The organism is Ruegeria profundi (assembly GCF_049800715.1).
GTDB classification, from domain to species: domain Bacteria; phylum Pseudomonadota; class Alphaproteobacteria; order Rhodobacterales; family Rhodobacteraceae; genus Ruegeria; species Ruegeria profundi_A.
Genome location: NZ_JBNAFO010000010.1, coordinates 114,567 through 216,854 on the forward strand (window position 1 = coordinate 114,567; position 102,288 = coordinate 216,854).

106 protein-coding genes, 1 tRNA gene and 1 pseudogene (1 of these 108 cut by a window edge) are annotated in these 102,288 nt (G+C 57.7%); 73 read left to right on the plus strand and 35 right to left on the minus strand.

From position 1 onward, the window contains the following. The 4 genes in view from ACP15L_RS16330 to ACP15L_RS16345 are tightly spaced (at most 17 nt apart) and all read left to right on the plus strand, a layout consistent with a single transcriptional unit that may run on beyond the window. A protein-coding gene (locus ACP15L_RS16330; RefSeq protein ID WP_425084995.1) for an ABC transporter ATP-binding protein crosses the window boundary here: on the plus strand, positions 1-1,348 show its 3' portion. 473 nt of this gene lie to the left of the window's left edge; only the last 1,348 of its 1,821 coding nucleotides appear in the window; its start codon lies off the left edge, out of view; the stop codon is at positions 1,346-1,348. Between the two features lie 5 nt (positions 1,349-1,353). Beyond that, positions 1,354-2,520, plus strand: coding sequence for an acetylornithine deacetylase (argE, locus tag ACP15L_RS16335; RefSeq protein ID WP_425084996.1), 1,167 nt, complete (start codon positions 1,354-1,356; stop codon positions 2,518-2,520). Positions 2,521-2,537: 17 nt separating this feature from the next. Beyond that, complete coding sequence (locus ACP15L_RS16340; RefSeq protein WP_425084997.1) at positions 2,538-3,704, plus strand: M20 aminoacylase family protein; 1,167 nt, start codon at positions 2,538-2,540, stop codon at positions 3,702-3,704. A 17-nt stretch (positions 3,705-3,721) separates the two neighbouring features. Beyond that, on the plus strand, positions 3,722-4,885 hold the full coding sequence (locus ACP15L_RS16345) for a M20 aminoacylase family protein (protein WP_425084998.1): 1,164 nt from the start codon (positions 3,722-3,724) through the stop codon (positions 4,883-4,885). 42 nt (positions 4,886-4,927) lie between these two features. Here the strand turns inward: ACP15L_RS16345 and ACP15L_RS16350 are convergent, their stop codons facing one another. Then, positions 4,928-6,250 carry a 3-deoxy-D-manno-octulosonic acid transferase gene (locus tag ACP15L_RS16350; protein WP_425084999.1) on the minus strand — a complete coding sequence of 441 codons (1,323 nt, stop codon included), beginning with the start codon at positions 6,248-6,250 and terminating at the stop codon, positions 4,928-4,930. A gap of 1 nt (position 6,251) precedes the next feature. Further along, complete coding sequence (moaA, locus tag ACP15L_RS16355) at positions 6,252-7,259, minus strand: GTP 3',8-cyclase MoaA (protein ID WP_425085000.1); 1,008 nt, start codon at positions 7,257-7,259, stop codon at positions 6,252-6,254. A 90-nt stretch (positions 7,260-7,349) separates the two neighbouring features. Here moaA and ACP15L_RS16360 point away from each other — a divergent pair, with 90 nt between their 5' ends. After that, the gene (locus ACP15L_RS16360) at positions 7,350-7,784 is read left to right on the plus strand and encodes a hypothetical protein (protein WP_425085001.1); all 435 of its coding nucleotides are present in this window, start codon (positions 7,350-7,352) and stop codon (positions 7,782-7,784) included. On the opposite strand, the gene ACP15L_RS16365 is transcribed toward ACP15L_RS16360, so the two are convergent. The 4 genes from ACP15L_RS16365 to glmU are packed head-to-tail and all read right to left on the minus strand — an operon-like array spanning position 7,781 to position 12,188. Then, positions 7,781-8,458, minus strand: coding sequence for a DNA alkylation repair protein (locus tag ACP15L_RS16365; protein WP_425085002.1), 678 nt, complete (start codon positions 8,456-8,458; stop codon positions 7,781-7,783). The two genes, ACP15L_RS16360 and ACP15L_RS16365, sit on opposite strands and share 4 nt — an antisense overlap. 3 nt (positions 8,459-8,461) lie before the next feature. Next, entirely contained in the window at positions 8,462-9,004 is a 543-nt protein-coding gene (locus ACP15L_RS16370) for a pyridoxamine 5'-phosphate oxidase family protein (protein WP_425085003.1), read from the minus strand. A gap of 3 nt (positions 9,005-9,007) precedes the next feature. Then, entirely contained in the window at positions 9,008-10,831 is a 1,824-nt protein-coding gene (gene glmS / locus ACP15L_RS16375; protein WP_170691918.1) for a glutamine--fructose-6-phosphate transaminase (isomerizing), read from the minus strand. 4 nt (positions 10,832-10,835) lie between these two features. After that, positions 10,836-12,188, minus strand: a complete 1,353-nt coding sequence (glmU, locus tag ACP15L_RS16380) for a bifunctional UDP-N-acetylglucosamine diphosphorylase/glucosamine-1-phosphate N-acetyltransferase GlmU (protein ID WP_170691920.1) — start codon at positions 12,186-12,188, stop codon at positions 10,836-10,838. 134 nt (positions 12,189-12,322) lie between these two features. On the opposite strand from glmU, the gene ACP15L_RS16385 reads away from it, so the two are divergent. From ACP15L_RS16385 to ACP15L_RS16395, 3 genes are all read left to right on the plus strand, one after another. After that, positions 12,323-12,994: an HAD-IA family hydrolase gene (locus ACP15L_RS16385; RefSeq protein ID WP_425085004.1), complete on the plus strand. Its 672-nt coding sequence runs from the start codon at positions 12,323-12,325 to the stop codon at positions 12,992-12,994. 39 nt (positions 12,995-13,033) lie between these two features. Next, entirely contained in the window at positions 13,034-14,224 is a 1,191-nt protein-coding gene (locus ACP15L_RS16390) for a DegT/DnrJ/EryC1/StrS family aminotransferase (RefSeq protein ID WP_425085005.1), read from the plus strand. Positions 14,225-14,394: 170 nt separating this feature from the next. Next, complete coding sequence (locus ACP15L_RS16395) at positions 14,395-15,561, plus strand: isovaleryl-CoA dehydrogenase (protein WP_425085006.1); 1,167 nt, start codon at positions 14,395-14,397, stop codon at positions 15,559-15,561. Between the two features lie 48 nt (positions 15,562-15,609). On the opposite strand, the gene ACP15L_RS16400 is transcribed toward ACP15L_RS16395, so the two are convergent. Further along, a complete protein-coding gene (locus tag ACP15L_RS16400; RefSeq protein ID WP_425085007.1) occupies positions 15,610-16,206 on the minus strand; it encodes an OmpW/AlkL family protein in 597 nt (198 codons plus the stop codon). A gap of 137 nt (positions 16,207-16,343) precedes the next feature. Here ACP15L_RS16400 and ACP15L_RS16405 point away from each other — a divergent pair, with 137 nt between their 5' ends. The 3 genes from ACP15L_RS16405 to ACP15L_RS16415 are packed head-to-tail and all read left to right on the plus strand — an operon-like array spanning position 16,344 to position 19,944. Continuing rightward, positions 16,344-17,870: an AMP-binding protein gene (locus tag ACP15L_RS16405; protein ID WP_425085008.1), complete on the plus strand. Its 1,527-nt coding sequence runs from the start codon at positions 16,344-16,346 to the stop codon at positions 17,868-17,870. Further along, a complete protein-coding gene (locus ACP15L_RS16410) occupies positions 17,867-18,343 on the plus strand; it encodes a hypothetical protein (RefSeq protein ID WP_425085009.1) in 477 nt (158 codons plus the stop codon). Before ACP15L_RS16405 ends, ACP15L_RS16410 begins: the two co-directional genes overlap by 4 nt. Then, the gene (locus tag ACP15L_RS16415; RefSeq protein ID WP_425085010.1) at positions 18,340-19,944 is read left to right on the plus strand and encodes a carboxyl transferase domain-containing protein; all 1,605 of its coding nucleotides are present in this window, start codon (positions 18,340-18,342) and stop codon (positions 19,942-19,944) included. The genes ACP15L_RS16410 and ACP15L_RS16415 overlap by 4 nt, the downstream gene beginning before the upstream one ends. Here ACP15L_RS16415 and ACP15L_RS16420 read toward each other — a convergent pair. Then, on the minus strand, positions 19,934-20,245 hold the full coding sequence (locus ACP15L_RS16420) for a hypothetical protein (protein WP_425085011.1): 312 nt from the start codon (positions 20,243-20,245) through the stop codon (positions 19,934-19,936). The genes ACP15L_RS16415 and ACP15L_RS16420 overlap by 11 nt on opposite strands. 154 nt (positions 20,246-20,399) lie before the next feature. Between ACP15L_RS16420 and ACP15L_RS16425 the strand changes: the two genes are divergently transcribed. The 27 genes from ACP15L_RS16425 (at position 20,400) to ACP15L_RS16555 (ending at position 44,723) form a co-directional block, all read left to right on the plus strand. Further along, positions 20,400-22,328, plus strand: coding sequence for an acetyl/propionyl/methylcrotonyl-CoA carboxylase subunit alpha (locus ACP15L_RS16425; protein WP_425085012.1), 1,929 nt, complete (start codon positions 20,400-20,402; stop codon positions 22,326-22,328). A gap of 79 nt (positions 22,329-22,407) precedes the next feature. Further along, on the plus strand, positions 22,408-23,259 hold the full coding sequence (locus ACP15L_RS16430) for a hydroxymethylglutaryl-CoA lyase (protein ID WP_425085013.1): 852 nt from the start codon (positions 22,408-22,410) through the stop codon (positions 23,257-23,259). 1 nt (position 23,260) lies between these two features. Further along, positions 23,261-24,049, plus strand: a complete 789-nt coding sequence (locus ACP15L_RS16435; RefSeq protein ID WP_425085014.1) for a crotonase/enoyl-CoA hydratase family protein — start codon at positions 23,261-23,263, stop codon at positions 24,047-24,049. Positions 24,050-24,235: 186 nt separating this feature from the next. Continuing rightward, positions 24,236-24,601: an NADH-quinone oxidoreductase subunit A gene (locus ACP15L_RS16440; RefSeq protein WP_425085015.1), complete on the plus strand. Its 366-nt coding sequence runs from the start codon at positions 24,236-24,238 to the stop codon at positions 24,599-24,601. Further along, a complete protein-coding gene (locus ACP15L_RS16445) occupies positions 24,592-25,125 on the plus strand; it encodes a NuoB/complex I 20 kDa subunit family protein (protein ID WP_037307875.1) in 534 nt (177 codons plus the stop codon). The genes ACP15L_RS16440 and ACP15L_RS16445 overlap by 10 nt, the downstream gene beginning before the upstream one ends. Before the next feature lie 12 nt (positions 25,126-25,137). Next, positions 25,138-25,740, plus strand: coding sequence for an NADH-quinone oxidoreductase subunit C (locus ACP15L_RS16450; protein ID WP_170660701.1), 603 nt, complete (start codon positions 25,138-25,140; stop codon positions 25,738-25,740). 3 nt (positions 25,741-25,743) lie between these two features. Then, entirely contained in the window at positions 25,744-25,917 is a 174-nt protein-coding gene (locus tag ACP15L_RS16455) for a hypothetical protein (RefSeq protein WP_170461080.1), read from the plus strand. A gap of 1 nt (position 25,918) precedes the next feature. Further along, a complete protein-coding gene (locus ACP15L_RS16460; protein WP_419738290.1) occupies positions 25,919-26,041 on the plus strand; it encodes a hypothetical protein in 123 nt (40 codons plus the stop codon). Then, positions 26,041-27,264, plus strand: coding sequence for an NADH-quinone oxidoreductase subunit D (locus ACP15L_RS16465; protein ID WP_170375130.1), 1,224 nt, complete (start codon positions 26,041-26,043; stop codon positions 27,262-27,264). Before ACP15L_RS16460 ends, ACP15L_RS16465 begins: the two co-directional genes overlap by 1 nt. Further along, positions 27,264-28,370 (plus strand): NADH-quinone oxidoreductase subunit NuoE, encoded by a 1,107-nt coding sequence (gene nuoE / locus ACP15L_RS16470; protein WP_425085016.1) that lies wholly within the window; start codon positions 27,264-27,266, stop codon positions 28,368-28,370. Before ACP15L_RS16465 ends, nuoE begins: the two co-directional genes overlap by 1 nt. Before the next feature lie 27 nt (positions 28,371-28,397). After that, positions 28,398-28,619 (plus strand): DUF5337 domain-containing protein, encoded by a 222-nt coding sequence (locus tag ACP15L_RS16475; protein ID WP_170467891.1) that lies wholly within the window; start codon positions 28,398-28,400, stop codon positions 28,617-28,619. Between the two features lie 12 nt (positions 28,620-28,631). Beyond that, entirely contained in the window at positions 28,632-29,930 is a 1,299-nt protein-coding gene (nuoF, locus tag ACP15L_RS16480) for an NADH-quinone oxidoreductase subunit NuoF (protein WP_425085017.1), read from the plus strand. Further along, on the plus strand, positions 29,927-30,433 hold the full coding sequence (locus ACP15L_RS16485) for a DUF3291 domain-containing protein (RefSeq protein WP_425085018.1): 507 nt from the start codon (positions 29,927-29,929) through the stop codon (positions 30,431-30,433). The genes nuoF and ACP15L_RS16485 overlap by 4 nt, the downstream gene beginning before the upstream one ends. An 80-nt stretch (positions 30,434-30,513) precedes the next feature. Next, a complete protein-coding gene (locus ACP15L_RS16490) occupies positions 30,514-30,858 on the plus strand; it encodes a hypothetical protein (protein WP_425085019.1) in 345 nt (114 codons plus the stop codon). 98 nt (positions 30,859-30,956) lie between these two features. After that, entirely contained in the window at positions 30,957-31,361 is a 405-nt protein-coding gene (locus ACP15L_RS16495; protein WP_425085020.1) for a DUF5333 domain-containing protein, read from the plus strand. A 2-nt stretch (positions 31,362-31,363) separates the two neighbouring features. Beyond that, positions 31,364-33,379 carry an NADH-quinone oxidoreductase subunit NuoG gene (nuoG, locus tag ACP15L_RS16500; protein ID WP_425085021.1) on the plus strand — a complete coding sequence of 672 codons (2,016 nt, stop codon included), beginning with the start codon at positions 31,364-31,366 and terminating at the stop codon, positions 33,377-33,379. Between the two features lie 45 nt (positions 33,380-33,424). Next, complete coding sequence (gene nuoH / locus ACP15L_RS16505; protein ID WP_425085022.1) at positions 33,425-34,462, plus strand: NADH-quinone oxidoreductase subunit NuoH; 1,038 nt, start codon at positions 33,425-33,427, stop codon at positions 34,460-34,462. A 1-nt stretch (position 34,463) separates the two neighbouring features. After that, entirely contained in the window at positions 34,464-34,958 is a 495-nt protein-coding gene (nuoI, locus tag ACP15L_RS16510) for an NADH-quinone oxidoreductase subunit NuoI (RefSeq protein WP_039524264.1), read from the plus strand. Continuing rightward, entirely contained in the window at positions 34,955-35,365 is a 411-nt protein-coding gene (locus ACP15L_RS16515) for a carboxymuconolactone decarboxylase family protein (RefSeq protein ID WP_170400322.1), read from the plus strand. The genes nuoI and ACP15L_RS16515 overlap by 4 nt, the downstream gene beginning before the upstream one ends. Continuing rightward, positions 35,362-35,964, plus strand: coding sequence for an NADH-quinone oxidoreductase subunit J (locus ACP15L_RS16520; RefSeq protein WP_425085023.1), 603 nt, complete (start codon positions 35,362-35,364; stop codon positions 35,962-35,964). Before ACP15L_RS16515 ends, ACP15L_RS16520 begins: the two co-directional genes overlap by 4 nt. Positions 35,965-35,968: 4 nt before the next feature. Then, positions 35,969-36,274, plus strand: a complete 306-nt coding sequence (nuoK, locus tag ACP15L_RS16525) for an NADH-quinone oxidoreductase subunit NuoK (RefSeq protein WP_005984024.1) — start codon at positions 35,969-35,971, stop codon at positions 36,272-36,274. Between the two features lie 7 nt (positions 36,275-36,281). Beyond that, entirely contained in the window at positions 36,282-38,462 is a 2,181-nt protein-coding gene (gene nuoL / locus ACP15L_RS16530; RefSeq protein ID WP_425085024.1) for an NADH-quinone oxidoreductase subunit L, read from the plus strand. Next, complete coding sequence (locus ACP15L_RS16535) at positions 38,462-40,006, plus strand: NADH-quinone oxidoreductase subunit M (RefSeq protein WP_425085025.1); 1,545 nt, start codon at positions 38,462-38,464, stop codon at positions 40,004-40,006. Before nuoL ends, ACP15L_RS16535 begins: the two co-directional genes overlap by 1 nt. A gap of 15 nt (positions 40,007-40,021) precedes the next feature. Further along, on the plus strand, positions 40,022-41,464 hold the full coding sequence (gene nuoN / locus ACP15L_RS16540; RefSeq protein WP_170375155.1) for an NADH-quinone oxidoreductase subunit NuoN: 1,443 nt from the start codon (positions 40,022-40,024) through the stop codon (positions 41,462-41,464). A gap of 54 nt (positions 41,465-41,518) precedes the next feature. Further along, positions 41,519-42,268 (plus strand): biotin--[acetyl-CoA-carboxylase] ligase, encoded by a 750-nt coding sequence (locus ACP15L_RS16545; RefSeq protein WP_170375157.1) that lies wholly within the window; start codon positions 41,519-41,521, stop codon positions 42,266-42,268. Positions 42,269-42,279: 11 nt separating this feature from the next. Next, positions 42,280-43,059, plus strand: a complete 780-nt coding sequence (locus ACP15L_RS16550; protein WP_425085026.1) for a type III pantothenate kinase — start codon at positions 42,280-42,282, stop codon at positions 43,057-43,059. Then, positions 43,056-44,723, plus strand: coding sequence for a ribonuclease J (locus ACP15L_RS16555; protein ID WP_425085027.1), 1,668 nt, complete (start codon positions 43,056-43,058; stop codon positions 44,721-44,723). The genes ACP15L_RS16550 and ACP15L_RS16555 overlap by 4 nt, the downstream gene beginning before the upstream one ends. A gap of 8 nt (positions 44,724-44,731) precedes the next feature. On the opposite strand, the gene ACP15L_RS16560 is transcribed toward ACP15L_RS16555, so the two are convergent. Both ACP15L_RS16560 and ACP15L_RS16565 read right to left on the minus strand, forming a co-directional pair. Next, complete coding sequence (locus ACP15L_RS16560; protein WP_425085028.1) at positions 44,732-45,433, minus strand: NUDIX hydrolase; 702 nt, start codon at positions 45,431-45,433, stop codon at positions 44,732-44,734. Beyond that, positions 45,430-45,825 (minus strand): DUF983 domain-containing protein, encoded by a 396-nt coding sequence (locus ACP15L_RS16565; RefSeq protein ID WP_170642986.1) that lies wholly within the window; start codon positions 45,823-45,825, stop codon positions 45,430-45,432. Before ACP15L_RS16565 ends, ACP15L_RS16560 begins: the two co-directional genes overlap by 4 nt. A 213-nt stretch (positions 45,826-46,038) precedes the next feature. On the opposite strand from ACP15L_RS16565, the gene ACP15L_RS16570 reads away from it, so the two are divergent. From ACP15L_RS16570 to ACP15L_RS16585, 4 genes are all read left to right on the plus strand, one after another. Then, the gene (locus ACP15L_RS16570) at positions 46,039-46,506 is read left to right on the plus strand and encodes an EF-hand domain-containing protein (protein WP_170467857.1); all 468 of its coding nucleotides are present in this window, start codon (positions 46,039-46,041) and stop codon (positions 46,504-46,506) included. A 213-nt stretch (positions 46,507-46,719) separates the two neighbouring features. Further along, a complete protein-coding gene (locus ACP15L_RS16575; RefSeq protein WP_425085029.1) occupies positions 46,720-47,253 on the plus strand; it encodes an RNA polymerase sigma factor in 534 nt (177 codons plus the stop codon). Continuing rightward, positions 47,243-47,596, plus strand: a complete 354-nt coding sequence (locus tag ACP15L_RS16580) for a hypothetical protein (protein ID WP_425085030.1) — start codon at positions 47,243-47,245, stop codon at positions 47,594-47,596. The genes ACP15L_RS16575 and ACP15L_RS16580 overlap by 11 nt, the downstream gene beginning before the upstream one ends. Then, a complete protein-coding gene (locus tag ACP15L_RS16585; protein WP_425085031.1) occupies positions 47,593-48,066 on the plus strand; it encodes a periplasmic heavy metal sensor in 474 nt (157 codons plus the stop codon). The genes ACP15L_RS16580 and ACP15L_RS16585 overlap by 4 nt, the downstream gene beginning before the upstream one ends. A 5-nt stretch (positions 48,067-48,071) precedes the next feature. Here ACP15L_RS16585 and ACP15L_RS16590 read toward each other — a convergent pair whose 3' ends face one another. Next, entirely contained in the window at positions 48,072-49,469 is a 1,398-nt protein-coding gene (locus tag ACP15L_RS16590) for a diguanylate cyclase (RefSeq protein ID WP_425085032.1), read from the minus strand. 89 nt (positions 49,470-49,558) lie between these two features. Between ACP15L_RS16590 and ACP15L_RS16595 the strand changes: the two genes are divergently transcribed. From ACP15L_RS16595 to ACP15L_RS16615, 5 genes are all read left to right on the plus strand, one after another. Beyond that, positions 49,559-49,843: a DUF3572 domain-containing protein gene (locus tag ACP15L_RS16595; protein WP_425085033.1), complete on the plus strand. Its 285-nt coding sequence runs from the start codon at positions 49,559-49,561 to the stop codon at positions 49,841-49,843. A gap of 17 nt (positions 49,844-49,860) precedes the next feature. Beyond that, on the plus strand, positions 49,861-50,553 hold the full coding sequence (locus ACP15L_RS16600; RefSeq protein WP_425085034.1) for an HAD family hydrolase: 693 nt from the start codon (positions 49,861-49,863) through the stop codon (positions 50,551-50,553). Between the two features lie 122 nt (positions 50,554-50,675). Then, entirely contained in the window at positions 50,676-52,235 is a 1,560-nt protein-coding gene (locus ACP15L_RS16605) for a trimethylamine methyltransferase family protein (RefSeq protein WP_425085035.1), read from the plus strand. A 106-nt stretch (positions 52,236-52,341) separates the two neighbouring features. Next, positions 52,342-52,929 carry a heme NO-binding domain-containing protein gene (locus ACP15L_RS16610; protein WP_425085036.1) on the plus strand — a complete coding sequence of 196 codons (588 nt, stop codon included), beginning with the start codon at positions 52,342-52,344 and terminating at the stop codon, positions 52,927-52,929. Next, positions 52,926-53,918 (plus strand): diguanylate cyclase domain-containing protein, encoded by a 993-nt coding sequence (locus ACP15L_RS16615; protein ID WP_425085037.1) that lies wholly within the window; start codon positions 52,926-52,928, stop codon positions 53,916-53,918. The genes ACP15L_RS16610 and ACP15L_RS16615 overlap by 4 nt, the downstream gene beginning before the upstream one ends. 2 nt (positions 53,919-53,920) lie before the next feature. On the opposite strand, the gene ACP15L_RS16620 is transcribed toward ACP15L_RS16615, so the two are convergent. Genes ACP15L_RS16620 through ACP15L_RS16655 form a run of 8 tightly spaced genes read right to left on the minus strand, consistent with a single transcriptional unit; the run spans position 53,921 to position 61,501 of the window. Beyond that, positions 53,921-54,619: a CbiX/SirB N-terminal domain-containing protein gene (locus ACP15L_RS16620; RefSeq protein ID WP_425085038.1), complete on the minus strand. Its 699-nt coding sequence runs from the start codon at positions 54,617-54,619 to the stop codon at positions 53,921-53,923. 59 nt (positions 54,620-54,678) lie between these two features. After that, positions 54,679-55,611 (minus strand): AEC family transporter, encoded by a 933-nt coding sequence (locus ACP15L_RS16625; protein WP_425085039.1) that lies wholly within the window; start codon positions 55,609-55,611, stop codon positions 54,679-54,681. A gap of 45 nt (positions 55,612-55,656) precedes the next feature. Beyond that, positions 55,657-56,454 carry an MBL fold metallo-hydrolase gene (locus ACP15L_RS16630; protein WP_170691986.1) on the minus strand — a complete coding sequence of 266 codons (798 nt, stop codon included), beginning with the start codon at positions 56,452-56,454 and terminating at the stop codon, positions 55,657-55,659. Continuing rightward, entirely contained in the window at positions 56,451-57,257 is an 807-nt protein-coding gene (locus tag ACP15L_RS16635) for a TatD family hydrolase (RefSeq protein WP_425085040.1), read from the minus strand. The genes ACP15L_RS16630 and ACP15L_RS16635 overlap by 4 nt, the downstream gene beginning before the upstream one ends. After that, positions 57,254-58,375, minus strand: a complete 1,122-nt coding sequence (locus ACP15L_RS16640) for a DNA polymerase III subunit delta' (RefSeq protein ID WP_425085041.1) — start codon at positions 58,373-58,375, stop codon at positions 57,254-57,256. Before ACP15L_RS16640 ends, ACP15L_RS16635 begins: the two co-directional genes overlap by 4 nt. A gap of 3 nt (positions 58,376-58,378) precedes the next feature. Beyond that, the gene (tmk, locus tag ACP15L_RS16645) at positions 58,379-59,005 is read right to left on the minus strand and encodes a dTMP kinase (RefSeq protein WP_425085042.1); all 627 of its coding nucleotides are present in this window, start codon (positions 59,003-59,005) and stop codon (positions 58,379-58,381) included. Then, positions 59,002-60,168 (minus strand): D-alanyl-D-alanine carboxypeptidase family protein, encoded by a 1,167-nt coding sequence (locus tag ACP15L_RS16650; RefSeq protein ID WP_425085043.1) that lies wholly within the window; start codon positions 60,166-60,168, stop codon positions 59,002-59,004. Before ACP15L_RS16650 ends, tmk begins: the two co-directional genes overlap by 4 nt. A 16-nt stretch (positions 60,169-60,184) precedes the next feature. Beyond that, a complete protein-coding gene (locus ACP15L_RS16655; RefSeq protein WP_425085044.1) occupies positions 60,185-61,501 on the minus strand; it encodes an SPOR domain-containing protein in 1,317 nt (438 codons plus the stop codon). 202 nt (positions 61,502-61,703) lie between these two features. On the opposite strand from ACP15L_RS16655, the gene ACP15L_RS16660 reads away from it, so the two are divergent. Continuing rightward, positions 61,704-61,793 (plus strand) — tRNA-Ser (locus ACP15L_RS16660). Positions 61,794-62,168: 375 nt separating this feature from the next. On the opposite strand, the gene ACP15L_RS16665 is transcribed toward ACP15L_RS16660, so the two are convergent. The 3 genes from ACP15L_RS16665 to ACP15L_RS16675 are packed head-to-tail and all read right to left on the minus strand — an operon-like array spanning position 62,169 to position 64,488. Next, the gene (locus ACP15L_RS16665; RefSeq protein ID WP_425085045.1) at positions 62,169-63,848 is read right to left on the minus strand and encodes a recombinase family protein; all 1,680 of its coding nucleotides are present in this window, start codon (positions 63,846-63,848) and stop codon (positions 62,169-62,171) included. Further along, positions 63,845-64,261 carry a DUF2924 domain-containing protein gene (locus ACP15L_RS16670; protein WP_425085046.1) on the minus strand — a complete coding sequence of 139 codons (417 nt, stop codon included), beginning with the start codon at positions 64,259-64,261 and terminating at the stop codon, positions 63,845-63,847. The genes ACP15L_RS16665 and ACP15L_RS16670 overlap by 4 nt, the downstream gene beginning before the upstream one ends. Next, entirely contained in the window at positions 64,258-64,488 is a 231-nt protein-coding gene (locus tag ACP15L_RS16675) for a DUF3489 domain-containing protein (RefSeq protein WP_170554399.1), read from the minus strand. The genes ACP15L_RS16670 and ACP15L_RS16675 overlap by 4 nt, the downstream gene beginning before the upstream one ends. Positions 64,489-64,936: 448 nt before the next feature. Between ACP15L_RS16675 and ACP15L_RS16680 the strand changes: the two genes are divergently transcribed. From ACP15L_RS16680 to ACP15L_RS16710, 7 genes are all read left to right on the plus strand, one after another. Further along, positions 64,937-66,331, plus strand: a complete 1,395-nt coding sequence (locus tag ACP15L_RS16680) for a site-specific DNA-methyltransferase (RefSeq protein WP_425085047.1) — start codon at positions 64,937-64,939, stop codon at positions 66,329-66,331. Then, entirely contained in the window at positions 66,324-66,773 is a 450-nt protein-coding gene (locus ACP15L_RS16685) for a DUF5681 domain-containing protein (protein ID WP_170719166.1), read from the plus strand. The genes ACP15L_RS16680 and ACP15L_RS16685 overlap by 8 nt, the downstream gene beginning before the upstream one ends. Further along, positions 66,754-68,244 carry a phage terminase large subunit gene (gene terL / locus ACP15L_RS16690; protein ID WP_171175057.1) on the plus strand — a complete coding sequence of 497 codons (1,491 nt, stop codon included), beginning with the start codon at positions 66,754-66,756 and terminating at the stop codon, positions 68,242-68,244. Before ACP15L_RS16685 ends, terL begins: the two co-directional genes overlap by 20 nt. A 570-nt stretch (positions 68,245-68,814) precedes the next feature. Then, positions 68,815-69,855: an ABC transporter substrate-binding protein gene (locus tag ACP15L_RS16695; protein WP_425085048.1), complete on the plus strand. Its 1,041-nt coding sequence runs from the start codon at positions 68,815-68,817 to the stop codon at positions 69,853-69,855. 90 nt (positions 69,856-69,945) lie between these two features. Beyond that, positions 69,946-72,072: an ABC transporter permease gene (locus ACP15L_RS16700; RefSeq protein ID WP_425085059.1), complete on the plus strand. Its 2,127-nt coding sequence runs from the start codon at positions 69,946-69,948 to the stop codon at positions 72,070-72,072. Next, positions 72,069-73,142, plus strand: a complete 1,074-nt coding sequence (locus tag ACP15L_RS16705) for an ABC transporter ATP-binding protein (protein WP_425085049.1) — start codon at positions 72,069-72,071, stop codon at positions 73,140-73,142. The genes ACP15L_RS16700 and ACP15L_RS16705 overlap by 4 nt, the downstream gene beginning before the upstream one ends. Positions 73,143-73,144: 2 nt before the next feature. Next, the gene (locus tag ACP15L_RS16710; RefSeq protein WP_170660750.1) at positions 73,145-73,711 is read left to right on the plus strand and encodes a histidine phosphatase family protein; all 567 of its coding nucleotides are present in this window, start codon (positions 73,145-73,147) and stop codon (positions 73,709-73,711) included. Positions 73,712-73,717: 6 nt separating this feature from the next. Here the strand turns inward: ACP15L_RS16710 and ACP15L_RS16715 are convergent, their stop codons facing one another. The 7 genes from ACP15L_RS16715 to ACP15L_RS16745 all read right to left on the minus strand — a co-directional run bounded on the left by ACP15L_RS16715 (position 73,718) and on the right by ACP15L_RS16745 (position 81,242). Next, positions 73,718-74,485 (minus strand): inositol monophosphatase family protein, encoded by a 768-nt coding sequence (locus ACP15L_RS16715; RefSeq protein ID WP_170660751.1) that lies wholly within the window; start codon positions 74,483-74,485, stop codon positions 73,718-73,720. Positions 74,486-75,077: 592 nt separating this feature from the next. Beyond that, positions 75,078-75,887, minus strand: coding sequence for an NAD-dependent epimerase/dehydratase family protein (locus tag ACP15L_RS16720; protein WP_171175051.1), 810 nt, complete (start codon positions 75,885-75,887; stop codon positions 75,078-75,080). After that, on the minus strand, positions 75,875-76,777 hold the full coding sequence (locus tag ACP15L_RS16725; RefSeq protein ID WP_425085050.1) for a hypothetical protein: 903 nt from the start codon (positions 76,775-76,777) through the stop codon (positions 75,875-75,877). Before ACP15L_RS16725 ends, ACP15L_RS16720 begins: the two co-directional genes overlap by 13 nt. 52 nt (positions 76,778-76,829) lie before the next feature. Continuing rightward, entirely contained in the window at positions 76,830-77,825 is a 996-nt protein-coding gene (locus tag ACP15L_RS16730) for a substrate-binding domain-containing protein (RefSeq protein WP_170719178.1), read from the minus strand. Between the two features lie 56 nt (positions 77,826-77,881). Next, complete coding sequence (locus ACP15L_RS16735; protein WP_174818509.1) at positions 77,882-78,868, minus strand: ABC transporter permease; 987 nt, start codon at positions 78,866-78,868, stop codon at positions 77,882-77,884. Positions 78,869-78,870: 2 nt separating this feature from the next. Beyond that, positions 78,871-80,466, minus strand: coding sequence for a sugar ABC transporter ATP-binding protein (locus ACP15L_RS16740; protein WP_425085051.1), 1,596 nt, complete (start codon positions 80,464-80,466; stop codon positions 78,871-78,873). A 104-nt stretch (positions 80,467-80,570) separates the two neighbouring features. Then, positions 80,571-81,242, minus strand: coding sequence for a GntR family transcriptional regulator (locus ACP15L_RS16745; RefSeq protein ID WP_170719179.1), 672 nt, complete (start codon positions 81,240-81,242; stop codon positions 80,571-80,573). An 85-nt stretch (positions 81,243-81,327) separates the two neighbouring features. On the opposite strand from ACP15L_RS16745, the gene ACP15L_RS16750 reads away from it, so the two are divergent. From ACP15L_RS16750 to ACP15L_RS16810, 13 genes are all read left to right on the plus strand, one after another. Beyond that, a complete protein-coding gene (locus ACP15L_RS16750) occupies positions 81,328-82,218 on the plus strand; it encodes an SMP-30/gluconolactonase/LRE family protein (RefSeq protein WP_216599183.1) in 891 nt (296 codons plus the stop codon). Positions 82,219-82,244: 26 nt separating this feature from the next. Then, on the plus strand, positions 82,245-83,279 hold the full coding sequence (locus ACP15L_RS16755; RefSeq protein WP_170768855.1) for a sugar ABC transporter substrate-binding protein: 1,035 nt from the start codon (positions 82,245-82,247) through the stop codon (positions 83,277-83,279). A gap of 84 nt (positions 83,280-83,363) precedes the next feature. Next, entirely contained in the window at positions 83,364-84,887 is a 1,524-nt protein-coding gene (locus tag ACP15L_RS16760) for a sugar ABC transporter ATP-binding protein (RefSeq protein WP_170768856.1), read from the plus strand. Further along, positions 84,884-85,885 carry an ABC transporter permease gene (locus ACP15L_RS16765; protein ID WP_170719185.1) on the plus strand — a complete coding sequence of 334 codons (1,002 nt, stop codon included), beginning with the start codon at positions 84,884-84,886 and terminating at the stop codon, positions 85,883-85,885. Before ACP15L_RS16760 ends, ACP15L_RS16765 begins: the two co-directional genes overlap by 4 nt. Position 85,886: 1 nt before the next feature. Beyond that, positions 85,887-86,675 carry an SDR family oxidoreductase gene (locus ACP15L_RS16770; RefSeq protein WP_170719187.1) on the plus strand — a complete coding sequence of 263 codons (789 nt, stop codon included), beginning with the start codon at positions 85,887-85,889 and terminating at the stop codon, positions 86,673-86,675. Between the two features lie 22 nt (positions 86,676-86,697). Further along, the gene (locus ACP15L_RS16775; protein ID WP_108861949.1) at positions 86,698-87,192 is read left to right on the plus strand and encodes a lactoylglutathione lyase family protein; all 495 of its coding nucleotides are present in this window, start codon (positions 86,698-86,700) and stop codon (positions 87,190-87,192) included. Beyond that, positions 87,185-88,216 (plus strand): C-terminal binding protein, encoded by a 1,032-nt coding sequence (locus ACP15L_RS16780; protein ID WP_170719189.1) that lies wholly within the window; start codon positions 87,185-87,187, stop codon positions 88,214-88,216. The genes ACP15L_RS16775 and ACP15L_RS16780 overlap by 8 nt, the downstream gene beginning before the upstream one ends. Before the next feature lie 12 nt (positions 88,217-88,228). Continuing rightward, positions 88,229-88,918, plus strand: coding sequence for an RraA family protein (locus tag ACP15L_RS16785; protein WP_170768860.1), 690 nt, complete (start codon positions 88,229-88,231; stop codon positions 88,916-88,918). Continuing rightward, entirely contained in the window at positions 88,899-89,819 is a 921-nt protein-coding gene (locus ACP15L_RS16790; RefSeq protein ID WP_170719190.1) for a 2-dehydro-3-deoxygalactonokinase, read from the plus strand. The genes ACP15L_RS16785 and ACP15L_RS16790 overlap by 20 nt, the downstream gene beginning before the upstream one ends. After that, entirely contained in the window at positions 89,816-90,442 is a 627-nt protein-coding gene (locus ACP15L_RS16795) for a 2-dehydro-3-deoxy-6-phosphogalactonate aldolase (protein WP_170768861.1), read from the plus strand. Before ACP15L_RS16790 ends, ACP15L_RS16795 begins: the two co-directional genes overlap by 4 nt. Next, positions 90,439-91,140 carry an SDR family NAD(P)-dependent oxidoreductase gene (locus ACP15L_RS16800; protein WP_425085052.1) on the plus strand — a complete coding sequence of 234 codons (702 nt, stop codon included), beginning with the start codon at positions 90,439-90,441 and terminating at the stop codon, positions 91,138-91,140. Before ACP15L_RS16795 ends, ACP15L_RS16800 begins: the two co-directional genes overlap by 4 nt. 9 nt (positions 91,141-91,149) lie before the next feature. Continuing rightward, on the plus strand, positions 91,150-91,668 hold the full coding sequence (locus ACP15L_RS16805) for a 2,4'-dihydroxyacetophenone dioxygenase family protein (RefSeq protein WP_170719195.1): 519 nt from the start codon (positions 91,150-91,152) through the stop codon (positions 91,666-91,668). Beyond that, complete coding sequence (locus tag ACP15L_RS16810) at positions 91,649-92,062, plus strand: methylglyoxal synthase (protein WP_170768864.1); 414 nt, start codon at positions 91,649-91,651, stop codon at positions 92,060-92,062. Before ACP15L_RS16805 ends, ACP15L_RS16810 begins: the two co-directional genes overlap by 20 nt. A 24-nt stretch (positions 92,063-92,086) precedes the next feature. On the opposite strand, the gene ACP15L_RS16815 is transcribed toward ACP15L_RS16810, so the two are convergent. The 4 genes from ACP15L_RS16815 to ACP15L_RS16830 form a co-directional block, all read right to left on the minus strand. Then, the gene (locus ACP15L_RS16815) at positions 92,087-93,232 is read right to left on the minus strand and encodes an alpha-hydroxy acid oxidase (protein WP_171363037.1); all 1,146 of its coding nucleotides are present in this window, start codon (positions 93,230-93,232) and stop codon (positions 92,087-92,089) included. Between the two features lie 47 nt (positions 93,233-93,279). Beyond that, a complete protein-coding gene (locus tag ACP15L_RS16820; protein WP_170719200.1) occupies positions 93,280-94,563 on the minus strand; it encodes a TRAP transporter large permease in 1,284 nt (427 codons plus the stop codon). A 10-nt stretch (positions 94,564-94,573) separates the two neighbouring features. Next, positions 94,574-95,059: a TRAP transporter small permease gene (locus tag ACP15L_RS16825; RefSeq protein WP_425085053.1), complete on the minus strand. Its 486-nt coding sequence runs from the start codon at positions 95,057-95,059 to the stop codon at positions 94,574-94,576. Positions 95,060-95,137: 78 nt separating this feature from the next. Continuing rightward, complete coding sequence (locus tag ACP15L_RS16830) at positions 95,138-96,136, minus strand: TRAP transporter substrate-binding protein (protein ID WP_170719204.1); 999 nt, start codon at positions 96,134-96,136, stop codon at positions 95,138-95,140. A gap of 118 nt (positions 96,137-96,254) precedes the next feature. On the opposite strand from ACP15L_RS16830, the gene ACP15L_RS16835 reads away from it, so the two are divergent. Together ACP15L_RS16835 and ACP15L_RS16840 are read left to right on the plus strand one after the other, a co-directional pair. Then, complete coding sequence (locus ACP15L_RS16835; protein ID WP_170719206.1) at positions 96,255-96,926, plus strand: GntR family transcriptional regulator; 672 nt, start codon at positions 96,255-96,257, stop codon at positions 96,924-96,926. A gap of 72 nt (positions 96,927-96,998) precedes the next feature. Further along, positions 96,999-97,100: pseudogene (locus ACP15L_RS16840) on the plus strand (IS6 family transposase); the annotation flags it as partial. A gap of 316 nt (positions 97,101-97,416) precedes the next feature. Here ACP15L_RS16840 and ACP15L_RS16845 read toward each other — a convergent pair. After that, on the minus strand, positions 97,417-98,034 hold the full coding sequence (locus ACP15L_RS16845) for a GNAT family N-acetyltransferase (RefSeq protein ID WP_170768868.1): 618 nt from the start codon (positions 98,032-98,034) through the stop codon (positions 97,417-97,419). Positions 98,035-98,488: 454 nt separating this feature from the next. Here ACP15L_RS16845 and ACP15L_RS16850 point away from each other — a divergent pair, with 454 nt between their 5' ends. From ACP15L_RS16850 to ACP15L_RS16860, 3 genes are all read left to right on the plus strand, one after another. Continuing rightward, positions 98,489-100,048 carry an acetolactate synthase large subunit gene (locus ACP15L_RS16850; protein WP_425085054.1) on the plus strand — a complete coding sequence of 520 codons (1,560 nt, stop codon included), beginning with the start codon at positions 98,489-98,491 and terminating at the stop codon, positions 100,046-100,048. 265 nt (positions 100,049-100,313) lie between these two features. Further along, on the plus strand, positions 100,314-101,006 hold the full coding sequence (locus ACP15L_RS16855; protein ID WP_170768870.1) for a substrate-binding domain-containing protein: 693 nt from the start codon (positions 100,314-100,316) through the stop codon (positions 101,004-101,006). A gap of 359 nt (positions 101,007-101,365) precedes the next feature. Beyond that, the gene (locus ACP15L_RS16860; RefSeq protein ID WP_425085055.1) at positions 101,366-101,758 is read left to right on the plus strand and encodes a hypothetical protein; all 393 of its coding nucleotides are present in this window, start codon (positions 101,366-101,368) and stop codon (positions 101,756-101,758) included. A 239-nt stretch (positions 101,759-101,997) separates the two neighbouring features. Here ACP15L_RS16860 and ACP15L_RS16865 read toward each other — a convergent pair. Beyond that, the coding region (locus ACP15L_RS16865; protein WP_425085056.1) for a hypothetical protein at positions 101,998-102,288 on the minus strand (291 nt) is incomplete at its 5' end.

Here is a 102,288-nt window from a genome sequence, read left to right on the forward strand (position 1 = left end):
GTATCCGCACGAGCTTTCAGGGGGCATGCGCCAGCGCGTGGTGATCGCAATGGCGATGGCATGCGAGCCGCGTCTGCTGATCGCGGATGAGCCGACGACTGCGTTGGATGTGACCATTCAGGCTGAGATTCTGGCCCTGATGGACCGCTTGAAACGGGAAACGGGCACCGCGGTGATGTTCATTACCCATGACATGGCCGTTGTGGCACAGATGGCCGACCGCGTTGTAGTCATGTTCCGTGGCAACAAGGTCGAAGAGGGCCCGGTCACCGAAATTTTCGAAAATCCACAACATGACTACACCAAGGCCCTTCTGGCTGCGGTACCGAAACTGGGTGAGATGCAGGGGAAGGCCGCGCCGGAACCGATGAAGCTGCTTGGTGTTGAAGGGCAGAACATCGCTCCGATTCCCGGCACGGAAGAAACACTACTGACGGTCAAGAACCTGACCACGCGCTTCCCGGTCAAAGGCGGTCTGCTGCGCCGTACGATCTCAAACGTTCATGCTGTTGAGGATGTCTCGTTCACGCTGAACAAAGGGCAGACGCTCAGCCTCGTGGGTGAATCGGGCTGTGGCAAATCCTCGGCCGGGCGCTCGATCCTTAGATTGGTCGAGCCGATGGCGGGTGAGGTCAATCTGGACGGCGTCGATATCATGAAGCTGGACCAATCCGGTTTGCGCAAGGCGCGGCTGGATATGCAGATGATCTTTCAGGACCCGTTTGCCTCGCTCAATCCGCAGATGCAGTTGGTCGACCAAGTCGCCGAACCGATGCGTAACTACGGCGTGGCTTCGGGTTCGGAACTGCAAGATCGCGTTGCGCAGCTGTTCGACAAGGTGCAATTGCCGCGCAGCTTCATGCGCCGTTTCCCACATGAGATGTCCGGCGGTCAGCGCCAGCGTATTGCAATCGCCCGCGCGTTGGCCTTGAACCCAAAACTGATCATTGCGGATGAGGCCGTATCAGCGCTGGACGTGTCGGTGCAGGCGCAGGTGCTGAACTTGATGATGGAGCTGCAATCCGAGCTGAGCCTGTCTTACCTGTTCATCAGTCACGATATGGCCGTCGTGGAGCGGGTCAGCCACCATGTGGGTGTGATGTATCTGGGCCGGATTGTCGAACTTGGGCCGCGCGCGCGGGTGTTCGAGAACCCGCAGCACCCCTATACACAGGCGCTGATGAAGGCGGTTCCAATCGCGGATCCGAACAAGCGGAAATCGGAAAAAGACTTGAATTTCAAGCCGATCCCGTCGCCCATTCATCCAATCGGATACGCGCCAGAACCGTCGAAATACAACGAGGTTGAGCCGGGCCATTTCATCCTGACCACGGATAGCGGGTACTAAGAAATATGCCACAGCGTCTGACGCCGCTTGAGATCATGACCAAACTGATCTCATTCCCGACCGTAAGCCGTGACACAAACTTGCCGCTGGTGGACTGGGTCGAAGGTTACCTGAACGAACACGGTATCGAAGCCCATCGCTGGCCGGATCCGGATCAGCCGCACAAGGCGGCGATTTTTGCGCATGCCGGCCCGTGGGAAGAGGGGGGCGTTGTCCTCTCGGGTCACACTGATGTCGTTCCGGTGGACGGACAGCCCTGGGACACGGATCCGTTCACTGTCACTGAGAAGGACGGCAAGTATTACGGACGCGGCACCTGCGACATGAAGGGCTTTGACGCGCTGGCGATCTGGGCGTTGGTCGAAGCGCGCAATGCAGGCCTCAAGCGTCCTTTGCAACTGGCACTGAGCTTCGATGAAGAGGTTGGTTGCACGGGCGCTCCGCCAATGATCGAGGCGATGAACAAAGTGCTGCCCAAAGGCTCGGCCGTGATCGTGGGCGAGCCGTCGACAATGCAGGCTGTCACCGGCCACAAGGGCGGTTTTGGCTACGATACGCATATGGTCGGGTTCGAGGTTCATAGCTCGATCATGCACACAGGCGTGAATGCCATCATGGAGGCCGCGCCACTGATCAATTGGGCGAACGAACAGAACGCCCGCAATAAGGCGGCCACGCCTAGCGAAACGGCAGCGGTGTTCGATCCGCCCTGGACCACGGTCCATGTGGGAATGATCGAAGGCGGCACCGCGCATAATATCACCGCCAAGGATTGCCACTTCATGCTGGATTTCCGCACGGTGCCGGATGAAAGCAAAGCCGCGTGGCGCGATGCCTATTTAGAACAGGTGCGCGCCGTTGAAGCGCGGATGCAGGCGGTACACCCCGAAGCGCGGATCGAAATCTCTGAGAATTTCTCGATCCCCGGTCTGGTCCCCGAAAAGGATGGTGAGGCCGAAGCTTTGGTACGCGCCCTTACCGGTGACAACGCAAGCCATGTGGTCAGCTATGGCACCGAGGCCGGGCAGTTTCAGGAAGCAGGTTACTCAGCGGTCATCTGCGGCCCCGGTGACATTGCGCAGGCACATCAACCGAACGAGTTCATCTCGGTCGCGCAGTTCGAAGCGGGCCATGCATTCATGCAGCGGCTGGTCGAGAAACTGTCTACCTGATCCCGAGGAGGTCCAAAATGCCGGTGAAAAACAGACTTGCCGAAATGCAGGCAGAGATCACCAAGTGGCGCCGCCATCTGCACGCTCATCCCGAACTGATGTATGACGTTCACGAGACCGCCGGTTTTGTTGTTGAACGGTTGAAGGCCTTCGGTGTCGATGAAATCACCGAGGGCGTCGGCAAGACAGGTGTTGTGGCTGTAATCAAGGGCCGCTCGGACACTAAGGGTCGGGCGATCGGATTGCGGGCAGATATGGACGCCCTGCCGATCGAAGAGGCAACGGGTCTGGACTATGCCTCGACCGTTCCGGGTAAGATGCATGCTTGTGGGCATGACGGGCACACCTCGATGCTGCTTGGGGCTGCGCAGTATCTGGCCGAGACGCGGAATTTCGATGGCACCGCCGTGCTGATCTTTCAACCGGCCGAGGAGGGCGGCGCCGGAGGTCTCGCTATGTGTCAGGACGGGTTGATGGAGCGCTGGGGCATTCAGGAAGTCTACGGCATGCACAACATGCCCGGCCTGCCGGTTGGTGAATTTGCGATCCGGCCCGGAGCCCTGCTAGCCTCGTCGGATGAGTTCGAGATTACCGTCACCGGCAAGGGTGGCCACGCGGCAGCCCCGCATGAGGCGGTGGATACAACGCTTGTCGCCTCACATATTGTTGTGTCTTTGCAATCCGTTGTGTCCCGCACTGTCGATCCGATCAAACGAGTTGTTCTGACGGTGGGTACGTTCGAGACGGACAGCGTGGCCTCAAACGTGATTGCGCATACGGTCCGTCTGAAAGGCACGGTACGAACGCTTGACCCCGAGTACCGCGCGATCGCGGAACAGCGTGTTCGCCGAATTGCAGAAGATACAGCCTCGGCCTTTGACGCGTCCGCGAAGGTAGAATGGACGCCTGGCTATCCGGTGACGGTAAACTCCGAGGCCGAGACTAGCTATGCCGCTGAGGCCGCCGCAGCCGTGGCCGGAAAGGTGAATGACGGCACAGATCCGATCATGCCGTCGGAAGATTTCGCCTACATGCTTGAAGAACGGCCCGGAGCCTACATCTTTCTAGGTAACGGAGACACTGCCATGTGTCACCACCCGGAATACAATTTCGATGATGATGCCATACCTGCCGGTTGTAGCTGGTTTGCTGAGATGGTCGAACGCCGGATGCCGGCCGAATGATTTAGGAGAGACAAGATATGCCAGTTAAAAACCGCTTTGCGGAATTGCAGGACGAGATCACCACATGGCGACGCGACCTGCACGAAAACCCCGAAATCCTCTTTGAAACCCACCGCACCAGCGCTCTGGTGGCCGAAAAGCTGAAAGAGTTCGGCTGCGATGAGGTTGTCACCGGTATTGGCCGCACCGGCGTTGTCGGTGTGATCAAGGGCAAGTCGGACAGCAAAGGCAAGGTGATCGGTCTGCGTGCGGATATGGACGCTCTGCCGATCCTTGAGGCGACGGGGCTGGACTATGCCTCGAAAACTCCGGGGGCAATGCACGCTTGCGGTCATGATGGTCATACCGCGATGCTGCTTGGGGCGGCGAAGTACCTGTCGGAAACCCGCAATTTCGACGGGACCGTCGTGGTGATCTTCCAGCCCGCCGAAGAAGGTGGTGGCGGTGGTCGCGAGATGTGTGAAGACGGCATGATGGACCGCTGGAACATTCAGGAGGTCTATGGGATGCACAACTGGCCGGGCAAACCGGTTGGCAGCTTCTTGATCCGTCCAGGGTCGTTCTTTGCAGCGACCGACCAGTTTGACATCACGTTTGAAGGACGCGGCGGCCATGCGGCGAAACCGCAGGAGACGGTCGATACCACCGTGATGACGGCGCAGGCGGTGCTAGCGCTGCAGACGATTGCCTCGCGCAATGCGGATCCGGTTGATCAGGTGGTTGTGTCGGTCACCTCGTTCGAGACCTCGTCGAAGGCCTTCAACGTGATCCCGCAATCAGTTCAGATCAAAGGCACGGTGCGCACCATGAGCAAGGAGATGCGTGATCTGGCCGAGAAGCGGATCAACGAGATCTGCAACGGCGTAGCGGCGACCTTTGGTGGCACAGCGGACGTCACCTATATTCGAGGCTATCCGGTCATGGTGAACAGCGACGAGCAGACCGAGTTTGCGGCTGACGTCGCGCGGTCGGTATCTGGTGCTTGCGAAGAGGCCCCTCTGGTTATGGGCGGCGAGGATTTTGCCTTTATGTTGGAGGAACGTCCTGGGGCCTATATTCTGGTGGGCAATGGCGACACGGCCATGGTTCATCACCCCGAGTACAATTTCAACGATGAGGCCATTCCAGCCGGATGCAGCTGGTGGGCCGAGATTGTCGAACAGCGGATGCCTGCGGCCTGATGGAGAGGGCGGGGGCTCTGCCCCCACACCCCCGGGATATTTTCAGCCAGATGAAGAAGGATCCTTCGACTCAAGGTTGAGTGTGGTGCAGAGCGTTTCGATCACGTTTTGCAACGCGTCTTTTTGAGTTGTGACGCAGGCGCGGGCGGAGGTGCGGGCTTGGGTCAGGGCTGCGGCGTTGGACAGCCAGGTTTTGACGGCTTTCTCAAGGTCTTTGGCGGTTTCAACCTGAACGGCTCCGCCGGTTTCGATCAGGGGTGCGAAAGTTTCGGCAAAATTGAAGTAGCCCGGACCGGTGAGGACGGCAGCCCCGGCTTGAGCGGGTTCGAACGGGTTGTGGCCGCCGATCTCTCTCAAAGACCCGCCGAGAAAGACAATCGGGCAAAGCGCATACCATGTGCCGGTCTCGCCAAGGGTATCGGCCACGTAGACTTGTGTCTCATTGGTGATCGACTCGGTTTTGGTTCGGAAGACCGATGTGAGTTTGGCCTTGGTCAGGAGGGTCGCGACCTCCTCACGCCGTTCCGGGTGCCGCGGTATCAGCAGCAACAGCAAGTCCGGGTACTGCTTCAGCAGAGCTTTGTGGGCGGCCAGAACCGCTTCCTCTTCGCCTGCATGGGTCGAGCTGGCGATCCAGACGGGTCGATCGCCGATCTGTCTTTGGACATCCGCCAGCGTGGTTTGATCCACCGGTAATGGGTCGGACATCGCTTTGAGGTTGGTGCCGGGTTGGACGCGCTGTGGGTCCGCTCCGATGGCGATAAGGTTTTTGGCCGTTTTATCGTTCTGCGTCAGAAATAGCGCGAAGCGGTCCAGAATAAAGCGCGCAGTTTCTGGGCGCTTTTGCCACCCCGCCACGGACTTGTCGGACAAGCGTGCATTCAGAAGACACAGAGGTGTCCCGCGATTCGCCGTCTCGACGATCAGGCGGGGCCAGATTTCGCTTTCTACGAATATGGCGGCATCTGGTGCCCAGTGGTCCAGAAACCGCTGCACAGGTCCGGCGCTGTCCAAGGGTGGAAACTGATGTCTGGTGCGAAGGGGCAGTCGCTTGGCAATCAGCGCGGCTGAGGTGGGCGTGCCGGAGGTGATCAGGAACTCGGTTTGCGGCAGGCGCTCGCCAAGCCGGTGGATTAGGCTGAGCACCGAGAGGCTTTCGCCGACGCTGGCGGCGTGAAACCAGATCAATTGTCCCGCGGGGCGGTCGAGGCTGGCATAGCCTAGTCGCTCCTGCTGGCGCTGGTTCGAGACCTCGGCCGCCTGCAGCTTTTTGCGCACGGTCCGCCAGGCCAAAGGTTGCACGAGAGAGGTGACGCCGCAGTACAGCTTGTACAGCAGCGTCGGACGAACGTCAGAGCCGGGCATGTCAGCCGCCTGTGTGGCTCATGTGGCGGCTCATCTGGCCATCGACGGCCTGACGGGAATAGTCGAAGTCATGGCCTTTGGGCTTGAGGTTGATCGCAGCGCGGATCGCCTCTTCCAACGGTTTTTCCGTGTCCGGGTGATCGCGCAACGGCGCGCGCAGGTCGGCCATGTCCTCCTGGCCCAGGCACATGTAAAGCTCACCGGTGCAGGTAAGGCGCACGCGGTTGCAGCTTTCGCAGAAATTATGGGAAAGCGGGGTGATAAAGCCGATCTTCTGGCCAGTTTCCTCAAGCCGGACATAACGCGCAGGCCCTCCGGAGCGTTCGGCAAGATCGGTCACGCTGTAGTGGTTTTCGTATTCCTTGCGCACATCTTTCAGCGACCAGTACTGGTCCAACCGGTCCTCATTGCCGATGTCGCCCATCGGCATTACCTCGATCCAGGTCAAGTCCATGTCGCGTTCGGCGCACCATTCGGTGATCTGGGGCAATTCGGGTTCGTTGAAGCCCTTCAGAGCCACCGCGTTGATCTTGACCCGCAGGCCCGCCTTTTGCGCGGCATCAATCCCGTTCAGAACCTGTTTCAGACGCCCCCATCGCGTAACGGCTGCGAATTTTTCCTCATCCAGCGTGTCCAGCGAGATATTCACCCGCCGCACACCCGCCGCGTAGAGATCATCGGCAAAACGCGCGAGCTGCGAGCCATTGGTTGTCAGCGTTAGCTCTTTCAGCGCGCCGCTTTCCAGATGACGGGTCATGGAGTTGAAGAACGTCATGATATTGCGACGCACGAGCGGCTCACCCCCGGTGATGCGCAGTTTCTCAACACCCATATTCACGAAGGTGGAACACATGCGGTCCAGCTCTTCCAGCGTCAGCAGGTCTTTCTTGGGCAGAAAGGTCATGTTCTCGGACATGCAGTAGACGCAGCGAAAGTCGCAGCGGTCGGTTACCGAGACGCGCAGATACGTGATGGCACGGGCGAAAGGATCAATAAGCGGAGCAGTCATGCGGTATAGGTAAAGCTGGAACAGGCCCACGACAAGAGTGAACTGTGCTTTGGTCTGGTACAGCTGCCTGAGCGGTAGTAGGTTCGGAGTATGAGAGAACTGCTTGTGATATCCTGCGTTTTGCTGGTCGGGTGCGATACCGTGCGTTCGACGACGGATCGTTTGTTAGGGCGCGATGAGGCTGCGGCGGAGGTAACGCCTGCTGCTGTAGAGACCGCACCTGCTGAGGCGGAAAGCTCAGCCTATATCCAGCCTGCAACTGCGACGGCGAATTGGACCGGCGCTAAGACCACTATTGCCGGGTTGGGCGATCCGTCAACTCCGGGCCGCTGGATGCAGACGCCTTTGGTCGATTCCGAGGTGACCGCGCGGGTGGTTGTGCCGAAAACCGGGGCGCAGGCCTATATCACGCTGGTTCCGGCCTCGGGGCCCGAGACGGGTGGCAGCCGTTTGTCACTAGATGCCATGCGGGCGTTGCTGGTGCCGTTTGATCAGTTGGTCGAGGTCGAGGTCTACGCCAACTAACCCTTCAGGTATTTTCCGGCCTCGCGCCGGGCAAAGGGTTTCATCGCGTCGCCATGCGCGTCCAGAAAAGCCACGACCCGTTCGGGATCATGTTTGGAGAGTTCCCGTAGCCACCACGCTATGGATTTCTGGATGAACCAGTTCCGATCGGGCACATAGCCCGCGGCCCACCTGAGGATTCGATCTCGGCGCGCCAGATCTTCTGGTTTGGGGTGGTTCTGCTTGGTCCAAGGAAGCGTTGAGACCAGAGCAGCGCGGCGGGTCCACATGTGGTCTGATCCCGTCCATGTTTCGGCCTGATCCAGCCGCGCGGGATCGAAACTCAGGCGTTTCTGGATGGCGGTACAGGCGTGGTCGGCGATGGCCCATGCGTCGAAATCGGGCACCCAGCTTTGCAACAATGCCCAGACATCCTCATCTGGGCGAAGCCGCGCTTGTGTCAGCAGTTTCGAGGCTGCGAGGCGCGCCTCGTGGATGTTGGTCTGCCAGAGCGCATCCGCAACTGTGACGCGCTCAGCAACTGACAATTCCTTGCGCCAGGCTTTGGTCAGATCGTTGAGAACCGGGACCGCAACGCCCAGATAGGGACGCTCGGCCTTGTGATAGGCCGCGACGTGTTCCGCGCGCTCGGCATCGGCATGGGCTTTGATCTGATCCAGATAGGGGGCAAGCATGGTCTAGACCGGAACGCCGGTGGGCTTGCCGTCAATCGTCTGCTGGTTCTTCGCGACCCAATAGGCGCGGATATCGTCGTCTGATTTGCCGTCGACCCATTTTTGCATCGTGTCGCGATCCGACTGGAACTCCATGAACGGAACCGCATAGCCGCAGGAGGTCTGCACCAGATCAATACTGAGGTCATAGATCTGTCGCGCGCTGCGGTGGTTGGGGAATTGACCTGCCAGTTCGTCCCAACCGTCATCCCCCGCATGCAGGGTGCGTGCGGTGCCATAGGTGCGCAGGATCAGCGGGCGCGTGGTGAAGGAACACCACATCAGGGTCATGCGGTTGACCTCAAGCACATGCCCGGCGGTTTCATTGCCGCTGCCGGTCAGGTTCATCCATGCAATCCGGTTTGGCCCCAGAACACGCAGTGAATCCATGCCCTTGGGTGAGATATTGACCCGCCCCTCAACCCCGGCGCTGCCCACGAAAAACATGTGCTGTTCGGTGATGAATTTCTGATGAGCCTCGTCCAGATGGGGGAATTGCTTGGCCATGCCTTACTCCACAGTCACAGATTTCGCGAGGTTGCGTGGCTGATCCACATCTGTCCCCTTGGCGACAGCCGTGTGATAGGCCAACAACTGCGCGGGAACCGAGTAGAGGATCGGGGTCAGATTCGTGTGGATGTGGGGCATGCGGATTGTGCTCCAGACATCATCGCCTGCCTCAACGATGCCGTCATCGTCCGACACTAGGATGACCTTGCCCTTGCGTGCCATCACCTCTTGCATGTTCGAGACAGTCTTGTCGAAAACGGCATCGCGCGGGGCCATGACCACCACGGGCATATGCTTGTCGATCAACGCGATGGGGCCGTGTTTCAATTCACCCGACGCGTAACCTTCGGCATGGATGTAGCTGATTTCCTTCAGTTTCAGCGCGCCTTCCATCGCAAGCGGATACATCAGGCCACGGCCCAAGAACAGCACGTCGCGGGCTTCGGACAGGCGCTGGGCGGACTTGCGGATGGCACGGTTCTGATCCAAGGCGGCGTTCAGGACCGAAGGCAAGCCGCGCAGGGCAGCGGCGTGATCGGCCAATTCTTCATCGCTCAGGGTTCCACGATCTGCCGCAGCTTTCAGCGCCAGCATCAGCAGCACGCTCAGCTGGCAAGTGAAGGCCTTGGTCGAGGCTACGCCGATTTCAACCCCCGCATGGATGGGCAGGGCGATATCGCTTTCCCGCGCAATCGAGCTTTCGGGAACATTGACGACCGAAACGATCTTGTCGGCCTTACCCTCGCAATAGCGCAGCGCGGCCAGCGTATCGGCGGTTTCGCCCGACTGGCTAACAAACAAGGCCAGCGTGCGGTCAGTGATCGGAGGTTCGCGATAGCGGAATTCGCTGGCGATATCGACCTCGACCGGCATTTTCGCCAGCTGCTCGAACCAGTACTTCGCCGTCAGGCAGGCATAAAAGGCCGTGCCGCAGGCGACCATGGTCAGGCGATCCAGCTTGGTGAAATCCAGATCGGTCTCGGGTAGAACCACGCGGTCTCCGCCGGTGGGCAGGTATGAGCGGATCGCCTCGGCCACGACCACCGGTTGCTCGGCGATTTCCTTGGCCATGAAGTGCTTGTGTTCGCCCTTGTCGGCACGGGCCGTATCCAGCTTGATCTTACGCATTTCGCGATTGGCCAGTTCACCGGCTTCGGTGCGAATTTCCAGCGAGGTGCGGGTCAGGACAGCGCGGTCGCCTTCCTCAAGATAGGTGATCTTGTTGGTCAGCGGAGCAAGAGCAATCGCGTCAGAACCCACATACATCTCGCCTTCTCCATGGCCGATCGCCAGCGGAGAACCCTTGCGCGCGGCCACGATCAGGTCGTCTTGACCGTCGAACAGAAAGGCCAACGCAAATGCACCTTCCAGCTGGTCGATAGTCTTGAAGGCCGCTTCAACAGGGGACAGACCGGTATTCAGGTAGTGTGCGGCCATCAGGGCCACGGTTTCGGTGTCGGTCTCGGTCACGAAATCCACGCCGTGTTCGGCCAGTTCGGCGCGTAGCTCGCGGTAGTTTTCGACAATGCCGTTATGGACAACGGCGACTGGCCCGGCTTTGTGCGGATGCGCGTTGGTGACCGAGGGCGCGCCGTGCGTGGCCCAGCGGGTGTGCCCGATCCCGGATTTGCCGGGCAAAGGATCGTGGACCAGAAGGTCGCTCAAGTTCACCAGCTTGCCAACGGCCCGACGGCGTCCCAAAGCGCCATCGTTGACGGTCGCAATCCCTGCGCTGTCATAGCCGCGATATTCCAGCCGTTTCAGGGCTTCAACCAAAATGGGGGCAGCCTCATGCTGTCCCAATACACCTACAATTCCACACATAAACTCAGGCCTCTTTATCGCGGCGAGCCTTTTTCGCCTTTAACATATCAAACAATTTGCGCGCATAGCCGGGCTTATTTTCCTGTTTGGCGCGCGCGACGGCCAGCGCCTCGGCTTCCACGTCTTTGGTTACGACCGTTCCCGTTGCCGTCATTGCGCCATCACCTACGGTCACCGGAGCCACCAGCATTGTATTGGACCCAATAAAGACACCCTCACCAATCGTGGTCTTGTGCTTCATCACGCCGTCATAGTTGCAGGTGATCGTGCCTGCCCCGATATTCGAACCCGCCCCAACCGAGGCATCCCCGATATAGCTGAGGTGATTGACCTTGGCGCCCTCGGCGATCTCGGCATTCTTGATCTCGACGAAATTGCCGATGCGCGCGTTTTCCGCCAATTCCGCGCCGGGGCGCAGGCGGGCATACGGGCCGATGATGGCCTCTCGGCTGACATGGCAGCCCTCCAGATGCGAAAACGCCCGGATCGTTGCGCCGCTTTCGACGGTCACGCCGGGACCGAAGACCACATTTGGTTCGATCACCGTATCGCGCCCGATCACCGTATCGGCGGCAAGGTAGACCGTTTCCGGGGCCATCAGTGTGACCCCCAAATCCAGCAACTCGGCCCGCGCCTGCGCCTGAAACACCCCATCCGCTGCGGCCAGATCTGCGCGAGAGTTCACACCTAGCGTCTGCGCCTCATCGCAGGCGACCGCTGTCACGCTTAGATCGCGGGAGCGGGCGATTTCGACCACATCCGTCAGGTAGTATTCGCCCGAGGCGTTGTCGTTGCTGACCGCATCAATAAGGGACATCAAGGTTTCCGCATTGCAGGCCAACAGACCCGAGTTGCAGAAGGTGATCGCGCGTTCTTCATCTGATGCGTCCTTGAACTCGACGATCCGCTCCAACGTGTCGCCATTCATCACTAGGCGGCCATAACGGGCCGGGTCGGCGGCTGCAAAACCGAGAATCACCAGATCATTCTGCACGCGCGCTTCAATCATCCGCTCGAGCGTGTCGGCTTGAAGGAACGGCGTATCACCGTAGAGAACCACGACATCGCCATCGAACCCTTCCAGCGCATCGCGGGCCTGTGCGACGGCATGAGCGGTGCCCAGTTGCTCCTCTTGCACCGCGATCTGCGCGGTCTCATCCTCGGCCTGTGCGATCTTGGCGACGGCCTCGGCCCCGTGGCCTGTGACGATCACGGTGCGCTCGGGCGACAGTACGGAACCGGCGCGCATGGCGTGAACCAGCATCGGAACCTGAGCGATCGGGTGCAGGACTTTGGGGATGTCCGAATTCATCCTGGTGCCTTTCCCGGCGGCAAGGATGACAAGGGCAGTGGTCATGAAATCGTTTTCTCTTTGTGTTTTGTTGCCGTCCGTTTTATCCGCTGAGGGCAAAGGCGCAAGCCGTTCGGCCATCAAACTAGATTGCCGATTGCAACAGGACATGGCGGAAACCTGCCGAGCAAGGAGGCGCAATGCGCACGGTCATCTTCGATCTGGACGGCACTTTGGCGGATACATCGGGCGATTTGCTGGCCGCTGCAAACCATTGTTTTCGCGAGATGGGGCATGGGGATGTTCTGGTTCACGGGCAGGATGCGGGCATCGCCGTACGTGGCGGGCGTATGATGCTGACGCACGGATTGAAGCGCGTCGGGGCCTATGATGAAGGCACAGTCAACGCGTATTATCCGGTTTTGCTTGAGGCCTACGCTCAGGACATCGACACGCACACGCAGTTCTACCCCGGTGCTTTGGAGGCGGTCGAGGCCCTGAAAACCGCAGGTTATGGCGTTGGGATATGCACCAACAAGCCTGAACGTCTGGCGCATCAATTGCTCAGCCAGATGGGGGTGCTGGATCACTTCGCCTCGTTGGTCGGGGCAGACACACTACCGGTGCGTAAACCTGACCCCGAGCCTCTGCGCGAGGCCGCGCGGCGTGCCGGTGGGCATCCGGACCTGTGCGTTCTGATCGGAGATTCCGATACCGACCGCAACACCGCGAAAGCGGCCGGGGTGCCTTCGGTTCTGGTTACTTTCGGTCCCTCAGGTGACGATATGGCCGCTTTGGAGCCCGAGGCGCTGCTGCATCATTTCAACGATCTGCCCGATCTTGTGGCCGAGTTGATCGGTGCGGCGGCTTGATCCCTTGACCCGGACCGGTTGGAGCCCCAGAACTAGGCCATGACTGAGACATTCACTGGCAGCTTCACCCAGCAAGAACCCATCCCAAACGAGGCGGTCGAGGCCGCTCTGGCCGTTCTCCGGCACGGGCGTCTGCATCGCTACAACGTGGTGCCTGGAGAATTGGGCGAGACCGCGCTGCTGGAGCAGGAATTCGCGGCCCAGATGGGGGCAAAATATTGCCTTGCCGTATCGTCGGGTGGCTATGCTTTGGCGACCGCATTGCGGGCCGTAGGTGTGCAGCCCGGCGAGCCGGTGCTGACCAACGCGTTTACTCTGGCCCCTGTGCCGGGGGCAATTGCTTCGGTCGGGGCCAAGCCGGTTTTTGTCGGTGTGACCGAAAACCTGACCATTGATTTGGAGGATCTGGAGGCCAAGCTGGATCAGGCGCGGGTTCTGATGCTCAGCCATATGCGTGGCCATCTGTGCGACATGGATCGGTTGATGCAGCTCTGCGATGCGGCGGGCGTTGTCGTGATCGAGGATTGCGCCCATACGATGGGGGCCGCTTGGCGCGGGCAGCTCTCGGGCCGGCAAGGGGCTATCGGGTGTTATTCGTGCCAGACCTATAAGCATGTGAACTCGGGCGAGGGTGGTCTGCTGGTTACCGATGATGATGAACTTGCGGCCAAAGCCACAATGCTGTCGGGGTCCTACATGCTCTACGAGCGGCATCTGGCTGCGCCGGGGCCAGAGGTGTTTGAGCGGATCAAGTACACCACGCCGAACGTTTCGGGCCGTATGGATAATTTGCGTGCGGCGATTTTGCGCCCTCAGCTACGGGATCTGGATCGGCAGGTTGGCCGCTGGAACGAACGCTATCAGGCCATTGAAGACGGTCTGCGGGGAACGCCCGGCCTGACGATGGTCGAGCGTCCCGAGGCAGAGACTTACGTGGGGTCGTCAATCCAGTTCCTACTGCTCGACTGGCTGCCGGAGCGGATTGCCGAGGTGATCAGTCGCTGCGCCGGCCGTGGAGTGGAGTTGAAATGGTTCGGCGGCGCCGAGCCAACCGGGTTTACCTCACGCTATGACAGTTGGCGCTATGCCGAGAGTGAGCGGATGCCTGCCTCGGACCGGGTTCTGGCGGGGATAATGGATATGCGCGTACCGCTGACCTTTTCGCTGGAAGACTGCCAGCTGATCGCCCGCATCATCCGGGCTGAGGTCGGAGCCGTCTACCAATCGTGATCCAATTGAGTGCGCCCGCAGCGCACGCTTGATTTTTCAGAATACGCCGCCCCGGTTCGGGCGGCGTTTTGCGTATTGGAACCGGCGTGCCCGGAATGATTGACCCGCCGCAGATTCGCTGGTATCCACTTATTGAACACTTGTTCATTAATGCTGAGAGGAGAGCGTCAATGTTCATGGCGAGTATGCAATTCGATCTGGGCGAGGACGTGAATGCGCTGCGCGAGATGGTGCATCGTTGGGCGCAGGAGAGGGTCAAGCCGATGGCGGCTGACGTCGATGCGTCGAACGCGTTCCCCAATGAGCTATGGACCGAGATGGGCGCGCTTGGCCTTTTGGGCGTGACCGTGCCCGAGGAATATGGTGGCGCTGGCATGTCTTATCTTGCGCACACCATCGCTATTGAGGAGATCGCGCGGGCCTCGGCCTCGGTCTCGCTATCCTATGGTGCGCATTCCAACCTCTGCGTGAACCAGATCAAACTGAACGGCACGGAAGAGCAAAAGCAGAAATACCTGCCGCGCCTGATCTCGGGCGAGCACGTGGGCGCGCTGGCGATGTCCGAACCCTCGGCTGGATCGGATGTGGTTTCGATGAAGCTGCGCGCTGAGAAGCGCAATGATCATTACCGCCTGAACGGGAACAAGTATTGGATCACCAATGGGCCGGACGCGGATACTCTGGTCGTCTATGCCAAAACCGACCCGGATGCGGGATCGAAAGGGATCACCGCGTTTCTGATCGAGAAGGAGATGACGGGATTCTCGACCTCACCCCATTTCGACAAGCTTGGGATGCGTGGGTCCAACACCGCAGAACTGATCTTTGAAGACGTAGAAGTACCGTTTGAGAATGTTCTGGGCGAAGAGGGCAAGGGTGTTGCCGTTCTGATGTCCGGGCTCGACTACGAACGTGTCGTGCTGGCCGGTATCGGAACCGGCATCATGGCCGCCTGTCTGGATGAAATCATGCCCTATCTGGCTGAACGCAAGCAGTTTGGCAAACCCATCGGCATGTTCCAACTGATGCAGGGCAAGATCGCAGATATGTACACTGCGATGAACTCGGCCCGTGCTTACGTGTATGAGGTCGCCAAGGCGTGTGACCGTGGGGATGTGACTCGTCAAGACGCGGCTGCGTGCTGTCTCTATGCCTCTGAGGCGGCGATGACGCAGGCGCATCAGGCCGTTCAGGCGATGGGTGGGGCGGGGTTCTTGTCGGACGCTCCGGTCAGCCGGATCTTCCGGGATGCCAAGCTGATGGAGATCGGGGCCGGGACCAGCGAAATCCGCCGCATGCTAATCGGTCGCGAATTGATGGGCGAAATGCTGGGGTAAGAAATCGCCCCGCAGCCGAGGGAACTGCGGGGCGTTTCGATCAAAGGATCAGAAGCGATGGACGTAGGATACGCCGACCAGCCAAGGATCGATATCCGCGGTACCGATATCGGCACCGTTCAGTTTGACGTCCGAGTCGATATCGAACCAACGCACGTTCAAACGGACAGCGCCAGCGTCGGAGACCATATAGTCCAGACCGGCCTGCAGCGAAACACCGAACGAATTGTCGATTTCAAGACCGTCCAGACTTTCGTCAAAGAAGATGGTGTAGTTCAGACCTGCACCAACATAGGGCTTCCACGCACTGTTGGTCGGGAAGTGGTAGTTAAGCGACAAGGTGGGCGGAAGGTGCTTGACCGAGGATGTCTCGACGCCATTCAGCGAGATGTTGTGCTTGAACGGCGTCGCGGCCAGCAGTTCGATACCCAGATTGTCACGGACGAAATACTCGGCGGTGAATATCGGGCGGGTGTCGGCGTCAATGGTTGCGTCCGCGCCAGCCAGCGTTCCGTTGTCAGATTTAGGGTCCAGGTAGCCGACACCGAAACCAACGGTCCAGTCACCTTGCGATTGGGCGAGTGCGGGGCCAGCCAGCGCGACCAGCGCAGTGGAGAGTGTCAAAGCGGCGAGTTTATTGGTCATTGTTCTGCCTTTGGTTCAGTTGATGAACGCTGTTTTGCACGGGCGCTGCCTGCGCTCTCTGATCTGAGTCAAATTCGCGAGAGCGCACCCGCCAAGTGTGACATAGCTGAAATCCCTGAAAATAAAGGAAAATTTTGATGTCAGGCGATCTGCGCATACCGGGTTTGCGCTCGGCTGGTGGCTGGGATGTCCCCGATAGGCTGAACATGGCGCACCAGTGCCTGAACCATCCGCCCGAACAGGTCGCCTTGGTCGATCTGACAAAGGGCGATGAGCGGCCGGTAACTTACGGTCAACTGCACGAGATGGCCGATGGGCTTGCGCGGGCGCTCTTGCCCAAGGTCCAGACCGGTGACCGGGTTGGTGTTTTGCTTAGCCAGTCGCCGTGGTGTGCGGCGGCGCATCTGGCGATCTGGAAGATCGGTGCGATCTCGGTGCCTCTGTTCAAGCTTTTCAAACAAGACGCGCTGCGCTCCCGCGTAGCGGATGCCGGGGCAGGGATCGTTCTGACAGATGCCGAGGGCGCGGTGCTGCTGGGTGATCTGGCCGAGCCGATAGTCGCCGCCGAGTTTGTCCAACGCGGCCCAGAGTTGCCCTTTGCGAATACCGGCCCCGAAGACCCCGCCGTGCTGATCTATACTTCGGGCACAACCGGCAGCCCTAAGGGTGCTCTGCACGGGCACCGCGTGCTGACCGGCCATCTGCCCGGCGTTTCGATTAGCCATAATCACCTGCGCGCGGGGGATTGCCTATGGACCCCGGCGGATTGGGCCTGGATCGGAGGGCTGTTCGATGTCCTGATGCCGGGCCTGGCGCTGGGCATTCCCGTGGTGGCCTCACGGCTGGAAAAATTCACCCCCGAAGCCTGCGCCGACGTAATCGCGCGCGGCAACGTGCGCAATGTGTTCTTCCCTCCGACCGCGCTGCGGATGCTGAAAGCGGCGGATCAGAGCATCCCCGGCCTGCGTTCGGTCGCATCTGGGGGTGAGCCTCTGGGCGCCGAGATGCTGGCGTGGGGGCAACAGGCCTTTGGACTGACGATCAACGAGTTCTATGGCCAAACCGAATGCAATATGGTCGTCTCGTCCTGTGCCGAGGATTTTCCGGTGCGCCCCGGCTGCATCGGCAAGCCGGTACCGGGCCATGAGGTCGCGGTGATCGATGAGGACGGCACGCCCACGAGGGACGAGGGCGATGTGGCCATCCGGCGCGGTTCGGCCTCGATGTTGCTGGAATACTGGAACCGACCCGAGGCGACGGCCGAGAAGTTCCGGGGCGATTGGCTGATCACCGGAGACCGAGGCGTTTGGGAGGGCGACTATCTGCGCTTCGTCGGTCGCGATGATGACGTGATCACCTCATCCGGATACCGCATCGGCCCGGCTGAGATCGAGGATTGTTTGCTGACGCACCCGGCTGTGGCAACGGTCGGCGTGGTCGGCAAGCCCGACCCGCTGCGGACCGAGATCGTGAAGGCCTATGTGGTGTTGAAACCTGGGGCTGAGGCCTCAGGACCGGAGTTACAGGACTGGGTCAAGGACCGGCTAGCGCAGTATTCCTATCCGCGTGAGGTGGCGTTTCTGGACGAGTTGCCGATGACGGTGACGGGGAAGGTGATCCGCAAGGAATTGAAGGCGCGGGCTGCTGGGGAGGTCCCACTATGAAAAACTTGGCCTGCGCACTTTCCTTAGTTTTGTCTAGCGTTTGCACTGCGCATGCAGAAAGTACGGACAAACCGATTAGTGTTTTGAAATGGTTCAACGGGTGTGCACATTTAAGTCAACCCGAGAACGGTATGACGATGGACACCAATTGTGTGAGCACTGCAGTCGAATACTGCACAATCGGACGCGTTGAAGAAGATCGAGTTCAATGTTTGGTAGAGCTTTCTGAACATGTCGGTGGAATCTGGAAAGAGATAGAATCCAATTTGCCGGAAAGCATTGGAGGGTCCGGCTGGGTAGCTCGAAACTATGAACGTAAGTACCTCCGGTTAGTCCAAGAGGAGTTCGATGTTTGCGATGCATCTCCTAGAGAAGAAATTCCCTCGGATACGTGGTGCAAGATGTATTTGAATGCAGGAGGTTGGGTGGAGTGGCGGCACCTGCAAAGACTAGCCGATGAGGTAGCCAAATGAAACTAACGTCCAAAGCCATGTCCGCCTCTGAGGGCTTCAAAGCAAATCGCGTAGCCCATCTCGACGCGCTGGCGCAGATTTCCTCAGCTGCCGAAGCAGCCCGTATGGGAGGCGGAGAGAAATCTCGCGCGCGGCACGTCTCTCGGGGCAAGATGCTGCCTCGACGTAGGGTGGCGAACCTGCTCGATCCAGGGTCTCCGTTTCTAGAGATCGGCGCGACGGCGGCGCATGGAATGTATGGCGATGCCGCGCCTTGTGCCGGGGTGATCGCGGGCATTGGCCGAGTACAGGGGCGCGAGGTCATGGTGGTGTGCAACGACGCCACCGTGAAGGGCGGCACATACTATCCGATGACCGTCAAAAAACATCTCCGCGCGCAGGAGATTGCCGAGGAAAACCATCTACCCTGCATTTATCTGGTCGATAGCGGCGGCGCGAACCTGCCCAATCAGGATGAGGTTTTCCCTGACCGCGACCACTTTGGCCGTATCTTCTATAACCAAGCGCGGATGAGCGCGAAGGGGATTGCTCAGATTGCTGTGGTGATGGGCTCTTGTACGGCGGGTGGGGCCTATGTGCCCGCAATGTCGGACGTGACCATCATTGTGAAAGAACAAGGTACGATCTTCCTGGCCGGGCCGCCTCTGGTGAAAGCGGCGACCGGCGAGGTTGTGAGTTCCGAAGATCTGGGCGGCGGCGATGTCCATACCCGCCTGTCCGGCGTGGCGGACTATCTGGCCGAGGATGACGCCCACGCGCTGGCTTTGGCACGTCGGGCTGTCGGCTCGTTGAACCTGCGTAAACCGCAGACGGTAGATTGGGCCACCCCGGAAGACCCAGCTTATGACCCCGAGGAGATCCTCGGCGTTGTTCCGGCTGATCTGCGCATGCCCTATGACATCCGAGAAGTGATCGCGCGTCTGGTCGATGGCTCTCGGTTCGATGAATTCAAGCCACGCTTTGGCGAGACACTGGTGACTGGCTTTGCCCATGTCAAAGGCTGCCCGGTGGGCATCATCGCCAATAATGGTGTGTTGTTTTCCGAAGCTGCACAGAAGGGGGCGCATTTTGTTGAGCTGTGTTCTCAACGTCGCATCCCGCTGGTGTTCCTGCAGAATATCACCGGCTTTATGGTCGGTCGCAAATACGAGAACGAAGGCATCGCGCGGCATGGGGCCAAGATGGTGACGGCGGTGGCGACAACCTCGGTGCCGAAGATCACGATGCTTGTCGGAGGGTCTTTCGGAGCCGGAAACTATGGCATGGCCGGTCGGGCATATCAGCCGCGGTTCCTATGGACCTGGCCGAACTCACGGATTTCGGTGATGGGCGGAGAGCAGGCGGCAGGCGTTCTGGCCACTGTCAAACGCGACGGGATCGAACGGCAGGGCGGGACCTGGTCGGCCGAGGAGGAGGCCGAATTCAAACGCCCGACTTTGGATATGTTCGAGGAGCAGTCTCATCCGCTCTATGCCTCGGCTCGGTTGTGGGATGACGGCATCATCGACCCACGCAAATCGCGCGATGTACTATCCCTGTCTCTGAGTGCCGCCTTGAACGCCCCGATCGAGGAAACACGTTTCGGCGTGTTCAGGATGTGATTTCCCAATGGACACACATTTCACGAAATTGAACGAGGATTGGAACGCTGATCCGAATGCGCCGATGCCGGTAGCTGCAAGAGCAGGTGGCGATCTCTGGTTGCGGTTTTGCCCAAATGAGTGGTTGAACCCGTCGCATCTGGCGCGAGGGCATCTGTTTATCCGGTTTGTTGATTGCCAGCGATTTCGTTTCACTTCGATCAATGATCACGGGTGGTTCGGTGGGCAGTGCCGCTTCAGTAAAGTGGCGCCAGCTTGGGGAGAGTTTTACGCGGTGGAGGGCGATTTTAGGGAAGGTCAAGACGAGACACCTTGGACTATAGTGTCGGCTAGGTCTGACCCTGCGAGAAACTTTCTGTTCTATTTCCGCGATGAAGCTTTCGAATGCACTGCGTCCTCTTGGAGCCTAAGCACCGAATGCTCGTCTGGTTCTATCTTCGAAGAGGCGGTTTGTCATGCTCAGTAAAATCCTAATCGCAAACCGAGGCGAGATTGCCTGTCGCGTTATCGAAACCGCTCAGAAAATGGGTGTGTCCTGTGTTGCTGTCTATTCGGATGCGGATGCCACGGCGAAGCATGTGCAGATGGCAGATGAGGCGGTGAATATCGGCGGGGCCGCTCCGGCTGAAAGCTATCTAAAGGGAGATGTGATCATCCAGGCGGCACTCGAGACCGGGGCGCAGGCGATCCATCCTGGCTATGGGTTTCTGTCCGAGAACCCCGATTTTGTGGGTGCAGTTGACGCCGCAGGGCTAACCTTTATCGGACCGTCGGCGGATGCGATCCGTAAGATGGGTCTCAAGGATGCGGCCAAGGCTTTGATGGAGGACGCGGGCGTTCCCGTTGTGCCCGGATATCACGGTGAAAATCAGGACCCCGCTCATCTGGCCGAGGCAGCCGCAGCCATTGGCTATCCCGTGCTGATCAAGGCGGTTGCAGGTGGCGGCGGCAAAGGTATGCGGTTGGTTGAGACTCCCGAGGCGTTCTCGGACGCTCTGGACAGCGCGCGCGGTGAGGCAAAGACCGCCTTTGGCAATGACGCGGTTCTGGTCGAGAAATTTGTCGCCAAACCTCGGCATATCGAGGTTCAAGTTTTCGGCGACGGCACCCATGCGGTGCATCTGTTTGAACGGGACTGCTCGCTGCAACGGCGACATCAGAAGGTGATTGAAGAGGCGCCGGCCCCCGGTATGACGGCTGAGATGCGCGAGGCGATGGGGCAGGCCGGTGTTCGTGCGGCAGAGGCGATTGGCTACAAAGGGGCCGGGACGGTTGAGTTCATTGTCGACGCGTCCGAAGGGCTGCGGCCGGATCGCTTCTGGTTCATGGAGATGAACACGCGCCTGCAGGTTGAACATCCTGTGACCGAGGCGATTACGGGCGTTGATCTGGTCGAATGGCAGTTGCGCGTTGCAGCGGGTGAAAGCTTGCCGAGGCAGCAGAATGACCTGTCGATCAATGGTCACGCGTTTGAGGCACGGCTGTACGCCGAGGATGTGCCCAAGGGCTTTTTGCCAGCAACGGGAACTCTGACCCATCTGCGGTTTCCGCTTGAGTGCCGCGCGGATAGTGGCGTGCGGGCGGGGGATACGATCAGCCCCTGGTATGATCCGATGATCGCCAAGGTCGTCGTGCATGGTCCGACCCGCGCGGTCGCGCTGGAAAGCCTGCATCGGGCCCTGCGTCAAACCGAGGTTGCCGGGACGGTGACCAATCTGGCCTTTCTTGGCGCTCTGACTCGCCATGGTGGGTTTGCCTCGGGCGATGTCGATACGGGTCTGATCGGGCGTGACCTCGAGGATCTTGTGCAGGCGGCGGACGCGAGCAATGCCTCGGTGGTGGCCGCGGCGATGACAGCGCTGGGGCTAACAGAGACCACGTCAGAGACAGGCTTCACCCTGTGGGGGCCGTTGCACCGGGCCGTGCAGCTGATGCGCGACGGTGAGGTTCTTGATCTGGATGTTCAGGTCGAAAGCCCGCACCGGCAGGTCTGGACCGTGAATGGCACGCAGGTGATTGCGCAGCGCAATGGGGGGTGGGTCATTGATGGACAGCGCATGCCCCATGTTGCCGTCGCTGGGCCTCAGATCACAGTGTTTGAAGGCTATGGGCAGGCGTTTGAAATCGTCGACTCCTTGGATCGCGATGCCAGCGCTGCAGGAGATACCAACGTGATCGAGGCGCCGATGCCAGGTCTGGTCAAGGCCGTCTTTGCCTTGGCAGGGCAGGCGGTGAAAGAGGGTGACCGGCTGGCGATTCTGGAAGCCATGAAGATGGAGCATTCTCTGCTCGCGGCGCGCGACGGCGTGGTGGCCGAGGTGTTGGCTGACGCTGGTGCGCAGGTCGAGGCTGGTGCGGCACTGGTTCGTTTGGCTGAGGATTGATCTGTTCGGGCCGTGCATTGCGTGGCACAGTCAGACCATCCGTATGTAAAACGAAAAGAAGCCGGGAAGGGATGCGCTGATGAAAGAACGGGTCGAGATATTCGAGGTCGGGCCAAGGGACGGGCTTCAGAACGAAAAGCGCGAGATTCCGGTGACCGAAAAGGTGGCGCTGGTCGATTGCCTGAGCCGCGCGGGGTTCAATCGAATTGAGGTGGCCAGTTTCGTATCTCCCAAATGGGTGCCGCAAATGGCAGGAAGCGGCGCGGTTCTGGCTGGGATCAAACGGGCCGAGGACGTGCGCTATGCGGCGTTGACGCCGAACATGCGCGGCTATGAAGACGCGTTGGCGGCCAAAGCGGATGAGATCGCAGTGTTTGCATCAGCGTCCGAGGGGTTCTCGAAAGCCAACATCAACGCGACCATCGCGGACTCCATTGAACGGTTTGCGCCGATCCTTGAGGCCGCGCGTCATATCGACCTGCCGGTCCGGGGCTATGTCTCATGCGTGACCGATTGCCCCTATGACGGTCCAACTCCGCCCGAAAAAGTGGCTGAGGTCGCGGACGCTCTGTTCGCGCATGGGTGCTATGAGATTTCGCTGGGCGACACGATCGGGCAGGGAACCCCGGACAAGATTGCGCATATGCTGCTGGCGGTGCGCGACAGGGTGCCCGTTACACGGCTTGCGGGCCATTTCCACAACACCAACGGGCGAGCGATGGACAATATTGATGCCTCGCTGGCGCTGGGCGTGCGGGTGTTTGACGCTGCGGTCGGGGGGTTGGGGGGATGCCCCTATGCACCCGGCGCAGCTGGCAATGTCGCGACTGAGGCCGTCGCCGCCCATCTGGAGCGGCTGGGATATGAGACCGGTCTGGACGCAGCAGTTTTGGACGAAGCCGCGCAGATGGCGCAGGCAATGAGAGGCTGACATGTTTGAAACGATTGCGGTCGTCACAGATGACCGGGGTGTTGCGACGCTGACTCTGTCGCGCGCCGAAAAGCACAATGCCATGTCGGCGCTGATGATCAGCGAATTAACTCAGGCGGCGGAGCAGCTGGGGCGCGATGAGGCGGTGCGCGTTGTTGTGCTGACCGGCTCTGGCAAGAGTTTCTGCGCCGGGGGCGATCTGGGGTGGATGCGCGATCAGATGGCTGCGGATGCCGAGACCCGATTCACCGAGGCGCGCAAGCTGGCGGAAATGCTGAAGGCGCTGAACGAGATGCCCAAACCTTTGATTGGTGCATTGCAAGGCAACGCGTTTGGCGGTGGCGTCGGGCTGGCTTCGGTCTGCGACGTGGCACTTGGCGTTGACACCCTGAAAATGGGCCTGACTGAGACCCGGCTGGGCCTGATCCCAGCGACGATTGGGCCTTACGTGATCGCGCGGATGGGTGAGGCGCGCGCGCGGCGTGTTTTCATGTCCGCGCGTCTGTTCGATGCAGCCGAGGCGGTGGCGCTTGGCCTGTTGGCAAAAGCGGTGCCAGCCGATCAACTGATGCGCGCTGTCGAGGATGAAATCACCCCCTACCTGTCCTGCGCGCCGGGGGCTGTGGCGTCAGCCAAGGCCTTGGTTCAAAACCTCGGTCCGCGTCTTGACGACAGTGTGATCGACCATACCATCCAAGCGTTGGTCGCCCGATGGGAGACGCCTGAAGCACGCGAAGGCATCGAAGCTTTCTTTGAAAAACGTAACCCCAAGTGGAACAACAAAGATTAACTTGGGGCGTCTATTGTCCGCTGAGGCGAAATCGGGGTGATTCCCGAAGGTCTGTCAAGGGGATGAATGACGTGGTGCGCGCTTGTGTTCGGTTGACCCTCTGACCGCGTGGGGCTAGAGAAAGTCGAGTCAACACGCCAATTGACGGCGCCCTCCGAAAGGGGACGCGCAGGAAAGGAGCTAGACGTGGAAGACCTGCTGCGGGAGTATCTCCCTGTTCTGGTGTTTCTGGCCGTAGCCATCGGCCTGGGAATTGTCCTGATTCTGGCAGCTGTCGTTCTGGCAGTTCGCAACCCCGATCCCGAAAAAGTCAGCGCCTATGAATGCGGCTTCAACGCGTTTGATGACGCTCGGATGAAGTTCGATGTGCGCTTCTATCTGGTTTCGATCCTTTTCATCATTTTCGACCTCGAGATTGCGTTCCTGTTCCCATGGGCCGTGGGCTTTAAGGACATCAGCGATGTAGGGTTCTGGTCGATGATGGTCTTCTTGGGCGTTTTGACCATCGGCTTTGCCTATGAATGGAAGAAGGGGGCCTTGGAATGGGAGTGATGACGGGTGCAAATACCGCTGGCGTCGACAAAGAAGTCGCCACCCAGGCCCTCAATGCCGAGCTGCAGGACAAAGGCTTCCTGCTGACCTCGACCGAAGACATTATCAATTGGGCGCGGACCGGGTCTTTGCATTGGATGACCTTTGGTCTGGCCTGCTGCGCAGTTGAGATGATGCACACTTCGATGCCGCGCTATGACGCGGAACGGTTTGGCATCGCGCCGCGTGCCTCGCCGCGCCAGTCCGATGTGATGATTGTGGCTGGTACACTGACCAATAAGATGGCTCCGGCGCTGCGCAAGGTCTATGACCAGATGCCCGAGCCGCGCTATGTGATCTCGATGGGGTCCTGCGCGAATGGCGGTGGCTACTACCACTACTCCTATTCCGTCGTACGTGGCTGTGACCGTATCGTTCCGGTAGACATTTATGTCCCCGGTTGTCCTCCGACGGCTGAGGCGCTGCTATACGGTCTGATGCAGCTGCAACGCAAAATCCGCCGTACCGGCACGATCGTGCGCTAAAGGAGAGGGCGGATGAGCGAAGCACTCAAAGAACTCGGTACGCATCTGGAGCTGAAACGGTCCGACTGTGTGTTGTCCTGGGATGTCACGCATGGTGAGCTGAATGTGGATGTGGCGCTATCAAACCTTGTGGAGTTCATCGAATTCCTCAAAAGCGACCGCTCCTGCCAGTTCTCGACTCTGGTCGATATTACAGGCGTGGATTACCCCGAACGGGCCAAGCGGTTCGACGTGGTTTATCACTTCCTGTCGATGTACCAGAACCAACGTATTCGTTTGCGGGTCTCCATCCGCGAAGAAGACATGGTGCCCTCGATCGTCGATACGCATCCCTCGGCCAACTGGTTCGAGCGAGAGGTATTCGACATGTTCGGCATCCTGTTCTCGGGCCATCCGGACCTGCGGCGTATCCTGACCGACTACGGGTTCCGCGGCTATCCGCTGCGCAAGGATTTCCCGACCACCGGCTACACCGAGGTTCGCTATGACGAGGCGCAGAAACGCGTGGTCTATGAACCCGTCAGCCTCGTGCAGGAATACCGTCAGTTTGATTTCATGTCCCCATGGGAAGGTGCCAACTACATTCTTCCGGGGGATGAAAAACAGGAGTCGTAAGCCATGGAATTCCTGATCTGGATCGCGTTCACGATCGCCACGATCATCCCGATGCTGAAACTGCTGCCGCATTTCGGGATCGAGAAGTTCTGGGCGTTTGCATGTGTCATCCCGATTGGAACGCTGATCCTACTGTGGATCATGGCCATGAAGCTGCAAGAGATGGAGCGTCGCTGAGATGCTGGGGGAACTGATCATTTTGGGCGCTCTTGGGGTGCTGCTTGCCGGCGCCGCGGCCAAGGCGGCTGAGGCCGAGAAGGTCCGGGTGCGCGCGGACGCGAAGAAAAAGCGGGGGCGGTGATGGACGGCTCAAGATATGATGACGGCAGCACGGACGCGCTGAGCGGCGAACAGAAGATCCGCAATTTCAACATCAACTTCGGACCGCAACACCCTGCCGCGCATGGCGTTTTGCGTTTGGTGCTTGAGCTGGACGGAGAAATCGTAGAGCGCTGCGATCCGCATATCGGTCTGCTGCACCGTGGCACCGAAAAGCTGATGGAAAGCCGGACGTATCTGCAGAACCTGCCGTATTTCGACCGTCTGGATTACGTGGCGCCGATGAATCAGGAGCACGCCTGGTGTCTGGCGATTGAGAAATTGACTGGGGTTGAAGTACCGCGCCGTGGCTCGTTGATCCGGGTGCTGTATTCCGAGATCGGTCGCATCCTGAACCATCTGCTGAACGTGACCACGCAAGCGATGGATGTGGGCGCTCTGACCCCGCCGCTGTGGGGTTTTGAGGAACGCGAAAAGCTGATGGTGTTCTATGAGCGCGCCTGTGGTGCCCGCCTGCACGCCGCCTATTTCCGCCCCGGTGGTGTGCACCAAGACCTGCCGCCCGAGCTGCTGGACGATATCGAGGCGTGGAGCCACGAATTCCCCGCCGTCCTCGACGACATTGACGGGTTGTTGACCGAAAACCGCATCTTCAAACAGCGCAACGCCGATATTGGCGTTGTGACCGAGGATGACATTCAGAAATACGGTTTCTCGGGCGTGATGGTCCGTGGCTCGGGCCTTGCATGGGACCTGCGCCGCGCGCAGCCCTACGAATGCTACGACGAGTTCGAGTTCCAGATCCCCGTCGGCAAGAATGGCGACTGCTACGACCGTTATCTCTGCCGCATGGAAGAGATGCGCCAGTCGCTGCTGATCATCCGTCAAGCCATCGCAAAAATCCGGGAATGCCCGGGCGATGTTTTGGCGCGCGGTAAGATCACCCCGCCGAAACGCTCGGACATGAAGACTTCGATGGAAAGCCTGATCCATCACTTCAAGCTTTACACCGAAGGCTTCCACGTCCCCGCAGGCGAAGTCTACGCCGCCGTCGAGGCCCCCAAGGGCGAGTTCGGCGTCTATCTAGTTGCCGACGGCACCAACAAACCCTACCGCGCCAAACTCCGCGCACCGGGTTTCCTGCATCTGCAAGCCATGGATCACGTCGCCAAAGGCCACCAACTGGCTGACGTCGCCGCCATTATCGGCACCATGGACGTCGTATTTGGAGAGATTGACCGCTAATGCTCCGCCGTCTTCACCCCGAACAACCCGAAAGCTTTGCGTTCACCGCCGCCAACCAGCAATGGGCCGAAGCGCAGATCACCAAATACCCTGAGGGTCGCCAAGCCAGTGCGGTGATCCCTCTGCTGTGGCGCGCGCAGGAACAGGAGGGATGGCTGTCCCGCCCGGCAATTGAATCCGTCGCCGACATGCTGGGCATGGCCTATATTCGCGTGCTCGAGGTCGCCTCGTTCTACTTCATGTTCCAACTGCAGCCGGTCGGCTCGGTGGCGCATATTCAGGTGTGTGGAACGACTTCGTGCATGATTTGCGGGGCCGAGGATCTGATTGCGGTCTGCAAGGAAAAGATCGCCGCCAAGCCACATGAGCTATCCGCCGATGGCAAGCTGAGCTGGGAAGAGGTGGAATGCCTTGGGTCCTGTACGAATGCTCCGATGGCGCAGATCGGCAAGGATTACTACGAAGACCTGACCGCCGAGAGTTTTGGCAAGATCATAGACAATCTGGCGGCGGGGAAGGTGCCTACGCCCGGCCCTCAAAACGGGCGATATGCGGCAGAGCCTTTGAAAGGCCTCAGCAGCCTGACCGAACATGAGGCTGGAAAGCCGGAACACAATGCCAGCGTGGCCTTAGCGGCAGAGCTTGGCGATACGGTCAAGCGGATCGACGGGACCGAGGTTCCGATCCTCACACCTTGGCTGGGCAAAGACGGCAAGCAGGCCGGAGCCTCGGCGGCGGCGAAACCGCCGAAAGCGCCTGAGCCACCGAAACCAGCCGTGAAACAGGCCGCTGAGGCCAAGGCGAAAGAAGTCGAGGAAGATAAACCCCGAACGCTGACCGAGGCGCGTGGGGGCCTGCCGGACGATCTCAAGATGCTCAAAGGCGTGGGGCCGAAACTGGAAGAGACGCTGAACGAGCTGGGCTTTTTCCACTATGATCAGATCGCAGCCTGGACGCCCGAGCACGTGGCCTGGGTGGATGCGCGCCTGAAGTTCAAGGGCCGGATCGAACGCGATGGCTGGATTGAACAAGCGGCCAAGCTGGCTGTTGGGGATCAGACCGAATTCGCCAAACGTGCCAAGGAAGACGGCACTTACGAAGACTAAACGCCCCTGCAAGGGCTCAAGGACGAGATGGATAAGGACAAAGAGCAAGCCATAGCCCGCAAGGGCCGACATATAGGCATCGTCATCGCCGTGACGATGGTGGTTTGGCTTGGCATGACTTTGTTCATCGGCCCCGCGATTGGAATGCCGGGGCGCTATGCGCTGCTATTTGATTTCGCTGCTTTGGCCGGCTTCATCTATGCAGGCGTCAACATTTTTCAACTCTGGCGCATGCGTCAGGACAGCTGAGGGTAACACGCGATGCTGAGGGATCAGGACCGGATCTTTACCAACATCTACGGGATGCACGAGCGTACTCTGCGCGGCGCGCAAGCCCGAGGTCATTGGGATGGCACCGCTGGCCTGATCGAAAAGGGCCGGGATTGGATCATCCAGACGATGAAAGACTCGGGCCTGCGTGGGCGCGGTGGCGCAGGCTTCCCAACCGGTCTGAAATGGTCGTTCATGCCCAAGGAAAGCGATGGCCGCCCGTCTTATCTGGTTGTGAATGCGGATGAATCCGAGCCGGGTACCTGCAAAGACCGTGAGATAATGCGCCACGATCCGCATACGCTGATCGAAGGCTGCCTGATTGCCTCTTTCGCGATGAATGCGCATACCTGCTACATCTACCTGCGCGGCGAATACATCCGCGAACGCGAGGCGCTACAGGCCGCGATTGATGAGGCCTATGACGCCGGGCTATTGGGTAAGAACGCGGCCGGCTCGGGATGGGATTTCGACATCTTCCTGCATCACGGCGCGGGCGCTTACATCTGCGGTGAAGAAACCGCGCTGATCGAAAGCCTTGAGGGCAAGAAGGGTATGCCGCGCATGAAGCCACCATTCCCGGCTGGCGCGGGCCTCTATGGCTGCCCGACCACGGTGAACAACGTTGAGTCAATCGCGGTTGTACCGACCATCCTGCGCCGGGGCGCGGATTGGTTCGCGGGCTTTGGTCGTCAGAACAACGCCGGCACCAAGCTGTTTGCGATCTCGGGCCATGTGAACAACCCCTGCGTCGTCGAAGAGGCGATGTCGATCCCGTTCGAACAACTGATCGAAACCCATTGCGGCGGAATTCGCGGCGGCTGGGGCAACCTGCTCGCGGTCATTCCAGGTGGATCGTCCGTTCCGTGCGTGCGCGGTGAAAGCATGCGCGATGCGATCATGGATTTCGACTATCTGCGCGGTGAACTGGGCTCGGGTCTTGGCACGGCGGCGGTGATCGTGATGGATAAGTCCACCGACATCATAAAAGCGATCTGGCGTCTGTCGAAGTTCTACAAGCATGAAAGCTGCGGGCAGTGCACACCCTGCCGCGAAGGCACCGGCTGGATGATGCGCGTGATGGACCGCCTTGTGCGCGGTGAGGCTGAGCTGGAAGAGATCGACATGCTGTTTGACGTCACAAAACAGGTCGAAGGCCACACGATCTGCGCCTTGGGCGATGCCGCGGCCTGGCCGATCCAGGGCCTGATCCGCAACTTCCGCGAAGAGATCGAGGACCGCATCAAGGCTCAGAAATCAGGCCGCATGGGGGCGATGGCAGCGGAATGATCAGGCAGCCCGACGGATATCATCTGGCCGAACTGAATATTGGCCGCCTGCTGGCCCCGACGGATGACCCTCGGGTGGCTGAGTTCATGGCCAATCTCGACAAGGTCAATGGCTTGGGCAAGCGGATGCCGGGCTTTGTTTGGATGATGGAAGGCTCGGGCGAGCCGGGAACCGGGAACACGGAAAACGCGATTGGGGACGATCCTCAATTTGTCGCCAACCTGACCGTCTGGGAAGATGTCGCGAGCCTTGAGACATTTGTCTGGGGCACCATACACAAACAGTTTTACGACCGTCGTCAGGACTGGTTTGAACTGCTGGGGGATCAGCATTTCGTTATGTGGTGGGTGCCCGCGGGGCACCAGCCGGATCTGGATGAAGCCATGGCGCGGCTGGAGCGTCTGCGCCAGGAAGGTCCAAGTGAACACGCCTTTGGATGGGCGGATTTGAAACAAGCAAGCAAGTGGCGCGACAATCGTTGCGCTCAGGTCGCAGCGGAGTGAGCGGGATGACACACCATTCTGATCGCGCTCGCAGCCGCCCAGATGCCAGCCGTCTGACAGGAATATACAAAGTGAAGAAAATGAAATTCTCAACCTTGGCTGGCCTTGCGGGACTTGCGTTGATCTCGGCCTGTACCGGCACCTCGTCCAAGGACCGTGTGCTGTTTGACGGGCAGTTTTTCCGCGCCAAGGCCAAGTCGGTAGACAAACGCAACACCCCGACGGAGTTCACTGTAGTCGTGAACAATGTGTCAGCCTCGCTTGACGGCGCGCGTGAGGCGGGCCGGTTCGAAGGCACCAAATTCTGCATCCAGAACTTCGGCTCGTCGCGCATTGTTTGGAAGGTTGGTCCGGATACAGAACCGCAGAACCTGCGCATCAGCGACGACAAACTGACTTTTGCGGGAACCTGCCAAAGACCATGAGGCTATTTTCTGCATATCACGGCAGGGCCAGCGGTCTGTTATTGCATAGCAGACAGGGCGACACCCATCTTGGTCGATCCAAGATGAAAGGACCTGTGATGTCTTATGCGAAAACACTTGCCATTGGTCTTGCGCTGATGATCCCTGCGGTCGCCGAGGCCAAGCCGCCTCTGCGTGAAGTGAAACAGATCGACAATGAGCTGTATTACATTGCGGTCGCGAAAGAGATTTCGGACTATTGCCCCTCGATCAGCGGGCGGAAGCTGAAAGCGATCAACGTGATGTGGGGGCTGCGGTCCGAGGCGAACAGCCTTGGCTACTCGGACCAAGAGATCCGGGCCTATGTCGAATCCGACGCTGAAAAAGACCGGATGCGCGCCAAGGGCGAGGCTTATCTTGCCGCCAACGGCGTGACCTACGAAAACCCGAATTCCTTCTGCACATTAGGGCGGAAAGAAATCGACAGAAACAGCGCCATCGGCGTTTATTTGAGGGCGAACTGACGATGTCTGACCTCCGCAAGATCAATATCGACGGGCAGGAAATCGAAGTCGATGGTGCCATGACCCTGATCCAGGCCTGTGAAGAGGCCGGGGTCGAGGTGCCGCGCTTCTGCTATCACGAACGTCTGTCGATTGCGGGGAACTGCCGGATGTGTCTGGTTGAGGTCGTGGGCGGCCCTCCGAAACCTGCGGCCTCTTGCGCGATGCAGGTACGCGACCTGCGTCCGGGGCCTGAAGGGCAGCCGCCTCAGGTCAAGACGAACTCACCCATGGTCAAGAAGGCCCGCGAAGGGGTGATGGAGTTTTTGCTGATCAACCATCCTCTGGATTGCCCGATCTGCGATCAGGGGGGGGAGTGCGACCTGCAAGATCAGGCGATGGCCTATGGTGTTTCGGGCTCGCGCTTTAAGGAAGCCAAGCGTGCCGTTGACGATCTGGATCTGGGGCCGTTGGTTGGCACCGCGATGACCCGCTGCATCAGCTGTACGCGCTGCGTGCGCTTCACGACCGAGGTCGCCGGCATCACCCAGATGGGTCAAACTGGTCGGGGAGAGGACGCTGAGATCACCTCATACCTCAACCAGACGCTGCATTCGAACCTGCAGGGTAACATCATTGATTTGTGCCCCGTGGGGGCGCTGACCTCGAAACCCTATGCCTTCACCGCGCGCCCGTGGGAATTGACCAAGACCGAGAGCATTGACGTGATGGATGCTTTGGGCTCGAACATCCGCGTGGACACCAAAGGACGTGAAGTGATGCGGTTCCTGCCGCGCAACCATGATGGCGTGAACGAGGAATGGATCAGCGACAAGACCCGGTTCGTCTGGGACGGGCTGCGCCGTCAGCGCTTGGACCGTCCTTACGTGCGCGAAAACGGCAAGCTGCGCCCGGCCTCGTGGCCTGAGGCGCTGACCAAAGCTGCCGAAGCTTTGAAAGGGGCCGAAAAACTGACGGGTCTCGTCGGTGATCTGGCGCCGGTTGAGGCGATCTTTGCGCTGAAGCAGATGATCGAAGGGCAGGGCGGCGTTGTCGAATGCCGCACGGACGGGGCCAAGCTGCCTGCGGGCAACCGTGGGGCCTATGCCGGGACCGCCGCGATCGAAGATATCGACATGGCCGAGCGTATTCTGCTGATCGGCACCAACCCGCGCGATGAGGCTCCGGTTCTGAACGCGCGTATCCGCAAGGCTTGGGCGCATGGGGCCGAGGTTGCTCTGGTCGGTCCGGCGGCCGATCTGACCTATGAATACCACCACATGGGCGATGACCGTGCCGCGTTGCAAAAGGTTGTCGACATGGGCGGCGATGATGAGATCAAAGCAAAACGCTCTTTGGTCATTGTCGGTCAGGGCGCGCTGCAAGAGGCCGATGGCGCCGCTGTTCTGGCCGCCGCGCAAGCCATTGCAAGCAATACCGAAAGTGGGCTGATCATCTTGCATACCGCTGCCGCGCGCGTGGGCGCGATGGATGTGGATGCCACCAACGCGGGCGGTATGGACGCGATCAGCGCGGCTGATGTGATCTATAACCTCGGCGCGGATGAGGTCGAGATCGGAGACGGCGCATTCGTCATCTATCAAGGCAGCCATGGGGACCGTGGCGCGCACCGCGCTGATGTGATCCTGCCCTCCGCCGCCTATACCGAGGAAAACGGGTTGTTCGTGAACACCGAAGGCCGCCCTCAGCTGGCCATGCGTGCGGGTTTCGCGCCGGGTGAGGCCAAGGAGAATTGGGCTATCCTGCGTGCGCTTTCTGCCGAGTTGGAGGCGACGTTGCCCTTCGATTCCTTGGCGCAATTGCGGACCGCGTTGATCGAGGCGGTACCGCATCTGGCGCGTATCGACGAGGTGATCGAGAACGAGGTGCAGCCGCTTGAGGCTGGTTCACTGGGCAAGGCGAGTTTCCGCAATGCGGTCAAGGATTTCTACCTGACCAACCCGATCGCACGCGCCTCACAACTGATGGCCGAGCTGTCAGCGCAGGCGAAAAACACAGACAGGATGGCCGCAGAATGATCCGTCCCGCAGAGATATCCCCGACGACCCACGGTGTGAGGACCAATGGCTGATTTCTTAAACACACCGGGCGGCATCGCCCTGATCATCCTGGCGCAGGTGCTTGCCGTTGTGGCCTTTGTGATGATCTCGCTGTTGTTCCTTGTCTATGGTGACCGCAAGATCTGGGCCGCCGTCCAGATGCGTCGAGGTCCCAATGTGGTAGGGGCCTATGGCTTGCTGCAATCGGTGGCCGACGCGCTGAAATATGTGGTCAAAGAGGTGGTCATCCCGGCAGGTGCGGACCGCACCGTGTTTATCCTCGCGCCGTTGACCTCTTTCGTGCTGGCGATGATCGCCTGGGCTGTTATCCCGTTCAACGACGGCTGGGTGCTGTCGGATATCAACGTCGCTATTTTATACGTCTTCGCCGTATCCTCGTTGGAGGTTTATGGCGTGATTATGGGCGGTTGGGCGTCGAACTCAAAGTATCCGTTTCTTGGCTCGCTGCGGTCTGCGGCGCAAATGATTTCTTACGAAGTGTCTATCGGCCTGATCATCATTGGTATCATCATTTCAACAGGATCGATGAATTTCGGAGACATCGTGCGTGCGCAGGATGGCTCGTTCGGCTTCTTCAGCTGGTACTGGCTGCCGCATTTCCCGATGGTCTTCCTGTTCTTCATCTCGGCGCTAGCGGAAACCAATCGTCCACCGTTTGACCTGCCCGAGGCGGAGTCGGAACTGGTCGCAGGCTATCAGGTCGAATACTCGGCCACGCCCTTCCTTCTGTTCATGGCGGGCGAATACATCGCCATCTTCCTGATGTGCGCCCTGACCACGCTGCTGTTCTTCGGCGGCTGGCTGTCGCCGATCCCGGGCCTGCCCGACGGTGTGCTATGGATGGTCGCGAAGATGGCGTTCTTCTTCTTCCTCTTCGCGATGGTCAAGGCGATCACACCCCGCTACCGCTATGACCAGCTGATGCGTCTGGGCTGGAAAGTGTTCCTGCCGTTCTCATTGGCTTGGGTGGTTTTTGTGGCCTTTGCGGCGAAATTTGACTGGTTCTGGGGCGCGTTTGCGCGTTGGAGCGTAGGAGGCTGATATGACTCAAATCGACTACACCCGCGCTGCCAAGTACTTCCTGCTGCAAGACTTCTGGGTCGGCATGAAGCTGGGGCTGAAATACTTCTTCGCGCCCAAGGCCACCGTGAACTATCCGCACGAAAAGGGTCCTCTCAGCCCGCGTTTCCGGGGTGAGCACGCGCTGCGCCGCTACCCGAACGGTGAAGAACGCTGCATCGCCTGCAAACTGTGCGAGGCGATTTGCCCGGCGCAAGCCATAACCATTGACGCCGAACCGCGCGAGGACGGCAGCCGTCGCACCACGCGCTACGACATCGACATGACCAAATGCATCTATTGCGGTTTCTGCCAAGAGGCTTGCCCGGTCGATGCCATTGTCGAAGGCCCGAATTTCGAATTCGCGACTGAGACCCGCGAAGAGCTGTTCTACGACAAGGAAAAACTGCTGGATAACGGCGAACGCTGGGAAGCTGAGATTGCTCGTAACCTCGAAATGGACGCGCCGTACAGATGAGTGACACGCCGACAAATCCGTTTGAGCTGATGATGAAGCAAGCTCAGGACATGGCCAAGGCGATGAACCCGGCGATGGAGAATTTCTCGCCCAAAGGGTTTGAGGCGCTGTGGCCGACCATGCCGAAAGAGGTCATGGAGATGATGTTCGGCAATACCGTCAATAAGGACGGGCTGGATGCCAAGACGCGCCTGCTGCTGACGCTGGCCGGGCTGACCTGTCAGGGTGCGCAGGCGGACTCGGCGGTACGCCAGACTGTGCGCCATGCTTTGGAAGCGGGCGCCAAGAAACAAGAGATCGTGGAAACGATCGGTCAGATGTCGGTCTTTGCCGGCATCCCGGCCATGACCCGCGCGCTGGATCTGGCGCAAGAGGTGATGGGCGATAACGAGGATGAGGATCAATGACCGTCTTTGCCTTCTATCTGTTTGCCATCAGTGCCATCACCGGCGGGCTGTTCACTGTGATCAGCCGTCAGCCGGTGCACTCGGTGCTGTGGCTGATCCTGTCCTTCTTGTCCTCGGCTGGGCTGTTCGTGCTGTTAGGGGCTGAGTTCGTGGCGATGCTGCTGATCATCGTCTACGTGGGCGCGGTCGCGGTGCTGTTCCTGTTCGTGGTTATGATGCTGGACGTGGACTTTGCCGAACTCAAGGCCGAGATGGCGCGCTATATGCCGCTGGCCCTGCTGATCGGTCTGGTCATCCTGATGCAGTTTGTCATGGCGTTCGGAGCGTGGGACAGCGCGCAAGGCGTTGAAGCCAATCTGGCGCAACCGGTTCCGAGCGACCGCCACAACACCGAAGCGCTGGGTGTCATCCTTTACGATCAATACTTCCTTCTGTTCCAACTGGCGGGCTTGATCCTGCTGGTGGCGATGATCGGCGCCATCGTGCTGACTTTGCGCCACCGTCAGGACATCAAGCGTCAGGACATCGTCGGCCAGATGATGCGCGACCCGGCCAAGGCGATGGAGTTGAAGGACGTGAAACCGGGGCAGGGACTTTAAGAAGATGATCGGACTTGAACACTATCTTACGGTCGCGGCGACGCTGTTCGTCATCGGCATCTTCGGTCTCTTCCTGAACCGCAAGAATGTCATCATCCTGCTGATGAGCATCGAGTTGATGCTGCTGGCGGTGAATATCAACCTTGTGGCGTTTTCGAGCTTCCTCGGCGATCTGGTCGGGCAGGTGTTCACGCTGTTCGTGCTGACCGTTGCGGCGGCGGAGGCGGCGATTGGTCTGGCCATTCTGGTCTGCTTCTTCCGCAACCGTGGCACCATCGCGGTTGAAGACGTCAATATGATGAAGGGCTAAGAGAACTATGGAAACCACCATCCTCTTTGCCCCGCTCGTGGGCGCTCTGATCTGCGGGTTCGGCTGGCGGTTCATCGGTGAGAAAGCCGCCATGTGGACCGCGACGGGCCTGTTGTTTCTGGCCTGTCTGCTGTCGTGGATCGTGTTCCTGGCTTTCGATGGTCAGACCCAACAGATCGAGATCCTTCGCTGGATCGAGAGCGGCTCGCTGTCGACAAGCTGGGCCATTCGTTTGGACCGCCTGACCGCGATTATGCTGATCGTGGTGACAACCGTCTCGGCGCTCGTGCACCTCTATTCCTTCGGCTACATGGATCACGACCCGCAATGGCGCGAGGGCGAAAGCTATAAGCCGCGCTTCTTTGCCTACCTCTCCTTCTTCACCTTTGCGATGCTGATGCTGGTGACAGCCGACAACCTCGTGCAAATGTTCTTCGGCTGGGAAGGCGTGGGTGTCGCGTCCTACTTGTTGATCGGATTCTATTATCGCAAATCCAGCGCCAATGCGGCGGCAATGAAGGCGTTTATCGTCAACCGGGTTGGCGATTTCGGCTTTGCGCTGGGGATTTTCGCGATCTTCTTCCTGACTGACAGCATCAACTTCTCGGATATCTTTGCTTCGGCTTCTGACTTGTCGGAAATGCAACTCAGCTTCCTCTGGGGTGAGTGGAACGCGGTTGAGGTGATATGTGTCCTTCTGTTCATAGGCGCGATGGGTAAATCGGCGCAGTTGATCCTGCACACGTGGTTGCCTGACGCGATGGAAGGCCCGACCCCTGTGTCGGCCCTGATTCACGCCGCGACGATGGTAACGGCGGGTGTGTTCCTTGTCTGCCGCATGTCGCCGCTGATGGAGTTCGCGCCGGGTGCGACCGGGTTCATCACCTTCCTTGGGGCCTCGACCGCGTTTTTTGCGGCGACCGTGGGATTGGTTCAGACCGACATCAAGCGTGTCATCGCCTATTCGACCTGTTCGCAGTTGGGCTACATGTTCGTGGCCGCGGGTGTCGGCATGTACTCGGCGGCGATGTTCCACCTGCTGACGCATGCATTCTTCAAGGCGCTTTTGTTCCTCGGGGCTGGTTCGGTGATCCATGCGATGCATCACGAGCAGGAAATGACCGAATATGGCGGGCTGCGGAAGAAGATCCCCTATACGTTCTGGGCAATGATGATCGGAACGCTGGCCATCACGGGTGTTGGTATCCCGCTGACCACCTTCGGCTTTGCCGGGTTCCTGTCAAAGGACGCGATCATTGAAAGCGCCTTTGCAGGCGGCACGGGCTATGCCTTCTGGATGCTGGTTATCGCGGCTGTTTTCACCTCGTTCTACAGCTGGCGTCTGATTTTCCTGACCTTCTACGGCACACCGCGCGGTGACAAGCATACGCATGATCACGCCCATGAAAGCCCGAAGGTGATGCTGATACCTCTGGGTGTTTTGTCACTGGGCGCGGTTTTTGCGGGGATGATCTGGTACAGCAACTTCTTCGGTCACACGGACAAGGTCGGGAAGTTCTACGGGATCCCGGTGGCCGAGGCCTCGGCGCATGGTGAAGGTCATGACGATGCGACCCATGCCGAGCATGTCGCCGATGGTACCGCCGAAGAGCATCACGGTGACGATCATGCCGATGCCCACTCGGATGAGGCGCACGGGGATGACCATGCGGATGAGACACATGGCAAGAAAGACGCCCACGGAGATCATCACTACGTGTTCGCGGGCGAACCGGGTGAGGGCGCTTTGTATATCGCACCGGACAATACCGTGCTGGATGACGCCCATGCCGTCCCGAAATGGGTCAAGGTCTCGCCCTTCGTGGCTATGCTGCTTGGGTTTGTCGTGGCCTACTGGTTCTACATCGTGAATACGTCGCTGCCCGCGCGTCTGGCTGCAAACCAGCGTCCACTGTACCTGTTCCTGCTGAACAAATGGTACTTTGACGAGATTTATGACGCGATCTTTGTCAAACCCACTCTGGCCCTTGGCCGCCTTCTGTGGAAGCGGGGCGATGGCAACACAATTGATGGCTTCCTGAACGGAGTAGCAATGGGCGTTGTTCCCTTCTTCACCCGCCTCGCAGGTAAGGCGCAGACCGGGTACATCTTTACCTACGCCTTCTGGATGGTGCTGGGCATTGCGGCCCTTGTGACCTGGATGTCGATCGGCGGAGGGGCACAGTAATGGACAATATCCTCTCGATCGTCACCTTTATCCCGGCCATTGCTGCGGGTATTCTGGCGCTGTTCCTGCATGGAAATGATGCGGCGGCACAGCGGAATGCCAAATGGGTGGCGCTGTTGGCGACCACTGTTACCTTCCTCGTGTCGATTGGCATCTACACGGGCTTTGATCCTTCGAACACTGGCTTCCAGATGGTGGAAGAGGGTGAGTGGCTGATGGGTCTGAAATACAAGATGGGCGTGGATGGCATCAGCGTTCTGTTCGTATTGCTGACCACCTTCATCATGCCCCTGACCATTCTGGCCAGCTGGAACGTGACCGAACGGGTCAAGGAATACATGATCGCCTTCCTGCTGCTGGAAACGCTGATGCTGGGCGTGTTCATGGCACTGGATCTGGTGCTGTTCTACCTGTTCTTCGAGGCGGGTCTGATCCCGATGTTCCTGATCATCGGCATTTGGGGCGGCAAGGATCGCATTTACGCCAGCTTCAAGTTCTTCCTGTATACCTTCCTCGGCTCGGTGCTGATGCTGGTGGCGATGGTTGCGATGTACGCGGATGCGGGCACCACCGATATCGAGGCGCTGATGAGCCATCAGTTCTCGTCTGAAAGCTTCAGCGTGATGGGCATTTATGTGGTCGGCGGGATGCAGACACTGATGTTCCTGGCCTTCTTTGCATCCTTCGCGGTGAAAATGCCGATGTGGCCGGTGCATACCTGGTTGCCGGACGCGCACGTGCAGGCCCCGACGGCGGGTTCGGTCGTGCTGGCGGCGATCCTGTTGAAAATGGGCGGCTATGGCTTCCTACGCTTCAGCCTGCCGATGTTCCCGGTTGGCTCGGCGGTGATGACCGATCTGGTTCTGTGGATGTCAGCCATCGCCGTTGTCTACACCTCGCTCGTGGCGCTGGTGCAGGAGGATATGAAGAAGCTGATCGCCTATTCCTCGGTCGCGCATATGGGCTTTGTGACTATGGGGATTTTCGCGGCGAACCAGCAGGGTATTGATGGCGCGATCTTCCAGATGCTCAGCCACGGGTTTATCTCGGCCGCGCTGTTCTTGTGCGTCGGCGTGATCTACGACCGGATGCACACCCGCGATATCGACGCATACGGAGGTCTGGTAATCCGGATGCCCGCCTATGCGTTGGTCTTCATGCTGTTCACCATGGCCAATGTCGGCCTGCCAGGCACCTCGGGCTTCATCGGCGAGTTCCTGACCCTGATGGGCGCATTCCAGGTCAACACATGGGTAACCGCAGTGGCCGCGACCGGCGTGATCTTCTCGGCCGGGTACGCGCTTTGGCTCTACCGTCGGGTTGTGTTCGGCGATCTGATCAAGGAAAGCCTCAAAGCGATGACCGACATGAGCTCGCGTGAGCGGCTGATCTTTGCGCCGCTCATCTTGATGACTATCCTGCTGGGCGTCTACCCGTCGCTGGTGACCGATGTGATCGGCAACTCGACGGCTGCACTGATTTCGAACTATGACACGGCTCTGGCCGCGGCTGAAGCTGCGACCCAGACGGCCGCTTCGCATTAAGGGAGCTTTGGAGACATGATCCAGGCTGATCTGACGATAATCCTGCCAGAGATCGTTCTGGCCGTATATGCGATGGCTGCTCTGATCGGGGCCGTTTACACCAAGAAGGACGAGCTGGCCCCGGCGTTGGTCTGGTCCACGGCAGGTCTGATGGCGCTTCTGGCGATTTGGATATCAAGCAACGGCGACGGGACCAATGTGGCGTTCAATGGTATGTTCGTGGATGACGGCTTTGCGCGGTTTTCCAAGGTTGCCATCCTGCTTTCCGCCGCTGCCGTTCTGGTCATGAGCCAGGACTACATGGCCCGCCGCAACCTGCTTCGGTTTGAATACCCTGTGCTGGTCGCATTGGCTGCGGTCGGGATGATGATGATGGTCAGCGCGGGCGATCTGATGTCGCTTTACATGGGGTTGGAGCTTCAATCTTTGGCCCTCTATGTCGTGGCGGCGCTGCGCCGGGACAGTGCGAGATCTACTGAGGCCGGTCTGAAATACTTCGTTCTGGGTGCGCTCAGCTCGGGCCTGCTGCTCTATGGCGCGTCGTTGGTTTACGGGTTCACCGGAACCACGCTGTTCTCGGGCATCATCGCCACCGTTCAGGCCGGAGACGTCTCGATCGGTCTGCTCTTTGGTCTTATCTTCCTGATCTCAGGTCTGGCCTTCAAGGTCTCGGCCGTGCCGTTTCACATGTGGACCCCGGATGTGTACGAAGGGTCTCCGACCCCGATCACAGCCTTCTTTGCGACCGCTCCTAAAGTGGCTGCTATGGCGTTGTTTGCACGGCTTCTGCACGATGCGTTTGGAGGCATCGTTAAGGATTGGCAGCAGGTGGTCGTGTTGCTGTCGGTTCTGTCCATGCTGCTCGGCGCGGTTGCCGCCATTGGCCAGCGTGACATCAAACGTCTGATGGCGTTTTCCTCGATTGCCCATATGGGTTATGCGCTGATCGGTCTGGCGGCAGGAACTGAGCTGGGCGTGAAAGCTATGCTGATGTATCTGGCGATCTACGTGACGATGAATATCGGCACCTTCGCCTTCATCCTGATGATGGAGCGGGACGGCAAACCCGTTACCGACATCGACGCTTTGCGCCAGTATTCCAAGCGCGATCCGGGCAAGGCTCTGGCCGTTCTGATCCTGATGTTCAGCCTGGCGGGTGTGCCGCCCATGCTCGGGTTCTTTGCCAAGTTCGGCGTTTGGCAGGCGGGTGTCAGCGCCGGTTTAACCGGGTTGGTGATCGTGTCGGCCATCGCCTCGGTCATCGGTGCGTTCTACTACCTGCGGATCGTCTTCTACATGTATTTCGGTGCCGAAAACGAAGAACCCATCGAAACGCACTCAAACCCTGTATTGTGGGTGGCCTTGATGGGATCGGCGGCTTTGATGTTGATCGGCGTGTTCTACCAGTTCGGTGTCGAAGGTGCAGCAGCAGCTGCCGCAGCCACGCTTGTCAACTGATGAAAGCCGCCAACACAATGCAGCTGCGCAACCGCGTAAGCGGGCCTTGCTGACATGAGTAGCTGGCCCGGCGGGTACGGCTTGCACATCTTGCAAGAGGTGGACAGCACGCTGAACGAAGCCGCGCGTCTTGCACCCACGGCGCAAGGCCCCGTGTGGATCATGGCGCATCATCAGACAGCAGCGCGCGGCAGGCGAGGGCGGGCTTGGGCCAATCCCAAGGGCAATTTGGCCTCGACCCTTCTGATGCGCCCTCAAGGTGATCCGGAGAGTGCGGCTCTGCGCAGCTTCGTAGCGGCTTTGGCCTTGTTCGATGCCTGTGTGGCCGTGACGGGCAGAGCCTCAGGTTTGTCTTTGAAATGGCCCAATGATGTGTTGCTGAACGGCGGCAAGCTTGCGGGTATTCTTCTGGAGAGCACAGGGCAGGGGCGCGGAGTGTCTCATCTGTCGATTGGGATCGGTGTCAATCTGACCGAAGCGCCCGGCGCGGATGCCGTTGAGCCGGGTGCCGTTCGTCCGGTCTCCTTGCTGTCGGAAACAGGCGCGAATGTCACGCCCGAGGATTTTCTGACCGAACTCGCCGTTGCCTATGCCGGGTATGAAACCCAGTTCGTCACTTACGGTTTTGAACCGATCCGCACCGCATGGTTGGCCCGCGCAGCGCGGTTGGGTGAGGTCATTACCGCCCGTACCGCTACGTCGGAAACGGTTGGTACCTTCGAAACGGTGGACGCGGGGGGCAACCTTGTCCTAAACACCGCCAAAGGCCGTGTGAGCATTCCTGCGGCGGACGTGTTTTTCTGAAGGGGGCTCAGATGCTTCTGGCCATCGACTGCGGCAATACAAATACCGTTTTCTCGATCTGGGATGGTGAGAGTTTCCTGTGTACCCTGCGCACCTCGACCCATCACTCGCGCACGGCGGATGCCTATTTCACCTGGTATTCCACGCTGGTGAAACACTACGGGATCGAGGCTGACATAACGGACGTGATCATCGCCTCGACCGTGCCGCGCGTAGTGTTCAACCTACGCATCTTTGCGGATCGGTTTTTTGGCTGCCGTCCGCTGGTTGTGGGCAAACCGGACTGCCTGCTGCCGGTAGCCCCACGCATTGATGAAGGCACGGTACCGGGTCCTGATCGCCTCGCCAATGCGGTGGGGGCGTTTGACCGACATGGCGGAGACGTTGTGGTTGTCGATTTTGGGACGGCGACAAACTTTGACGTGGTCTCCTCAGATGGGGCCTATGTCGGAGGCATCATCGCGCCGGGCGTGAACCTGAGCCTTGAGGCCCTGCACCAAGGGGCCGCCGCCCTGCCACATATCGACATCACCCGCCCGGAAAAGGTGATTGGTACGAATACGGTTGGCTGTATCCAATCGGGCGTGTATTGGGGCTATTCCGGTCTGATTGAGGGGCTGATCGCCCGCATCAAGACCGAATACGGAATGCCGATGAAAGTCGTTGGAACCGGAGGGCTCGCACCCTTGTTCGATCAGGCCGACGTGGGGTTCGACGCAATCGAAGATGATCTGACGATGCACGGGCTGACCGTGATCCATCGCTACAACAAGGAAAATGGCTCAACATGAGCAGCGAAAGACTGATCTACCTGCCATTGGGCGGGGCCGGTGAAATCGGCATGAACGCCTATGTGTACGGCTACGGCGCGCCGGGCAAGGAACGTCTGATCCTCGTCGATCTGGGTGTAACCTTCCCTGACATGGACACCACGCCGGGTGTGGACCTGATCCATGCCGATATCTCATGGCTACAGGAACGAGCCGACCGGCTAGAAGCGGTTTTTGTCACCCACGCGCACGAAGACCACGTGGGCGCCGTTGCGCATTGTTATGAGGCGCTGGGTGCGCCGATCTATGCGCGCGCTTTCACCGCCAATATCGCCCGTCGGAAGATGGAAGAACACGGCCACCCTGAAGATGCTGTGCTCACTGCCTCGGCTTGGCCTCAGCAGGTCTCAGCAGGGCCTTTCACAGTTGGCTTCCTGCCGGTATCGCACTCGATCCCCGAAAGCGCAGCGCTGGTGATCGACACGCCTGAAGGGCGGATCGTGCATTCGGGGGACTTCAAGCTGGACACAAACCCGGTGGTGGGCGAACCGTTTGATCCCGATCTCTGGGCCGATGTCGCCAAATCCGGCGTCAAGGCTCTGGTCTGTGACAGCACAAATGTGTTCTCAAGCCACCCCGGACGCTCAGAGTCCGAGGTCGGTCCTGAGATCACCAAGCTGGTTGAAAGTGCCGAGTGTATGGTTGTGGCGACTACATTCGCCTCGAACGTCGCGCGGGTGAAGACCTTGGCCGAGGCTGGCCAGCGGGCCGGGCGTTCGGTCGTGCTGTTGGGCCGGGCCATGCGCCGGATGATCGAGGCCGCAACGGAAACCGGCATCCTGTCGGATTTCCCCAAAGTGATCAGCGCCGAAGAGGCCGTAGAGCTTCCGCGTCAGAACCTGATGCTGATTGTAACCGGTAGCCAGGGCGAGCGCCGCGCCGCCAGCGCGCAGCTGGCTCGTGGTAAATACCGTGGCATCGAGTTGAAAGAGGGCGACCTGTTCCTGTTCTCCTCGAAAACCATTCCCGGCAACGAGCGCGGCGTGATTTTCATCATCAACCAGCTCAGCGAAAAGGGCGTGGATGTGGTGGATGACAGCTCGGGCCTATATCACGTTTCGGGCCATGCCAACCGGCCGGATCTTGAGAAAGTCCATGGGTTGATCGACCCGCAGATGGTGATCCCGATGCATGGCGAACACCGCCACCTGCGCGAACATGCCAAGCTGGCTGAGGCTGGTGGACGCACGGGTGTTCTAGCCGTTAACGGCACCATGCTGGATCTGACGGGCAATGCGCCCAAGGTTGTCGACTACGTTGAGACCGGGCGGACCTATCTGGATGGCACGGTCAAGGTCGGAGCGTTGGACGGGGTTGTGCGCGACCGTATCCGCATGGCGCTGAACGGCCACGTGACTGTGACCGTCATTCTGGATGAAGAGGACGAGCCTCTGGGTGAGCCATGGTGCGATGCGATGGGCCTGCCGGAGATCGGAACCTCTCGCGCGGCGCTTGTTGAGGTGCTTGAGGAAGACCTGAACCAGTTCCTGATGCGGGCTGAGGCCAAAACCCTGTGCGACGATGACAAGCTGGAAGAGGCCATGCGTCGGATCGTGCGTCAGACGGCTAAGGCAGAGATCGGTAAAAAGCCCGAAGTCACGGTTGTGATCAGCCGCATGAAATAAGGTTGGGGTCAGTCAACCTCGGGCATGGGGTAGCCCCTGAGCCTTTGGAACAGGCTGGCCTCATCATTGTTCAGAAAGAACGGGACAGAGGATGGCGGGTTCGGGTCAGTGACCCGGGCCGTGATCTCGGCCAGCACGACCTCGGTGATGAAGGGCAGGTCGAAGTTGCGGACTTCGTCCAGTTTGACCCATTGCAGGTGCGACAGCTCATCCGAGGCGCGGCTGAAATCGTCCAGATCGCCGTGAATTGCCTGTGCATCGACCAGAAAGAACCGGGCATCAAACCGTCTGGGCCGACCCGGAGGGGTAACGGCCCGGAACACGAATTGCAGCGCGTCGGCCGAGGGTTTGTAGCCCAAAGCTGCAAAGCTGGCCCAATCGGCCGGAGCGTCGCCGTCCCATTCACCGGGTTGGCCAAGGACCATCCCGGTTTCCTCCCACAACTCTCGAATTGCTGCGACGGCAAGCGCCTGTTGCAGGTCAGCCTCGGCCTGCTCGGCCAAGCGATCATAGCAGAGTTGGGGCAGCGGGGCGGCCAGTGGGATGCTCGCATCCTCGAGGTCGACCGCGCCGCCGGGAAACACGAATTTGTTCGGCATGAACGCCGCTTTGGCCCCGCGTTGCCCCATCAGGATCGAAGGCGCGGTAAAACGGTCCCGCAATACGATGACCGTGGCGGCGTTGCGGATGGCGGTCTTGTCGACGGTCACGCGGCTTTCTCGAACCCATGCATGCGCCGAGCCCATTGATAAGCCACGACAGCCCCTTTCAGGCGGGGCAGCAGGAACAGCGACAGCGCTATGCAGCCGATGGAAAATCCGATGGCCATGGTCCACGGATCCGGACGCCAATGCACGTATGACACATGCAAAGCAGGCGCCAGCAAGTGCCCGACCAGCAGAATCGTCAGATAGGCGGGGCCGTCATCTGCGCGGTGGTGAAACAGCTCTTGACCGCAATTTGAGCAGCTGTCGTTAACCTTGAGGTAGCTGTGCAACAGCTTGCCTTCGCCACATCTCGGGCATTTGCAACGAAAGCCTTTGACCAAAGCTGGCCATGTTTCGCGCTCTTCTTCCACTGCGGGGGTGATCGTTTGATCCATGATAATGTAACTCGCGCATCTATCTTTGGCGGATAATGGGCCTGTTTGCCGTAATAGAAAAGGGGGGTGCGTCGCTTTGCATCGCTTGGGTAGGGCAAGCGTTCGTGACCTGCTGATCCTTCGCTAAACTTTTTTCGACGGAAACCCGCTGGTGCCGCGTTTGAATGGATATGAGCAGCGGCAATCAGGTCGCGCCAATATGGGGAAACCGATATGAAGAACTCGAAATTCATCCCGGCAATCGTTCTGTCGGCAGTGGCGATCACAGGTACGTCGGCCCTGGCAGCAGGCCCAAAGGATCGTGAGCCTGTCTCGTTTCAGGAACTGGACGCCAATGCGGATGGTCAGATCACGAAAGAAGAGATGCAGGCCCATCGCGCGCAGCGCTTCACAAAGGCTGATACTAACGGCGATGGACAGTTGAGCGTCGAGGAGATGCAGGCTGCGGCCCAGCAGAAGGCCAATGATCGCGTGACCAAGATGTTCGAGAAACATGACGCGAATGGCGATGGGGTTCTCAGCACCGATGAGTTGCCCAAACCGCGCCGGGCTGACAAGATGTTTGATCGGATCGACGCGGATAGCAGCGGCGGTATCTCGGAACAGGAATTTGCCGATGCAAAAGACAAGATGGGCAAGCATCACAAGAAGCGCCAGAAATCGGACGCTGACGATAGCTGATGCAGGATGGAGGATCTGACCTCCCACCCTCAAGACGTGCGCGGGGGGGGGGGGCCCCGCGCCCCCCAGGGTGGGGGATGGTTTGTTAGGGTGGTTTGGGGATGCGGCGCTTACTATTTTTTAGTTTGTTTGTTCTATATCACCCCCCACCCTAAACCGGGCGGGGGGGGTGGGGCCCCCGCGCACGACCTTGGTGACGATAGGTTGCTGAGGATGTTTGCCGATGGCGACGCTGGGGCCGCGCGGATCCTGACGGACCGGCTGGGCCCGCGTTGCTATTCGGTTTCTCTGCGCATGCTGGGCAATCAGGCAGAGGCCGAGGATGTGACGCAGGATGCCATGATGCGACTGTGGCAGATGGCCCCCAAATGGGTGCCGGGCACGGCCAAAGTGTCGACCTGGCTCTATCGGGTGACGCTGAACCTGTGTCTGGACCGCAAGCGCAAAAAGACACCCGAGCAGCTGCCCGAAGAGGCTGAGCCGCCCGACAACGCCGCCAGCGTGGTTGAGAAAATGCAGGATACGGCGCGCCATGACGCATTGCAGGTCGCGCTTGCGCAATTGCCCGACCGACAGCGACAAGCCGTCGTGTTGAGGCATATTGAGGAACTGTCCAACCCCGAGATTGCCGGGGTCATGGGCCTATCGGTAGAAGCGGTCGAAAGCTTGACCGCGCGTGGAAAGCGGGCTTTGTCGGCCATATTGGCAGGACGGCGGGAAGAACTGGGGTATGACGATGGCAGATGACGACATGGAACTGGAAAACCTGTTTGCTCAGGCGCGCAAGGACCGACCTGGCCTGCCGGATGATCTTGCCGTGCGTATCCAGACAGATGCCGAAACAATTCGGCTAGGGCGGGTGACGAAACACACACGCTCTGAACGGTCTCTGTGGCTACGCCTTCTGGACAATATCGGTGGATGGCAGGGCTTTAGCGGCTTGGCGGCTGCCAGCGTCACCGGGATTTTCATAGGGTTTTTTGCGCCTGCCGTTTTGCCGGATACGGTCGGCCTGTTCGGCGCGACGGATGGCAGCGTTCTGGCGGCCGACCTTGGATTTGACACCAGTTTTCTGGAGAGTACGGAATGAACACTGTTCCAAAACCGAAACGCCGTTGGATGCCGATCGTTCTGACCCTCTCTCTGGCGATCAACCTGTTGGTCATAGGGGTCGCGGTCGGCAGCGTATTGCGGCTGAAGAATAGCGATCACGCCAAGGCACCACCGGGCTTTGGGCCCGCATTGTACCGGGCCTTGCCGAAAGAGGACCGCAAATCCCTGAGGGGAGAGCTATCCGGCCTGCACGGCAAAGGGGCCAAGGGGCGCTCGGAGGACTTCATGGTTGTGACCGAGGCGTTGCGGGCTGTTCCATTTGATCCCGAAACTGTCACGCTATTGCTGCAGCAGCAGGCGCAAGCGACCGCGGACTTGCAGGCCGCACTGCAAGAAAAATGGTTGGTTCTGGTTACGCAGATGAACGACGAGGAGCGTCAGACCTATGCGACCCGTCTGGAAGAAGTCGTCAAACGCGGTCCGCGCGGTCACAAGAAAAAGCACTGAAGCGATCAGGCAGCGCTTTGCCTGATCTGCACTTGGTTGCGTCCGGCCTGTTTGGCCGCGTAGAGCGCTTTGTCTGCGGATTTGATCAACTGCTCAACGGGTTCGGCCTCTTCTTGTGAAAGGTAGGTCGGCGCAGACATTTTCAGGCCCACACTTATGGTTGCGGAAATCGGTGTGCGTTGATCGGGCAGGCGAAAAGGTACTGCACAGATCGCCTCGCACAGGGTGCTTGCCATCGTCAGCGCCTTGGCGCGCGAGATATTGGGAACGGCGATCATGAATTCCTCTCCGCCGATGCGCGCGACGAATCCTGCCTTACCGACGACCTGTTGCATCCGTGCCGCCGCTTGAGTCAGCACGCAATCACCACTGGCGTGACCGTATTCGTCATTGATCGCCTTGAAATGATCCAGATCGGCCAGCATCAGGGCAAAACCCCTCCCAGTCTGTGCCGATTGCTGCGCAATCTGTTGGATGGCGCGCATGGCATAGCGGCGGTTCTGCAACCCGGTCAGAGGGTCGATCCACGACTCGGCGATCCCCTTCTTCAGCGAGTCTCGCATCTGGTCCATCCGGCTTTTGCGGGCAATCTGGTTGTCCAACCGCAAGACGATCTCGTCAGCGCAGAACCCGCCGAGACAGACGGCATCTGCCCCCCGGTCCAGCGCTTCGGACGCGCGGGTGGCGTTGTTGTCGATCAGCACCCCGATCAGAACCGTATGACGTGTAGCTCCGCGTGATCTGAGGTCGGCCAGGATGTTCAGCACGGACCGGTCTGCATCCAGCTCGACCACGATTGCATCCGGGATCGGGCCTGAGAGCAAGGCCTGAAGGTCTGATTGGTGGTGCGAGTTCAAAGCGTAGCGGGACTGCCCGGAAAGGGCTTTTTGCCAAAGCGCGCCGTTGCGCGGCTTTTGTGCAAGAACCGCAACGCGGGCCCGTTTGGGGGCTGCAACGTGCGGGGTCTCCGGCTCGGCCAGGCCGAGAGACTGGGGGCTCTCGCGGAATTGCAGGTCCTGCGTGTCAGCTCGTGCGCGCAATAGGCTACGGATACGGGCGAGCAGCAGTGTATCCTTGAACGGGTGGGTCAAAACATCATCCAGACCATCTGCTAAAGCTCGCAGCCTCGCCTGTTTGTCATTCTGGGCGGTCAGGGCCACGACGGGCACGTCGCCCAACGCCGGATTTTTCGCAATCAGGCTTTTGACATCTGCTGCCGTGCCGTCGGGCAGCGTTTGCGCGGTCAGTACGAGATCAGGCCGCACACGCCGCAAGAGCGCGGCGAGGCCTTCCAATTTCTCACCTTGCACCACGTGGTACCACGCCGCCGTCAGCTGAACCTTCAGCATGATGCGGTTTGTAGATACCCCGTCTAAAACAAGGATGGTTCCCTGCACGGACATAGTTGCTCACCATTGATTGCATGCGTGAACAAAGTGTTTATGAGTCTGGTTAACAAACCCTTTCCAAGACAAGGGACTGAGGCCAGTTTATGTCGATTTCCGAAGATTCCGCCCAAACTCTTGCCCTGAATGCCCTCGGATGGCTGGTCGGGAATGAGGAGCTTTTGCCCATTTTCCTGGGCTCGACCGGCGCCGCAGCGAATGATCTGCGCGACAGGGCAGGCGAGCCCGAGTTTATGGCCTCGGTTCTGGATTTCCTAATGCTTGACGATTCGTGGATCATGGCATTTTGTGACGCGGCGGCGGTGCCGTATGACGAACCCGCTCAGGCACAAGCGGTGTTATCGGGTGGTTCCCACGTTCACTGGACCTGACTCTGCAGGAGCTTTTCATGCCAATAGATGCGATCGTGTTCGACAAGGACGGCACGCTGTTTGACTTCGCCAACACCTGGGGCACATTCGGACGGACCATGTTGTTGCGCTTGGCCGAGAACGACTCGGACCGTGCGGCGGAGCTGGGTCGGATCATCGGCTTCGACCTTGAGACCGAGACCTATTCTCCTGATAGCGTCGTGATTGCGGGAACCGTTGAGGAAATCGCAGAAGCCCTGTTGCCGCATGTCGATGGCATGCCGCGTGACGCCTTGATCGAGTTGATGAATGCCGAGGCCGCAGCCGCGCCGCAAGCTCAGGCGGTGCCTTTGGGGCCGTTCCTGGATGCGTTGAAACAGGCCGGCCTCAAGCTTGGAGTCGCCACAAATGACAGCGAGCACCCGGCGCTTCAGCATCTGGAGTCGGTGGGCGTCAAAGACCATTTCGACTTTATTGCCGGATATGACAGTGGTCATGGGTTCAAACCCGGCCCCGGCCAATTGCTGGCCTTCGCCGCGCATATCGGCGTAAAGCCGGATCGCATCGCCATGGTCGGCGATAGCCTGCACGACCTGCAGGCCGGGCGGGCGGCTGGGATGACCACGATCGGAGTCCTCACCGGTCTCGCCAACGCCGACGTTCTTGCGCCGATGGCGGATGCGGTCTTGCCCGATATTGGTCATATCCCGGCTTGGTTGGCGGATAACTAGATTTGAAGTACCCGTTTCCGGCGGTTCAAAGCTTGTAAACGACAAAATCTGTCGCAGATGGAACGGCCTGACACCCCTTTCCCGGGCTTGCTTGAAAGCAGGCAACTGGCAGGGAGACGAACATGGCCGGAACCAAATCGCGCAGACGTCGTAGCGGAGGGCGCGCTGGCGCTGCCGAGCGCAGGGGAAGTGCGGCTATTGATCAGATGCCGTGGAACCCTCCGGTCAATATTGATGCACCGACCGAGCCTCTGGATCAGGGCGGGATCGAGGCAATCCACGATGGTGCCATGCGAATTCTCGAAGAGATCGGGGTCGAGTTCTATAACGAAGAAGCGATCGGCATCCTGCGTGAGGCGGGCTGTACGATAAACGGTGACAACGTACGGATGGGTCGCGATTTCGTGATGGAGATGGTGGCAAAAGCCCCGAGCCGTTTCGCGATCACGCCGCGCAATCCCGACCGGACGATCGAGATTGGTGGGCGGAACATCCTGTTTGGCAACGTCTCCTCCCCTCCGAATTACTGGGATATGGAGATCGGAACCAAAGTTCCCGGCAACCGCGAGATGTGCCGTAACCTGCTGAAGCTGACACAGTATTTCAACTGCATCCATTTTGCCGGCGGCTACCCGGTTGAGCCGGTCGATATTCACGCCAGCATCCGCCATCTGGATGTGCTTTATGACAAGCTGACCCTGACGGATAAGGCGATGCACGCCTACTCGCTGGGTAAAGAGCGGGTCGAGGATGTGATGGAGATGGTCCGCATCGCGGGCGGGCTGAGTCATGAAGATTTCGAGGCCACGCCGCGGATGTACACTAACATCAACTCGACCTCACCGCTGAAGCACGACCACCCGATGATTGATGGTTGCCTGCGTCTGGCACGGCGCGGTCAGGCGATCGTTGTCACGCCGTTTACCTTGGCCGGAGCGATGGCCCCTGTCACCATCGCTGGCGCTGTGGCGCAATCTCTGGCCGAAGCGCTCTGTGCTATCGCTCTGTTCCAATATGTGCGCCCGGGGATTCCCTGCGTGATTGGAACCTTTACCTCGAACGTGGATATGAAATCCGGGGCCCCGGCTTTTGGGACGCCTGAGTATATGCGGGCCACTCAGATGACCGGCCAGATGGCGCGCTTCTATGGTCTGCCGATGCGATCGTCGGGCGTCTGTGCGGCGAATGTGCCAGATGGGCAGTCGGTGTGGGAGACGTCAAACTCGCTCTGGGCGTCGGTGCAATCGGGGACCAACATGGTCTATCACGCTGCGGGATGGCTTGAGGGCGGGTTGATTGCAAGTCCTGAAAAGTTCATCATGGATTGTGAAATCCTTCAGCAAATTCAACGTTATATGAACCCTGATCTCACCGCGACCGGCCCGGATGAGATCGCTCTGGACGCGATCCGCGCGGTCGGGAATGACGGGCATTTCTTTGGCATTCAGCACACTCAGGACCGCTACACGACCGCCTTCTATCAACCGTTTCTGAGCGACTGGAAGAATTACGAAGGATGGGAAATCGCGGGCGGTATTTGGACGGCTGAGCGCGCGCATCACATGTTCAAAGAGATCATCGGAAGCTTTGAGGCCCCGGCTCTGGACGAGGGTATTCGCGAGGAGTTGGCCGAGTTCGTCACCCGCCGTAAAGCCGAAGGCGGGGCACCGACGGATTTTTGATATCGCTATGATACTAAGAGGTCTTTCCGCTGATCAGCAGCGGTTCTTGGCTATTTGTTAAGGATTGTCAGGCCACAGTACGGGTGCAACCAATCTGAGGCATCTGATGCATGGTCTGATCAATCGGGCGATACAGTCGTTTGTATGCGCAACCTACGGGCGGCCGTGCTGGCAGCGCGCAACAGATTTGGCCGGATTGGGGTTTTCCGAGTTTGAGGCCATGTTGACCTACGATGACGCGATCACGGCCTCTCTGTTGGATGCGCTCAGTGCAGAACTCACCCGGCCGCGACCCGAGATTCTTGAAGACGTAGGAACCTATCTGGTCTCACATCCCAATACCGAAGGGCTGCGCCGCCTGTTGCGGTTTGGCGGTGTGACCTATGTCGAATTCCTCCATTCCCTTGATGATCTGGCGGATCGGGTCCGACTGGCCGTGTCCGACCTGTCTCTTCCAGCCCTTGAATTACAAGAGCTTTCGCAGACTGAATTCCAGCTTACCTGCGGGCCCGGACTGCCCGGATATGCCAGCGCAATGGTCGGTGTTTTGCGTGCGATGGCAGATGATTACGGCGCTTTGGTGATGTTGTCGCATGAAGGTCAGCAGGGCGAGGCCGAGGTGATTTCGATCCTGCTTGTCGAAAGCGCATTTGCTGAGGGGCGGCAATTCGATTTGGGGGCGCGGGGCGCATGACGCGGATGGATGATCTGGCAGAGTTGCTTAAAACCCTGTGTCCAATGTTTCTGCTGGTTGACCAGGATGGTCGCATCCTACGCGTCGGTCCGACATTGCAAAAGTTACGCCCGGACTGCGTAATGGATGGGAAAAGTTTCCTGGATTTTTTTGAGATGGTTCGTCCCCGCACGGTGACAACGATACCGGCACTTATGGCGATGGCCGGGGCGAACCTACACCTGAGGTTTCATGATGAACCGCGCACAGCCCTCAAGGGGCTGGTCGCACCGCTGCCGGGCGGGGAAGGGGCGGTTATCAATCTGTCCTTTGGTATCTCGATCCTCGACGCGGTGCGCGACTATGCCCTGACAAGCGCTGATTTTTCCGGCACTGATCTGGCGATCGAGCTGCTCTATCTGGTTGAGGCGAAATCGGCCGCGATGGATGCGTCTCGGTCGCTGAATCTCAGGCTGCAGGGCGCAATGCTCGCGGCAGAGGAGCAGGCTTATACCGACACCCTGACCGGAGTTAAAAACCGGCGCGCAATGGACAGCCTTCTAGGGCAGATGACCGCGTCGAACGCGCCGTTTGCGGTAATGCAACTTGATCTGGACTACTTCAAGTCCGTGAATGATCGGCTGGGACATGCTGCAGGGGATTTTGTCTTGCAGCAGGCCGCCCGTATCATGATCGAAGAAACCCGAGACGATGACACGGTGGCGCGAATCGGTGGGGATGAGTTCGTCATTATCTTCCAAGGCCTGTCCAATACCGACCGGCTTTCAACTATCGCAGACCGGTTGATCGAAAGACTGAACCAACCGATGAGGTTTCAGGACAAGGATTGCCGTATCTCCGCAAGTATCGGCACGGCCTTGTCCACGCATTTTGACAATCCGAGGGCCGAAGATGTTCTGCAGGCCTCGGACCTCGCGCTGTATCAAGCCAAGCGAGAGGGTCGATCCTGTCACCGGCTCTATTCCACGCTGCTCAAGGCGCAATCCTGAGATCAGGCCGTGGAAAACGCCGTTTGAAGAGTGTCGGCGATTTGGCGCTGTATCGGGGGCAATTCGCCGATCACTGGCAGAACGATGCCTGGGAAATGCGCCTTGTCCAGCTCTTCCGGGACATCTTCCAGCACGTGTCCTCCGCGACAGGCGAAGAAGGGCAAGCAAAGCGACTGTTCTGACACTCCATTGGCAGCATCGGAAATCGACGGAGGTTCTTCGACAAATCCGACGCGGATCGAGCGGAGTGTCATTCTTTGCGACAACTGCTCGGCAAAGTCATTCACGACGGCCGATGGGTTTCTACTGCGGCCTGAGCCGTGCGCGGCGATGATCAGATCGGAAGCAGCGGCGTTCCAGTCTTTTGCCCTCAGGGCCGATTTCAACGCGTCGCTGACAAGATCGGGAAGCATTGGGTCGGTGCCCAACGGGTCCAGAATTCGCAAGTTGCGATCCCCGATGCGTTTGGGCAAGGCGCTGGTCACAAACCAGCCTTTCGCCATGAACAAGGGGTAAATCACGGTGTCGTGGGGCAGGCTGTCCATCACTTCTTCGAGCACGCCGGGATTTGCCAGCGTTGCAGAATGGACCGACACATCGGCCGCGAGGGTATTCACCTCAGCGGCGAACTGGGCCAGCGATGCCTCAGCTGGTTCCGGATCTGAGGGCTGACCATGGGCAACGATGATGGCGTGCGGCATTCCGGGCTCCTGTTCCTGAGCGGTAAGTGTGTCGCCGGTTCTCTATGTCAAGGCGGGTGTTAGCCCAAAAGTGTCAGCCAAAGCCAGACGGTTAGGATCGAGCTTGCGGTTCCGATCAGGACCGACGAGGCCGCTACTCGTTTGGCGCGCCCGTACATGTTGGCGAAAATATAGGCGTTGAAACCTGGTGCCATCGCTGCGTTCAACACTCCAGAGCGGAACAAGTCCTGCGGCAGCCCTGTGGTTGTTCCGAACAGCCACACGAGGCTTGGGTGCAACATCAGAGAAATCCCGCAAACATAGGCGATCGTGCGAAGATCTCCTTCGGGTTTGTATTTCACGAGCACGCCGCCCAGCGCGAACAACGCGCCGGGCAGGGCGGCGCGGGTTACGAGTTCCAGCGCCTCATCCACCACTTGTGGAATGACCAACCCGGATAAATTGACGACAAAGCCCAGCGCGATGCCCAGGATCAGAGCATTCTTGAACATCGCAGACAGAACCGAGCGCACCATTTTTGTGCCGCCATGGCCACGATTGCGCACGATCTCCATCACCGTGATCCCGACGCCGTAACAGAAGGGCGAGTGGAAGGCGATGATCGCGTAGTTGCCGGTCAGGCTTTCTGGGCCATAAGCGCGTTCGGTAATGGGAAGGCCCAGAAGGACCGAGTTCGAAAACAGGCAGCAAAAGCCGATGGCGACGCAGTCTTCCCAATCACGGCCAAAGATCAGCCGTGCCCCGAACAGTCCCGCAGTAAAACAAAGTGCGGCTGCTGAATAGAAACTGACCAGAAGCCGAGGGTCGAAACTGGCACTGAGATCCAGATGGGCGATGGCAAGAAACAGAAGGCAGGGAATAGCAAAGCCCTGCGTGAAGCGCATCAACCCGTCGACATGCACCTCTTTGAAATAGCCCGAACGGGTCGCAGCATAGCCTGCGCCAATCACCAGAAAGACCGGCAGGATAACGTCAATCAGGCTTTGAAGCATATCGCCCCCGGTTCTGGCGATATGTGTGCCGCAAACGGCAGGGCCTTACAGCGCTTGCTCGATCACCATCCCGTCATAGGCGGGGGTGATGTGATCGGCGGTTTCGGCCTCGACCGTCGCATAGTCCAGGTCGATATGCATATTGGTCAGGACGGCGCGTTTGGGCTGCAGTTTCTCAATCCACCCCAGGGTTTTTTCCAGATGCGCATGGGTAGGATGCGGCGCGCGGCGCAGGGCGTCGATGACCAGACAATCCAGCCCTTCCATCTCGGTCCATGCATCGTCATAGATTTCGGCGACGTCTGGCAGATAGGCGAGATTGCCCATCCGAAACCCCAGCGAGTCGATTGAACCATGGTTCACGCGGAACGGGCGCAGGGGGATCGGACCTCCGGGACCGTCGATCTCGAAAGGGCCGTCAATAGATTTCAGCTCCAGAATCGGTGGGTACGGAGAGCCCTCGGGCTGGATGAACGCATATCCGAACCGTCCGAGCAGGGCATTCTGGGTGTCGCCATCCGCCCAGACCGGCACACGGGTCTTCATGTTGAAGACGATCATTCTCAGATCATCAAGGCCGTGCACATGATCGGCGTGAGAATGAGTATACACCACCCCGTCGAGCCGCCCGGTTCCGGTATCCAGAAGCTGGCTGCGCATATCCGGCGAGGTGTCGATCAGGACCGAGGTCGTGCCTTCTGGCCCGTCTCTTTCGACCAGCATCGAGCAGCGACGGCGGATATTTCTTGGATTATCGGGATCGCAATCGCCCCAATGGCCACCAAGGCGCGGCACGCCGCCCGAGGACCCGCAGCCTAGAATGGTGCAGCGCAGCTGTGTCATGCGGCAGCCTTATACTGTGCCGCTTTTGAGAACAGGCGGTCAAAGTTTACCTGTGTCTGTGCGGCGAAATCTGCGTAGTCCATGCCGAATACCTCGGCCCCTTTGCGGGCAGTGTGAGCGGAATAGGCTGGCTCATTGCGTTTGCCGCGGTATGGGGGCGGGGCAAGATAAGGGGCGTCGGTTTCGACCAGAATGCGGTCTACCGGGGCGATAGCGAAGATATCGCGTAGCTCCTGACTTTTTGGGAAAGTGGCAATTCCGGACATAGACAGGTAGAACCCAAGGTCAAGGGCAGCTTTTGCCAACTCGGCCGAGGATGAAAAACAGTGCATCACGCAGGAATAGGGCGCGTTGCGGTATTCCTCAGTGAGAATGCGCGCCATATCGTCATCGGCTGCGCGGGCGTGGATGATCAGAGGCAGGCCGGTGCGTTGGGCCGCCTCAATATGAATGCGTAGGGATTGCTTTTGCACCTCGGCGCTGTCGGCGGTGTAGTGATAGTCCAACCCGGTCTCGCCGATGCCCACGAATTTGGGGTGCTGCGCCAATGCGACCAGTTCATCGACCATGGCCATCGGCTCGTCCGCCGCGCTCATCGGGTGGGTGCCGGCGGCATAGAAGATCGGTGCATGAGCCTCGGCGATGGCGCGCACGCTGGGTTCATTGCGCAGGCGGGTGCAGATAGTGACCATGCGGGTCACACCGGCCTCGGCTGCATTGGTGATGATCTGGTCCAGTTGCCCTTCGAAATCGGGGAAATCCAGATGGCAATGGCTATCGGTGATCTGGGGGATGTTGCTCATCTGCTCTGACCGGAGGTTTCTTTTATCTTGAACATCGTATCTAGGACCAACGCGGCAGGGTCAAGGTTCACCGCCTGACCATGACGTGCTCGGGCGGTGATCGTTGCCGCCACCTCGGCCCAGTTGCGGGCCTGATGAGGTGAGGCCGAAAGCCGGGTCAGAGTTTCCGCCTCGTTGGGGGCGGCTTCCGGTAAGGGGGCTATGCCTGTCGCGCCGGTCATTGCCAGACGAGATAGTGCCACGTCGATCAGGGTCAGCAACAGCTCGAAACGTTCGGCTGCGCCGCGCTGGGCGGCGGCTTCGGCCAGCTTAAGGGCGCGCTGATGGTCCATTCGTGGCAAGGTGCCCAGAATGGCGATCAACTCGGCATAGATTTCAAGCCCGCCCAGATTGATGAGACGGACCGCATCGCCCACCGACCCAGCGGCCAGAGCGGCAAGGTGATCGGTTTGGCTGAGAACCTCCGCCCCGGTCTGCGCCAAAGCGGCCTGCATATCCTCAGGACCCAGCGGTGAGAGACGCAAGGTGCGGCAACGTGACCGGATGGTCGGCAACAGGCGCGAGGGTTGGTGCGAGATCAGCAGCAACGTGGTGCGCGCCGGTGGCTCCTCCAGCATTTTTAGAAGGGCATTCGCAGCACTGACATTCATCTCATCAGCCGCGTCTACAATGACCACGCGTCGCCCGCCATCTGCCGAGGACAGGCCGAAGAACTTACCCAGCTTGCGGATATCATCCACCACGATTTCGTTCCGGAGACGCCCCTGATCGTTCAACGAACGGGTGATCGCCGACAGCCCCGGTTCCGCGCCAGCAGATATGCGATGCGACACCGGGTGGTCCGGGTCGATCTCTAGAGTCTGCGGGGGCGGAGGCGCGTCAAACAGCCCTCCGTCATCCGCCGGAGGGGTGGCGAGCAGAAATCGCGCGATCCGCCATGCCAGCGTGGCCTTACCGACCCCGCGCGGGCCGGTCAGAAGCCAACCATGGTGCAGCCGGTCCGAGTTGTAGGCGCTACGAAACGCTTGCTCGGCCGTGTCCTGCCCGAACAGCTGCGCGGTCTCACGCGGATGCGGCGCTCCGGGCGCCTGATCTGGGGTTGGGATGTCGTCGCTCATCGTCTATCGCAAGGCTGCCTCGACGATACCTCTCACATCCTGTGCGACATTGTCCATGTCGCGATTGCCATCGATGACGCGAAACCGGTCGGAAAACTCATCAGCCAGCGCCAGAAAACCGGCGCGCATCTGTTTTTGCAGGGCAGGGCCGAAATCTTCGAACCGCTCCTCGGTGCCCTGTCGCCCTTTGGCACGAGACAGGCCTGTCTCCGGGTCCATATCGATCAGCAGGGTCATGTCCGGCTCGCGCCCGATCATCAGGTCATGGAGCTGATCGACAACCGCCCGCAGGTTCCCACGGGACAGGCCCTGATACATCCTTGTGCTGTCGGCAAAGCGATCGCAGATCACCACCTTACCCGCGGCCAAGGCCGGTTCGATTGTCCGTTCCAAATGATCGCGGCGGGCGGCGGTGAACAGCAATAGTTCGGTTTCCGCCGACCACCGGTCAGGGTCGCCTTCCAGTACGAGGCGGCGGATTTCTTCTGCCCCCGGCGACCCGCCGGGTTCACGCGTCAGAACGACCTGATGGCCCGCATTGCGAAGGGACTCGGCCAGCATCCGGGCCTGAGTTGATTTGCCTGATCCGTCTATGCCTTCAAAGGTCAGGAATAACCCGCGTTGCGTCACATCGACTCCAGCGGGTTATTAATAACGTCTTTCAGAACAATGCCACCGACCGTCATCATGCGCACCATGAAGCCGCCCAGAAGGACATCCTCGGCCGCGAACAGAGGACGGCGGATTTCGGGCAGACCTTCTGGCTTTATAACGAGCTCGGCCAGTTGCTGACCTTTGGCAACAGGTGCGTTGATGGGGCCGTCATAGACAACTTCGGCTTCGATATTCTGGGTGCCCAGAACCGGGAACAAAACATTCAGGTCGCCGTCGGGCACCAGACCCACGGTCTTTTTCTCACCCATCCACAGCTTGGCTTCGGTTATCGGCGCTTCTTCGGTGGCAACTGTCCTCTCGACAAAATTTCGAAACGACCAGTTAACCACGGACTCAGCCTCCTCTGCCCGCTGAGCGGTACTGTCTAGGCCAGTGAGAACGAAGATCACCCGGCGGTCGCCTTGTTTGGCCGATCCGACAAGGCCGTAGCCGGCCTCTTGCGTGTGGCCGGTTTTCAGGCCGTCGGCCCCAATGTTCAGCCGTAGCAGCGGGTTGCGGTTGCGCTTGTTCGAAGGCGCGCGCCCGTCAAACTCGAATTCTTCTTCAGCGAACAGAGGGTAATATTCGGGGAAATCCGTGATCAGCCTATCTGCGAGAACGGCCAAATCATGCACGGACATCATATGCCCGGCAGCGGGCCAGCCGTTGGAGTTGGCAAAGTTTGAGTTGTTCATCCCCATCTGCTGCGCGCGCTGGGTCATATAGCGGGCAAATCCGGCCTCGGTCCCATCGGGGCTGAGCGCCTCGGCGATCACCACGCAAGCGTCATTGCCAGACAGTACGATAATGCCCCGTATCAGATCCTCGACAGACACACGGTCCTGCGTGTTCAGGAACATGGTTGAGCCGCCATAGCTCATGGCATGTTCCGAGACAGGCAATGTCTCCTGCAGCGTCAAACGCCCATCACGTAGGGCTTCGAACGCGACATAAAGCGTCATGAGCTTGGACATGGATGCGGGCGGAAGCGGCTGATCAGCGTCTTTGGAAAGAAGCACGGTACCTGTGGTTTGGTCCATTACATATGCCGCGCGTGCCGAGGTGTCGAACGCGTAGGCGGGCAGGGCCAGAACAGCCATCCCGAGGGTGAAAACGGATGTTCGCAATGCGGATAGCATGAGGTGCCTCCTGTTCTCAGTTGGCCACGGTGAACGCGTCGCCAAAGCCCAGATCTTTCACGTCGTTCTGGATGGCCTTGCGCTCGGCGCGGGTGGCGGCAGGTCCGACCAGCACGCGCCAGACGGTGTTGTCTTCGGTCTTCAACTCTCGCACCTCGGCCGACATGCCATTTCTGCGGATCTTGGCCGCGGCGCTGTCGGCATTGGACTGAACGCCAAACGTGCCGACCTGAACAAATGGTTTCGAAAGCGAGGATGTCGTGGCGGCCGTCGCGGCGACAGGCGTCGGCTCTGCGGCGTCGATAGCTGCTGCGGCACCTTCGATCGGGTCAAGCGTGGTTTCGGTGATCGCGTTGGGATCTTTTTTCTGCCACCACTTTCGCTTGGCCGGTTTTTCCTCAGGCGCAACCACCGGCGCATCTGTCAAAGCCGGAGCCGTGCTGGCCGCCGATATCTCTGCGGTGGCCTCGACGGCGGCCTCGGCCCCATCCACGGCTGCGTCCGAGGCAACAGCGGCTGCGCCCACAGAGCCTGCGGTCGCCGCTGTGGCGGGGTCTTTTTTCTGCCACCATTTTCGCTTGGCCGGTTTTTCCGTCTCAGAAGTGGCGTCGGATGCGTCAACCTCGGCTACGTCAGTAGCAACGGCGGCCTCGGCCCCATCCTCGGCTGCGTTCGCGGCAACAGCGGCTGCGCCCACAACGCCTGCAGTCGCCGCTGCGGCAGGGGCTTTTTTCTGCCACCATTTGCGCTTAGCCGGTTTTTCCGTCTCAGAGGTGGCCTCGGATGCATTGACCTCGGCCACGTCACTGGCGGCGGCGGTCTCGGTGCTTGCTTCGGGCGCGGTCTCGGCCTCAGCGACCTCGGGCTCGGGCGGCGCCTCAACGGTTTCTCGCCGCAAGGCCACCACGTTGATCTTGGTTGGCGCGCCAGCTAGGATACCTAGCTGCTCCGCCGCTGCAGATGAAACCTGCAACGCGGGGCCTGGCAGATTGCGTTCACGCCGGAACAAAGCGCCGGTCACGGATTTGTTGTTTGAGGCATTCTTGATGATCACCCGTTCGGGCTGAGTCACATCCGGGTGGGCCACCCAGATCCCGCCCAGCGAGGGGCGGCCGTCCCACAATCCAGCCTCGGTCAATTGGAACACGTCCGGTGCTTCGACATCGCGCTGTGTGTCGTCGGAGGATTGAGGGAAAAGTTCGTTCTTGCTGGTATTTTCGTCGGGTTTTTCTGCGGTTGCCAGCGTTTCCTCGCAACCCGACAACACCACCAAGGCTACAGCCAAGCACGCCAGCCGTTTTGGCCCTGGGCGGATCTCAGTCGCTCGCTTCATCTTGTCATCCCTTGCCTGAAGGGGCCTCGTTCCCCGAGCCCCACCGTCAGCCAGCCGGTTCTTTGCGCCAGTCTGCTGCGGTCTTTCATGCGGATCATAACGTGGGTGTGGTACTATGGAAAGTCCGCTGGTTGGGCTTCGGCAAGATTTCCCGATTTCGACTTGCCTCTGATTTCAGTTGGCCTTAGACCCTGCTTTCGACGGGGAGGTGGCAGAGTGGTCGAATGCGGCGGTCTTGAAAACCGTTGGGCGTGAGAGCGTCCCCAGGGTTCGAATCCCTGTCTCCCCGCCACTCATACCTGTCTCACTTCAGTTGTATTTTCTGATCCGGAATTGTTACGCAATTCCCGCGCGTTGGCGCATGCGCTTTCAATCAGAGACGAAGCAAACCGTACATTCAGAGGACAATTCAGGTGCGAGTCTCAGTGTCGCATTTTAGCGGGGTCGCTTTGGGCTGGATTTCCCTGATAACCTGCAATTTACAGGGAATATTCGCAAACCGGGACTGACTTCCGTCATTTCTTCTATCAGAACTGTATGTTTCTCAGAGGTTTATGTTGCAAATTCCCTAAAAGGTGGAACAGGGAATTTCCTCGTGCGAACAGGGAATTGTTCCGCCGGATCAGGGAGGGCGAAGTCTGTATCAGGGACGCAGGAGCTGGAGATGTCAGAAGCCGAACAGGCGTTCCTGTTCGGACCATTCAAGTGGGTGGGTCACGCTGACCAGACGCTTGAGTGTGAGTTCGGGCGGCTGGCTCCCGTCGAGAATCGCCGTTTGAATCTTTGGTGAGAGAAAGGCGAGCTGAGCACGGGTGCGGATGAAGGCGTCAGGGACGCTTTCGCGGCGGGCAATCTCCATCAGTTGAACTCCGGCCTTCAGATCACGGGCCCAGCCATGGGCGCGGATCAGCATGGACCGGAGGTGGGGATCAGGTTGGGGTGCCATGTCTCCGGCGATGACCTTGGCCTCGACGCCGCGGCGGCACAGATCGAAAGATGCGGTGACGTGGGTGAGATCCGGGTGCAGATGATCGGCCGCGATGCCAAGTGCGCTTGCCAGAGTTTTGGGGTTAAATTCGAAGTCGATCTGTCCTCGTGCAAGTTTGCCTTTGGCCAGAAGAGCAGCGCCGATCTGACAGCCATGGCCTAGAAGCCGGGTTACTAAATCCGCAACTGAAGTCTGAACTGCCTCGGCTGACCCGGCCTCCGGCTGCGCCAGTACTTGGTGCGCCGCGGCGGCGTCTTGCAAATGTCTGACGATGACATCAATGACCGCGTTTTCCAGCGCTGGGCCGGGCAGTCGCCAGCCAGAGATATCCTTGCCGCCTGAGATCAGTCGATTGGAGATATAGTAGCGCAACCGTCGGCCTTTGCGCGTGGTGTGGGTCGGCGTCAACCGATCACCAGTTTCGTCATACAGCAGACCGGTGAGCCAGGCCCCGGGGTCAGTGGAGTGTTGGCGCGCATCGGAGTCGCCGCGTGCCCGCGAGCGGTTGGAGGCCTGTCGCATTTTTTCCTGCACCCGGTCCCAGATGTCCTGATCGATGATCGCCGGATGTTGTCCGTCCCAGATCTTATCCTTGTGGCGGATTTTTCCGAGATAGACCGGATTGCGCAGCAGGTAATAGATTTGACCCCGTGACAGCGGACAATCCCCTTTCACACTGCCATCTGTCCGAACAACCCGTTTTGACCGCAGGTCTTCTGCCGTTGCCCGTTCTTCTACTTTGCGCAGGCAACCAAGCTCGTCATAAAGCCCAAAGAGATGCCGGACCGTTCTGGCCTCCTCTTCATTCACCACCAGCGTTCTTGCCTTCGGATCGGGGTGGCGATCATAGCCCAGAGGCAGGTTGCCACCCATCCAAAGCCCCTTCTTCTTCGACGCTGCAATCTTGTCGCGAATACGTTCGGCGGTGACTTCCCGTTCAAACTGAGCAAAGGACAACAGCACATTCAGCGTTAACCGGCCCATGGAAGATGAGGTATTGAAGGCCTGCGTGACGGACACAAAAGAACAGTTTGCCTGTTCCAGCCGGTCGACCAGCTTAGAGAAGTCGGCAAGCGACCGGGTCAGCCGGTCAATCTTGTAGACCACCACCATGTCAATACGCCCGGCATCGATCTCTTCAAGAAGGCGCTGAAGGGCGGGTCGCTCTAGGGTGCCGCCCGACAGGCCACCGTCATCGTAGCGCCCGGACAACAGGGTCCAGCCTTCATGTCGCTGGCTTGCGACATAGGCCGCGCAGGCCTCATATTGCGCATCCAGCGAATTGAAGTCCTGATCCAGACCATCTTCTGAGGACTTGCGCGTGTAGATGGCGCATCGGATTTTACGGCGCGGGCTCATTTGGCCGCCTTGCCGGTGAGCCCAAAGAAACGCGGCCCTGACCAATGCGCGCCGGTAATCTCTCGGGCGATGGCCGAGAGTGAGCGATAGGACCGACCGTTCCAAGTGAAGCCGTCTTCTGTAACGTCGACTACATGGGTCACACTATTCCACTCGCGTAGCAGGCGCCCGCCGGGTTTTAGGGCAGGGCATGTAGGCCGGGGTTTCTTCCCAGAGCCCTTTTCCAGCGTGGCTTTGACCTGGCGGGGTAGCCTGCCATGACGGCGGGACTGCATCTCAAAGGCGATAAAGCGGCGCAGAAAGGGTTGGCTGAGCATGGCGGGGGCGGGTTGATCAAACAGTTGCTGCCAAAGCGTGACCAGATCCGATCGTCCCATGACGGCCAGATCGGCAACATCGCTCGTCTTGGTCATGACTCTTCTCCTGTTCCCACCGTCAGGTGATAGGTGGAAGAACCATCTGGTTTGTCGGATGTCCGCCTTTCAATTGTGACGCCTTTTTTCCGCAGGCCGCTTAGAGCCGCTCGGACCGAATGAAGCTGCCACCCCGTTGCTTTGCAGAGCGCCTCAAGGCTGGCGCCGCTCGGGCGACGCAACAAAGCTTGAACCTTGTCAATTTTGGTTTGCTTCCGTTTGGACATGAACTGTCTCCTCTGATCTTGGGTCAGCGAGATGCCGAACCCCGGTACCGAGGAGCGCCCGAATGGCTCGGGCGTAGGTTCAGTGATGCGTGGTTTACGGCAACAGTCCAGCTCTTTCTGAAACGATTACTGGAGGCGTGTGTTTTGAAGTGCGACGCTGCCGTACCCCCGATTATTCGTCAACAATCTTAATTGGTTACTTTTAGTTTGGGGGGTTGCGTCTCGTATTGATGGCACCTACATTCGACCTAATCGCCCGGACTATCGGGGCGGGAAACTGCTCCCGCAGGCAGCACTCATTGGAAACACAGGTTTCCGCAGAGAGCATTCAAAGGAGCAACGTCTCGGATCGATTGGTCCGGGGAGTTGCTATTTGTGCTCTCTCCGATTTTCCAACGCGATCCCTCCATCTCGACGTCCGCGCGGCGTCACGCAAAAGGAGGCGGTTATGCCTGCCAACAAAACACAAAGTGACGCTCTGGCGTCCAATACGCCGATCTGGATGGCGGAGAAAGTCATCCAATTGAAGATCAGCCAGATCAAGCCCTACGCCAACAACAACCGCGTGCACGCGGCCAAGAATATCGACAAGCTTAAGGCATCGGTGGCCCAGTTTGGCTTTGTCACTCCGATCCTCGTGGATGCTGAGGGTACCATCATCGCGGGTCATGGCCGCTGTGAGGCCGCTAAGGCCCTGGGGTTGAATTCCGTACCGACTGTTGTCGCGGATCACTTGTCAGATGCAGAAGTTCGTGCTCTGCGCATTGCGGACAATAAGCTGGCGGAATTGTCGGACTGGAATGAAGCGGCGTTGCAGATCGAATTTGCCGAGCTGATGGACCTCAGCCTTGATGGCGAGTTGAACTTTGATCTGGACATCACAGGGTTCGAAACACCGGAGATCGACATCATTATCGACAGCGTCGGTGAGGTGACGGTATCTGTAGCGGAAACTGTTGAGACGCCGGACCCTGCGGCACCCGTAGTCACGGAGCCGGGCGACCTCTGGGTTCTCGGAGATCATCGCATTTACTGCGGGGACGCCCTTCAAGCCCAGAGCTACGACACCTTGCTGGAAGGCGAGACCCCGCAGATAGTCTTCACCGATCCGCCTTACAACGTGCCTGTCAATGGGCATGTGCGGTCCGGCAATAGCGCCGAACTCCGCGAGTTTGCCATGGCGTCGGGAGAAATGACGGATAGCGAGTTCCGCGGCTTTCTTTCAGGCGCGATCACGCAGTTGTTTGACTGCCTGCCGAACGGAGGCATCGCGATGATCTGCATGGACTGGCGTCATATCGAAGAACTGATTACGGCGGGCAAAGCAGCTGGATTGGACCTCATCAATCTCTGCGTCTGGAACAAGACGAACGGAGGCATGGGCAGCCTTTATCGCTCAAAGCATGAGCTGATTTGCATTTTCAAGAAGCCTGGTGCGCCGCACATCAACAACGTCGAGCTGGGCAAACACGGGCGCAACCGGACCAACGTCTGGGATTACGCCGGTGTGAACAGCTTTGGGGCAGGGCGCGAGGCGGATCTCGCGGATCATCCCACGGTGAAGCCGACAGCTCTGGTTGCAGATGCCATCATGGATGTGAGCCACCGCGGCGATGTCGTGCTGGACGCCTTTGGCGGGTCCGGCGCGACTCTGCTGGCAGCTGAGAAAACCGGGCGCCAAGCGCGGCTTATTGAGCTCGACCCGGCTTATGTCGATGTGGCCATCCGCCGTTGGCAGGAGATGACCGGTGAGAACGCCGTGCACGCGGTAACAGGCCTGACGTTCGATGCGCGTTCTGCGGCCAGCGACACCACCTCGAAGCAGGAGGCGGATCATGTCTGACGATACGAAAGATTACGAAGTGGGCTACGGCAAACCGCCCAAAGCGACCCAGTTCAAGAAAGGCAGATCCGGCAATCCAAAAGGCCGGCCGAAAGCGTCGAAGAATGTTGGGTCGATGCTTGAGGAGGTCTTCTTTCGGAAAATCTCAATCACCGAGAATGGATCACGCCGCGAGGTCACGATGCTGGAAGCAATTCTGCGCCAGTTGGTGAATGGGGCAGTCAAAGGCGAGATGCGCTCGATTGACCGGGTGCTCAAACTGTTGCCCGCGGTTCAGGAGGCACGCGCCGCAGAATTGGCGGGTGGCGAAGGCGCAACTGCGGCCGACCCCGGTTCAGACCTGGCCGCCCTGGAAGTGCTGGCAGATATGTTTGGCAGCGATCCGGATCAGCTTTTTGCAAGCATCCAGGGAGGCATCGACGATGAATGCCCTGAATTCTGATGATCGCAAAAGGCTGGCAGAGGCTGCGATGCGTGAAAACCTCTACGCATTCCTTGCGGGCAGTTTTGCTATCTTGTGTCCGGGCGAGAAGCTTGCCCGGGCCCCTTACCTGGAGGCCATGTGTTATGCCCTTCAACGCGTGGCCTCCGGTGAGTGCCAACGGTTGATGATCTCGATAGCCCCTCGCCATCTGAAATCGATCTGTGGATCTGTATTGTTGCCAGCCTTTGAGCTTGGACGCGATCCGACAAAGAAAGTGGTTGTTGTCAGTTACGGCAAAGATCTGGCGCGAGAACATGCGGAACAGTTTCGACGGCTGGTGACCAGCCCGTTTTATCAGCGCCTGTTTCCAAAGATGAAGGTCGATCCCAAACACAACCGGTTCGAACATATGAAAACCACTAAAGGCGGCGGGCGCAAATCGGTCTCTCTTGGCGGTGGTATCACCGGCTTCGGTGCAAACCTCATTATCATCGACGATCTGGGTAAACCCTCTGAAATGCGCCACGATACGTACCGGCAGGAGTTGCGTGACTTCTTCGACCAGACCCTGTTCTCGCGGCTGAACGACAAGCGCACCGATCGTATTGTCTCGATCCAGCAGCGTCTGCACCCGGATGACTTCTCGGCCTACCTCTTGGAAAAGGACACATTTGACCATCTTTGCCTGCCGTCGATCGCGGAGATCCCGGAAGAGATCCCGCTCTACAACAACCGTGTGCTGAAGCGTCGGCCAGGGGACTTGTTGAACCCAGAGCGGGAACCGCAGGAGGTTCTTGATCGGATCAAGGCCGACATAGGCAATTTTGCCTTCCAAGCACAGTATCAACAGAACCCCACGGACGGTGAAAACGAATTTCTCTCAATGTCCGATTTGCATCTAGTGGAAACCTTGCCGGACGAAGACGTGTTCGTCCGGCGGGTCCAAAGCTGGGATACAGCCGCGAAGGATAGTCCGCGTTCTGACTTTACGGTGGGGCTGACCTTTGGGTGGCATGCGTATGAAGAGAGATGGTATTTGCTCGACGTCTTTCGGGCTCGAACGAACTATACTGAGGTGCGCAACGCTGTTCTTCGATTGCGCAAACAGTGGCGCGCGGACCGGGTCCTGATCGAGTCCTCGGCGATGGGTATCCACCTTTTGGATGAATTGAAACGCACCGCTGCAGGTGTTTACATGCCCGTCAACGTGGTCACCGACAAACTGGACCGCTTCATCCCACAGACCGACTGGATAAAATCTGGTAAGTTAGTCATCCCTACGGACAAGCCCTGGTTTGATGAGTTTCGTAGGGAACTGCTGGCGTTTCCGGATGCTGTCAAAGATGATCAGGTAGATGCCCTGACCCAGTTCGCTGAATACATGCGTCGAAGGCAAGGGACGTATCTCGATACAGATCCTTACACCGGCCGCCGCCAAGGCAACTATCGACCCGAACGACCAAGAAGGGAAGATCGCATGCGGTTCTGACGCCAGCGAGGGCGTTTTCCAGCGACCTTGGGTTGGATATCAAGTCTTCGACCTCGAACGTCTGCGATGGAGCGCAAAGCTGCCGTTAGGACCAACTGCAGCGAAGGTCCGCTCGAGCCCATTGTTGACGTTCGGAGGGTAAATTTCCTCGGTCAAGTAGCGCGATGAGAACGCACTCACTGCGTGAACCCACACATCACAAGTGGGGTCAAAATCGGAAGCTAGCTTTCAACATTCGCGGCAAAATCTGTATGACCGCTAGACCATCTGATTGCCCAGAACATATTCGCCAATTGGCGCAAGTATCAAGCTCCGCGCATTCGAAGGCTATGGGTGAACTTGCGATCTTCCTTTGAATAATGCTTGCAATGGTGCTTCGTTTGGATCGCACTGATTTTGTCGCTCTGCAAAAATCCTTGCGAAACAAGTGTTAGAGTGGTCAGACTTACATAGTCACAAAGAGGAAAAGCCGTACCGAGACCGGTGAAATAAGAAGATGCCACAATTAAGCGTGGCCGCCCTCACAGGTGACATGACAGTTCCCGGCTCAAAGCTGGAAGCTGGATAGTTATGGGAGGAAAGACTTTGAAAAAATTGACAAACACACTTGCTGGCTCACTGATCGCATTCGCCGCTTCCATGGGTGCTGCGCAAGCCGACAAGCTGACATTCTACTGTTCGGCGCAGGAAGACTGGTGCCAGCTGATGGCGCGCAGTTTCGAGGACGCCACCGGCATTGACGTGAACATGACTCGCAAATCCTCTGGCGAGACTTTTGCGCAAATCCGTGCGGAAAGCTCAAACCCAAAAGGAGATGTCTGGTGGGGCGGCACTGGTGACCCGCACCTTCAAGCCGCCGAAGAAGGTTTAACTATGGAATATGTCTCGCCCATGCGTGACCAGTTGCATGACTGGGCAATTTCACAGGCCGAAAGTGCTAGCAACAAGACCATCGGTATCTATTCGGGTGCGTTGGGCTATGGCTACAACTCTGACCTCCTGGCGGCCAACAACCTGCCTGAACCCGCCTGCTGGAAGGACCTGCTCAAGCCTGAGTATAAAGGGCACGTTCAGATGGCGAACCCGAATTCGTCCGGAACTGCCTACACGACGCTGGCGTCGATGGTGCAGATCTTTGGCGAGGACGAGGGCTTTGAGTTCATGAAAGGCCTTCACGCCAACATAAATCAGTACACCAAATCCGGTTCGGCGCCCATCAAGGCCGCGGGTCGTGGCGAGAACACGATAGGCATTGTCTTCATGCATGACGCGGTCAAGCAGGCGGTATCGGGCTTCCCTGTAAAGGTTGTCGCCCCGTGCGAAGGCACTGGTTACGAGATCGGTTCGATGTCGATCATTGAAGGCGCTCGCAACGAAGAAGAAGCCAAAAAGTTCTACGACTGGGCGCTGAGCGCCGAAGCGCAAAACCTCGCGCTTGAAGTCAATGCCTTCCAGGTTCCGTCCAACAAGGGTGCGCAAACATCTGAAAGCGCCCCGGATATGAGCCAGATCAAGCTGATTGACTACGACTTCAAAAAGTACGGCTCCTCTGATGAACGTAAGCGTCTGCTGCAAAAGTGGGACGAAGACGTTTCGGTTCTGCCGCAGTAAGTGACTGACACTGCGAAAACCAGGACCCACCCGGTATTGATCTTCTGGATCATTGTCGGGTGGGTCGGCTACGTCCTGCTGCCATGGTACATGGTTGAGGATGGCCTTTGGTCATTTGAATGGCTCTTTAACGGCTATCCGTATGACGAAGATTTTGCGCCCGCTCTATTTCTGATCGGGCAGGGTGAAAAGCTCTGGCTTGCACCCTTGCTGATACCGCTGGCATTGCCAATTCTGGTGCTTGGGAAACCTAAATCTGATCCGATCTACGCTAAGATCCTGATACTTGCGGGTGCACTGGGCTTTGGCTGGCTGATTGCGCAAGGCTTCGGGATCGGCATTCGCGGCTTCAACTTCGACTGGCTCAAGGCCCTGTTTGGCGCGCCAAAAATCCGACAGTTCGGCATGGGGTATGGCGCGATGCTCTGTGCGTCGGCCTTCCTGTTCCTGCTCACGCAGGGCATCGCGGCGCGCGGTGCAGTCAACGGCGATGTGTTTGTCGTCAGCGCCATCGGCGGTGTCATTACAATTGTCACCGCCTTCGTGTTCTTTCCAATTGCCAACATGCTGTTTTCGGCCTTTGTGACCGAAGACGGCGCCTATTCGGTATCTGTTTTTGCCTCGAAGTTCTTTGATGATCGTCTCTGGGGATTGGGGTGTTTTTGGGGTGCGAAATGCGGCGCCGCGTGGAACTCCCTCTTTTTGGCCATTCTCGTCGGCCTGATCACCACGGTTCTGGGACTTTGTTTTGCGCTTGTGGTCACCAGGTCAGGGTTTCGGTTCAAGCGTGGGATGCGCGCGCTGACTGTTTTGCCAATAATCACGCCTCCCTTCGTAATCGGGCTGGCCTTGATCCTACTCTTCGGTTTGTCCGGGTCGGTCACAGTCTTTTTCGCTGATCTTTTTGGCGTGCAACCGTCGCGGTGGCTCTATGGAATGCCGGGCGTCCTGATCGCCCAGACGCTGGCCTTCACTCCCATCGCATTTCTGGTGCTGATTGGTGTTGTCGAAGGCGTGTCGCCGTCGATGGAGGAAGCCGCCCAAACGCTGCGCGCCAATAGGTGGCAAACCTTCCGAACGGTGTCGCTGCCCCTGATGAGACCCGGTCTGGCGAATGCATTTCTGCTCGGCTTCATCGAAAGCATGGCCGACTTCGGCAACCCGCTTGTTCTAGGCGGTAATTTTGACGTTCTGTCGACCGAGATATTCTTTGCCATCGTCGGCGCGCAATATGATCAGGGTCGGGCCGCCGTGCTGGCCATGGTACTGCTCTTCTTCACGCTGTCTGCTTTTTACGCGCAGCGCGCCTGGCTCGGTAGGAAAAGCTACACCACCGTTTCCGGCAAGGGGGACGCCGGGGTGCATCCGCTGATGCCCAATGGGCTGGCAATACCCGTGCTGGCCATCGCGACCATCTGGGCGCTGTTTACAGCGGTTGTGTACGGCATGATCATTTACGGCAGCGTCGTTGAGCTTTGGGGTGTCAACAACACGCTCACCTTCAAACACTATTTCACCGCCTTCTCAGTTCGCTTTGAAGAGGAAGGTATCCGCTGGACGGGTGCCGCATGGGACAGTTTCTGGACCACCATCAGCATTGCGGCCATAGCGGCTCCGCTGACGGCAGCTGTAGGACTGGTGACCGCCTACTTGCTCACGCGCCAAAATTTCTCCGGAAAAAACGCCTTCGAATTCGGAACGATGCTGTCCTTCGCCATTCCCGGTACCGTCATCGGGGTCAGCTACATCCTGGCTTTCAACGTTCCCCCGATTGAAATCACAGGCACTGGTGTGATCCTCGTGATCAGCTTCATTTTCCGCAACATGCCCGTCGGCGTGCGTGCGGGCATTGCATCCATGTCGCAACTGGACAGGTCGCTTGATGAATCCTCGCTGACTCTGGGTGCAAACTCGTGGCAGACGTTCCGACGCGTGATCCTGCCCCTGCTCAAGCCCGCCATCCTAGCGGCACTCGTCTACAGTTTTGTCCGCGCGATGACCGCGATCTCGGCAGTCATTTTTCTGGTATCAGCCGAATACGACATGGCGACCAGCTACATCATCGGGCGCGTCGAGAACAATGACTACGGCCTTGCCATCGCCTATTCCACCACGCTGATCTTCGTGATGCTGGCATCTGTAGGGCTTTTGCAATTCCTCGTGGGCCGCGTGCAGATCGGACGGCGCACCCAGATCGGAGCGGAAAGAACGACATGACGGATACCAACATTGCTAGTAAAGCCGCGCCGGTTCGGTTCGAAGGAGTGTCAAAAGTATTTGGCAAAGATGTCGTGGCCGTCGACAACATCGACCTGCATGTGGAAGCAGGTAAACTGGTGACGCTGCTGGGACCATCGGGCTGCGGCAAAACAACGACGCTGCGCATGATTGCCGGTCTGGAGATGGCCAACTCGGGCAGGATCGTGATTGGCGATCGCGACGTGACCAAGCTGCCCGCGACTGATCGCGATGTGTCTATGGTGTTTCAGTCTTACGCCCTGTTCCCACATATGAGCGTGCTGGAAAACGTGATGTACGGTTTGACATTCTCCGGCTTTGCTAAGAGCGAGGCCAGATCGCGCGCGCTCAAAGGGTTGGAACTGGTGGGCCTCAAGGGCTTCGACAACCGTTTGCCTAGCGAGCTGTCAGGAGGCCAGCAACAACGTGTCGCAGTCGCCCGCGCGCTGGTGCTGGAACCGCAGGTGCTGCTCTTTGACGAACCCCTTTCGAACCTCGATGCCAAACTGCGCCGACAGGTGCGCGAAGACATTCGCTCCATTCAGCGGGACCTCGGACTGACGGTTGTCTATGTAACCCATGATCAGGAGGAAGCGCTTGCCGTGTCCGACGAGATCGTCGTCATGCGTAACGCCGCCATCGCCCAGATCGGCACACCACGGCAACTCTATGACGCACCAATCGACCGCTTCGTGGCTGACTTCATCGGTGAAGCGAACCTGATCGAGTGCAAAATCGTCGAAGTCGATGGCGATCAGGCGACAATCGACATCGAAGGTCACCGCCACAGCTTGCCCTCTCGCGATTTGCCCGTGGGTCCGGCAACGCTGGCGGTGCGTCCGTCCCGCATCCTGATCGGATACGAAACCGGCATCCCGGTAAAAGTCTCCAAAGCTACCTATGTCGGCGTGCGCATGGAATATACGCTGACCGGCGCATTCGGACAGGTGTTTGCCGTGCAGGACGACGTGGATGATCCGTTGCTACCGGGCGCTGACGTCAAAATGGCCTTTGCAGACCGGGGACCGGTTTTGCTGCCGAAGGGCTGACATTGCCGAAACTCGTTATCATTTCGCACCCGGAAGTGGTCGTGAACCCAGAGATCGCAATCACCAACTGGGAACTGAGTGAGGTGGGCCGCACCCGGGCCGAAGCATTTGCAAATGCGCCGATCATGGCTTCGGTCAGCGCCATCTGGTCCAGCACCGAACGCAAGGCAGAACAGACAGCTGCGATCCTGGCCAAACCGCACGGCCTTGAGGTGAAGGTAAACCCGGCGCTGGGCGAAAATGACCGCAGTGCCACCGGTTTCTTGCCACCGCACCAGTTCGAAGCCGCCGCCGATGCATTCTTCGCTGCACCCGACGTGAGCTTTCGCGGCTGGGAAACCGCGACAGATGCTCAGGCCCGGATTGTCGGGGCAGTCACGTCAATCATGGACGCGCACGATGGTGGTGATCTTGCCATCGTAACCCACGGCGCGGTTGGGACGCTGCTGTGGTGTCATCTCTCCGGGGTGCGGATTGATCGCCAGCACGACCAGCCTGGGCAGGGGCATTTCTGGAGCGCTGATTTGGACACGCTGTGCTGCAACCCCGGCTGGCGGGCTATCGCCTGACGCAAATCAGACGTGCCATGCCTTCTCGCAAATTGCTTTGAGATCATCAAAGATCTTTGGCGTACCGGCAATGACACGGCCACCATCGCGGATCATTTCATTCACGTCCTGTTCTTCGACGACGCCGCCCGCCTCTGTGATCAACAGCTGACCGGCAAGACAGTCCCACGCGTTCATATGCTCTTCGACGTACCCCAACAGCCGGCCTGCTGCGACATAGGCAAGCGACAGCGCGCCGCTTGCATTGCGATGATACATGGCCCCGCGTTCGATGATGGCTGAAATGATTGGTATCACCTTTGCCGCTTCGATGCGGTTCGAATATCCGACCGAGACGGTCCCGCTTGCCATATCGACGCCTGATGCGACCTGCATTGGCTGCCCGTTGAGCGTTGCTCCCGCCCCCCGCATGGCGACATAGGTCTCAGCCACGTTCGGCTCGTGAATGACACCGATTTGTGTTTGTCCCTCTGAAACAACCGCCAGGACGATCGTCCACGCCGGAATGCCGTTTACGAAGTTCGTGGTGCCGTCAATTGGGTCTATTACCCAGTCAAACCCACTGGACCCTGATTTCGCAGCGTGCTCTTCTCCGAAGATTGCGTCATCGGGATAGGCCTCGGCTATTTTTTCGCGAACATACGTCTCGACATTCCGGTCGGCTTCGCTGACCCAATCCTGAGCACCCTTTGCATCCACCACCAGAGTGTCTCTATTGCCAAAATATTTTATAGCCAATGCACCTGCTTCTTCAGCCAATTTGGTGGCGAACATACTTCGATCAGAGATGCTATGCACTCGACCCTCCTGCCGTTAAATTCTGTTTCTGATTATGAACAATAGGCGGTGCCGGGGGTCAGCACCACTAAGCAACATTGAAACCCGTTTCGTCGGTTTCTTCAGATACATATTACGACAACGAAATGAAGCCCCAAACTAATCGTGGACAGCGGACCTATGCATTTGATGTCTCTTACGTGAAGGCCCGCTTTGAGCGCGTTGTAGCCCAAAGCCGATTAATTTCCGACGGTACAGCTTAAACCCATAAAACCTTTGACCGACCATAAATCTAGCGACTGCCTTGTCCGCAGAGCGGTCATTCAGACGGAACGCAGCGAACGACCGCTCTGAGCCAAAATTTACCGATGTTGCTTACGCGCATGCCAGATTTGGTGCGATCCATAGCAACAAAAGTTCGAAAATTCCGGAGGTATTGTCAAAAGAACTTGGGTTGAGCGGGACAGGGGCGTCATGTCATTCTCCGTCGACCGCGAAGAGGAAAACGCTCATCTTTTCAATTTCTTAATTCGGTACGAGGTTTCGGAAGCTGATTGTGCGAGACGCAATAATGCCCGGACCTTGTACTCTACCAATCTGGAAAACGTGTCGTGAAATAGCTGGGGAGTCGGACTGTAAACAGCCGTTTCAGCGTGGATCTTAAGACAATGCCCACTGTTGTTTTAGCGGGGCATCCGTCCTTTGGAGAGTAGCCAATCGCTTGCCGCGTTTCGGTGATGTCCCAGCGCATCCCCGGGTTATCTGACATTAGGTTCAGGGCTGCGAAGGAAATGTCCTTGGCATCTATTGCGGCGCGCATTCCGCCTAAAAAGTCCCGATCGCTGAGCCACATCTCCTGACCCCATCGGCCCATCGCCATATGCGTGCCGGGCTGATTGTCATGAGTCCATTGCGTCCATCCGATGCGCAGGCAGATGACCGACAGTCCGTAATGCTCGGCGAAATAGGCCCCTATCCGTTCACAGAACAGCTTTGACACGCCATAGGCGTTTACTGGACCTGGTGTTGTCGTGCTGTTGAGAACGTCGTGCGTGAACCTTTTGTCGCCGTGGACCCAGTTGGAGCTGGCAAGAACTACCCGGCTGACGCCCATGGCTGCCGAATGGTGATAGAGTGAAAGCGTTGCATCCATATTGTGTTTGATCGCGGAGGCCCAGGTGGCGGAGGGCTCTCGGTCACCAGCTAGATGCACGACAACGTCCACTCCCTTAAGCAAACTGACCCAACTGCTGTCGTCGGACAGGTCTGCGGTGTGAATGTCGGGATGATCAACGGGGCGAATGTCGATGCCAGAAACGGTGTAGTCGGGGTCGCTTTCTAGCGCGTCAAAAAGTTTGCGGCCGAGATGCCCACCAGCGCCTGTAATCAGGACATGCATGACAGGAATTCCTTGTTGTTTGTGAGCCCCAATGGCATTTGGGATGCATCTTCCTCCGCCAAGATGCGGAACGTCTGCCGAAAATTCAGCGTTTCATTCGGTGCGAGGTTGCGTGCCGGGGAGTGCCACTCCGCTTCGCAATAGGCGTAATCGCCCGAGTTAAAGACCTCAAACGGATAGTCGTGTGCAAATTGATCGCCCTGTTGTAGTTCTGGTACTGAACACATCAGCAGAGGGCCATCAGCGCCGCACCGCGCCACTGTACGTCCGTTTGGGTTCGGTAGCCCGACCTTGAATTCCTGCTGTCTGTTGCAATCCACGACAATGCCTTTGCCGTGCGTAGCTATCATCCCTTCGGCAGAGCCAAAAACAGGATGATGTGCAGGGTCTACCAATTCGACACCGATCTTGGCAGGGGTGTTAAGCATCATGACTGACCAAATGCCGGTGAGGCGCAAGGAGGTCCCATGGTTGGCAACGATGTGTTCTATGTCCCAGCTCTCCGCGGAGGTTAGTGTGATACGGCGCGACACCGACAAGCGCGAGGTCGGGCATACTGCGCTGGTCATGTCGACATGAGTGCTGCTTCTTGAAGTGATCTGGTAAGCACCGCTGTCCAACACGGGAAACGGAGCGCCGTTTACCCAGGATGCATCCGGGGCGATCCACGTCTTCTCTCCGCCCCAGAGCGGAAAACCAAATTGTGGAGAGCGTGTGGGCAGATCAGTAAGCTGCGTGTCATCGACCTCCAACCCGTCGAGATCTGTGTTTTGAAATAGGAGGGAGCGCCCCTGGAAATTCACATCCCATAAGCGGCCTCCGATGCCGGGCAGGAGTGTCAGCTGCAGATCGTTTTGCTGCAGGTGAAGAACGCTCCATCTGTCCGACATGTACCCCCTCCTATCGGTTTCCCAGCGCGATAGAATGCACCGGGACAATCCCTTAGGTGTGCTTGAACTGGACGACGTTTTCGGCAGTGATCGGCATAACCCCGGTTTCAACACGCTCGGGTAGAGGATTGATGCCAGCCGCCTTCCAATCGGGCAATACCTTCAGCGCGTCAGTGTTCTGCCAATGCATCAAGTGGAAGGCGAGAAAGATCTCAAGATAGGATTTCTGAGCCACTGCGCCGTGAATTGTGCCGTCTTCGATGTAGGGAAGCATATCATCATTTCGGTCCATCGCGACGATCTTGATGTCCTTGCGTCCCGCCTCATTGACGGCAATTGCCGCGCCTTTGCCGCTGTCGCCGTCCGTGCCACCAATGCCAACAATATCCGGGTTCGCCTGGATGGCCTGAAGATAGGCCGTCGGTGCATAGGACGGGTCGGCCTTGTCGTTGACGACGTCGACCACCTCGATATCCGGGTATTTCTCGGCAAAGATTTGTTTGTACCCTTCGACACGCTCTAACGTGGAAGGGGCAGGGAAGGTGCCGAGGATAACCTTGCCCTTACCGCCAATCGCTTGCGCCAGCATTTCGCCGCCGACACGTCCTGCCTGAACGCCGTTGATACCAAGGAATGTGGACCGGGGACTGTCGGGAATATCGCCAATACAACATGTGACAGGAATACCGGCCTCAACCGCACGTTCGACGCCGGGGGCCAGAGTGGCCGGATCACCGGGGAAGATAAGGATGCCTGCGGGACGTCTTGCGATCAGTTCATCCAATTGGCGTGCTTGTGCAGCCGTGTCGAAATCCAACGGGCCCGTGAATGTGGCCTTGATGCCCATTAGTTCCTCTAGGTCTTCCATCGCATTGCGATAGTCCACCCAGAACGGCACCTGCGTGACGATGGACAGGAACACATATTCCTTGCCGGCCGCTTGTGCCATTGCCTCTTTGGACAGCATGGGCAGTCCGAACGCTGCGGCCAATCCAGCGGTGGTGCCCGCTGTCAGCAGCCTGCGCCGATTCACATTCAATTCAGTCATCGTAGTCTCCCTGTTTTGGATCTTTGGTTGTTGTTGAGTTTTGGAAAGCTTGCGGATCAACCCCGTTTGCTTCGGATCAGCATGTCCAAGGCGACCGCTGTAACGAGTACACCGCCGATGACGATCATCTGCCAGTAGATCGATACGGCCAGCATCGTCATGGTGTTGTTGATCAACGCGACGAAAACGACGCCGAGGAAAGCACCAAGAATAGTACCTTCGCCGCCGCGTAGGGATGCGCCACCGATGACAGCCGCTGCCAGAACCTGAAGTTCGATTCCGTTGCCTGCCGTGGGCGTACCGCTCATCAGGCGCGAGGCCAGTAAAACCCCCGCCAAAGCGGCCAGAATACCAGTCAGTGCGTACAGAATGATACGCACGCGTGTGACATGGATGCCTGACAACATCGCAGCCTTTTCATTGGCGCCGATGAAATAGACCTGACGGAAAAAGCGTGTGTGGCGGACGGCAAGGTCAAACAGGACGACGAGCAGAATGGTGAACAAGACGATGACCGGAAAGCCGCCTATGTCGGCTTTGCCGATCCAGGCAAATGATGCAGGCAGGCTTGAAACAGAAAACCCTTCGGTCAGGACAAGAGCGATGCCTCGCGCAATCGACATCGTGCCTAGGGTCGCGATAAGCGGATTGATCCCGAGGCCGGTCACCAGCAAACCGTTCACTACACCGACAATTCCACCCAGCACTAATCCGCATACCACAGCGAGCGGAATTGGCATGCCAGTCAAAAGCAGCATGGCTACGACTGTAGAAGACAAAGCCATAACCGATCCAACGGAAAGATCGAACCCGCCGGATGCAAGTAGGATCGCCATACCGATCACGATGATCGCGGTGGGGGCCATGCCCACGGCCACGGCTCGAAAGTTCGAGAAGCTAAGGAAGTAGGGATTAACGTTGGACATCACGATGATGATGGCGGCGATCAGAACGATCAGCGTCAGTTCACGAATATCGACAAAAGCTTGTAAAACACGGCGCAGCAGCGGACGCTTCATGGGCAAGTTGGCTTGAGCGGTCATGGTCACGTCGCGACTCCTGATTTATTGGTTTGGGGTGCGTCCACAATTGGAACGGAATTTCCGGCGGCCATTTGAAGAAGCGTGGTTTCGGTTGCCTCAGCGGCTGCGATGTCTCCCATGAGGCGACCGTCGTGGACGACAAGGATGCGGGTTGAGAGAGAAACAAGTTCGGGAAAATCGGATGACACGACGAGGATGGCCATTCCCTCGGCCGCTCGACGCAAAAGTTCCGTGTGGATTTGGAATTTGGCTCCGACATCGACCCCTTTTGTGGGCTCCTCGATGATCAGAAGAGCTGGTGCGCGTTTGAGCCACTTGGCCAACATAATCTTTTGTTGATTGCCGCCTGACAGATCGCCAACAAGTTCGTTAATCCCGCTGGTTTTGACACTGAAGGCGTTAATTGCTACTTGGCTGGCTGCTTTGATCGAGCCCGAACGCATGAACCCAGCAGACGCATGATCGGAAAGACTGGCGGCGATCAGATTGTCGCTGAGTGATTGTTCCAAAAAGAGGCCTTCAGTCTTGCGTTCCTCAGGAACAAACCCGACCCCAGCACGCATCGCCTGCCGTAAGGATGCAAAGTTAACATGCTTGCCGTGAAGTCTGATCTCCCCGGTCGCGCTATGCATCAGCCCGACAATCGATCGAACAATCTCGCTGCGGCGAGCGCCCATCAACCCAGCCATCCCTACAATCTCTCCGGCTTTAATGGAGAAAGAAATGTCTTCGAATTCACCTGGATGGGTTAGGTCTTGGACATGCAAAACCTCTTCGCCGTTAACCTTACCTGACCGCGTGACATCACCGGGGTGAGCGCCGCCGATCATCTCGGCAACGACTTGTTCCTGAGAAGTTTCCGAAGCTGGTAGAGTGCTGATGTGGCGCCCATCTCGCAAAACGGTAATGCGATCCGAGATCTGGAAAATCTCGGCCATATGGTGGCTGACATAGACGATGCCAATCCCTTTTTTTGTCAGGGACTTTAGGACTTCGAAAAGTGCGTCTACTTCGTCGGGTGCCAATGCCGATGTCGGTTCATCCAGCAAAAGGACGCGGGAATTCAGCGACAGAGCCTTGGCGATTTCAACAATCTGGCGGGAGCTGATCGGCAAGTTTTCAACTGGTGTTGAGACGTCGATATCCAGACCGAATTCCGCCAGCAACGCCTCCGCTCGGCGGCGCAGTTCAGGCCAGTCAACTACGCCGAACCGGGTGGGTACGCGGCCCGCGTAGATGTTTTCCGCAACGGAGAGCGCGCCAGCGAGGCTGAGCTCTTGGAAAACACAGCCGATGCCCAGAGATTGCGCATGCGACGGGCTTTCGACCCGCTGTTCCTGACCGTCGCACAAGATACGCCCAGCAGAAGGTTGGTGAAGTCCATAAAACAGGCCGAGACAGGTGGATTTTCCGGCGCCGTTTTCCCCACACAGCGCGTGAACTTCGCCGGGTCTCAATTCAAAGTCGACGCCATCCAAAACAATGTTCGTGCCGAAGCTTTTGCCAACCCGATCCAGCTGGATCAGTGGCTGTAGCCCCGTTGATTCAGGTTGCATTGTTGGCGTCATATAAGTTTCCTCCCGCCTTTTGATTGGCATCTGATATCTCAGATGTCAACCGAAAAGAAAAGACCGGGAGGTGCCCAAGAGAAAGGGGCGGCGCCGTTTTGGCCCGCCCCCGTAACAACGAAGCTACGTTTTTGCTAGGATGCCCTCGCTCCTTCGAGGACGATGGCGGCGCTTTTGTAGGCTTGTCTGGTGCGGTCAATATGCGCTGTGAGAAGAGATTTGATTTTGGCCATGTCGCCTTCGCGTACGGCAATAGCGATTTTCGAATGCTCATCGAAGGAAAGCTCAGTATGCTGTGGAAGCTTCGCCAGATGGGTCCGCAATGCGGCAATCTTACCGATGTAGCGTGTATAGCTGGCCGTCAGATAGTCGTTCCCGGCATGTTCGAAAATCAACTGATGAAACGCTGTGTCCAGTGAAAGGTAGCCCTTTTCATTACCTCGACTGCGTTCCTTTTCCATGTCCTTCACTACACGCTGCATGTCATCGGCAAGATCTTCTGGGTTCCTCGATAGCGCCAGTTCAAAGGCGGCAGTCTCGATAGCCTGTCTGAAGTCGCAGATCTGAGTCACTTCCGGCTCAGACAGCGAAAAAACGCGGGCGCCTTTTTGAGGCTCGATACTGACCAATCCTTCGTCACGTAGTTGAGCGAGTGCTTCGCGGACTGGCGATTTCGATACGCCCAGCTCTTCGGAGATTTTTCGCTCCGACAAAACCTGACCCATTTTCAGGGAGCCATCGATAATACTATTCCGCAAATGTTCCAGTGCGAGTTCACGCAAAGACTTGGGTCTCTCAAGCGCCATCTGAGGATATCTCCAAAAAAAGGTGTTGCCAGATGCAAGATATCTGATACACCAGATTAGGCAAGCTGGTATATCAGATATCAGGATGTACTTAGGAGATCAAAAAGTGCGCGCAGAGTTGGTCGTCGATTGTAAGAACCAGCACGGGGAAGGGATTTTCTGGAATCCCGCCGATGGCCTTGTCTGGTGGACCGACATTGAAGGCTGTGCGCTTTGGTCATTTGATCCTGCAACGTCAGAAACCGCCTCTCATGAGATGCCGGAGCGCGTGTGTTGCTTCGCGCCGCGCGCGTCTGGCGGTCTGATCGTTGCGTACGCGGATCGAGTTGTCTTGTTCGATTCGCCCAATGGCGAGGAAACCCTCGTGGCACGATTCGAGTCGAACAATCAGGAGACTCGGCTGAACGATGGGCGAACTGATCGCCAGGGGCGATTGATTGTTGGAGGCATGAACGAAGCTTCTGGTAAGGCCGATTCGTCAGTCATCCGCGTCGATAAAGATTTGAGTGTACGGACGATTATCGAAGGAGTGTCTTGCGCCAATTCGACTTGCTTTACGTCCGACGGTGAGACGATGTTCTTCGCGGATACCCCAGATCGAGAAATCGTCGCATTTGATTACGATACCCGAAGTGGAACCGTCTCGAACCGTCGGCAGCACGCTTCTTTCAATGATGAGCCTGGCTTGCCTGATGGGTCCTGTGTCGATGCCGAAGGGGGCGTCTGGAATGCAGAATGGGAAGGCCATCGCGTTGTTCGCGTTGCACCTGACGGCACGATAGATCGCGTGATCGAGGTGCCGGTCTGGAAGCCCACCTGTTGCGCTTTCGGTGGCCCTGATCTCGACACGCTTTTCATCACGACCTCAAGGCTGATGAGTGACGAAGCAGCTTTAACAAAAGAACCGGAATCCGGCGGCCTGTTTGCTGTGAAACCCGGCGTTCGTGGCGTGATCGACGCGCCATTCAAAGGATAACCAACGAAGTTCTGGAGGAGAAAAATATGTTAAAAACGCTAATGACCACTGCACTTGCCGCGGGGTTCGCCACGCTGGCAACGGTCGCTCTGGCGGAAAATTATCCAGCGCCGGTTCCACTTGAAGACGGGGCACAAGCGCCAATCGATGCGATAGAACCCAAGAACGAAACGTTCCGGATCGCGTATATGCCGCCGGCGACTGAGTTCAACTACTACATCGCAATCGGTGAAGGCATCAAAGCGGTTGCTGCTGAGGCCGGGGTCGAAGTCTTCATGCTTGCGCCCCAGTCCGGTGCGGACATCAACGGCCAAATGGGAATGATCCAGGATGTGCTGACGCAGGATGTGGATGCAATCATCTTTGGGACACACGATGAATTTGCTGCCGCACCACTGCTTAAGCAGGCCGTCGACAAGGGCATGGCAGTTTTGATGATCAACTCGGACATCCCGAACTTCCCGACACCAATTCATGGCGTGGTCGGGTACTCTCAGCGCAATGGCACACATGCCATCGCTGACTGGGCCATTGAAACTTATGGCGATCAACCGTTGAAGGTCGGAATCATCGAAGGGCAACCTGGCTATCACTCGACCGAGCGTGTGGGTGGCTTCCTCGACGGTATCGAGGGCAACGATAACTTCGACGTTGTGGTCTCAATTGACGGTAAATGGAACGTTGAAGGCGGCAACACTGCTGGTATGGATATCCTGCAGTCGAATCCCGATCTCGACATGATCTTTGCGGCGAACGACTACATGATCATTGGGGCGTCTTTCGCGGCTAAGGCACTAGGTCGCAATGACATCGTCCTTTTGGGCAATGATGGCGACACGTCCGGCCTTGAAGAAATTGCGGCTGGCAACATCACGGCAACCGTCAACACCTCACCATTCCTGATGGGTAAGGCGGCTATGCACGCAACCATTGATGCGCTCAACGGGTCCTATCCCGGCGGCTGGATCGAAACGCCCACATCAATTGAAGACAAAGATGGTGCGATCAGCGTGCTGCAAGAGCCAGAAAAGCTCTTCCCGCAGCCGTCCAAAGAGTACTGAGCTTTCTCCCCGCTTCTCGGTGGCGCGTGTGCGTGCTGCCGGGTCGCAACTCAACCGAGTTTCGCTTTTAACGAGGCAATCGTAATGACACCCGCAACGCCACTTTGGGAGTTTGTCGATATCACCAAGGCCTATCCCGGGGTTTTGGCGAATGACAAGGTTTGCATCCGGCTTATGCCCGGTTCCATTCATGGGCTGCTGGGTGAAAATGGCTGTGGCAAGTCGACCATGATCAAGACACTGTCCGGCGTACAGCAACCCGATAGCGGTCAAATCCTGCACAATGGCAGCCCAGTCACGATCAGCGACCCGCAGGCGGCACGTGAACTGGGCGTCGCAACAGTTTTTCAGGAATTCTCTATCGTGCCCACCTTGTCGGTTGGCGAAAACATCTTCCTTGGCAATATGCCTCGGTCCCGCTTTGGCGTGATCGACTGGGCTAAGGTCCACAACGAAGCCGCGCGCGTTTTGGCGGAAATGGATGTCGATGTTTCTCCCGAAACAATCACCGGCTCGCTATCGGTAGGCGAGCAACAACTGGTCGAGATCGCGAAAGCCGTCGCGATGGACGCTCGCATGATCATCCTGGATGAGCCGACGGCGGCATTGGGTGAAGATGAAATTGAACGCCTGCACCAGCTACTGCGCAATATGCGTGAGCGCGGCACCGCTATTCTCTATGTGTCGCACAGGCTGGATGAGGTTGAACGGATCGTTGATGAAGTGACGATCCTGCGCAACGGCTGTGTTGTGCGTGCAAGTGGTGAGACCAAGATCAACGTCTCTGAAATTGTCAGCGCAATGGTCGGTGAGGACATTGGCGAGCACTATCCCAAGGATCAGAACGCGACCAAGGATGTTGTGTTGGAAGCGGCAGGTCTGGGCACCAATTCGGGCGTGAAAGATGTATCGTTTTCGTTGCACCGGGGTGAAGTTCTGGGCTTGGGTGGTGTATTGGGCAGTGGCCGCACAGAGATTGCCCGAGCCCTATTCGGGACAGATGAGCTAACCGCCGGGCAGATATCACTGAACGGCAAACCGGTTCGCTTTCGCCGGGAAATTGATGCGATCCGTGCGGGTTTGGCTCTTGTTCCAGAGAACCGAAAGTTTGACGGGTTGTTCTTCAATTTCCGCGCAAGCGGGAACGTAACCGCAGCCTCCCTCGGCGGGCTTAGTCGGTTCGGCGTGTTGAATCTCAAGGCGGAAGAGCAAGCCACCCTTGACCTGATCCGCGATTTAGAAATCTCGACCCAGGCTGAGGAAAAGACGGTCAACTTCTTGTCTGGTGGTAATCAGCAGAAGATCGTGATTGCACGTTGGCTGTTCTCAGCTTCTGACATCCTGATCCTTGATGAACCGACGCAAGGGATCGATATCGGCGCCAAGATCGCTGTTTACAAGCTGATTAACAGGCTCACGCGGGCGGGAAAATCGATCATTCTGATCAGTTCAGACCATGATGAGTTGCTTGCGATGAGCGATCGAATTGCCGTCGTGCAGCACGGAACGATAGTGCGCACGGTCGATGCATCCGACCTTACTCATGACGACCTTGTGCGCGCATCCGCCGACACTCCTCAATCCAAGCCTAAGGAGGCTTTCGCATGAAGCGGATCTTTGACACCCAGTTGATCGGACCATTTGCAGCAATGGTGATCGTCGCATTGATCGTGGCACTTACGACGGAACGCTTCCTGAACCCGGGTAATCTTTCTAATCTGTCCCTACAGGTAAGCATCGTGGCCCTGATCGCAATCGGGTCTACTATCGTGATCTTCGCTGCGGGCATCGATCTGAGCTCCGGGTCTATGGTGGCTTTGCTGACCATGATCCTTGCGCAGATGTTGAAATTTGTCGGCATTCCACTGGTTCTGGCGTTGCCACTCATTCTCTTCATGGGCGGATTGCTTGGTCTGTTCATCGGGCTGATAACAGCCTACGGGCGTATCCCGTCTTTCATCACAACACTGGCGGCGTTGATTGCCTTCAGGGGCCTTGCGCTGACCTTCAACAATGGATCGCCGATCTTCTCGCTGGATCCGGCGCTGGAGCCAATCTTTTACGGCAAGCTGTTCGGCGTTCCGATGCCCTTCTTCTACCTCGTGTTCTTCTACGTCCTTGCCGCGTTCACTATGAACTTCACGAAACTCGGCCGTGAGATCTACGCTGTGGGTGGCAACCCAGCCGCTGCCGTTCTGACGGGTATCAACGTACGTAAAGTTCAGACGACGACATTTGTCATCGCAGGTTTCATGACTGCGGTTGGTGCGATCCTGATGTCAGCGCGCCTGAACTCTGGGTCGCCCAATTATGGCCAGACGCTGGAACTGCAGGCCATTGCTGCTGCTGTTGTTGGCGGAGCCAGCCTTGCAGGCGGCCGCGGCAACATTCTCGCCACGCTGATGGGCGCGATGACAATCGTTATCGTCCAGAACGGTTTGAACCTGAACGCTGCGCCATCATCGGTTCAAAACATCGTGCTGGGCCTGATCATTCTGCTGGCCGTCGGCATAGACATGTGGCGCGCGGAGATTTCGGGCTTGATGGGTCGAATGTTCGGCCGCCCTTCATCGCAGCAGTCATCTAACGTCAAGAAGGAGGCCTGAGATGGATCTGGGGCTCAAAAATAAACTGGTCCTGGTGACTGGTTCAGGTTCCGGCATCGGCAAAGCTACTGCGCGGGTCTACCTGGAAGAAGGCGCGCGGGTCATCGTGCATGGCCTGACCGAGGCGGAAGTGTCCGACTGCGTCGACGACCTGTCATCATTGGGCAAGGTCGAAGGCATTGCGGCCGACTTAACCAAAACCACTGATGCGGAAACTCTGGCAAAGTTTGCACGTGCGCGCGGTGCGGTGGACGTTCTTGTGAATAATGTTGGCATCTTTTCGGTCAAACCGTTCGAGGATCTCACGGATGACGACTGGATGCATTACTTCAACATCAATGTCCTGTCCGCCGTTCGGATGAGCCGGATTTTCCTGCCTGACATGCTTGGCCGGGATAAGGGATCTATCATCAATATGGCCAGCGAAGCGGCGGTGAAACCACTACCTCAGATGGTGCATTATTCTGTCACCAAAACTGCCATGTTAGGTCTGACACGTGGCATGGCAGAATTGACAAAGGGGACAAAAGTCCGGGTTAACTCGATCCTGCCTGGTCCAACCTGGACCGAAGGTGTCGAAGCCTATTTTGACGGCCTCGCCGATCAGAAGAGTGAGCCGCTCGACACCATCGTCGACAATTACTTCAAATCAGATGAGCCCACATCGCTCATACAACGCTTTGTCCAACCAGACGAAGTCGCCCGCATGATCGTCACGATCTCTGCAAGCACAGCCTCCAATGGTTCTGCGCATCGGATCGAAGGCGGCATCGTTCGCAATATTCTTTAACTGCTAACTGGAGGAGCCTGCTATGGCCGCTCTTACTTTCTCTCACATCGGCATCACAGTTCCCGATCTGGAAAAAGCCGTGGAGTTTTATTCCAAGGCATTCGGCCTGTACGTGCTGATGGAGCCAACTGAAATCCTGCATGACGAAAGCGCCATCGGTCAGATGTGCGACGATGTATTTGGGGAAGGCTGGGGAAGCTTCCGCATCGCACATTTGTCGATGGGCGACGGTGTTGGCATCGAATTGTTTGAGTTCCCAAAGACCGTCGAAGAAGAACGCCCGTTTGAATATTGGCGGCGTGGTTTGTTTCATTTCTGCGTACAGGACGAGGATCTGGAAGGCCGCATCAAGGTTATCGAAGACCTGGGCGGGCGCCAGCGCATGAGCCAAGTGCGCAAGTATTACCCAGGTGAAAAGCCCTATCGCATGGTCTATATGGAAGACCCGTTTGGCAACATCTTCGAGCTCTACAGCCACTCGTACGAATTGACCTATTCGGCGGGTGCCTATGACTGATCGCGCCGACTTTTTCCCCAGAACGGACAAACCCAAGGTCGTGATAACCGATTACGACTTTGGTGATGTTGCCGTTGAGACGGAAATCCTGGAAGCCGCGGGAGCCGAGGTGATTGCGCTTCAGGCCAAGCGCCAGGAAGACCTGTTCGATGTCGCGCCGCATTGCGCAGCGATGATGAACCAATATGCCCGGATCGGGAAAGAAACGATTACGCGGATGCGGAACTGCGAGGTCATCGCGCGTTATGGCGTAGGCGTAGATATCGTGGATGTCGGCACGGCAACCGAAAAAGGCATCCTCGTTACCAACGTGCAAAACTATTGCACCGAGGAAGTCGCCGATCACGCGATTGCCCTTTGGCTGACCCTGGCGCGCAAGTTGCCCGACTATGATCGGGCTACTCATGCAGGGGTTTGGAAATGGCAAAGCGGGCAGCCGGTCTATCGGTTGCGCGGGCGGACGATGGGTGTCGTTTCGCTGGGTAAAATCGGGCAAGCCATCGTTGCGCGGGCGCAATCCTTCGGAGTTTCGGTCATCGCCTACGACCCGTATTTGCCAAGAGAAGTCGCCGCGAAGATTGGGGTCGAGCTGGTGAGCAAGCCCGAATTGTTAGCAAGGTCCGACTATATCCTGATGCAGGCGCCGATGACGCCGAACACGCATCACTTTTTGTCGGATGCCGAATTCTCGGTCATGAAACCCGGTGCGATACTCGTGAACACTGGACGCGGACCAACGGTCGACAACAAAGCCCTGTTCCGGGCGCTGACCGAAGGCCATCTGGCTGCTGCAGGGCTCGACGACCCCGAAGAAGAGCCAGCCAAGCGCGCCAACTGGACGCCTGATGACAACCCGTTGTTCAAACTGCCCAACGTCCTCGTAACGCCACATGCGGCCTACTATTCCGAGGAATCCATACATGAAGCGCGGGTCACCGCAGCCACACAAGTGGCCAAGGTCCTGACAGGACAAAACCCCGACTACACAGTCAATGCCGACGCATTGGCCGTATCTACCGCATAACAGGAGACAAGAATGCCAGACGTCAGCACGGACCTTAGGGTTTTTAATGATTTTGAAAGAAACCCGGAACTTCTCAAAAAATTCGACAAGGTGTTGGAGGCGTACTCTGCTGCTGCCATTTTTGCGGATGTGCAGTACCGAACAGGCGTGATGGACAGCGCCATCAAGCCCGCTTTCCGCGCCAAGGTGACAGGCCAGGCCGTGACGGTTCAGCTTTCAAAAGGTGATCTGGTCGACCCATTGCGAGCGCTTGAAATGGGACAACCCGGGGACGTGATCGTCGTGGACGCGGGTGGTGATCGTCAAACGTCAGTCTGCGGCGGTTTAATGGGCGGCCTAGCCAAGAACCGTGGAATACGCGGTATGATCGTTGATGGGACGGGGCGCGATACAGATGAGCTGGAAGACATCAACTGGCCAATCTGGACGCGAGCGATCACGCCGCGTGGAACGCACACGATGTTTTCAGAACGTAAAGAAGAACTTTCGATCAATGTGCCAATCGCCTGTGGGGGCGTCGTGGTAAACCCCGGAGATTTCATTGTAGCTGATCTTATGGGCGTCGTCGTGGTTCCACAGGAAATTGCCGAAGAAACCGTGCGCTTTGCTCAAGAGCAAGCTGACCGTGAAGAGGAAACCCGTAAATGGGTGGCCCAAGGCAAAACCGTTGAGGATCTGCTGAATGAATTCGGTCGCATCTGAGCCAGCGCTGATCGGCGTAGATTGGGGCACTTCATCGTTCCGTGCATTTCTCATTGGTGCGGAGGGCGAGGTGATCGATGGGGTCTCGTCGCCTGAAGGTATCATGCAGGTTGCGGGGCAAACCTTTGACGCGGTCCTTGATCGTCTAATCGGCCCTTGGGTCGCCAAGTCTAAAGTGCCGATCCTGGCATCTGGCATGATCACCAGCCGCAATGGCTGGGTAGAAACGCAATATGCCGAAATGCCTCTGGGTGCTGGCGGTCTTGCGCGAGCGTTGGTCCCGCACGAAGCGGCCAACGGAGCGCGTATTCATTTTGTGACTGGTGCTTCGACAGAACATGCTGGAGGACCCGACGTAATGCGCGGCGAGGAGACCCAGATCATCGGGGCATCTTCGCTAGGCTTGATTGAAGGTATGTTCGTGATGCCGGGAACGCACAGCAAATGGGTTCAGGTTGCGGATGGGAAGATCGTGGATTTCTCAACCTACATGACAGGTGAAATCTTTTCGGCGCTGAAAGAACACACGATCCTTGGCACATTGATGAAGGAAGACGCCTTCAGCGAAGACGCATTCGTGATGGGCGTAAGGGCGGGCCTCAGTGGTGAGTCGAACCTGCTGCACAGCCTGTTTCATGTTCGGACGCTTCCTCTCATGGGCAAAATCCCAAAGGTTGCCACGGCCGACTACTTGTCGGGCTTGTTGATAGGGACCGAAGTTGCTGCCGCGACCGGCGAGGTAAAAGACGTCGGCACGATCACTGTTGTTGGACGAAGCGACTTGTCCGACCGATATGAAATAGCGCTTCGAACTGCCGGATTCGACAGCCGTCGCGCGCCAGATGATATCGTTGCGAAAGGGCATTTTCTGATTGCTCGCGCTGCGGGGTTGGTCGGATGATTGACCTCACCGCAGCTCTTGCTGAGAACCCGCTTATTGCGATTTTGCGGGGGCTGGCACCAGAAAATGCGCTCCCGGTTTCTGATGTACTCTTCGATACCGGGTTTCGGATAATCGAAGTGCCGCTCAACTCACCGGACCCGCTGGAATCGATTACGCAAATCGTTGCGAAACATGGCGCTAAGGCCATCGTCGGCGCTGGCACAGTGTTGACTACGGATCAGGTCGCGGCGGTTGCAGATGCAGGCGGGCGGATCATCGTGTCGCCCAATATGAACCCGGACGTCGGGCGCGCGGCTGTCGTGCGGGATCTTTATTGGTGTCCAGGTGTCATGACCCCCTCCGAGGCCTTTACGGCGTTGGAAATCGGAGCATCGGTTCTCAAGTTCTTTCCGGCGGAAATGGTGCCGCCAGCTGCCATCGCTGCCATACGCGCCGTATTGCCTGCAGACGCAGTCGTCGCTGCGGTAGGGGGCATAACGCCGGATACGATTGCGTCGTACGATGCCGCGGGTGCAGATGGATATGGGCTGGGCTCCGCGCTGTTCAAACCGAGCTATACACTGGATGATATTGGGAGGCGCGCGCGCGCCTTCACCAGCGCATTGGAGGAACTTGGATGAAACAGGCCCTTGTAACGGGCGGTACGCGAGGGATAGGTGCGGGTATTGCACGGTCGTTGGCAGGCGCAGGTTGGTCCGTCATTGCCGCATCCGCCTCCCAATCCGAATTGGATGCATTCGAGCCTCGGGACGGGTTAAAGGTGAAGCTCTTGGATGTCACCGACCAGACGTCCATCAATGATGTATTCGGCGAACTCACGGGTCTCGATGCCTTGGTGAACTGCGCAGGTATTCTTTTGCGTGGCGAAGAATATGACATAGACGTCTTTGCCAAGGTGCTCGATGTGAATCTGACCGGCACCATGCGCTGCTGTCTTGCCGCGCATCCATTGTTGGCTGAAGCGAGTGGGGCTATCGTCAACACCGCTTCTATGCTCAGTACCTTTGGTGGGCCTTTGGTTCCGGCGTATTCCGCTTCTAAGGGCGGCGTGGCACAGTTGACCAAGGCGCTCGCAGGTCGCTGGGCCGAAGACGGTATCCGGGTCAATGCCATCGCGCCGGGTTGGATTGAGACAGAGATGACCCAGGGCCTTCGGGAAGACCCTGAACGAACAGCGGGGATCATGGCGCGTACGCCAATGAAGCGCTGGGGGAAACCCGAAGAAGTCGGTGCGCTTGTGCAATGGCTTTTGAGTGAAAACGCCAGTTTTGTGACCGGATCGATCTATCCGGTCGATGGCGGCTATCTCGCTATGTGAGGAAAATCTATGAATGAAGATGACACGGCTCGAATGCCATATCAATTGCCATTCCCCAAGGATGCGCAAGACGAGATCGTGATCCCGAATGCCATGAGTGAGGACGACAGACTGTGGGTTCCGCAGGCAGAGAACGTCTGGTTCCGACCGCTCTGCCTGAACCGCTCGCAAGGTTATTGGATGAACCTTCTCAAAGTGCGCAAAGCTGGCGTTCTTTCGCGGCACCGCCATCCCCAGCCCGTCCACGGCTTCGTTCTGAAAGGGCGCTGGCATTATCTGGAACATGATTGGCTTGCGGAAGAAGGGGGATATGTCTTTGAGCCGCCGGGTGAGACTCATACTTTGGTCGTTCCCGACGATGTCGAAGAGATGGTCACCTATTTCCAGGTCAATGGCGTGATGTGCTATGTTGATCCGTGGGGCAAGGTCACAGGCTACGAAGATGTCTTTACCAAGATTGATCTGTGCCGAAAACATTACGCGGAAGTCGGTCTTGGAGAAGATTACGTTGAACAATTCATCAGGTGATGCGACGCATTTCGCGCTCGTGGCCCATGATGCGCGAAAGGACGAAATCGTTGACTGGGTGGGTCTGCAATTGGCCCGCCTGTCCAGAGTACAAATCTTTTCGACTGGGACCACCGGCAGTCGCATCAAGCAAACCTATCCAGAACTGGATGTGACCTGCCTAAAAAGTGGACCACTCGGAGGCGACCAACAGATCGGCGCTATGATCTGTGAAGAGAAACTGGATGCACTGGTTTTCTTCGTCGACCCTCTGTCGCCCATGCCACACGACGTTGACGTTAAAGCTCTGACCCGTCTTGCCACGGTATATGATCTGCCAATGGCATGTTCGCGCTCAACTGCGGATCTGATCGTGAAGGGGCTGGTTGACGGGGATGACTACACGCCTGTCTGATACGCCGCACGCCGTAATTGCCGATCAGCTGGTACTCAGAAGGTGCTCTGTCAGACTGCCGAGGTTTTCGCTGCCAAGCTGGCTCATATTGGCCTCAATGTCAGCTTTCAAGATGTGAACGAGATGGTCGATCCCTCGTGCTCCGAACGCTGCAACGGCATATTGAAAGGCGCGTCCGACCATGACGAAATCTGCACCTTTCGCCAAGGCACGCATGATGTCCAATCCCCAGGCAACGCCAGAGTCATAGATCAGTGGCACATCTGTTCCGACCGCCTCGCGGATGTTCGGGAGTTGGTCAATCACTGCGGGCCCGGCTTCGAATTGCCTCCCGGAGTGGTTTGAGACCCAGATGCAATCCACGCCCTCGGCCACCATTTTTTGTGCATCCTCCGGCCGCAGGACACCCTTGACGATCAGGTGACCCTCCCATTCCTGTCGTAGTTCGCGCAGGTAGTCCCAATCTGGAATCCCACGGATCAGAGCGCCTGCATGGGTAAAACTTTCTCGTCCACGCGTGGGAACGTAATCGTCAAAGAACCGCATACGCGGTATGATACCCTCCCGTAGATGCGCAAGACACCAGGCGGGTCGTGACGCCATTTCTGTCAGCGTGCGCAGGTCAGCTTTTGGAGGCACCGTCAGGTTGGCGCGGCGTTGTCGTTCGCGCCGACTCTCTTCTGGAACGTCCACCGTGATAATCAGCGTATGAAATCCCGCTGCCTTAATCCTCGGCAGCATAGCGCGGCGCAGATCGCCGGAGTTCACCGGGTAATGCTGAAACCATCCGTTTTTGCCAATGTAAGGTGCCACATCTTCCGGTGAAGCAACCGCCACGCTCGACAGCGAAAACGGAATGTTGTGAGCAACCGCTGCCTTTGCAAGCATCCGCTCTGCTCCCGCCCACATTAGGCCGGACATGCCTACCGGTGCCATCCCGAATGGCAGATCGTAAGTTTGACCCATCAATGTAGTCTGCAGGTCGGCCTTTGTTCGGCCGCATAGCACACGCGGCATGAATCCGATGGCATCAAGTGCGTCCCGGTTGACCTTCAACGCCAGCTCCCGGCCAGTCGCGCTGTCGAGGTATTCGAAAGCAAACTTCGGAATGCGCTTTTGCGCAGTTTGCCGAAGGTCTTCTATCGACGGGTGGGATAGGTCCAAATCCATCCGGGTCCTCTGGTTTTGTCGTCTAATGTTTGTAGGCCCTCGGCTGGTCACCAAAGGGATGGCAAGGCCAAGGAAATTGCGGGCACATAGGTGATGAACATCAACAAGATCAGCATGCCTACAAAGAATGGCAGGATCGCCCGGCTGAGGCTTTCGATGGAAACCTTCGAAATGCTGCTGGCCACGAACAGGTTTACGCCCAATGGCGGTGTGCAGAACCCAATCGCCAGGTTGACCGTCAAGATGACACCAAAAACGATCGGATCGACACCCAGCGCGGTTGCAACCGGCAGCAGGATCGGCGTCATGATGATGATCGACGAAATCGTCTCCATGAACATGCCGATCACCAGCAAAAGCAAATTGATCAACAACAAAATGATGATCGGATTGTCGGATAGGCTGGTGATTGTTGTTGCCAGCTCTGTCGGGATTCTTGCGAGCGTGATCAACCTGCCAAAGGCGGTCGCCATGATTACCAATATCAGAATGGTCCCGCTGGTCTTCGCACTGCCCGCCAAAACCTCTGGCAGGTCTTTGAGGGTGATGTCGCCATAGACGAAGATGCCGATGAAGGCGGCATAGACTACGGCCACGGCACCCGCTTCGGTTGGGGTAAAGATGCCGCTGTAGATACCCCCAAGAATAATCACGGGTACGAGAAGCGCCCAGATGGAAGACCGGAAACTCTGCCAGACGCCAGGGCCTGAGAACGTGGTTGTCGATTGCTGAACAACCTCGTCCTTTCTCAGCAGAACGCGAGCCACCAACATGAACATGAGGGCAAAGAGGATGCCAGGAATAACACCTGCAAGAAACAGTTTGCCGATCGAAACCTCGGCAGTTACCCCATATATGATGAATGGAATACTTGGCGGTATCATAACGCCGATCATTCCTGAGGATGCCGTCAATGCGCCGCTGAATTTGCGCGTATAGCCGACCTTTTCCATCTCTGGGATCATGTTCGACCCGATAGCGGCTACGGTCGCAGGAGACGAACCGGATATGGCGGCAAAGAACACGCAGGCGAGTACGTTCACATAAGCAAGCCCACCCCAGATATGCCCGATCAGTGCATTGGCAAATCCAACCAGTCGGCGAGACATTCCGCCGTGCTGCATCAGGTCGCCTGCCAATATGAACAGAGGGACGGCAATTAGAGGAAACGAGTCCGCGCCTGTTACCACCGACCGTGCCAAAAGAACCATGGGTGGCGTGCCATCCACAAAGACCATCACGATCATAGTGGCCAAGCCCAGACAGATGCCAATAGGCACGCTGAAGAGCAACAGGGCAAAAAGCGTCAAGAAAAGCGTTGTTGCAAGCATGCCGAACTCCTCACGCTTTGGTTCCTGCGATCAGACGCAGGGTTCGGAACAGATGTTGAGTGACGCGGATCGCGGACAGGCCCGCGCAAATCGGCGCCGAAGCATAAAGGATCGGAATCGGCAGCCCCAAGACGACCGAAGTCTGGCTGGCGACAAAAGGCTGTCGGATAAGCTTGGTGCATTCAATTGTCAGAACGATCAGAAATCCAAGGACAAGAAGTGCGATCACAACATCCGCGTAAAGCCTTGCGCGCTCGCTTAGGACATCACGCAGGACCGTGATACGCACATGATCGCCTGTGTGGAATGCATAGCTGACGCCAAGCCAGACAAACCATACAAACAGCCAAAGCGTTAGCTCTTCGCCCCATGAAAGAGAGGCATTCAGAACGTAGCGCATGAACACATTTCCAAAGATCAACAAGACAATCGCGGCCAAAAGTGCACTGGCTAAGACCTTTTCGGCATTCATATCGATCCATTTGATAACCGACACCGTTCACCTCCCCTTGAACGAAAGGGGCACCCGAACTTTCATGGCGCGGGTGCCCGTGTTGGCTGAGTAGTCCGAGGGTCAGCTTCCGCTCGCTGCGGAGACCGCTGCTACCCAGTCGTCATATGCTTCAGCGCCAACCTCGTTGCGATACTGCAGACGGACGCTTTCGGTTTTGTCGGCAAAGGCCTGTCGCTGCTCTGCAGTCAGTTCCAGAACCTCGACACCGGCAGCACGGATCTGTTCCAACTGTTCCGCATCTTCGTTTGCGACCAGTTCCGCCTGATAGTCACGTGCGGCGGCCATCGAGTCCCGGACCAGTTGCTGATGCTCTGCGGACAGCGAGTCAAAGAACGGTTTAGAGATGACGGGCATATAGACCGCAAAGACATGGCCCGTGGTCGAAAGGTATTTCTGCACCTCGTAGAAACGCTGTGAGGTAATGATCGCCAGTGGGTTTTCCTGACCGTCGATCACGCCTTGCTGGAGAGCAGAATAGACCTCACCAAAGTTCATTGGCGTCGGGTTGGCCCCGAGCGTTTCGAATGTCGCCACATGCGCTGGAACCTTCATGGTGCGCAGCTTGACACCCTCGAGATCTGCGGGGGCTGCAACCGGACGGACATTGTTGGTCACATTGCGTACACCCAATTCAAGCCAGCCAAGACCGACCAATCCCTGGTTTTCGACCCGTGCAAGCATGCCATCACCAGCATCACCATCAAGAACATCAAAGGCGATGTCCTTGGAGGAATACATGTAGGGCAGTTCAATTACTGCAAAAGCCGGATCCCAGCCCGCGAAGAAAGAGGAAGGAGGAATGGCCATTTCCAGAACGCCGGTTTGAACACCTTCGATCATTTCGCGATCAGGGCCCATCTGCGACGAAGGGAATATCTGTACGTCGATCTCACCATTCGAGCCAGCTTCGACCAGTTCTTCAAATTTCAGTAGCGCGCGATGCATATGAAACGCTTCTGCTGCGCCATGCCCAACCTTAATGACTGTTTCAGCGGATGCTGCAAAAGCAAGCCCGGCTGACATGACGACGCCAAGCGCCAATGTTGATTTCTTGAACAAGGTATCCTCCCACGGATTTGGTAAATTTTCGATCTACTATCTGAGATATCAGATATAATATAGAAATCAAGCTTACATGTGCTATTGTGTTAGAGAGACGAAATAGGACGAAGTGAAAATGACCGAGATTTTGCAGATTAAGCGCCCGGATTCGTTGAGTAAAACTGCTGAAGAGCATATCCGAAAAGGCATAATCAATGGCACGTTTCAATTGGGTGAATCGTTGCCGGAAGTGAAGCTGTCAAATGCCATGGGCATCAGCAAAACTCCGATTCGCGAAGCGCTATCGGCTTTGAATCTTCAGGGGCTCGTTCAGATATTTCCTCATCGAGGAGCCTTTGTATTCTCTCTTTCTCAAGGGGACGTGGTGCAGCTTTGCCAGTATCGGCTCATCCTAGAATCTGCAGCTTTGGAGCAGGCGCTTGAAAAGAACCCGTCGGTTCTGATCAATGAGCTGGCTACAATTGTTTCAAAGATGTCAGAAACGCAGGAAGCGGATGAATTCGAGCAGTACCTGGAACTTGACGCCGAGTTTCACGACGCGTTTTTCAGGTCCTGTGGAAACAGTTATCTGCGGGATGGATATCAAAAAGTCAGTGATATCGTCCAAACTATGCGGACACATCTGTCCAAGCGTTCCAATCGAACGAAGAAATCTTTCAAGGAACATCAAGCGATCACATCGCTATTGGGCGAGGGTAAAGTAAAAGCAGCAACGAACACCCTCAAACGTCAAATCACTCGCGGTGAGCGTTCTTATTCCGATTTGGTTAGTCTGGAGCAAGTATAGTTGTTCTGCCATCTGGGTCTTGTCAGAAGAACTTTGCTTGAGCGGGGCAGGGCGGTTGCGTAGCTTTTGCCCATGATCAGGTCTGCCTATTTTAAGTACTGCAAAACCAGTCCCGAGATCATCCGCCTTGCGGTGATGCTGAACATCCGGTTCCCGCTCTCGCTTCGGAATGTGAATGCTCCAAAAGATGACTAGGTGGATGCCCTTACCCAGTTCGCTGAATATATGCGTCGAAGCCAAGGAACATATCTCGATACAGATCCTTACTCCGACCGCCGCTAAGGCAACTATCGACCCGAACGACCAAGAAGGGAAGATCGCATGCGGTTCTGACGCCGCGCAAGGGCGCTTTCGACCGAGCTGTGCGTGGGTATGAAATCTTCGACCTCAAACGTCTGCGATGAAGCGCAAAGCTGGCATTTGGGCTAATTGCAGCGAAGGTCTGCGCCGAGCCCAAAGCAGACTACTTCGCTTTATGCCTTTCGGACAATCAGAATTTAGCTGAAATATCGAGCTCCATTAACAAACAAGCACCTTCGTCCTTGATATCCAAAAAAGGCCGCTGTCCGTCCAGTTCGAAGTCTTCGTATTCAATTGAACAAACGACATCGAAGCCAGCTTTCAAAAAAATGCGTTGTGAGAAACGGTTTGTCGCTTCCGCAAAAGCAATTTGGTAGCCGGATCTCTTGGCCTGATTTACACATGAATCCAGCAAGTTTTGAGCAATTCCCTTTCTCGAGAAATCGTCACGCACAGCGATCATGAAAATATGAAGATACTTCTCTGCTCGAATGCTGTGCGTATTCAAAAAAGCGCTTTCTAGCTCGTCAATTAAAGAGATGACTGGCTCGGAACCCAAATCCATCGCACTAATCCCATCGGGCGGCGGTTTACCGAAATCATGTGCTAGAACAGCGCCTACAATTTCCCCAGAATCTTCTTCAAGAGCGACAGACGACAAACCTTCTTTTGCAGATTTCATTCCAAACAGTGCGGCGAGCTTTTCGAGCTTTTCGGGCGAGAATTTAGTCGATACGGCGGGTGGATCTCGCCTGCTGAAAACGTCGCCAAGCAGCTTTGACATTTCACCATTATCTGCTTCCGACATTCGTCGTATCACGATCTCTGAACTGGCCACTTGGTGCTCCCCCAAAAGCAAGTGGCGTCATACTATTCATACACAGTCCGCTGTGTCGAACAGTTTCAGTTTCGCAGCGATCGCTCGCACTATCCGCAAAGCATTTTTTAGGGAAGTTAGAACTGGATCAATGAACCATTGGAACCGTCAGAAGTCCGGTTTGAGTCCTAAACGCAAGTAGAAGGACAGTATCTTAAGACTTTTTTTCATCGTCGATTTCCGCTGCGATTTGCAGCAAGTCTTTGAGGAAACCCTCTCTTATCAAATCAACCTAAACTGTCCCATGGGCGCTGACGTCAGACACGAACGGCTGTGGTACCTTTCGTGGCGAAGTGTCGTGCCGAGAGGAAAACATGTTTAGAACGAAAGCCTTTTCGTGCAAGCATTGCAATCAAATGATCGCTTGAAATCAGGCTAAGGAAAAATGAACGGCGCTCAATCACTCGTAAGAACCCTGTTGAACAATGGCGTGGATACTGTCTTCGCAAATCCCGGCACCTCGGAAATGCACTTTGTCGCCGCCTTGGATGAGCACCCGGAGATGAATTGCATTCTATGTCTGTTCGAAGGAGGAACGACCGGTGCGGCGGATGGGTATTTTCGCATGAAACGCGATGTTGCGGGAACGCTGCTGCATCTTGCGCCAGGCTTTGGCAACGCATTTGCCAATCTGCACAACGCAAGAAAAGCAGGGTCCGGGATCGTGAACGTCGTGGGCGATCACGCAACGCACCATCTGCGCTACGAAAGCCCTTTGAAGGGAGACATCCTCGGTATCAGCCAAGCGGTCAGTCATTGGTCGCGAATGTCATCCAATTCCACCGACGTAGCTAAGGATGGAGCGGCAGCGGTTCAAGCAGCCCGCGCCCAAAACGGCCAGATCGCGACCCTTGTCTTACCTGCTGACACCGCTTGGAACGAAGCGAAAGCGGCGGCAAATCGTTTGGACACCTTAGAAAGCCTCCATCGACCGTCAATAGGCGACATAGAGGCCGCGGCAGCCCGTCTTGTGACGCCGAACGCCGCGCTGATGATTGGCGGCTCAGCCCTGTTTGGACCGCAGCGTGAACTGGCTGGAAAAATTGCCGCCGCGACGGGTTGCCGGTTGTTGGCCGATACTCTGATACCGCGCATTTCAAAAGGTGCAGGAACAGCGAAGCTAGACCAGCTGGTCTATCCGATATCGCCCAAGATCGCTCAGCTTGAAGCAACCTCTTCGATCATCCTGCTTGGCACAGATAGGCCCGTCGCCTTTTTTGCCTATCCGGGGAAACCGAGCGTGCCCGAACCTCCGCATTGCCCCATTACGGACTTGTGCAAGCCCACAGATGATATCGAGTGGACGCTGCAAGCGCTCGCCGACGCGGTCGGGGTCACAAGCAAAACGGCGACAGAAACCCATCCGCTCGAACTGCCAGACATTCCCATCGGACAATTGACCCTCGAAAAAGTTGGTTTGGCGTTGGCCGCGCTGATCCCGGAAAACGCGATCATATGTAATGAGTCCGTGACGTCCGGGTTTCACGTGATTCCACCGACAGCTACCGCCCGCCCGCATGACCTACTCGCAGGCACCGGCGGAGCGATTGGGCTGTGTTTACCTTGCGCAACGGGTGCGGCCATCGCGTGCCCGGACCGAAAAGTCATAGCCCTGACTGGTGATGGGTCGGCCATGTACACGCTACAATCTCTGTGGACCATGGCGCGGGAAAATCTCGACGTTACAGTGATCGTATTTGCAAACCGCGGTTATCAAATTCTGCGCGATGAACTCACAAACGTCGGCGTGGCGAGCTATGGTCAGAATGCTCAGGCTATGTTTGACGTGGAGAACCCGACACTGGACTGGGTATCTCTGGCGAAAGGCCACGGCGTTCCTGGGACACGCGCAGATGACATGGACAGCTTTGCGAAGGCGCTCTCTGCCGGTCTCTCCAGCGACGGACCATCTCTGATCGAAGTTGTGTGCCCCACGCCAGCATGAGTATTGTGACACGGAACCTGAAGAGCAGATGAGACTAGGGGTTCAAACTGCGGATCGGTAAAAGTTGATGCTGAGAAAAGACTTTGCGGTGGTTCAAACGGCGGTGAAATTGCCGCTTTGTTCGCATGGCAGCCGTTCTTCAGATCGGCTCGAATGACCGCTCCTAGCCCAAAATGACATCACCGCAATCGGGCTTGCTGGGCACAAAACGATTGCGTTTAATTGTAGGGCCACAGAGCGTGCGGGTCCCGGGGAGAGCTTCAGAATGTCGACCACATTGCGAATGTTCATTCCTACGGCGATCCGGGCTGTCATGGAGCACCTCACGCCGCGCGTGGAAGCAGCGACAGGCGTGCGGCTAATACAGGAGGTTGAACTTAACCCACTGATACCGGAGCGTCTCAGAGCGGGCGAGCGCTATGACATCGGTCTGACCAATCCACCTTACGCGAAGGCCTTGATCGATGATGGCTTTGCAGACGGAGGCAGCCACCGTGCATTCGGGCGAGTCTCACTCGCGGTTGCGCGCAAAGGCCGGACACATGGCCAAATGATAGCGGACTCACATGGTATCGAAGTGCTTCTCCGCAGCGCGAAAAGCATAGCCTATACAGGCGCTGGCACGAGCGGACGAACCTATCTGGATGTGATGGAGCGCATGGGGCTGACTGACTCCGTCTTGCCGCAAAGCCATGCGATGTCTGGGGGCGTGCCTGCGGCATCGGTTGCGACCGGCGAATACGAACTTGCGATTGCCCCTCTCACAACAGTGATTGCCACACCTGGAGTCGTTCCGGTAGCGGTGTTCCCGGAGCATCTTGGGACACAAATCGACATGTCTATATTTCGGAACGCCGCATCCCCAAACATAGCTTCAGAAGTGATCGAATTCCTAACCGATCACGATATCGACGATAAACTCGCCGTTGCGGGAATTGCGCGTTTTGAATTGACCTGATCGCAATTTGAACTTTCGGCAAAATCGCGTACAGATAGGAGAGGCCTGTAAGTCCGGTTTGTCCGCAAAGCGGTCACTCGCCTTCTGTCTCACAAACGAAGTCTGCTGTTACGCTGACGCGGCTAGTATCAAGCAGAGCCCAATAACCGCTTTCGACTAAGATTCCGTTTGGAAGCATCACGAAAGTTATCACGCTAGCGCCGCGCTCGCCGAAGCTCTCTGACCTGTGGCACGCAGACAAACCGTTTCGTTGGTCATTGCACTTGAGCAACCATGTGCGCTTGATGTCGTGGTCATCCCAGGTAAATATACCCTGATCACCGGTAATGCTGTAAGTGTGATTTGGGCTGTCAGGGTGAGTGCAGGACATCTCCAAAGACACTGCCGCCGTACTAACAAACGTCAGAGTGGTTGCAGTTAGAATGATCCGTTGCAAGGTTGACATGCGTCCATTGTGCATCGCTGCTGTTGCGCATTGCAAGCTCTCCAAAACTGATGAGCCGTCGGTGGCATCGGCCTTTGCTTTGAATATCTGCTCCGTCCGCAAAGCGGATGCTCGGCAGGTCGGATTGAACGACAGCTTCGAGCCCACTTTGACCGATGCTGCTCGACGCCCCAATGACAGCAATGCGCAGAAAGCGGACTTTGCAAAGTCTTGGGTACAGATCGTAATAGAAGTCTATTTTCTCAGAACTCTGGGCCTAAGCATCGCTGACTGGGGATTAGAAACGCGAACGACGGATTCAGTTTAAAGGTTCAAATCCATCTCAGCGGATCGCCCAGAGACTGTTGATCTTCCCCGAGTTCAGAGCGGAGTGAACAAAAAGAATGATGCGGCGTGACGCCAATTTATTTCCTACCGACCCGGAGCGGGCAGGGATTGGCTCAAGGCAGTTCCAGGAAGGGTCAAGATAGACGCAGAAAACAAATGGCTGAACAGAGTTCTGGACTGTGACATAGATGATCTTCGCCGAGGTTGGGTGTGGGTGAACTAGTAGTTGAAACGCAAACCTAAACCGGCACCTTTATCGTAGGGGCGGTCGGAACCTATACCGATGAGGAAATCAGCATAAATTGCGATGCCAGGACTGAGGTTCTTGCCAATCTGGAACTCAGCGGTCGCTGGCCAAGCATCATTCTCCCAGTCATATGGTGCTTTGATATCAGCCTTGACCCAGTACCCATCGCCAAACGGTTGTAGCGCAATCAACCGCATCGCGGTTTGGTTTATGTCCGTCGGGCCATTGTATGAAGCAAAATGCTGGAGCAGTGGGATCAGCGT

Coding starts and splice junctions, on each gene's coding strand:
- argE (WP_425084996.1), top strand. CDS start 1,354: ATGCCACAGCGTCTGACGCCGCTTGAGATCATGACCAAACTGATCTCA.
- ACP15L_RS16340 (WP_425084997.1), top strand. CDS start 2,538: ATGCCGGTGAAAAACAGACTTGCCGAAATGCAGGCAGAGATCACCAAG.
- ACP15L_RS16345 (WP_425084998.1), top strand. CDS start 3,722: ATGCCAGTTAAAAACCGCTTTGCGGAATTGCAGGACGAGATCACCACA.
- ACP15L_RS16350 (WP_425084999.1), bottom strand. CDS start 6,250: ATGCCCGGCTCTGACGTTCGTCCGACGCTGCTGTACAAGCTGTACTGC.
- moaA (WP_425085000.1), bottom strand. CDS start 7,259: ATGACTGCTCCGCTTATTGATCCTTTCGCCCGTGCCATCACGTATCTG.
- ACP15L_RS16360 (WP_425085001.1), top strand. CDS start 7,350: ATGAGAGAACTGCTTGTGATATCCTGCGTTTTGCTGGTCGGGTGCGAT.
- ACP15L_RS16365 (WP_425085002.1), bottom strand. CDS start 8,458: ATGCTTGCCCCCTATCTGGATCAGATCAAAGCCCATGCCGATGCCGAG.
- ACP15L_RS16370 (WP_425085003.1), bottom strand. CDS start 9,004: ATGGCCAAGCAATTCCCCCATCTGGACGAGGCTCATCAGAAATTCATC.
- glmS (WP_170691918.1), bottom strand. CDS start 10,831: ATGTGTGGAATTGTAGGTGTATTGGGACAGCATGAGGCTGCCCCCATT.
- glmU (WP_170691920.1), bottom strand. CDS start 12,188: ATGACCACTGCCCTTGTCATCCTTGCCGCCGGGAAAGGCACCAGGATG.
- ACP15L_RS16385 (WP_425085004.1), top strand. CDS start 12,323: ATGCGCACGGTCATCTTCGATCTGGACGGCACTTTGGCGGATACATCG.
- ACP15L_RS16390 (WP_425085005.1), top strand. CDS start 13,034: ATGACTGAGACATTCACTGGCAGCTTCACCCAGCAAGAACCCATCCCA.
- ACP15L_RS16395 (WP_425085006.1), top strand. CDS start 14,395: ATGTTCATGGCGAGTATGCAATTCGATCTGGGCGAGGACGTGAATGCG.
- ACP15L_RS16400 (WP_425085007.1), bottom strand. CDS start 16,206: ATGACCAATAAACTCGCCGCTTTGACACTCTCCACTGCGCTGGTCGCG.
- ACP15L_RS16405 (WP_425085008.1), top strand. CDS start 16,344: ATGTCAGGCGATCTGCGCATACCGGGTTTGCGCTCGGCTGGTGGCTGG.
- ACP15L_RS16410 (WP_425085009.1), top strand. CDS start 17,867: ATGAAAAACTTGGCCTGCGCACTTTCCTTAGTTTTGTCTAGCGTTTGC.
- ACP15L_RS16415 (WP_425085010.1), top strand. CDS start 18,340: ATGAAACTAACGTCCAAAGCCATGTCCGCCTCTGAGGGCTTCAAAGCA.
- ACP15L_RS16425 (WP_425085012.1), top strand. CDS start 20,400: ATGCTCAGTAAAATCCTAATCGCAAACCGAGGCGAGATTGCCTGTCGC.
- ACP15L_RS16430 (WP_425085013.1), top strand. CDS start 22,408: ATGAAAGAACGGGTCGAGATATTCGAGGTCGGGCCAAGGGACGGGCTT.
- ACP15L_RS16435 (WP_425085014.1), top strand. CDS start 23,261: ATGTTTGAAACGATTGCGGTCGTCACAGATGACCGGGGTGTTGCGACG.
- ACP15L_RS16445 (WP_037307875.1), top strand. CDS start 24,592: ATGGGAGTGATGACGGGTGCAAATACCGCTGGCGTCGACAAAGAAGTC.
- ACP15L_RS16450 (WP_170660701.1), top strand. CDS start 25,138: ATGAGCGAAGCACTCAAAGAACTCGGTACGCATCTGGAGCTGAAACGG.
- ACP15L_RS16455 (WP_170461080.1), top strand. CDS start 25,744: ATGGAATTCCTGATCTGGATCGCGTTCACGATCGCCACGATCATCCCG.
- ACP15L_RS16460 (WP_419738290.1), top strand. CDS start 25,919: ATGCTGGGGGAACTGATCATTTTGGGCGCTCTTGGGGTGCTGCTTGCC.
- ACP15L_RS16465 (WP_170375130.1), top strand. CDS start 26,041: ATGGACGGCTCAAGATATGATGACGGCAGCACGGACGCGCTGAGCGGC.
- nuoE (WP_425085016.1), top strand. CDS start 27,264: ATGCTCCGCCGTCTTCACCCCGAACAACCCGAAAGCTTTGCGTTCACC.
- ACP15L_RS16475 (WP_170467891.1), top strand. CDS start 28,398: ATGGATAAGGACAAAGAGCAAGCCATAGCCCGCAAGGGCCGACATATA.
- nuoF (WP_425085017.1), top strand. CDS start 28,632: ATGCTGAGGGATCAGGACCGGATCTTTACCAACATCTACGGGATGCAC.
- ACP15L_RS16485 (WP_425085018.1), top strand. CDS start 29,927: ATGATCAGGCAGCCCGACGGATATCATCTGGCCGAACTGAATATTGGC.
- ACP15L_RS16490 (WP_425085019.1), top strand. CDS start 30,514: ATGAAATTCTCAACCTTGGCTGGCCTTGCGGGACTTGCGTTGATCTCG.
- ACP15L_RS16495 (WP_425085020.1), top strand. CDS start 30,957: ATGTCTTATGCGAAAACACTTGCCATTGGTCTTGCGCTGATGATCCCT.
- nuoG (WP_425085021.1), top strand. CDS start 31,364: ATGTCTGACCTCCGCAAGATCAATATCGACGGGCAGGAAATCGAAGTC.
- nuoH (WP_425085022.1), top strand. CDS start 33,425: ATGGCTGATTTCTTAAACACACCGGGCGGCATCGCCCTGATCATCCTG.
- nuoI (WP_039524264.1), top strand. CDS start 34,464: ATGACTCAAATCGACTACACCCGCGCTGCCAAGTACTTCCTGCTGCAA.
- ACP15L_RS16515 (WP_170400322.1), top strand. CDS start 34,955: ATGAGTGACACGCCGACAAATCCGTTTGAGCTGATGATGAAGCAAGCT.
- ACP15L_RS16520 (WP_425085023.1), top strand. CDS start 35,362: ATGACCGTCTTTGCCTTCTATCTGTTTGCCATCAGTGCCATCACCGGC.
- nuoK (WP_005984024.1), top strand. CDS start 35,969: ATGATCGGACTTGAACACTATCTTACGGTCGCGGCGACGCTGTTCGTC.
- nuoL (WP_425085024.1), top strand. CDS start 36,282: ATGGAAACCACCATCCTCTTTGCCCCGCTCGTGGGCGCTCTGATCTGC.
- ACP15L_RS16535 (WP_425085025.1), top strand. CDS start 38,462: ATGGACAATATCCTCTCGATCGTCACCTTTATCCCGGCCATTGCTGCG.
- nuoN (WP_170375155.1), top strand. CDS start 40,022: ATGATCCAGGCTGATCTGACGATAATCCTGCCAGAGATCGTTCTGGCC.
- ACP15L_RS16545 (WP_170375157.1), top strand. CDS start 41,519: ATGAGTAGCTGGCCCGGCGGGTACGGCTTGCACATCTTGCAAGAGGTG.
- ACP15L_RS16550 (WP_425085026.1), top strand. CDS start 42,280: ATGCTTCTGGCCATCGACTGCGGCAATACAAATACCGTTTTCTCGATC.
- ACP15L_RS16555 (WP_425085027.1), top strand. CDS start 43,056: ATGAGCAGCGAAAGACTGATCTACCTGCCATTGGGCGGGGCCGGTGAA.
- ACP15L_RS16565 (WP_170642986.1), bottom strand. CDS start 45,825: ATGGATCAAACGATCACCCCCGCAGTGGAAGAAGAGCGCGAAACATGG.
- ACP15L_RS16570 (WP_170467857.1), top strand. CDS start 46,039: ATGAAGAACTCGAAATTCATCCCGGCAATCGTTCTGTCGGCAGTGGCG.
- ACP15L_RS16575 (WP_425085029.1), top strand. CDS start 46,720: ATGTTTGCCGATGGCGACGCTGGGGCCGCGCGGATCCTGACGGACCGG.
- ACP15L_RS16580 (WP_425085030.1), top strand. CDS start 47,243: ATGGCAGATGACGACATGGAACTGGAAAACCTGTTTGCTCAGGCGCGC.
- ACP15L_RS16585 (WP_425085031.1), top strand. CDS start 47,593: ATGAACACTGTTCCAAAACCGAAACGCCGTTGGATGCCGATCGTTCTG.
- ACP15L_RS16590 (WP_425085032.1), bottom strand. CDS start 49,469: ATGTCCGTGCAGGGAACCATCCTTGTTTTAGACGGGGTATCTACAAAC.
- ACP15L_RS16595 (WP_425085033.1), top strand. CDS start 49,559: ATGTCGATTTCCGAAGATTCCGCCCAAACTCTTGCCCTGAATGCCCTC.
- ACP15L_RS16600 (WP_425085034.1), top strand. CDS start 49,861: ATGCCAATAGATGCGATCGTGTTCGACAAGGACGGCACGCTGTTTGAC.
- ACP15L_RS16605 (WP_425085035.1), top strand. CDS start 50,676: ATGGCCGGAACCAAATCGCGCAGACGTCGTAGCGGAGGGCGCGCTGGC.
- ACP15L_RS16610 (WP_425085036.1), top strand. CDS start 52,342: ATGCATGGTCTGATCAATCGGGCGATACAGTCGTTTGTATGCGCAACC.
- ACP15L_RS16615 (WP_425085037.1), top strand. CDS start 52,926: ATGACGCGGATGGATGATCTGGCAGAGTTGCTTAAAACCCTGTGTCCA.
- ACP15L_RS16620 (WP_425085038.1), bottom strand. CDS start 54,619: ATGCCGCACGCCATCATCGTTGCCCATGGTCAGCCCTCAGATCCGGAA.
- ACP15L_RS16625 (WP_425085039.1), bottom strand. CDS start 55,611: ATGCTTCAAAGCCTGATTGACGTTATCCTGCCGGTCTTTCTGGTGATT.
- ACP15L_RS16630 (WP_170691986.1), bottom strand. CDS start 56,454: ATGACACAGCTGCGCTGCACCATTCTAGGCTGCGGGTCCTCGGGCGGC.
- ACP15L_RS16635 (WP_425085040.1), bottom strand. CDS start 57,257: ATGAGCAACATCCCCCAGATCACCGATAGCCATTGCCATCTGGATTTC.
- ACP15L_RS16640 (WP_425085041.1), bottom strand. CDS start 58,375: ATGAGCGACGACATCCCAACCCCAGATCAGGCGCCCGGAGCGCCGCAT.
- ACP15L_RS16650 (WP_425085043.1), bottom strand. CDS start 60,168: ATGCTATCCGCATTGCGAACATCCGTTTTCACCCTCGGGATGGCTGTT.
- ACP15L_RS16655 (WP_425085044.1), bottom strand. CDS start 61,501: ATGAAGCGAGCGACTGAGATCCGCCCAGGGCCAAAACGGCTGGCGTGC.
- ACP15L_RS16665 (WP_425085045.1), bottom strand. CDS start 63,848: ATGAGCCCGCGCCGTAAAATCCGATGCGCCATCTACACGCGCAAGTCC.
- ACP15L_RS16670 (WP_425085046.1), bottom strand. CDS start 64,261: ATGACCAAGACGAGCGATGTTGCCGATCTGGCCGTCATGGGACGATCG.
- ACP15L_RS16675 (WP_170554399.1), bottom strand. CDS start 64,488: ATGTCCAAACGGAAGCAAACCAAAATTGACAAGGTTCAAGCTTTGTTG.
- ACP15L_RS16680 (WP_425085047.1), top strand. CDS start 64,937: ATGCCTGCCAACAAAACACAAAGTGACGCTCTGGCGTCCAATACGCCG.
- ACP15L_RS16685 (WP_170719166.1), top strand. CDS start 66,324: ATGTCTGACGATACGAAAGATTACGAAGTGGGCTACGGCAAACCGCCC.
- terL (WP_171175057.1), top strand. CDS start 66,754: ATGAATGCCCTGAATTCTGATGATCGCAAAAGGCTGGCAGAGGCTGCG.
- ACP15L_RS16695 (WP_425085048.1), top strand. CDS start 68,815: ATGGGAGGAAAGACTTTGAAAAAATTGACAAACACACTTGCTGGCTCA.
- ACP15L_RS16700 (WP_425085059.1), top strand. CDS start 69,946: ATGGTTGAGGATGGCCTTTGGTCATTTGAATGGCTCTTTAACGGCTAT.
- ACP15L_RS16705 (WP_425085049.1), top strand. CDS start 72,069: ATGACGGATACCAACATTGCTAGTAAAGCCGCGCCGGTTCGGTTCGAA.
- ACP15L_RS16715 (WP_170660751.1), bottom strand. CDS start 74,485: ATGTTCGCCACCAAATTGGCTGAAGAAGCAGGTGCATTGGCTATAAAA.
- ACP15L_RS16720 (WP_171175051.1), bottom strand. CDS start 75,887: ATGCATGTCCTGATTACAGGCGCTGGTGGGCATCTCGGCCGCAAACTT.
- ACP15L_RS16725 (WP_425085050.1), bottom strand. CDS start 76,777: ATGTCGGACAGATGGAGCGTTCTTCACCTGCAGCAAAACGATCTGCAG.
- ACP15L_RS16730 (WP_170719178.1), bottom strand. CDS start 77,825: ATGACTGAATTGAATGTGAATCGGCGCAGGCTGCTGACAGCGGGCACC.
- ACP15L_RS16735 (WP_174818509.1), bottom strand. CDS start 78,868: ATGACCGCTCAAGCCAACTTGCCCATGAAGCGTCCGCTGCTGCGCCGT.
- ACP15L_RS16740 (WP_425085051.1), bottom strand. CDS start 80,466: ATGCCAATCAAAAGGCGGGAGGAAACTTATATGACGCCAACAATGCAA.
- ACP15L_RS16745 (WP_170719179.1), bottom strand. CDS start 81,242: ATGGCGCTTGAGAGACCCAAGTCTTTGCGTGAACTCGCACTGGAACAT.
- ACP15L_RS16750 (WP_216599183.1), top strand. CDS start 81,328: ATGTACTTAGGAGATCAAAAAGTGCGCGCAGAGTTGGTCGTCGATTGT.
- ACP15L_RS16755 (WP_170768855.1), top strand. CDS start 82,245: ATGTTAAAAACGCTAATGACCACTGCACTTGCCGCGGGGTTCGCCACG.
- ACP15L_RS16760 (WP_170768856.1), top strand. CDS start 83,364: ATGACACCCGCAACGCCACTTTGGGAGTTTGTCGATATCACCAAGGCC.
- ACP15L_RS16765 (WP_170719185.1), top strand. CDS start 84,884: ATGAAGCGGATCTTTGACACCCAGTTGATCGGACCATTTGCAGCAATG.
- ACP15L_RS16770 (WP_170719187.1), top strand. CDS start 85,887: ATGGATCTGGGGCTCAAAAATAAACTGGTCCTGGTGACTGGTTCAGGT.
- ACP15L_RS16775 (WP_108861949.1), top strand. CDS start 86,698: ATGGCCGCTCTTACTTTCTCTCACATCGGCATCACAGTTCCCGATCTG.
- ACP15L_RS16780 (WP_170719189.1), top strand. CDS start 87,185: ATGACTGATCGCGCCGACTTTTTCCCCAGAACGGACAAACCCAAGGTC.
- ACP15L_RS16785 (WP_170768860.1), top strand. CDS start 88,229: ATGCCAGACGTCAGCACGGACCTTAGGGTTTTTAATGATTTTGAAAGA.
- ACP15L_RS16790 (WP_170719190.1), top strand. CDS start 88,899: ATGAATTCGGTCGCATCTGAGCCAGCGCTGATCGGCGTAGATTGGGGC.
- ACP15L_RS16795 (WP_170768861.1), top strand. CDS start 89,816: ATGATTGACCTCACCGCAGCTCTTGCTGAGAACCCGCTTATTGCGATT.
- ACP15L_RS16800 (WP_425085052.1), top strand. CDS start 90,439: ATGAAACAGGCCCTTGTAACGGGCGGTACGCGAGGGATAGGTGCGGGT.
- ACP15L_RS16805 (WP_170719195.1), top strand. CDS start 91,150: ATGAATGAAGATGACACGGCTCGAATGCCATATCAATTGCCATTCCCC.
- ACP15L_RS16815 (WP_171363037.1), bottom strand. CDS start 93,232: ATGGATTTGGACCTATCCCACCCGTCGATAGAAGACCTTCGGCAAACT.
- ACP15L_RS16820 (WP_170719200.1), bottom strand. CDS start 94,563: ATGCTTGCAACAACGCTTTTCTTGACGCTTTTTGCCCTGTTGCTCTTC.
- ACP15L_RS16835 (WP_170719206.1), top strand. CDS start 96,255: ATGACCGAGATTTTGCAGATTAAGCGCCCGGATTCGTTGAGTAAAACT.
- ACP15L_RS16845 (WP_170768868.1), bottom strand. CDS start 98,034: ATGTCGGAAGCAGATAATGGTGAAATGTCAAAGCTGCTTGGCGACGTT.
- ACP15L_RS16850 (WP_425085054.1), top strand. CDS start 98,489: ATGAACGGCGCTCAATCACTCGTAAGAACCCTGTTGAACAATGGCGTG.
- ACP15L_RS16855 (WP_170768870.1), top strand. CDS start 100,314: ATGTCGACCACATTGCGAATGTTCATTCCTACGGCGATCCGGGCTGTC.